Origin of the sequence: Mycolicibacterium iranicum (assembly GCF_002101705.1) — a bacterium.
Taxonomy (GTDB): Bacteria; Actinomycetota; Actinomycetes; order Mycobacteriales; family Mycobacteriaceae; genus Mycobacterium; species Mycobacterium iranicum.
The window spans coordinates 169,133-279,933 of record NZ_LQPC01000047.1; the positions used below are offsets into that span (position 1 = coordinate 169,133).

Genomic DNA, 110,801 nt, shown 5'->3' on the forward strand with positions numbered 1-110,801 from the left:
GCCCACCACAGGGCGGGCGTGCTGCACGAACGGTCCAGGTTCGCCGTGCGTGGCGGACGCTGGTTTTACGTCGACGGCGACCTGCTCGACTGAGTCCTCATCGCCCGGTCGGCGTCGTCGACACCGACCGGGCGAAAGAGGAAGGTTGTCAGGCCAGAAGGTCGGCCGGGTCCGTGTAGGGCAAGCCCAGATCGGTGGCCACCTGCTCGGACAGCAGTGCGCCTTCGTGTGTCGAAAGCCCCTTCGACAGTGCGGCATCGGCGCGGCAGGCGTCCTGCCAGCCCTTGCCCGCCAGCTTCAGCACGTAGGGCAGCGTGGCGTTGGTCAGCGCGTAGGTCGAGGTGCGGGGCACCGCGCCCGGCATGTTCGCGACGCAGTAGAACACGGTGTCGTGCACCGCGAACGTCGGGTCGTCGTGCGTAGTCGGGCGGGAATCTTCGAAGCAACCGCCCTGGTCGATCGCGATGTCGACGAGCACGGCTCCCGACTTCATGGCTGCCACAGTCGAATTGGTGACCAGCTTGGGCGCCTTCGCGCCCGGCACCAGTACCGCACCGATGACGAGGTCGGCGCCCTTGACGGCATCCTCGAGGTCGAGCATCGACGAGTAGCGCGTCTCGATGCTTCCGTTGAACTCGTTGTCGATCTTGCGCAGCGTGTTGATGTTGACGTCGAAGACGTTGACGTGTGCGCCCATGCCCTTGGCGATGCGCGCGGCGTTGTAGCCGGCGACGCCGCCGCCGATGACGACGACCTCGGCGGGGGCGACTCCGGGGACACCTCCCATGAGGACGCCGCGGCCACCGTGGCTACGCATCAGGTGATATGCGCCGACCTGAGCGGAGAGCCTGCCGGCCACCTCGCTCATCGGGGCCAGCAGCGGGAGGGCGCCGTCGGCGGTCTGCACCGTCTCGTAGGCGATCGACGTGGTGCCCGACGCCATGAGAGCGTCGGTGCACGGCTTGGACGCGGCCAGGTGAAGGTAGGTGAAGAGCGTCTGGCCTTTGCGCATCTTCGTGTACTCGGGCTCGATCGGCTCCTTGACCTTGAGCAGCAGCTCGGCCTCGGCCCACACTTCGTCGGCCCCGTTGACCATCTGGGCGCCGGCACGCTTGAAGTCGGCGTCCGAGATGGCGGAGCCGTCGCCCGCGCCGGCCTGGATGAGCACTTCGTGCCCTCGCTGCACCAGCTCGGCGACACCGGATGGGGTGATCGCGACTCGGAATTCGTTGTTCTTGATCTCGGTCGGGATACCGACGCGCATGATCACTCCTCGTTAGGCATTTGGTTCTCACAATTGTGAAGAAACATCGAAATGAAGGCAATAACCATGAGGATAATTCCGTAGAGTGCACATATGAAAGAAGAATCATCGGAATATGGCGAGGCTCGGACGGCTCGTCCGAAGGATGTTCGGAGCGTCGCGATCGATGACGTCGACCGGCGCATTCTCACTGCCCTGCATGCTGATGCGCGTATGTCGAACAGTGCGCTCGCCGATCTGATCGGGATCGCACCCTCGACGTGTCACGGCCGCGTGCGGCGCCTGCAGGAGGTCGGTGTGATCCGGGGCTTTTACGCCGACATCGATCCGGCGGCGATCGGGCTGACACTGCAGGCGATGATCTCGGTCAGCCTGCAGGCCAACTCGCGCGGCAAAATTCGGAGCTTCATCCAGACGATCCGGCGCAAGCCCCAGGTGATGGATGTCTATTTTCTGGCCGGCGCCGACGACTTCATCCTGCATGTCGCGGCTCGCGACACCGACGATCTGCGCGCGTTCGTCGTCGACAACCTCAACGCCGATGCCGACGTGGCGGGGACGCAGACGTCACTGATCTTCGAGCACCTGCGCGGTGCCTCGCCGCTGTGATCAGGCCGGCGTCAACGTGACGTTGTGGAGAGCGACGGCTACGTCGCTCGGCAGGATGTCCACGAAGGTGGGAGCGTTGCGCTGCGCGGGTCCCGTCGCGATGATGTTGGCAGGGAACGTGGGAGCGCAGGGAAAATTGTTGCAGCGGAACCAGATTCCCGGTGGGCTCTGGTAGGGCTGCATGCTGGGGGACTGGTCGACGCGGTAGCGGCCGGGAGGGATGTAGGTGGTCGCCCACCCGTCCCGAGGCTGGGTCGTCACCCCGAAAACGCCGTTGCTGCCATACGGCACAGCCTGTGCGGTCGGCGCGGTGAGTGCTACGCCCACAAGTGCGGACGCGGCCGTAGCGGCGAGCGTCAACGTTCGCCGATTCATGCAGCCCATCCCTTGAGGCTAGACGGCGCTACGGCTCGTCGTCCTGGTCTTCGGGGAGTAGGTAGCGTTCGGGGTGGTGGTAGCCGTTGGTGCGGTGTTGGCCGGTGTCGAGGTCGGGTGGGGGCAGCCATTCGGTCTGGCCTTTGGTGTTCTTGCGGGTGCGCCAGTCGGTGTTGTCGAGCATGCGGTGGTCGGCTCCGCAGGCCAGGGTGAAGTCATCGACATTGGACTGGCCGCCGTTCTTCCAGTCTGTGACGGCGTGGTGCAGCTGACACCAGTAGCCCGGCGCCGCGCAGCCCGGCCGGGTACAGCCGCGGTCGCGGGCGTGGGCCACGATCCGCTGCGCTGGGTTGGCCAGTCGTTTGGTGCGACCCAGATACAGACTCTCGCTGGTGTGCTTGTCATACACGTACAGGTAGTGAAAAGCGTTGGTGGCCAGCCGGATCAGATCCCGCATCGGCAACAAGGTGCCGCCGCCGGTGACCGCGACGCCGGCACCTTTCTCGAGGTCTTGCAGTGTCGTGGAGACGATGACGGTGACTGGCAGGCCGTTGTGGGTGCCCAGCTGACCGGATTCCAGCGCTCGGAAGGTCATCGCTTCGAGGGCGTCGTGGTTGCGCTGCGCCTGGGTGCGCGGATCCGAGCTGCGCGCCTCGGGGCGCGGATCGTGATCAGCGACCGCCGCGTCGGCATCGACGGTCTCATTGTCAGACGACACGGCCTCGACCGGCTCGTCAGCGACCGCGGGCCCGCCTGCGGCTGCCTCAGCGGTCGACACGGCTTCGGCGGGCTCGTTGAGTTCGTAGTCGGGGATGTTGTGTCCGGGGGCGGCGTCTTTGGCCCACACCGCCTCCACAGCGGCACGGAACGTCGCCGTCACCCAGCCGCTGAGAAAGCTGGAACCATCGGCTTGTTGACGCCCGAACCTGAGCCCGCGTGTGCGTTTACGGTCCTTCTCGGAGGGCTGCGGCCCATCCTGGTCGATCTTGATCAGCAGATACCGCGCCGCGGCCGCCAGATTCTCTGGATCCAGCCCCCCACCCTGACGCGCCAACTCCGCATCGGCCTGGGCCCGCGTGCCGGCGTCCACCCAGGTGGGCAGCGCCTTGTGAAACTTCGCGATCACGCTCACGTGCTCTTCGTCGAGGAGCCCGTCGGCTTGGGCGGTGGCGGTCGCCTCCCACAGCGGCGCCAACGGCTCACCACTGAGCGAGCGGCGCGGCCCCAGCGTTTTGGCCCGCACCAATCGCCGCGCCGCCTCACGACCCGAGACCCGCAGCGCCGTGGTGAGCACCTTCTTCCACGTCGCTTCGCCCAGCCGGTGCGGCTCAGTCTCTGCCAGCAGCCGCGCCAGCACTTTGTGTTCAAGAGTCGGAACCGACCGCGTCACTGTCGCCAATTCGGCGAGCAGCCCGATCAGCTCCCGGTGCGACAACTCGTCACACGCCTTCGAGAGAACGGCGATCTGCTCACTCATCACCGCCACCGCGTCCGACACCACCTCCATACATCGAACACTAGTTCGATGATCCGACAAGAATGCGCCCGAATGTGACGAGAGAAACTCAAGTGACAGAAGAAAATTCAGAGGTCGGCGCGTCGGCGGTTGCAGGAGGCCCGATAAAGTGAGCCCATGCGAGTCGGAGTGCTGGGCGCCAAGGGCAAAGTGGGGGCGACGATGGTTGCCGGCGTCGAGAATGCCGATGACCTGACCTTCACCGCGGGAGTCGACGCCGGCGATTCACTGTCCGCTCTCGTGGACAGTGACACCGAGGCCGTCATCGACTTCACCCACCCCAGCGTCGTCATGGACAATCTGAAGTTCTTGATCGACAACGGAATTCATGCTGTTGTCGGGACCACGGGCTTCACCGACGAGCGGCTCGATCAGGTCAGGGAATGGCTTTCGGCCAAGCCGGATGTCTCGGTGCTCATCGCCCCGAACTTCGCGATCGGCGCCGTGCTGTCGATGCACTTCGCGCAGCAGGCCGCCAAGTACTTCGAGTCCGTCGAGGTGATCGAGCTGCATCACCCGCAAAAGGCCGATGCTCCGTCGGGTACTGCGGCACGCACCGCGCGGCTCATTGCGGAGGCGCGAAAAGGCATGCCGCCCAACCCCGATGCGACCACTACCGGACTCGACGGAGCCAGGGGGGCGAACGTCGACGGCATCCCGGTGCATTCGGTGCGCCTCGCCGGCCTCGTCGCACATCAGGAGGTTCTTTTCGGCACGCTCGGCGAGACGCTGACGATCCGTCACGACAGCATTGATCGCACCTCCTTCGTCCCCGGCGTCCTGCTCGCTGTGCGCAAGATCCGCGAAGTCCCCGGCCTCACGGTCGGTCTCGAGCCCCTTCTCGATCTGACATGAGCGACGGAGCGCGCGCACTTCGCATCCAGCTGCTCATCGGCTTCATGTGTGTCGCGCTCATCGTCTATTTCGTGTTGCTGGGACGCGCGGCCTTTGTCCTCATCGGTTCCGGCGAGGTCGCCCCGATCGGTCTCGGCTTGGCGATTCTCATCCTGCCCGGCATCGGCGTCTGGGTCCTTGTCGCGACGCTGCGCGCGGGTCTGGCGCACCAACGCCTGGCCCTCAAGGCCCGGGAGCGTGGCATGGAGCTCGACGTCAGCGACCTTCCGCGACGGGCATCCGGGCGCATCGAACGCGATGCCGCCGACGCGCTGTTCCACACGGTGCGCGACGAACTCGAGGCCGATCCCGACAACTGGCTGCGCTGGTATCGACTGGCCCGCGCCTACGACTATGCCGGCGACCGTTCGCGCGCCCGAGAGACGATGAAAAAGGCTGTACAGATGGAGGAATCGGCGCGATGAGCAAGACGCTGCTGATCGTCCACCACACCCCGTCCCCGCACTGTCACGAGATGTTCGAGGCGGTCGTCTCCGGTGCGACCGATCCCGACATCGACGGCGTCGACGTTCTCCGGCGACCGGCGCTGACCGTTTCACCGGCGGAGCTGCTGGCGGCCGACGGTTACGTTCTTGGCACACCGGCCAATCTCGGATACATCAGCGGCGCAATGAAACACGCGTTCGACTGCGCGTACTACCAGCTGCTCGACGCCACTCGGGGTAGGCCTTTCGGCGTCTACGTCCATGGCAACGAAGGAACCGAAGGCGCTGAGCGAGCCCTCGCCGGAATCACGGGCGGCCTGGGCTGGGAGCAGGCCGCCGAGACGGTGACGGTGTCGGGAAAGCCCACGAAAGACGACCTCGAGGCCTGCTGGAATCTCGGGGCGACGGTCGCGGCTGGGCTGATGACCTGACCGGGTAGGCGGTTTCCGCGGTTCCCTGCGTGTCTGTAGGGAACTATTGGAGCTCGCAATTGCGGGTGCCGAGGTCGAGATGGTCGTCGGCGACGTCTCGCTGGAGCAGGACGCCCGCCGCATGACCGCGGCCGTCTCCGAACATTTCGACGGGCGCGGAATGTTTCTGACGTGCAAGTTCGCCGTCGAAGCGATGGTGGCCCGCGCCTCAGCTCGTGGAACGATGACGACGGGCACGCATCGCCGCCCGCAGGCCCGTCACCGGATGACTGAGAAGGGTCACCATCTTTCCGGGAACGGAATTGGGTTCGCGACCGACGCCGAGTTGGACGAACAGTGTCAACCGGTCGAAGTACACGCGCTCGCAGATCAGATCAGCACCGTCGAACTCGAATACGGTGACGATCGGCAGGTTCAGGCGCCGACCGGTGGGCGGCAGTCCGCGAAACGGCCCCCGGTGCGTCCCGCGCACCACCGTCTCGAAAATCACCCGGTTTCCTTGGTGGCCGAAAGAGTCGGGTGCGATGTCGAAATGCATGTCCGGAAACGCGGTGAACAGCTCACGATATGAATCGGCGACTGCGGCCCGCCCGTCCGCCACGTCGTCGCCGGGCATCTCGGTGCGCTCGAAACCCGGTCTGAAAGTGGCAAGAGTCGCGGCGATGTCGTGCCGATTCTCCGCGTTGAGGTGCGCAAGTACCGTCACTCCGCGCAGCTCGCGCAGAGGTATGTCCATTCTTGATGATCTGGTCACGAATAATCCCCCCGCGATGCCAAGCCAACTTTGAGAGGCTGACGTCGTTGACCAAAGCGTAGATTACGAGCGCCGAAAACGGAGCCGACTGCGTACTTTCGGGGGAAAAGATGGGCACCACATTGCCGAGGGGATGCCTTTTTCGCTTTCACGGAAATCTGTATCGGCGATGAGATCGCGCATGGCGCTGACGTTTTCACCATCCATGGTGGTAATACGGTGTGGGTGCGTACCCATCCCGACGCCTGCTTGATCGAGCAAATATTCGGGACGAAGTAGCTGACGAAGGAGTCGTGATGCCCGGTATCGCCGAACTCGCCCTTGCCGGTGCGCCGATCGCGGGAGGCGCACTGCTCGGCATCGCGGCGGGAAACCTCAGGCCTCCCGATGTGCGCGGCATGTTCGCCAAAGACATGGATCTGCTGGATCGACTCCCCGAGGATCAGGTCGAGCGCCGCGCCGAGCTGCAGCGGGTGATCGATCTGCGCATCGATTCATTGATTGCCGCTGTCGACAAGAACCGGGAGATGCGCGAACTCGCGGCGTCATATCAGGGAAACTGGCGCGACATCGTGGTCTTCATCTGCGCGATCCTGTTCACCATCATCTGGTGGAACGTAGAACACAGTCGGGCCAACTGGCTGCTGATGTTCATCGTGCTCATCGTGCTCAGCATCCTCGCCGGTGTCTACGCTGCGCGGGGAATCCTGCGAGGCGTAGCCGCCGTCTTGCATGCGCGTCGCCGCACCACACCCTGAAGCGTTGCGGCGTAAAGACTTTCAGCGAAGGTGTGCGCCGAAGAACGACTCCGTGGCCTCCCAGTGCCGTGCCGCTGCTGCTTCGTCGTACGGCCCGTTGTCGGGCACGGCGAAACCGTGTTCTGCCGGGTACCACTCGATGGTGTGCTCGACGCCGGCCGCGGTGAGCGCCTTCTCGAGGGTCTCGCCGTTCTCGGTGGTGAACGACCGGTCGTTGCGGGCAGCGCCGACATAGACGGCCGCCCGGATCTTGTCGGCCAGCAGGTGGGGGCTCCCCGGGTCGTCGGAGGCCAGTCCGCCGCCGTGGAACGACATCGCCGCCGCGACACGCTCCGGGACCCGACCCGCCACCACCAGCGAGGTGCGCCCGCCCATGCAGTATCCCGTCGTTCCGAACGTCTCTCCGGTGACCTCGGTCCGGCTGGACAGGTAGTCGAAGAACGCCGTCGCATCCGAGGCCATGCGTTCAGGGGTGACGTCGGACATCATCCGGAACAGGCGCTTGCGTTCGGCGTCGTCGGAGAACACGGTCGCCATCGTGAACGGCTCCCAGTCGCCCTCGCGGTAGTACACGTCGGGTACCAGCACCGCATAGCCATAGGCGGCGAGTTGGTCGGCCATCGCGCGCACGGTGGTCCGCGCACCGCCGGCGTCGGGGTACATGACGATGCCCGGCCAGGGGCCCTCGCCATCGGGGGTGTGCAGGCTGACGGGGCAGGAACCGTCGGGGGTCGTCACGGTGTCGGTGATCCTCGGCATGGGATCCGTTCTACTCCGCATCGCTGGACGTAAGCTAAGCGCGTGCCGATCGCCACCCCGTACGAGGATCTGCTCCGTCTCGTGCTCGACACCGGGGTCCCCAAATCGGATCGCACCGGCACGGGCACCCGGAGTGTGTTCGGCCATCAGCTGCGGTACGACCTGAACGCCGGTTTCCCGCTCATCACCACCAAGAAGGTGCACACTAAGTCCATCATCTACGAGCTGCTGTGGTTCCTGCGCGGCGACTCCAATGTGCGGTGGCTGCAGGAGCACGGTGTCACGATCTGGGATGAATGGGCCTCTCCGACAGGCGATCTCGGACCCGTCTACGGCGTGCAGTGGCGGTCGTGGCCGACGCCGTCCGGTGAGCACATCGACCAGATCAGCGCGGCGCTGGAGTTGCTGCGCACCGATCCAGACAGCCGGCGCAACATCGTCTCGGCATGGAACGTCGGCGAGATCCCGCAGATGGCGCTGCCGCCGTGCCATGCGTTTTTCCAGTTCTACGTCGCGGGGGGTCGCCTCAGCTGCCAGCTGTACCAGCGCAGCGCCGACCTCTTTCTCGGTGTTCCGTTCAACATCGCGAGCTACGCGCTGCTCACCCACATGATGGCCGCCCAGGCGGGTCTCGGCGTGGGGGAGTTCATCTGGACCGGCGGCGACTGCCACATCTACGACAACCATGTCGAGCAGGTCACCGAACAACTGTCCCGCGAACCGCGGCCCTATCCGGAACTTGTTCTGGGTCAACGTGATTCGATCTTCGACTACACCTATGAGGACATCGTCATCAAGAACTACGAACCGTACCCGGCCATCAAGGCCCCGGTGGCAGTGTGACGGAACTTTCCCTGATCTGGGCGCAGTCCAGCTCCGGCGTGATCGGGCGCGACAACGGCATCCCGTGGCACGTGCCCGAGGACATGGCCCGCTTCAAGGAACTCACGATGGGCCACACCGTGATCATGGGCAGGCAGACGTGGGAATCTTTGCCCGCGAAATTCCGCCCGCTGCCGGGACGCAGAAATGTCGTACTCACCCGGCAGGCTGATTACATGGCAGACGGAGCGGAGGTGGTCACGTCCCTTGAGGACGCGCCACTGGACGACGCGTGGGTGATCGGCGGCTCGCAGGTCTACGGGCTGGCCCTACCGCTGGCGACACGGTGTGAGGTCACCGAGATCGACCTCGACCTGCACAGGCAGGACGAGGACGCACTGGCACCGCTTCTCGACGAGGCGTGGGTGGGCACCGAGGGGGACTGGCACGACAGCTCCTCGGGGCTGCGGTACAAGTTCTACAGCTACCTGAGGAAATGAGGCTCACCGCTGCGCAGGCGCGGCGGGTCGCGGTCTCGGCGCAGGGCTTCCACGAAGCGAAATCGGCGGGCGTCGTCACGCGTGCGCATCTGAAACGGCTGATCGCCCGCCTGCAGGTGCTGCAGCTCGACTCGGTGTCGGTGTCGGTCCGCGCCCATTACGCACCCGTCTTCAGCCGGCTCGGCGCCTACGACCGAGACCTCGTCGACCGCGCCGCGTGGAGCCACTCGAAGAAGTCACCGCGGCTGCTCGTCGAATATTGGGCCCACGAGGCGGCGCTGATGGCCGTGGACGACTGGCCACTGCTGCGATGGCGGATGCGGGAGTACCAGCATGGCCGGTGGGGCGTCGAGATCGTCAAGAAGAACGCCAAGCTCGCCGAAGACATCGTCGCCGCGATCGGCCACCTCGGTCCGTCCACGGCGGGCCAGATCGAGGCCTATCTGGAGTCGGAGCCGCGGGGACGCAAGGGTCCCTGGTGGGATCGCAGCGACACCAAGTGGGTCGCCGAGGCGCTGTGGTCGGCGGGCGTGCTCACCACGGCCACGCGGGTCGGGTTCGCCCGGCACTACGACCTGACCGAACGGGTGCTGCCCGCCGAGGTGATCGAGCGCCAGGTCGACGAGGCCGATGCCGTCCGCGAGCTCACGCTTCGCGCCGCGACGGCACTCGGCGTCGCCACCGAGGCTGATCTGCGCGACTACTTCCGGCTGAGCGCGCGGCAGGTCAAACCGGCCATCGCCGACCTGATCGCCGAAGGGGAGATCGAACAGGTCGACGTCGACGGCTGGTCGGCGCCCGCATACCTGCGCGCGGGCCAGATCGTGCCGCGCCGAGACCGCGGCACCGCGCTGCTGTGCCCGTTCGACCCGCTGATCTTCTTCAGGCCGCGCGTCGAGCGGCTGTTCGGCGGCTTCCATTACCGCATCGAGATCTACACACCGCAGCCCAAGCGCCAGTTCGGCTATTACGTCTGGCCATTTCTGCTCGACGGCGACCTGGTCGGCCGAGTTGACCTCAAAGCCGACCGGGCCGCCGGGGCGCTCAACGTCGTGGGTGCTTTCACCGAGAAGGGACGGGACCGCAAGCACATCGCCGGCGAACTCGCCGTCCAGCTGCAGGCAATGGCGCAATGGCTCGGGCTGTCGGATGTCGTGGTGGGCGAGCGAGGCGATTTGGTCACCCAGCTGCGCTCCGCCTTGGTTAGGTGAGCGCATGGACGTACTGCGCACCCCCGACGAGTGCTTCGCCGACCTCCCGGATTTCCCGTTCACACCCCACTACGTCGAGGTCGACGGCCTCCGCATGCACTACCTCGACGAAGGGCCCGCCGACGCGCCGGTCGTGCTGCTGCTGCACGGCGAGCCGTCCTGGAGCTACCTGTACCGCTGGATGATCCCGGTGCTGGTCGACGCCGGTCTGCGTGCCGTCGCGATCGACCTCGTCGGGTTCGGCCGCAGCGACAAGCCGACCCACCGCGAGGACTACACGTATCAGGCCCACGTCGACTGGACGTGGGCGGCGATCGAGGCGATCGGGCTGACCGGCATCACGCTGGTGTGCCAGGACTGGGGCGGCCTCATCGGCCTGCGGCTCGTCGGCGAACATCCCGACCGTTTCGCACGCGTGGTCGCCGCCAACACCACCCTCCCGACCGGGGATCAGCATCCCGGTGAGGCCTTCCTGGCGTGGCAGCGATTCAGCCAGGAGACCCCCGACTTCGCCGTCGGCAACATCGTCAACGGCGGGTGCGTCTCCACGCTGCCCGCCGACGTGATCGCCGCCTACGACGCGCCGTTTCCCGACGACTCCTACAAGGCAGGCGCACGGCAGTTCCCGACGCTGGTGCCGACCAGCCCCGACGATCCCGCGGCACCGGCGAACAGGGCGGCCTGGGAAGGGCTGCGGCGGTTCGACAAGCCGTTCCTGTGCGCCTTCTCCGATTCCGACCCGATCACCCGAGGTGCGGATGCGGCCCTGCGCAAGTTCATTCCCGGCGCGCAGGGGCAACCCGAGGTGACCATCGCCGGCGGTGGGCACTTTCTCCAGGAGGACAAGGGCCGTGAACTCGCGGCCGTCGTCGTCGACTTCATCAACGCCAACCCGGCGTGACGTTCCTGCCATCTGGGTGCAGACTGCAATCTTGACGCGGTGACATATCGCGTCACCGGATTGCGAGAATGTGGCGTGCTTGGTTGGTGGTGGCAGCAGACGGACCAGTTCGACTGGTTCAGCTCCTATCTGCGTGACCGTGACCTGCAGAAGTTGTGGCGCGTGGCCACCGGGGTCTTCACGCTGCTTCTCGGCGCCGTTCCCGTCATGATGGTTGCCAGCCCTGCGGGGCCTCGCGGGCCGGAGGCAATCGGTGCCGCGATCGCTGCCTCGCTGTTGGCGTTCGCCGCCGCGATGCTGTGGCTCCTTCGCTGGCCGACCCGCCGTCAGTCCTTGACATATATCGCCGTCTGCGGAGCGTGCATCGCGACGGGCTGCCTTGTCGTCCCCGACCCGTACGGCGGACTGATGGGCGCCACGATGTTCGCGGCGATCGGCGGGTTCATCGCGTACTTCCACGCCATCGCGCACGTGATGGCCAACTTTCTGCTGGCAGTTGTCATCGCGGGGATCACCGCCACGAGGTGGTTTGTCCAGACCGGCGACGGTTGGATGGTGGTCGCTTCGCTTCTGTTGGTGCTCGGTTTGAACATCGGTGTGCCGTTCGGAATCCACACGCTCGTGCACTCTTTGCACACGGATCTGCGCAATTCTGATCGGGACCCGCTCACCGGTCTTCTCAACCGACGGTCGTTCTACAACACCGTGCACGAACACGTAGTGGCCAAGCAGGAAGTGAACGTCGCCGTCAACGTGACGATGGTGGATCTGGACAAGTTCAAGCGTCTCAACGACAGCCAGGGCCACGCGGTGGGTGACGCGGCACTCGCCGGTGTCGCGACGGTGCTTGCAGAGTGCAGTGGGCCGGGCGCGGTGCTCGGCCGGCTCGGCGGCGAAGAGTTCGTCGTCGCCGACCTTGGCGCCGCGTCCCGGCACGTGTTCATTGCCGAACGCATCCGCGCGGGTATCGCGTCACTGCCCTTCGGGATCACCGGCAGCGTGGGAGTGTGCAGTGCGACCATCCCGGCCGGCATCGAGGTCGAGCACCCCGAATTCCTCGAGCGGCTGATCCACGTCGCCGACGCCGCAATGTATCTGGCGAAGCGTTCCGGCGGCGACCGCGTCGAGCACCGCTACCTTGACGGCGATCCGCGGTGAGTTCTGCAGCCGAACCGCCGGGCAGGTACACGTTAGGCTCGGCCGGTGGCCGAGATTGCGCCGCTGCGCGTGCAGCTGATCGCCAAGACGGAGTTCTCGGCGCCCCCGGACGTGCCGTGGAGCACTGACGCAGACGGTGGCGCCGCGCTGGTCGAGTTCGCTGGACGCGCCTGTTACCAGAGCTGGTCGAAACCCAATCCGCGCACCGCGACCAATGCCACATACCTGCGGCACATCATCGACGTGGGTCACTTTTCCGTGCTGGAGCACGCCTCGGTGTCCTTCTACATCAGCGGTGTGTCCAGGTCCTGCACTCACGAAGTGATCCGGCATCGGCACTTCTCGTACTCGCAGCTGTCCCAGCGCTACGTTCCGGAAGACGATTCGCAGGTCGTCGTGCCTCCGGGCATCGAGGACGACCCCGAACTGTTGAACGATTTCCTCGACGCCGCCGACGCCAGCCGCGCCGCGTACATCGAACTGCTTACCCGGCTGGAAGCGAAGCTGGCCGACTCGGCCAATGCGACGCTGCGGCGTAAGCAGGCCCGCCAGGCCGCGCGCGCCGTCTTGCCCAACGCCACCGAGACGCGGATCGTGGTCACCGGCAACTACCGGGCCTGGCGGCACTTCATCGCGATGCGAGCCAGCGAACACGCCGACGTCGAGATCCGGCGCCTGGCAATCGAATGCCTACGCCAACTGATCGATGTCGCGCCCCAGGTGTTCTCCGACTTCGAGATTATCGCGCTGGCCGACGGGACCGAGGTCGCGACCAGCCCGCTGGCAACCGAGGTCTGAGCCGGAAAGGCATTCGTGGCTCGCAAAGGCGACCAGGTAATCTTGGTGCCCGTGAGTACCGGCGGATTCGACGCGCAGGCCCGGTTGGGCACCCTGTTGACCGCAATGGCGACTCCGTTCAAGCGCGACGGCTCGCTCGATACCGAGACCGCGGCCCGGCTGGCCGTCCGCCTGGTCGACTCCGGATGCGACGGCCTGGTGGTTTCCGGCACCACCGGCGAATCACCGACCACCACCGATGACGAGAAGATCCGGCTGCTGCGGGTCGTCCTGGAAGCGGTCGGGGACCGGGCGAGGATCATCGCCGGGGCGGGCACCTACGACACCGCCCACAGTGCCCACCTGGCAAAGGCCTGTGCCGCCGAAGGCGCGCACGGCCTGCTGGTCGTCACCCCGTATTACTCACGGCCGCCGCAGGCTGGGCTTGTCGCGCATTTCACCACCGTGGCCGACGCGACCGACCTCCCCGTCGTCCTCTACGACATCCCGCCGCGCTCGGTGGTGCCGATCGAATGGGACACGATCCGCACCCTCGCCGAACACCCCAACATCGTCGCGATCAAAGACGCCAAGGGTGACCTGCACGGCGGGGGACAGATCATCGCCGAGACCGGCCTGGCGTACTACTCGGGTGACGACGCACTCAACCTTCCGTGGCTGGCGATGGGCGCTGTCGGGTTCATCAGCGTGTGGGGACATCTCGCGGCCGGTGCGCTGCGAGACATGTTGACGGCGTTTGCTTCTGGTGACGTCGCTACTGCACGCAAGATCAATGTGACGCTGGGACCCTTGAGCGCCGCCCAGTCCCGGTTGGGCGGCGTCACGCTCTCCAAGGAGGGCCTGCGGCTGCAGGGATTCGAGGCGGGCAACCCTCGTCTGCCGCAGATCCCCGCCACCGACGAGCAGATCGAGGCGCTGGCCGCCGACATGCGCGCCGCCGCGGTGCTGAGGTAGTGGTCCGCCAGTGGATTTGACGCACACTCCACCGGGACCGCTGGCCCCGGGCGGCCTGCGGATCACCGCACTGGGCGGCATCGGCGAAATCGGCCGCAACATGACGGTTTTCGAGCATCTGGGCCGGCTGCTCATCGTGGACTGCGGGGTGCTGTTCCCGACCCACGACGAGCCAGGCGTCGACCTCATCCTGCCGGACCTGCGCCACGTCCAGGGCCGTCTCGACGACGTCGAGGCGCTCGTCGTCACCCACGCGCACGAAGACCACATCGGTGCGATCCCGTTCCTGCTCAAGCAGCGTGCGGATCTTCCGATCGTCGGTTCGAAGTTCACGCTCGCCCTGGTCGCCGAGAAGTGCCGCGAACATCGGCTCAGCCCGAAGTTCGTCGAGGTGGCCGAGGGACAAAAGACCACCCACGGCGTCTTCGAATGCCAGTACTTCGCGGTCAACCACTCCATCCCCGGCTGCCTCGCGATCGGCATCCACACCGGCGCGGGCACGGTGCTGCACACCGGCGACATCAAGCTCGACCAGCTGCCTCCCGACGGCAGGCCCACCGATCTGCCCGGAATGTCACGCCTCGGAGATGCCGGTGTCGACCTGTTCCTCTGCGATTCGACGAACTCCGAGATCCCGGGCGTCGGACCGTCGGAGAGCGAGGTGGGCCCGGCGCTGCACCGGTTGATGCGCGGTGCCGACGGCCGGGTCATCGTGGCCTGCTTCGCATCGAATGTCGATCGCGTGCAGTCGATCATCGACGCCGCGGTCGCGCTCGGCCGGCGGGTTTCGTTCGTCGGGCGATCGATGGTGCGCAACATGGGCATCGCCCGTGAATTGGGCTATCTGAACGTCGCTGACGAGGATGTGCTCGACATCGCGGCCGCGGAGATGATGCCTGCCGATCAGGTCGTGCTCATCACCACGGGTACGCAGGGCGAGCCGATGGCAGCGCTGTCCCGGATGTCGCGGGGCGAGCATCGCAGCATCACGCTGACAGCAGGCGATCTGATCATCCTGTCGTCCTCGCTGATCCCGGGCAACGAAGAGGCGGTGTACGGGGTCATCGACTCGCTGGCCAAGATCGGTGCCCGGGTGGTCACCAATCAACAAGCGCGAGTACATGTCTCGGGACACGCGTACGCCGGCGAGCTGCTGTTCCTCTACAACGGGGTGCGGCCACGCAACGTGATGCCCGTGCACGGGACGTGGCGCATGCTGCGGGCCAACGCCGCGCTGGCCGCCAGGACCGGTGTGCCGGAAGACAACATCGTCCTCGCCGAGAACGGGGTCAGCGTCGACCTGGTGGCTGGACGTGTCGGCATCGCCGGTGCGGTTCCGGTCGGCAAGATGTTCGTCGATGGGCTGATCACCGGCGACGTCGGGGACGCGACGTTGGGGGAGCGGTTGATCCTGTCCTCGGGTTTCGTCGCTGTCACCGTGGTCGTCCGGCGTGGCACGGGAAAACCCGCCGGGCCTGCGCACCTGCATTCGCGTGGCTTCTCCGAAGACCCCAAGGCGCTTGAGCCTGTCGCCCGCAAGGTGGAGCAGGAACTGGAACACCTCGCATCGCAGAACGTCACCGATCCGACTCGTATCGCGCAGGGCGTGCGGCGCACCGTCGGCAAATGGGTGGGAGAGACCTACCGCCGGCAGCCGATGATCGTTCCGACGGTCATCGAGATCTGAACGACTGCCGTCTGCGGAAGCAATCGGCGCGCCGCGCTATCACGGTTACCCCTCGTGAACCATGGCGCGGCGGCCGCGGAGCACAAATTTAATCTCGTTGCTCCTCAATTATTATGCACAGCGTAAAGGCTTTGGCAATACGCGCGTACCAGAGAACTTCACGATCAAATATCGCTCTGCGTAAATTTGCCTCAGGTTGTTTCAGTGAAACCAAGAATTCGGTCAAGATCGGACATTCGCGCAGGTAGTTGATCTTCAAAAGAAAACCAGAGCATAGAAGAAAGGGATTGCTATTGAGTTACGCTACGACTCGTTTCATTTGATCGTTCGCACTGGCCAAAGCGCGTAGATCAATCAATATTTACATTGATGGTCAATTTGCTGACTGCTAGATGGCTTCCAGTCGATAGCCCACGCCGCGCAGGGTGACGAAGCGGTGGGTGCCCAGCTTGCGCCGCAGATAACGGACGTAGACGTCGACCACGTTGGACCCCGGTTCGTAGTCGTAGCCCCAGACCTGGGTCAACAACTGTTCGCGCGACAACACCAGGCCGGGATGGCGCAGGAAGGTTTCGGCCAACGCGAACTCTCGTGCGGACAAATCGACCCAGTAGTCGCCGACGTGAGCCCTGCGGCTGCGTAGATCCAGCCGTAGTCCGCCGTAGGACAGCGAGGCCGTCTCCGCGACCCGTTCCGGAGCGAGCCGCAGCCGTACCCGCGCGAGCAGTTCCTCGAAGCGGAATGGCTTGGGGAGGTAGTCATCCGCGCCTGCCTCGAGCGTGGCCACCGTGTCCGTCACGCTGGTGCGGGCGGTCAGGACCACGACGGGAAGTGTGCTGCCCTCGGCGCGGAGACGCCGAAGGACGGTGAACCCGTCCATCCCGGGAAGTCCGGTGTCGAGAACCATCAGATCGAAGTCGCCACTGCGTGCATAGGCGTAGGTAGACCGCCCGTCCGAGACGATGGTGACCGCGAACCCATTGGCGGACAGTCCTTTTCGTACGAACGACGAGATCCGCGACTCGTCCTCGGCGATCAGGATGGCTGCCATGGCGTCACTTCTGGCATTGGCGGGACGGCCGTGATGGACACCGTGGACGTCGAACCGCATTCCAGCGCCGGAACGAGCATCGCGTAACCCCCCGTGTGCGACGGCGGGGCCCGCACGATCGGCATGCCCGGACCCGCGCCGTCGAATTGCGCCCCTATTTGCTCGCCGCGGACGGACCAGCCAGAGATCCTGGCCCGGTTCTCGGGGCTCACGCCCCAACCGGAATTGACGCCCGGACCCTCAGCGAGCCGCCCGACAACTCTAATCCTACGCCCGTTCACCTGTGTGGCCTGGTAGAACGGCGTGCGCAGTCGAAGGGCCCAGCTATCGCCCTGGTGAGGGGTTGCGGATGCGGCACTGCTATTCCGATGGCGGAGGACTGCACCGCGAGATCACGCTCAGCGAGTTTGCGGGCGTTCCGGCGACATCTGTCAGCGGGCGGCCATGACCGTCCATTCGAGTGCCGACGCGGTGAGATCGCGTCCGGTGGGGCGGATGTAGGTGTCGCGGAAGTAGCTCGGCCCGGCCTGCTCGACCTCCCGCCAGCCGTACTCCGCGAGAAGTTCGCCGACGTGTTCGGGAACCAACCCGGATTTCCACACCTCGCGCCGCTTGCGGAACTTCCGGTACACCGACTCGGAGCCGTACAGGTTGGTGCCGTCGATGAAGTCCTGGCGGATATAGGTGAACACCAGCCTGCTGCCAGGGGCGGCGTCGCCGAGCTGTGTGAGGGTGGACCGCACCGCCTCAGGTGTCAGGTACTGCGTGACACCCTCCCAGATGAAAAACGTCCGCGCTTGCCGGTGATAGCCGCGCGCCTCCAGCGTCGGGATGAGCGCGTCGCGCTCGAAGTCGACGGGGACGAGATGCACCGACGGCGGAACCGAACCCAGCGCCCGTTGCAGCACAGCCGCTTTCAGTGTCGAATTGACCTGCTGGTCGACCTCGAAGACCGGCATGTCGCTGTGGCGGGCGATCCGGCAGGCGCGCGTGTCCAAGCCCGCGCCGAGCACGACAACGGTCTCGGTGTCGTTCAGCGGATCCGAGAGGCGTTCGTCGATGAAGCGTTTGCGGCAGGCGATGCTGGCCCACAGGCCGGGCCCCGACCGGTTGATGGCAGACACGGTTGCCCGCCGAAGCGTGTCCGAGCGTGTCGCGCGCACCAGGAAGCGAAATCTGCTGGGCAGGAATGACTCCGCGAGATCATCATCGACCAGGCGACGCGCGGCGGGCTCGTTGTGCTCGATGGCCGCCAGCACCATGGGCCCGAAGGCGGTCTGGGCGGCGGCGTTTCGAGAGGTCATCGTTTATTGATATACCCCGCGTCGACCGGGAGCGTGATCCCGGTGACGTAACGAGCGGCATCGGACACCAGCCAGAACACTGCGTTGGCGATGTCCTCGGGCTCCAGCGTCTGCACGGGCAGCGCGTTGCCCATGTCGGGGCCGCCCTCGCTCTGCTGCGCCATGCCATCCAGCCACGACCGGGTGAACTCGTTGTCGATCATGGGCGTGTTCACGCCGGCCGGGTGCACCGAGTTGACTCGAATGCTGTACTGGGCAAGGAAGTTGGCGTACACCCGCATGATTCCGACAATGCCGTGCTTGGCGGCGGCGTACCCCACGGAGCCTCCCACGGGGGCGCCGAGGCCGACCAGACCCGCGACCGAGCTGATGAGCACGATGGCTCCGCCGTTGCCGAACTTCACCATCGGCTTCATGGCGACGTCGATCGTGTTGTAGACGCCGGTGAGGTTCACGTCGATGACGTCCTGCCATGCGCTGTCGGCGGCCATGGGTGCGATGCCCGCGTTGGCGACCACGATGTCGAGACGGTTGCCGAGCTTCTCGGTCCCGTCCCTGACGGCGGCCTTGACGGCGTCGCGGTCGCGGACGTCGGCCTCATACGTGGCGATGCGCGCGCCCGTGTCCTCGACGAGCTTGACCGTCGCGGCCATGTCCTCGGCGGTGGCCAGCGGGTAGGGGACCGACTCGATCTGGGCGCAGAGATCCAGCGCGATGATGTCGGCGCCCTCCGCGGCGAGTTTGACGGCGTGCGCGCGACCTTGGCCGCGCGCGGCGCCGGTAATCAAAGCGACCTTGCCGGTGAGCTCACCCATGGTCAGCGAACCCCTAAGGACGCAGCTGGCCCTTGGCCGGGTCGCCGGCGACGACCGGCTGCATCACCTTGATGTCGGGAGCGCCGTCGAGGTGATCGCCGACGGTGCCGAAGAGCGTGGCGACCGCGGGCGCGGCGCTGTGCGCCTGCAGTGCGTCGGCGTCGGCCCACTGCTCGACGAACACGAAGGTGCCGTCGGACTCGTGCAGCGAGTAGAGCTGGCAGCCGGGCTCGTCGTGGACCGCTTCGATGGCCTGTGTGCAGGCATTGCGCACCGTGTCGACGGACTCGGGCTTGGCGGTCATGGTGGCGATGACGACGATCGGCATGCGGAACTCCTCGTTGAGCGGTACTGAACAGATGTCACCGTACTGTCTCCTGCCGCGTGTGTCGTCGGTGGGCGAATTGCGGGCCGTAGAGCCGCTACCGGTCCGATGCCCGGCTGACACCAAGCTGTGACCAGTGTGGCGCATGGTGCATCTGAGGTCACAGCGACTAGGCTGGACCCTATGGCGAGTAAGACCGCGGCCCGATCTTCTGCACGTCAGAGCAGGTCAAAGGCCCCAACGCGCGGCGGGAAACGGCCGGCGCGCGCCTCTGCGCCGGGCCGCAAGCCCGCCCGCCGAGGTCCGTCACCTGTCGCGTCGGCGGGCACAGCTGTCGGACGCGGGGTGCGGGCAGGCTGGCTCATGGTGGCCAAGGGCGCCGGAAGCACCGCCCGCTCGGTGGGTCGTGCACGCGAACTGGAGCCCGGACACCGTCGCGACGGCCTTGCCCTGGCCCTGCTCGGTCTGGCCGTCGTCGTGGCCGCGAGTTCCTGGTTCGACGCGGCGCGGCCGGTCGGCGCGTGGATCGACACGGTCGTGCGGGTCGTCATCGGCGCTGCCGTCGTGCTGGTGCCCCTCGTGCTGGCCGCAATCGGCGTCACCCTGATGCGTTCCGAGCCGGATCCCGAAGCCAGGCCCCGACTGATCCTCGGGTTCGCGATGATCGCGCTGCCGGCCCTCGGTCTCTGGCACCTGTGGTCGGGGTCGCCGGCGGACCCGATCGGTCGCCAGCACGCAGGCGGATTCGTCGGGTTCGTCATCGGTGGCCCGCTGTCGGACGGGCTGACCACGTGGATCGCGGCGCCGCTGCTGTTCATCGGTGTCCTCTTCGGTGTGTTGCTGGTGACGGGGACGACGATCCGCGAGGTGCCCGCGACCGTCCGTGACATGTTCACGACGCGCTGGAACCGCGAATACGACGACGAGTACGACGAATACGACGACGAGTACGACGAGAACGAGACATCCGAGGACTTCTCCGACGGGTACTACGACGGTGCACCTCTCGACGAAGCGGAGGCGTGGCCATCACCCACCCAGCCCACCGTGCCGCTGACGCGTCCCGACGGCCCTGTGGGCACGCCGATGGACAACTACCCGCTTGCCGAAGAAGACATCGCTCCCAAGGCCATCGAGTCGGCGGCCAAGTCGCGTAAGAAGACGCGCAAGGAGCCCAAGCTCGTCCTCGACCGTGTCGTGGACGGCCCCTACACGCTGCCGCCGCTCGACCTGCTCATCGCCGGCGATCCGCCGAAACGGCTGACATCGGCCAACCAGGCCATGACCGACGCGATCACGTCGGTGCTCGACCAGTTCAAGGTCGACGCCGCGGTCACCGGCTGCACGCGCGGACCGACCGTCACCCGTTACGAGGTCGAACTCGGCCCCGGCGTCAAGGTCGAGAAGATCACGGCGCTGCACCGCAACATTGCTTACGCGGTCGCGACCGAGAGCGTCCGCATGCTCGCCCCCATCCCCGGCAAGTCCGCCGTCGGCATCGAGGTGCCCAACACCGACCGTGAAATGGTGCGCCTGGCCGACGTGCTGACCGACCCTGTGGTGCGTTCCGATCACCATCCGCTGGTCATCGGCCTCGGCAAGGACATCGAGGGCGAGATGATCTCGGCGAATCTGGCGAAGATGCCGCACCTTCTGGTGGCCGGATCCACGGGCTCCGGCAAGTCCAGCTTCGTCAACTCGATGCTTGTCTCGCTGCTGGCCCGCGCCACCCCCGAAGAGGTCAGGATGATCCTGATCGATCCGAAGATGGTGGAACTGACGCCGTACGAAGGCATTCCGCACCTGATCACGCCGATCATCACCGAGCCGAAGAAGGCTGCCGCCGCGCTGGCGTGGCTGGTCGAGGAGATGGAGCAGCGCTACCAGGACATGCAGGCCTCGCGGGTGCGCCACATCGACGTGTTCAACGACAAGGTGCGCTCCGGTGAGATCACCGCACCGTTGGGCAGCAACCGCGAATACAAGCCGTACCCGTACATCCTGGCGATCGTCGACGAGCTCGCCGACCTGATGATGACCGCGCCCCGTGACGTCGAAGAGGCCATCGTGCGGATCACCCAAAAGGCCCGTGCCGCAGGCATTCACCTCGTTCTGGCGACCCAGCGGCCATCTGTTGACGTCGTCACCGGTCTGATCAAGACGAACGTGCCGTCGCGGCTGGCATTCGCCACGTCGTCGCTGACCGACAGCCGCGTCATCCTGGACCAGCCGGGCGCAGAGAAGCTGATCGGCATGGGCGACGGCCTGTTCCTGCCGATGGGCGCCAACAAGCCCATGCGCCTGCAGGGTGCGTTCATCACCGACGAGGAGATCCACGCGGTCGTCTCGGCGACCAAGGATCAGGCCGAGCCCGAGTTCGTCGAGGGCGTCACCGCCGTCAAGGCCGGCGAACGCAAGGATGTCGACCCCGATATCGGCGACGACATGGACGTGTTCCTGCAGGCCGTCGAACTGGTGGTGTCCAGCCAGTTCGGGTCGACGTCGATGCTGCAGCGCAAGTTGCGCGTCGGCTTCGCCAAGGCCGGCAGGTTGATGGACCTCATGGAGAACCGCGGCATCGTCGGCCCGTCGGAGGGCTCGAAGGCGCGCGAGGTGCTCGTCAAACCCGACGAGCTGGCCGGCACGCTGATGCTGATCCGCGGCGGAAGCGACGCGTCAGGCGACGACGTGGATGACGAACCGGACTTCTAGCTAGCTCTTCGTCGCGACATACATCGCCTGGCCGGGGATCCGGAGAATCCTGATCCGCCGGGGCGGTGCGCGGAATCCGGCATCGCGGAGCCAGCGGTACAACGTCTCGGGTGGGTGAATCTGCGCGCCGGAGCTGAGGTAGACGAACAGGCCGAGGACATTGGCCTGGGCCGAGGAGCGGTGACCGGGTTCGGCGAAAGCGTCCATCACGGCGAGCGTGCCGCCGGGCGCCAGGGCGTCGTGGACCTTGGCGAACAGATCGACGCTCTGCTCGGCGGTCAGGTGGTGCAACAGGTTGAAGCACAGCACCGTGTCGTACCCGTTGCCGTCGGGAGTAGGGGGTAGGTCGTCGGTCGTCGCGTCGCCGTCGCGGTGCTCGACACGGCCGGACATCCCTGCCGCCGCAATGATCTCGCGACCGATCGCCGCGCTGCCCGGCAGATCGAGCACCGTCGCGTGCAGGCCCGGGTGGCGACGGCACAGCTGCGCTGAATACCAGCCGTGCCCGCCTCCGATGTCCAGCAGTGATCGTGAGTCACGCGGCAGTGCAAGCTTTTTCGCCACCTCGCCGGCGGACAGGCGCGCCAGTTCCAGCTGCCCGTGGAGGTAGCGCCGCCAATACGGATCGCCGGGCGGGGCGTCGTGATGTCCGGCGGGCCGCCCTATGCGAGTCACCTGATCCAGGGTCGACCACCATGCCCAGTAATCCGCGGTGCCCGCCACGTAGCCCGCGACCGACAGCGCAGACCGTGGGTCCAACCAGCGGCGCGCCGAGCGGGTGAGCCGGTAGCGCCCGGCCCTGACGGTGACGTGTCGACCCGACCGCAAGCAGTCGAGGAGCAGCCGGGTCGGCACCGGATCGAGGTTCAGATCGGCGGCGAGTTCTTCGGCCGTCGAGGGCCGCTCAGCGAGCCGGGCGGTCATGCCCGTCTGCACGGCGGTGATGACCACCGCCGACAAAGCCATCCCACCCCAGGCTTCGGCGGCGGCGGTGGGGACCACGCCGGCTCGCAGCGCCAACCACTCAAGGGGATTGGCCCCGCGCAGAGCGAGCCTCACTTATCGGGCACTTCCGTCACCAAAATTTACTACCATGTCAACGCTGGCTCGCGCGCTGACTCGGTCGCGTGTATGCACGACGGGAGGCCGACGATGACGGTCCCGACGCAGACCCCAGCTCACGTCCTGACGCGCGCCCGCGCACTGCTCGCTGCCGGGCACCCCGGGCCGTCGCAGGCCATCTCGGTGCTGGCCACCGTGCTGGCGGCGCAAGCGGCGCCCGACGGTATCGGGCCGGCCCTCACCGGGCCCGCGATGCTGGCAGGCCAGCTGTCGATCGGCTGGTCGAACGATGCCGTGGACGCCGCCCGCGACGCGGCGGCCGGCCGGACCGACAAACCCGTCGCCGCGGGCGTCATCGGCGTGCGGCCGGTCTGGATCGCGGCGTACGCGGCGCTGCTGGCCGCGCTGGCGATGGCGCTGGCCATCAGCCCGCTGACCGCCCTCATCCTGACTGTCATCGTCGGCGCGGCCTGGGCGTACAACCTCGGCCTGAAGTCGACACCTGCCTCGGGACTGATGTACATCCTCGGGTTCGGCCCCATTCCCGCCTACGCGGCGAGCACGCTGCCGGGGCAGCCGCTGCCGACCTGGTATGCCACCGCCGCCGCGGCACTGCTCGGGCTGGGCGGCCACTTCGCCAATGTGCTGCCGGATCTGACGGCCGACCGCGCGACCGGGGTGGCCGGCCTGCCGCAACGCCTCGGCGCGCGGTGGGGCGCGGGCGCCGTTCGGGGCGCAGCCCTTGTCCTGCTGCTCTCGGCGTCCGTACTGCTGCTCGTGGCTTCCCGGTTCCACTGGATCGCGGTGGCGGGGATGGCCGTCGCCTGCGTGTTCGCGGTGATGGGCGCAGTGGGCACCGGCAAGGTCCCGTTCGCGGCGGCATTCGGCATCGCTGCCGTCGACGTCGTTCTGCTGGTGGTCCTCGGGTATGTGGGCGGAGGCGGTTATGCGCAGATCTGAGAGCCGCATTCTGGCCGTGCGGTCGGCATTCCCGGCCCACCGCTACTCGCAGGCTGCGCTCACGGCGAAGGTAGCCGAGCTCTGCGGTCTCGGCCCGCAGGAGCGCGTGTTGCTCGAGCAGTTGCACGCCAAGGCCGGGGTCGATCACCGCCACACCGTGCTGCTGTTAAGCGAGTACGAGGGGCTGCGCTCGATCGAGCTGGCCAACGACCGCTATGTCGAGAAGGCGACCGATCTCGCAGAGAGCGCACTGCGCGGCGCCCTCGACGCCGCGGGCCTGGTCGGACGGGATCTGGATCTGCTCATCGTCACCTCGGTCACCGGGGTCGCGGTGCCGTCGCTGGATGCGCGGCTGATACCCCGGCTCGGGCTGCGGCCCGACATCAAGCGGCTCCCGATCTTCGGGCTGGGCTGCGTGGCTGGTGCCGCCGGCCTGGCCAGGTTGCACGATTACCTGCTGGCGTGGCCGGATCACCGCGCCGCTCTGCTGGCGGTCGAGCTCTGCTCGCTGAGCTGGCCGATGGCCGATGTCACGACGGCCGATCTCGTCGTCACGGGTCTGTTCGGTGACGGTGGCGCGGCCCTGGTGGCCGCCGGTGAGCGGGTCGGCGATGGCATCCGGGTGATCGCCACGCGCAGCGAGGTGTATCCCGACAGCGGCGATACCCTGGGGTGGCGGCTGGGCGCGGAAGGTTTCCGCATCGTGCTGACCGCCGAACTGGCCGACGTGGTCGAGCGGCGGCTCGCCGGCAGCGTCACCTCGTTTCTGGCCGAACACCAGCTGACCGTCGACGAGATCGACCTCTGGGTGTGCCACCCGGGCGGCCCGAAGGTCGTCGACGCCGTCCAGAACAGCCTCAAGCTTCCCGACACCGCCGTGGAGCGGAGTCGACGTTCGCTCGCCGAGGTCGGCAACCTGTCCTCGGCCTCGGTGCTGCACATCCTGGAAAAGACGATCGACGGCGCGCCACCGCCGGGGTCGACGGGTCTGATGATCGGCCTGGGGCCCGGCGTCAGCGTCGAGCTGGTGTTGCTGCGGTGGTGATCACCGCTCAGATGCTTTGAGAGTCAACAACATCCGAGTGTTACCGAGGATGTTCGGCTTGACGTAGGACAGGTCGAGGAACTCGGCCACACCCGTGTCGTAGGAGCGGCACATCTCCTCGTAGACCTCGGAGGTCACCGGGGTGCCCTCGATTTCCTGGAAGCCGTGTCGCCCGAAGAACTCCGTCTCGAAGGTGAGCACGAAGATCCGGCGCAGATGCAGTTCGGCCGCCACTTTTAGCAGCTGTTCGACGATGGCGTGGCCCACCCCCTGACCGCGGACCTTGGGATGCACCGCCACTGTGCGCACCTCGCCGAGGTCGGACCACAGCACATGCAGGGCGCCGCAGCCGATCAGCTCGCCGTCCATGTCGGCCACCCAGAACTCCTGCACGGACTCATACAGCGTCACCAGGTTCTTCTCCAGCAGGATCTTGCCCGCATAGATGTCGACGAGCTCCTTGATGGCCGCCACGTCGGAAGTCGTTGCCCGGCGCACCACGAGCTCGCTGGTAGGCGTGTCCGGATCTGCGCTCATGCTCCGAAGGGTATCCACATCGGCAACCAGTATTCTGTGGCGGTGCCGGGCCAACCACATGTAGACCCAGTGGTTCCACGCGCCCGCGTGGCCAACCTCGCAAATGTGCTCACCGGCATACGTTTCGTGTTGGTCCCAGTGTTCCTGGTGTTCTTGTTCGTCGGTGATGGGCACGAAACATATTGGCGGGTAGCTGCATTCGCTGTATTCGCAGTCGCCGTCATCACCGACCATCTCGACGGTGCCCTGGCCCGCAGTTACGGCATGGTGACCGAGTTCGGCACTCTCGCCGATCCGATCGCCGACAAGGCTCTGATCGGCGCGGCGCTCATCGGACTCTCGATGCTGGGCGACCTGCCGTGGTGGGTGACCGTCGTCATCCTCGTCCGCGAACTCGGAGTGACCGTGCTGCGTCTGGCGGTGTTGCGCCACGGCGTCATCCCCGCCAGCCGGGGCGGCAAGCTCAAGACACTTGTGCAGGCCGTCGCCATCGGGCTGTTCGTCCTCCCGCTGTCGGGCGCGTGGTTGACCGGAGCCTGGGTGATCATGCTCGCCGCGGTCGTGCTGACGGTGATCACCGGAATCGACTACTTCGTCTCTGCGTTCAGGGATTCACGTGGACGACCCGCTGATCGATGACGAGGCCCGCTCGCTCGTCGCGGATCTGACCGTCCGCAACCAGACCGTCGCGACCGCGGAATCGCTGACCGCGGGGCTGCTCGCAGCGACGCTGGCCGGCGTACCGGGAGCCAGCGCGGTGCTGCAAGGGGGATTGATCACCTACACCGTCGAGACCAAAGCCGAACTGGCGGGCGTGGCACCCGAACTTCTCGCGGAGTTCGGCCCCGTCGCCGAGCCCACTGCTCGGGCGCTGGCCGTGGGTGCGATGCACCGATGCGGCGCCAGCTGGGGTGTCGGCCTCACCGGTGTGGCGGGCCCGGAACCCCACGGCGGTCACGCGGTGGGCACGGTGTTCCTGGGCCTGGCCGGTCCCGGCGGCGCAGAGGTCGTCGAGCTGGCTCTGCCGGGCAGTCGCTGGGATATCCGGCTCGGTGCCGTCCATGCCGCGGTGCACCGGCTGCGCCGGCTCGTCGAGCAGCAATGAGGACTCCTCGGAATTTCGGCGCACGGTCGGGAACCATCTCGGCGACATCGAGCGTTGGTCTGATTAGTCGAGACAAGGAGGACGTGCGATGACGGCATTGCTGCGCGAGGTGATCGGCGACGTGCTGCGTCGCGCCCGAGTCGAGCAGGGACGCACACTGCGGGAGGTGTCCGATTCGGCAAGGGTGAGCCTGGGCTACCTGTCGGAGGTCGAGCGCGGCCGCAAAGAGGCCTCCAGCGAGCTGCTCAGCGCGATCTGCTCCGCGCTGGACGTCCCGTTGTCGCGGGTGCTGTCCGCGGCCGGGGACGACCTCGCCCGCGAGGAATCCCGCGCAGCTGCCCGGACCGCGAACATCGACGTCACGACCAAGGTCGTCATCCCGCAGGTCGTGTCCATGGCGGTGGCCTGACAGGTTCGCCGTGCAGGGGTGTGGTGATCTGCGCGGAACCGATAAGTTGGGTCCAAGCACGTGCCGGTAAGCCACCGGGCTCGATCAGGACATGGTTCGACAGACACGAAGGCGGAATGAAGTCATGGCCAATCCGTTCACCAAGGCGTGGAAGTACCTCATGGCGCTGTTCAGCTCCAAGGTCGACGAGTACGCCGACCCGAAGGTGCAGATCCAGCAGGCGATCGAGGAGGCCCAGCGTCAGCATCAAGCGCTGACCCAGCAGGCCGCACAGGTGATCGGCAACCAGCGTCAGCTGGAGATGCGGCTCAACCGCCAGCTCGCCGACATCGAGAAGCTGCAGGTCAACGTCCGTCAAGCTCTCACCCTGGCTGACCAGGCCGTGGCCGCCGGTGACACCGCCAAGGCCACCGAGTACAACAATGCCGCCGAGGCGTTCGCCGCGCAGCTCGTCACCGCCGAGCAGAGCGTCGAAGACCTCAAGGGTCTGCACGATCAGGCGCTGCAGGCCGCCGGTCAGGCCAAGAAGGCCGTCGAGCAGAACGCGATGATGCTGCAGCAGAAGATCGCCGAGCGCACCAAGCTGCTCTCGCAGCTGGAGCAGGCGAAGATGCAGGAGCAGGTCAGCGCCTCTCTGCGGTCGATGAGCGAGCTGGCAGCGCCGGGCAATACGCCCAGCCTCGACGAGGTGCGCGACAAGATCGAGCGCCGCTACGCCAATGCGATCGGTTCCGCGGAGCTGGCGCAGAACTCGGTTCAGGGCCGGATGCTCGAAGTTCAGCAGGCCAGCGTGCAAATGGCGGGACATTCCCGTCTCGAACAGATCCGGGCCTCGATGCGCGGCGAGCAGCTGCCCGCCGGCGGACCCGCTGCCGCCACACCCAACCAGGCCCCGGCCACTCCGGCCGCAAATACCAACCCGACACCGGAAAACCCGCTGTCGCAATAACTTACGGGAGTTGATCGTGAGTTCTCGGACCGGACGACCCGAAGCCTGGCGTTCGATGGCCCAGCGCGGCATCGACACCGCAGCGGAATGGTCGGACATGGTGGCCGAGAAACTCAACGCCGCGGCCGACCCGCGCGCCAAGCTGTTGCGCAAACGGCGCTGGGCGCTGCGGCTCGGCTGGTTCTTCACCGTGTCCGCGGTCTTCTGGGTGGGTGTGACAGCACTGCTGGCGTCGTGGAGCACTCCGGTGTGGGCGCTGTTCATCCCGTCGCCGATCGCCGTCGGCGCCGCCTTCCTGGCCACGCTGGCATTCCTGCGGTACCGCTGGCTGCGCGGAGAACCGTTGCCGCCGCAGCGGACTCACGGATTGCGCCGGCTCCCACCCTGGGGATCGGCGGCGCGCCGGCCAATGGCCGCGCTGGCGGCGTCCGAGCGCGGGTTCATCTCACTGCTGGGCATTCTCGAGCGCGGCCAGATGCTGCCCCCCGGCGAGCTCCTCGAACTGCGCGTCGCCGCCGAGCAGACCGTGGCGACCATGGCTGCCACCGCCTCGGAGGTCGTGTCGATGGAGAAGGCGGTCAAATCCTCGCCGCAGTCGCGGGCCTACCTGACGCCGACGATCGCCGCGTTCACCACGCAACTCGACCGCGGTGCCCACCAGTACAACGAGATGGTCTCCGCTGCAGCGCAACTGGTGTCCGCTGCGAATTCCGGATCGCTGTCGAGTTCGCCGATGTCACAGCGGCGCTACCGTGACCAACTCGGCATGGCCACCGACCGGCTGACGGGGTGGGCCCAGGCATTCGACGAGCTGGGTCGCCTGCGCGGCGCCTGAGACCGCCGCCGAAATTCCATCACAAAGCGCGCATTCGGTGCGTGGGCAGGTCGTTCGGCAGTCAGAACTTCGGGCGGAGCGCCGGCACCAGAATGCCGGGCAGGGCGCGCAACGGGGCCTTGACCATGAAGTCGAAGAGGTCGAAGTAGTCCCGCCACAGCGTGATCTGGCCGGCCTCGTTGAAATCGAATCGCCCGCACACCCAGAACTGCAGGCGCAGCGGCCCCAGGATGATCGCGTCGGTGCGCTCAGTGAGCACCGTGTCGCCCTGGGCGGCGACGCGGTGGAACTTCACCGCAAAACCGCCTTTGCCCTCGGCGCGGCGCAGCATGGTCAGGATTCTGGCGCGCCCGCGGATGGAGGGCAGTCCGACGTTCTGCCAGACCAGATCCGGGGCGGCGAGTTCTTCGAACGTGTCGAAGTCGTTGTCCTCGAGGGCGTAGAGGAACCTCTGGACGACGTCGGCCTTGTCGGCGATTGCTGTGGTGGCGGTGGGGAGTGCCTCGTCGGTCATATCGCCCGAGCCTAGCCACCGGCGCTGTGGCAGGGTAGCCCGCATGCGCGTTGCCGTGGTCGCCGGACCCGACCCGGGACACTCCTTTCCGGCGATCGCGCTCTGCAAGAGATTCGTGGCTGCGGGGGACGCGCCGACACTGCTCACGGGCACCAAATGGCTCGACGCCGCTCACGCGGAGGGCATCGAGGCCATCGAACTCGACGGCCTGGATCCGACCGCGTTCGACGACGACACGGACGCCGGGGCGAAGATCCATCAGCGGGCCGCGCGGATGGCCGTGCTCAATCGATCCCGGATCGGCGACCTTCGGCCCGATCTGGTGGTGTCCGATTCGATTACCGCGTGCGGCGGACTGGCAGCCGATCTGCTCGGCATCCCGTGGGTGGAGCTGAACACCCATCCTCTGTACCGGCCGTCGAAGGGCCTCCCGCCGGTGGGCAGCGGACTGGCACCCGGTCTGGGCGTCCGCGGCCGGCTGCGCGATGCGGTGCTGCGGACCTTGAGCGCGCGATCGTGGCGTGCCGGGCTGCGCCAGCGCGCCGAGGCCCGGGCCGCGATCGGGTTGCCCGCCGAGGACCCGGGGCCGGTGCGCCGGCTCATCGCCACGCTGCCCGCCCTCGAGGTGCCGCGCCCGGACTGGCCGGAGGAAGCCGTCGTGGTGGGACCGCTGCACTTCGAACCGACCACCGAGGTGCTGACGCTGCCCGACGGCGACGGTCCCGTCGTGGTGGTGGCCCCGTCCACCGCAATGACCGGTGCGGGCGGGCTCGTCGAGCTGGCGCTGAGCACGTTGGTGCCCGGCGAGGTGCTGCCCGAGGGTGCCCGCGTGGTGGTGTCGCAGCTGGACGACGCTTACGGCGATACCCCGCCGTGGGCGGTGATCGGGCTGGGGCGCCAGGACGAACTGTTGTCACGAGCTGATCTGCTCATCTGCGGCGGCGGCCACGGCACCGTCGCCAAATCGTTGCTCGCCGGCGTCCCGATGGTCGTCGTCCCCGGCGGCGGCGATCAGTGGGAGATCGCCAATCGGGTTGTGCGACAAGGCAGTGCGCAGCTGGTCAGGCCGTTGACCGCCGATGCGTTGGCCGCGTCGGTGCGAGACGTGCTCGGTTCGGCCCGCTATCGGGAGGCCGCTGTGCGGGCCGGTGCCAGCGCGGCTGGTGTGGCAGATCCGGTACGGGTGTGCCATGACGCGCTGGGCCCCTCGGCGTAGGTTGGTTTCGTGCGGCTCACGGAATTCCAGGAACTGGTCGAGGGGCAGTTCGGCGCGGTGCGCGCGTCCTCGATGCTGATGGACCATGTGCTGACCAGCATCGGCGGTCGTACCGCCGCCCAGGCCATCGAGGACGGGGTCGAGCCGCGCGACGTATGGCGGGCCCTGTGCGCGGACTTCGACGTGCCGCGCGATCAGTGGTGAGGCGTCGATGACCCGGCACACCTACGAGGTCGTCCTCACCTGGACGGGCAACCAGGGAGCCGGCACGCAGAACGCGCGATCGTATTCCCGAGATCACGTGGTCAGCGCCGACGGACATCACCCGATCGACGGTTCGTCGGATCCGGCGTTCCGCGGAGATCCAACTCGTTGGAACCCCGAGCAGCTCTACATCGCGTCGATCGCCCAATGCCACATGCTGTGGTATCTGGCCCTGGCGGCGGGCGCGGGCATCACGGTGACCGACTATCGCGACAGGCCCACCGCCGTCATGGTCGAAGAGCGTGGCGGCGCAGGGCAATTCGAAAGCGTCACCTTGAATCCCGTGGTGACCGTCGCCCCCGGATCCGACGAGGAACTCGCGGAGCGCCTGCACCATCGGGTCGGCGACTACTGCTTCATCGCGCGGTCGGTGAAGACGCCCATCCACCACCACGTCACGATCAGGACCGCACCCGCCGCTCCGTGACCCGCTGGAGGAACTCCAACTGGTCGGCCTTGGCCTGCGGGTCGTGGTAGATGTCGAAATGGCCGCACGGATAGTGGCGGATCTCGCCGCGCGGGGCGCGCCGCGCCGCGGCGACGGTGGGACCGGGCGGGGTGACGGTGTCGTGGTCGCAGACGCAGAACAGCACCGGCATCTGCAGGCGGGCGGCCTTGCGACCCTGCCGGTTGAACGGAAACGTCAACATCAGTCGGGCTGCGAACTCGTTGCGCCACAAAGACTCCGGGCTGATAACCGCCCGGAGTCCGGCCTCGGCGTCCGGTGAGGTCATTGCGGCGACGGTGCCGGGAGCCCCGACAGCGGGCAGGGTCAGCGGTGGACGTCCACGCCAGGCGCCGATCTGGTCGCGGATTGCGGCCAGGATGATCCGCCGGACCGTCGTCGGCGGCACCTGGAGTACCGAGGCGAGGGCATCGGTCATCGGCGCCTGGGCGATCACCGCCGCGAGCCGGGGATCTTCGGCGGCGACGGCGAGGACAGTGCCGCCACTGAACGACGTTCCCCACGCGACGATCCGGTCGGCGTCGACGCCCTCAAGGCGGCGAGCCCAGGCGATGACCGTCCGATAGTCCTGGCGCTGCCTGCCGATGTGCAGCAGCTGGCGGGGTGTGCCGGTCGAGGCGCCGAAATGACGGTAGTCGAACACGACCACGGCGAAACCGGCGTCTCGGAAGACCTCGGCGTAACCGGGAAGCGCGTCGTCACGTGTGCCACTGAAGCCGTGCGCCATCACCACGCAGGGAACCGCACCGTCGGTGACCGCAGGTCGGTAGAGATAGGCTGCGATCTGCTCATCCTGCGCGGAAATCCGGATGTCGTCTCGCATCGTCATGGTCGAAACACTAGTCGTCGGCGTGTCCGCTTGAATCGAACACCTGTTCGTCTACTGTGGGTGAAGTTCGACCGAGTCATCGGAAACAGGACTTGTCGGTGGCCTCGCCTAGCGTCACGGCTAACCGACCGAGAACCGGTCAACAACGACTACCGGAGAGGTATCACCATGGCACCGCAAGCCCCCGATCGCGAGAAGGCCCTGGAGCTCGCGCTCGCACAGATCGACAAGAACTTCGGCAAGGGCTCGGTCATGAGGCTGGGCGAGGATGTGCGCCCACCGATCTCGGTCATCCCGACCGGTTCGATCGCGCTCGATGTCGCACTCGGCATCGGCGGGCTGCCCCGTGGCCGCGTCATCGAGATCTACGGTCCGGAATCCTCCGGTAAGACCACCGTTGCGCTGCACGCCGTCGCCAATGCCCAGGCCGCGGGCGGTATCGCCGCCTTCATCGACGCCGAGCACGCGCTGGACCCCGACTACGCCAAGAAGCTCGGCGTGGACACCGATGCACTGCTGGTCTCCCAGCCCGACACCGGCGAGCAGGCGCTTGAGATCGCCGACATGCTGATCCGGTCCGGCGCACTGGACATCCTGGTCATCGACTCGGTCGCGGCTCTGGTGCCGCGCGCCGAAATCGAGGGCGAGATGGGGGACAGTCACGTCGGCCTGCAGGCTCGCCTGATGAGCCAGGCGCTGCGGAAGATGACCGGCGCGCTGAACAACTCGGGTACCACCGCCATCTTCATCAACCAGCTCCGCGAGAAGATCGGTGTGATGTTCGGGTCGCCCGAGACCACCACGGGCGGTAAGGCGCTGAAGTTCTATGCGTCGGTCCGCATGGATGTCCGCCGTATCGAGACCCTCAAGGACGGCACCGACGCGGTCGGCAACCGCACCAGGGTCAAGGTCGTCAAGAACAAGGTGTCGCCGCCGTTCAAGCAGGCCGAATTCGACATCCTCTACGGCAAGGGCATCAGCAGGGAGGGCTCGCTCATCGACATGGGTGTCGAGCACGGCTTCATCCGCAAGTCCGGATCCTGGTTCACCTACGACGGTGAGCAGCTGGGTCAGGGCAAGGAGAACGCGCGAAACTTCCTGCTGGAGAACGTCGATGTGGCCAACGAGATCGAGAAGAAGATCAAAGAGAAGCTCGGTATCGGGGCCCAGTTGACCGATGACGCAGCCGATGGCGCTCTTCCCGCTCCCGTCGACTTCTGATCCCGGCGGAGCCCCGGGTCACACCGAGGACTCCGGCAAGCGCGCCGAGCAGGCGCGGGCCCTGTGCCTGCGCCTGCTCACCGCGCGGGCCCGGACGAGGGCCGAGCTCGAGGCGCAGTTGGCCAAGCGGGGATATCCCGACGAGGTCAGTGTGGCTGTCCTCGACCGGCTGGCTCAGGTCGGTCTCGTCGACGACGAGGACTTCGCCGAACAGTGGGTTCGTTCCAGGCGTCAGAATGCCGGAAAAGGCAAGCGCGCGTTGGCTGCCGAGCTGCGCAACAAGGGCGTGGACAACGAGGTCATCGACTCAGCGCTGGCCGGCATCGACGCCGGTGCCGAACGCACCCGCGCCGAGCAGTTGGTCCGCGACAAACTACGCCGCGAGAAGCTCGGAGATCCCGGCGACCGGGATGCGGAGAACAAGGTGGTGCGCAGGCTGGTCGGCATGCTGGCCCGCCGCGGCTATCACCAGACCATGGCATTGGATGTCGTCACCGCGGAACTGGCCAACGAGCGGGAACGACGCCGGGTTTAGGCACTTCGCCATGGCGGCGCGCTGAGGTCGGCCATCAAGCTGCGGGTGATGGTGCGGCGTATCACGATCAGCACCGCCGTCACCGCGATCGCCGCCCACGACGAATCGACGCTCAACCGCAACAGCCCGGCCGCCGTGAGCAACTCGAGCGTCACCCGCAGCGCGAGCAGCGGCTGACGGAACACGACCAGCGCCGCGATCCCCAGCAGGATCCCGGAGGCCGCGAAACACCATGCCGCGCCGAGGACGACGTTCACGGAGCCGGTGGGGGATCGGCAGGCCTCTGCGGACCGGATGCATTCTTCAGCATCTCGATTTCCGCCTGCTCCTGCGCGATCTCGCGATTGAGGAAGTAGTTCAAGATGGTGCGGATCGCCGCGATGGCCGCCAGCTTGCCGATCTCCTCAAAGGATGGCGAGATGGCCGTGCGTAACACGTCGGCGGCGAGCTGGAACTCCAGCCCCAGCACGAGAAAACGGGCCAACGTCAGCCGCACGGACGAGAACTGATTGATGTTGCGCCGCCCCAGCGCGACGACAAACTTCGCGATGGCCACAACCGCCCCGATCATGATGACCACGGCGCCGCACGCTTCGATGAGGCGGACCATCAGGTCGACCGCCTCGCGCAGCGTCGACTCGGGCAGGACCTCGAAAGCGTTCAGGCTGGCGGTCATCGCAAGACGTCAGACGCCGCGGCTGCGTTCACCCTGCAGGTCGAGCGGCTCGGCCTCCATGGGCGCCGGCCCCCTGCTCGAACGTCGCAGCCGTTTCTCCAGTCGGGTGGCAAACCACGACAGTGTGAAGTTCAGCGCGATCATCAGCGCCGCGATGACGATCAGGGCCGGAATGTAGTTGCCGTACGCCGAACCGATCACCGTGCCCTGGCGCACCATCTCCACGAACGTGATCTGGTACCCGAGCGCGGTGTCCTTCAAGACGACGACGAGCTGAGAGATGAGCACCGGCAGCATCGACGTGATGGCTTGCGGCAGCAGGATCGACCGCATCGTCTGGCCCCAGGTCAGCCCGAGTGCAGACGAGGCCTCCGCCTGGCCGCGCGGCAGCGCGTGCACGCCCGCGCGCACGATCTCGGCGATGACGGCGCCGTTGTACAGCGTGAGGCCGGTGATCACGCCGGCGAGGGCGAGGTATTGCGACGGGAACACCTCGTAGAAGGCGTACAAGAAGTAGGCGAAGATCATCATGATCAGCACGGGTACCGCGCGGAAGAATTCGACGAACACCGAAGACACCCAACGGATTCCGGTGTGAGTCGACAACCGGCCCACGCCCATCACGAATCCCAGCGCCAGTGCGAGAACGATGGAGACCGCAGCGGCCGTCAGTGTGCCCTCGATACCGGGCCACACGTAGGTGCGCCACAGGTCGCCGGTGAGGAACGGTCGCCACTTCTCAGCGGTGAGCTGATCCCGCTCGACCAGGCGGGCGAGCACCACGGCGATGACGACCATGAAACCGAGGATCGCGATGCCGGTGATGATCCGGTTACGAACCCGGGCCCGCGGACCCGGGGCGTCGAACAGGACGGAAGAGCCGGTCACCTGGCGACCGCCATCCGCTTGCCCAGCCACCCGAACAGCAGTCCCAGCGGCAGGGTGAGGACCACGAATCCGAGGGCGAAGATGCCGCCGACCACGAGCACCGCCGCGGTGTTCTCGATCATCTCCTTCATCAGCAGCGCCGCCTCGGCGACGCCGATCGCCGACGCGATGGTCGTGTTTTTGGTCAGCGCGATCAGCACAGAGCCCAGCGGAATGATCACTGCGCGAAACGCCTGCGGCAACAACACGATCCGCAGGTTCTGGCCGAACGTGAGCCCCAGTGAACGAGCTGCTTCAGCCTGGCCCAGCGGGATGGTGTTCACCCCGGATCGCACCGTCTCGCACACGAACGAGGCGGTGTAGACCGTCAGGCCGAGGACCGCGAGCCGGAAACCGCTATCGGCGATGAACGTCGGCGACTGCCGGTTGGCGAGCGTGAGTCCCAGCGTCTGCGCCAACCCGAACGAACAGAACAGAATGATCAACGTCAGCGGGGTGTTGCGCACGATGTTGACGTACGCAGCACCCAGCCAGTTGAGCACCGGCACCGGTGCCAGCCGCATCGCGGCCAGCACCGTGCCGAGGACGAGAGCGCCGACCGCGGAGAGCACCGTCAGCTGGATCGTCGTCCAGAACGCGGCGAAGATCTCCGCGCGATACTCGGTGAAAACCTCCACGTGCGGCTCCGGTCAGTACCGCGCGCTCAGTTGGCGATCGGCGGCGGTGCCGGCGCGGTGATGCCTGCAGGGCCGAGGTTCTTGTCGAACGCTTCCTTCCAGGCGCCGCTTTCTTCCATCTTCTTCAGTGCGTCGTTGATCTTGGTGCGCAGTTCGGCGTCGTCCTTCTTCAGGCCGATTCCGTAGTTCTCCTCGGAGAAGGTGTCCCCGACGATCTTGAACGTGCCGGGGGTCTGTGCCGCATACCCAGCGAGGATGACCTCGTCGGTGGTCACGGCGTCGACGGCGCCGTTCTTGAGCGCGTCGATGCAGGCCGAATAGGTGTCGTACTGCTGAAGCTGAACGCTCGGAAACTCATCCTTGATCTTCTGCGCCGGCGTCGAACCCGACACCGAGCACAGGATCTTGTTGTTCGCGAGCGAGTCCTTGCCCGTGATGTCGGTGTTGTCTTCGCGGACGAGCAGACTCTGGCCGGTGATCAGGTACGGACCGGCGAAGGACACCTTCTCCTTGCGGGCATCGGTGATCGAGTACGTCGCCGCGATGAATTCGACCTGGCCGTTCTGGATCAGGTTCTCGCGCTGCGCCGACGGCGCTTCCTTCCATTCGATCTTGTCGGGCGCATACCCGAGTTCGCCCGCGACATAGGTCGCGACGTCGACGTCGAAGCCGCTCATCGTGCCATCGGGGTTCTTCATCCCCAGACCGGGCTGGTCGAACTTGGTGCCGATGACGATGGTGTCGCCGCCGCCACCACCACCTCCGCTGTCGCCGCCACCGCATGCGGTCGCGGCGAGCGGCAGGGCCGCTGCCAGAGCGAGCGCACCGAGGACGCGCTTGGAGAGGAACTTCGGGGACATGACGGGGTTTCCTTTCGCCGGGGCTCCGGTGGGATTCAGTGATGGAGGATCTTGCCCAGAAAATCCTTGGCACGGTCGGTCTGGGGGTTTTCGAAGAACTGAAGGGGTTCGGCGTCCTCGACGATCGCACCGTCCGACATGAACACCACGCGGTTTGCTGCGCGCCGCGCGAACCCCATTTCGTGGGTGACCACAAGCATCGTCATACCATCGGTGGCCAATCCCGACATGACCGCGAGGACCTCGTTGATCATCTCGGGATCCAGCGCGCTGGTCGGCTCATCGAACAACATGACCTTGGGGTCCATCGCCAGCGATCGCGCGATGGCGACACGTTGTTGCTGACCGCCCGAGAGTTGGGCGGGGTATTTCTCGGCCTGGTTGGCCACTCCGACGCGCTCAAGCAAACGCATTGCCTTCTCGCGCGCTTTTTCCTTGGAGGCCTTGCGCACCTTCATCGGCGCCAGCGTGACATTTTCCAGAATTGTCTTGTGCGCGAACAGGTTGAACGACTGGAATACCATGCCGACGTCCGAACGGAGCTGGGCCAGCTTGCGGCCCTCCTCCGGCAGAACCTCGCCGTCGATCGCGATGGTGCCCGAGTCGATGGTCTCCAGTCGGTTGATCGTGCGGCACAGCGTCGACTTGCCGGAGCCTGACGGTCCCAGCACGACGACCACCTGCCCCTTGCCGACGTCGAGATTGATGTCCTTGAGGACGTGGAGGGCGCCGAAGTGCTTGTTGACCCCCTTGACCGAGATCATCGGCACATCAGGGGACTCCCTGGGGCTCTCCATGCGTGATGACCTTACCCAGGGAAGGCCCAGCGTGCCTGGAACTCCGCGATCCCTGCGTTTTCCCCCGTCGCTTCGCTCGCCCTGGGGTCGTCTTCCCCGTCGCTTCGCTCGCCCTGGTCGTTTTCCCCCGTCGCTTCGCTCGCCCTGGCCCACGATTTCGGGGCGGCACCGCCTGCTCCGTAGGATGGGGCAGTGACTTCCACGGTGACGCCGCAGACGCTCGGGCTCGCGCCCGAACGCACCGTGCGCACCTTCGAGGTCCGCACCTACGGATGCCAGATGAACGTGCACGACTCCGAGCGTCTGTCCGGGCTACTCGAAGAGGCCGGCTATCAGCGCGCGCCCGCGGGCGCCGACGCCGACATCGTGGTGTTCAACACCTGCGCGGTGCGCGAGAACGCCGATAACAAGCTCTACGGCAACCTCAGTCATCTCGCGCCGCGCAAGCAAGCCGACCCGCACATGCAGATCGCCGTCGGCGGCTGCCTGGCCCAGAAGGACCGTGACTCGGTGCTGCGCAAGGCGCCGTGGGTCGACGTGGTCTTCGGCACCCACAACATCGGGTCGCTGCCGGCTCTTCTGGACCGCGCCCGCCACAACCGCGTCGCGCAGGTCGAAATCGCCGAGGCGTTGCAGGAGTTCCCGTCGGCGCTGCCTGCCAGCCGCGAATCGTCCTACGCCGCTTGGGTTTCGATCTCCGTCGGCTGCAACAACACCTGTACGTTCTGCATCGTCCCGTCGTTGCGCGGCAAAGAGGTGGACCGGCGGCCGGCAGACGTCCTCGCCGAAGTGCAGTCGCTGGTCGACCAGGGTGTGCTGGAGATCACGCTGCTCGGCCAGAACGTGAACGCCTACGGTGTGTCCTTTGCCACGGACGAGCGGTTACGCGAGGACCCGACGGCCTGGGCCGCCGAGCCGCGTGACCGCGGCGCATTCGCCAAGTTGCTGCGCGCCTGCGGCCGCATCGACGGGCTGGAACGCGTGCGATTCACCTCGCCGCACCCCGCCGAGTTCACCGACGACGTGATCGAGGCGATGGCCGATACGCCCAACGTGTGCCCGACCCTGCACATGCCGCTGCAATCCGGTTCTGACCGCATCCTGCGCGCGATGCGGCGCTCCTACCGGGCCGACCGCTATCTGGGCATCATCGACCGCGTCCGCGCGGCCATCCCGCACGCGGCGATCACCACAGACCTGATCGTCGGCTTCCCGGGTGAGACCGAAGAGGACTTCCAGGCCACGCTCGATGTCGTCGAGGCGTCGCGCTTCGCCAGCGCGTTCACATTCCAGTACTCGAAGCGGCCGGGCACCCCGGCCGCCGATCTGGCCGATCAGATTCCCAAAGCTGTTGTATCCGAACGTTATCAGCGGTTGATCGAGCTGCAGGAACGAATCTCGCTGGAAGAGAACGCGGCTCAGGTCGGTCGCAGCGTCGAGTTGCTCGTCGCCACGGGTGAGGGACGCAAGGACGTGACCACCGCCAGGATGTCGGGCCGCGCCCGCGACGGCAGGCTGGTGCACTTCGCGCCCGGCGCGCTGCGCGACGACATCAGGCCTGGCGACGTCGTCGTCACCACCGTCACCGGCGCCGCGCCCCATCATCTGATCGCCGACGCGATCCTGACCGAGCATCGCCGCACCCGTGCCGGCGATGCGCACGCGGCAGGGCGGACACCGCGCACGGGCGTCGGGCTCGGCATGCCCGGCATCGGTGTTCCGGTGTCGGCGCCCGTGACGGCGGGGTGTTCCCGGTGAGCGCGCAGCCCGGAAACGGCTTCGAAGATTTCAAGGGCGACATCGAGGCCGCCGAACGCCGGGTGGCACGTGAGATCGATCCGGGCCCAAGGGCTTTGGTGATCGCCATCCTGGTCTTCATTCTGCTGGCAACGCTGTTCCTGCCTCACACCGGCGGTGCGCGGGGCCTCGACGTCGTGACCGGCACCGCGGCCGCAGCCGACAACGGCGTCATCCTGCCGCACCGCGTGTTCGCGATTTTCGCCGTCGTCTTCGGGGTGGGCTTCTCGATGCTGGCGCTGCTGACCCGCCGGTGGGCTGTGGCATGGGTCGCGCTTGCCGGGTCGACGGTGGCGTCATTCCTCGGGGTGCTCGCCCTATGGACCCGCCAGACCGCGCCTGATCCGTACCCAGGCCCCGGAATCGGCCTCGTCGTGGCGTGGTTCGCGGTCATCCTGCTCACCTACAACTGGGCAAGAGTGGTCGCCGCACGTACCGCTTTGCACCTTGCCGCCGAGCAGTATCGGCGCGACCAGAGCGCGGCAGGTCAGAACAAGGGCCTGCTGGAAACCTTCACCGACGACGACCCCGACAAGCCGACGTCGTAACGGCTCAGCGCTTCCGGGTGAGCGAGTCCGCCGCCGCGTCGGCCCACTGCCGCCACTGCTCGGCGCTGGCCCGCGCCTTCTCGGCGTCCTTGGTCTTGCCCGCGGCGGCCGCCTTCTCCGCCTGCCGCTCGAATTGCTCGGCGCGCTCCCGGAACTGGTCCGCACGGGCCTGGGCCTCGGGGTCGACGCCGCCGGTCGGGGCATCGCGGATCTTCTTCTCGATGGCGCGCATCCGGCGCTCCAGTTCGGCAGACCGTTCGCGGGGCACCTTTCCGATGGCGTCCCACTTGTCGCCGATGACCCGCAGTGCCGCCCTCGCGGCGTCGAGGTCGGAGGCGTCGATCCGTTCTGCCTCGGCGAGCAGGGCCTCTTTGGCGTCGAGGTTGCTCCGGAACTCGGCGTCACGTTCGGCGGTGGCCGCATTACGGGCCGAGAAGAACTTGTCCTGCGCTGCCTTGAATCGCTGCCACAAGGCGTCGTCGACGTCCTTGGACGCGCGGCCCGCGGCCTTCCACTCGGCCAGCAGTTCCCTGAACGTGCCCGAGGTGGGACCCCAATCGGTGGAGTCGCACAACGACTCGGCCCGTTGGCACAGCGCTTCCTTGGCCTGCTTGGCTCCTGCGCGCTCGCGGTCCAGTTCGGCGAAGTGCGAACCGCGGCGGCGGTTGAACGTCTCGCGGGCCGCTGAGTAGCGCTTCCACAACGCGTCGTCAACCTTGCGGTCGAGTCCGGTGATCGTCTTCCACTCGTCGAGGATCGCCCGCATCCGGTCGCCCGCCGCTTTCCACTGCGTCGCGTTGGCCGCCAGATCTTCCGCCTCCGCGGCCAGCGCTTCCTTGCGGGCGGTCTGCGCGGCGCGCAGCTCTTCGCGCTTGGCCTTCTCTTCCTGCGTGGCGGCGTCGGCGTGCTCGACGATCGCGGCGAGCCGGGCGGCCAGCGAGTCGACGTCGCCCAGGACATGGGCCTCGGGCAACGTTTCGGCCAGCGTGGACGCCGCCGACTTTATCTTGCGGGCATCGCCGGTGCCGGCGGCCAGCCTGGTCTCGAGGAGGACTACCTCGGTCTGCAGATCGTCGAAGCGGCGGCCGAAGTGGGCATAGGCGGCCTCGGCGTCGCCGGCCTGCCACGAACCGATGTTGCGCTCGCCGGACGCGGTGACCAGCCACACCGTGCCGTCGGGGTCGACTCGTCCGAACCTGTGTGGGTCGCTGACGGGCACGGTGCTGACCACAGGGGCCGCGGGCGGCGCCGACGGCCGCGGCCCCGGGCGGGGCACGGGACCGGGTTTGGGTTTGGCGGCAGCGGCAGACGGCGTCGGGCTGGGCGTGGCCGCGGCCTCGGAGCTCTGCTGCCCGGCTTCCTGGGATCCGCCCGAATCGGTGATCGTCATGTCCGTTACCTCGTGTCCTCAGCGTGGGTGTCCCCACGCACGTGCCGCGCAGCGCGGCGCCTGTAGCTATTCACGTCGTCGTAGAAGGCTATTCAAACAGGTCGACCGGCGCTGCGCCCATGCCTTGGGCACGGCGGATGCCTAGGCTCGGTCCGAAAGTGCGCGAGGAACACGTCGGAGGTGGTGATGGCCAAAGCGGATCTCGCCGCGCTGCTCGCTTTGGCCGCCGCCTTTTTCATCGCCGTCGGCGACGTCATCCACCAGCGTTCAGCCCACGACGTGACCGACGAATCGGTCGGTCACCTGGAGCTGTTTGTTCGACTCCTCAAAGACGGCAGGTGGTGGCTGGGTAGCGGGGTCGCCGCTGCCGGGTTCGTGTGCCAGGCCGCAGCGCTGGGGCTGGGGTCGGTGCTTCTGGTGCAGGCGCTACTGGTGACCTCGTTGCTGTTCGCCCTGCCGATCAACGCGAGTCTGTCGCACCGACGGGTGACCCGCTGGGAATGGATGTGGGCGGCACTGCTGGCCGGCGCGGTCGCTGTGATCGTGACGATCGGCAACCCCACAGAGGGTCACTCGCGCGCGTCGCTGGAAACGTGGATCTGGGTGGCCGTCGTCCTGGGACCTGTCCTGGCGTTGTGCCTGGTGGGTGCGAGGATCCGGTCCGGGCCCACGAGCGCGGTGCTCATGGCGGTGGTCTCCGGCGCGCTGTGGGGGTTGTTCGCTGTGCTCACCAAAGCTGTCGTGCACCGGCTCGACGTGACCAGCCTGGCCGGCGTCGTCGAGTTGGTGCGCACTCCCGAGCTGTATGCGTGGGCGGTGGTCGGGATCCTCGGCACGTCGACGCAGCAGGCCTCGTTCCGGGCAGGTGCGCTGACGGCGTCGCTGCCGACGATGACGGTCACCGAGCCGATGGTGGCCTGCGCACTCGGCGTCGTGGTCCTCGGCGAGACACTGCGACCGGGAGAGGCAGGGTGGATCACGCTGATCGCCGCGGTCGCGGTGATGGTGGTGGCGACGGCGGCACTCGCGCGCGGGGAAGCGGCCGGCAGGGATCCGGCAATCGTGTGATTAGTTGGTTGTCGTGCTGAGCGCCATAGCGATCGTCCCTTCGGCACCGGTGATGGTTCCGGAACTGGCCTCGTCGGCTGCTGCCGAAACCGAGGATCTGCGACGCTCCGCCCTAGCTGCGGCCAAGGACCTACCGGGGCGCTGGATCGCGGTCGGCGTGGGGCCGGCCGATGGCGTCTACGGGCCCGAATCGGTCGGCACGTTCGCCGGCTACGGCGTGGACGTGCGCGTGAGCCTGTCCGCGGGCGGCGCTGCGGCGCCGAGGGCTTTGCCGCTGTGCGCGCTGGTGGCCGGCTGGCTGCGCGGCCTCGCCAGGCCGCAAGCTCACGTCGAAGTGCACAGCTTTAGTGCCGACCACGACGCCGATACGGCGGTCGGGCTGGGTAGGCAACTGCGCGCACAGATCGACGCGGTGAGCGAGGACGTCGGAGTGCTGGTGGTCGCCGACGGCGCCAACACGCTGACCGCTGCGGCTCCCGGCGGCTACGACCCGGAATCGGAGCCCGCACAGGCGGCGCTCGACGACGCACTGTCGGCGGGCGACACCGCGGCGCTGGCCGCGCTGTCCGACGCTGCCGTCGGCCGCGTCGCCTATCAGGTGCTCGCTGGGCTGGTCGGGACAGGACCCCGGTCGGCGACGGAGCTCTACCGAGGCGCCCCGTACGGCGTCGGCTACTTCGTTGGCGTCTGGACGCCGTGACGGCTGTGCGCCCACTGGCCATCATCGGACCGACCGGGACCGGTAAGTCCGATCTCGCGTTGGAGGTGGCCGCCGCTCTCAGGGACGAGATCGCCGTCGAGGTCGTCAATGCCGACGCCATGCAGCTCTATCGCGGCATGGACATCGGCACCGCCAAACTCTCGGTCGCGCAGCGGCGGGAGGTGCCCCACCATCAACTCGACGTCCTCGACGTGACCGAAACCGCGACGGTCGCCCGCTACCAGGAGGCCGCGGGACGTGACGTCGAGGCCATTGCGGAGCGGGGCGCCCTGCCCGTCATCGTCGGGGGATCGATGCTCTACATCCAGTCACTGCTCGACCAGTGGTCGTTTCCGGCCACCGATCCTCGGGTGCGGGCCAAATGGGAGGAGCGCCTCGCCGAGGTGGGCGTCGCCGCGCTGCACCTTCAACTCGCCCGTGTCGACTCGGCGGCGGCCGCGTCGATCCTGCCCACCGACGGCAGGCGCATCGTGCGGGCCTTGGAGGTGGTCGAGCTCACCGGCAAACCGTTCGCGGCGTCGGCGCCGCGTATCGGTGCGCCCAGATGGAACGCAGCGATCATCGGATTGGATTGGGACACAGCAATTCTCGATGAACGCCTGCAGCGGCGCACCGACACGATGTTCGAACGCGGCTTGGTCGACGAGGTGCAAGCGCTGTTGGGCCGCGGTCTGCGCGACGGCGTCACCGCGGCCAGGGCGCTGGGCTACGCCCAGGTCCTCGCCGACCTCGATGCGGGAGGCGACGGCTCCGCGGCGCGCGAACCGACGTTCGTCGGCACCCGGCGGTACGTGCGCAGGCAGCGGTCGTGGTTCCGCCGGGATCACCGCATCACCTGGCTCGATGGCGCCGCACCGGGCAACGTCGACGAAGTCCTGCGCATCTGGCGCGACGTATCCTGACCAGGTGAAGTTCGCCAAAGGCCACGGCACGCAGAACGACTTCGTGCTGCTGCCCGACCTGGATGCCGATGTGGTGCTGACACCCGCCGCGGTCGCGGCGCTGTGCGACCGCAGGCAGGGGCTGGGCGCCGACGGCGTGCTGCGCGTGACGAAAGCCGGCGCCGCCCGCTCCGTCGGGGTGTTCGACCGGCTCCCCGAAGGCGTCGCCGAGGACGACTGGTACATGGACTACCGCAACGCTGACGGCTCGATCGCTCAGATGTGCGGCAACGGGGTGCGGGTCTTCGCCCACTACCTGCGCGCCAGCGGCCTCGAGCCGCGCGCGGAGTTCGTCGTGGGTTCTCTGGCGGGACCGCGGCCGGTGGTCCTGCACACCGTGGACGCGACCACCGCCGACGTCACCGTCGAGATGGGCAAGGCCAACCGGCTCGGAGGCGGGACCGCCATCGTGTCCGGGCGCGAATTCTCCGGGCTCGCCGTCGACGTCGGCAACCCGCACCTGGCCTGCGTCGACGCGACGCTGACCGCGGCCGACCTGGCCGCCCTTGACGTTGCGGCGCCCGTCCGTTTCGACGAGGCGCAGTTCCCCGAGGGCGTCAACGTCGAGGTGCTGACCGCTCCCGCGGACGGCGCCGTGTCGATGCGGGTGCACGAGCGTGGGGTGGGGGAGACCCGCTCGTGCGGTACCGGGACGGTCGCGGCGGCCGTGGCGGCCCTGGCACACGAGGGTGCGCAGACCGGCGCGCTGACCGTGCGAATCCCGGGCGGCGAGGTCGTCGTGAGGATCACCGATGCCAACAGCTATCTGCGTGGGCCCTCGGTACTGCTCGCGCACGGTGAACTCGCCGAGCAGTGGTGGGCGGCCCAACGGTAAAGGAACGGCCGGCTCGGCCGGTGCGAGGGAACACCCGGCGCCGCCTGCTCGTTAAACGAGGTGCATGAGAAGTGACATTCGTGCGAATCTTGATTCGCCTATGACGTACCCCGAATATCCCCAAGAGACGCCCAGCGTCGGTGAGCTCGCGCTCCAGGACCGCAGCGCGCTCCGCCGCGTGGCCGGGCTGTCGACCGAACTCACCGACATTTCCGAGGTCGAATACCGTCAGCTGCGCCTCGAACGCGTCGTGCTCGTCGGTGTGTGGACCGAAGGTTCGGCGGCCGACGCCGACGCCAGCCTGGCAGAGCTGGCCGCGCTGGCCGAAACGGCGGGCTCCGAAGTGCTGGAGGGGCTCATCCAGCGCCGTGACAAGCCGGATCCCTCCACCTACATCGGCTCCGGAAAAGCCATCGAGCTGCGCGAGATCGTCGTGGCCACCGGTGCAGACACCGTCATCTGTGACGGTGAGCTCAGCCCCGCCCAGCTCAATGCGCTGGAGAAGGTGGTGAAGGTCAAGGTCATCGATCGCACCGCGCTGATCCTCGACATCTTCGCCCAGCACGCGACCAGCCGAGAAGGCAAGGCGCAGGTGTCGCTGGCGCAAATGGAATACATGTTGCCGCGACTGCGCGGCTGGGGTGAATCGATGTCTCGGCAGGCCGGCGGCCGGGCCGGCGGTGCCGGTGGTGGCGTGGGCACCCGAGGGCCCGGCGAGACGAAGATCGAGACCGACCGCCGGCGCATTCGCGAGCGGATGTCGAAGCTGCGCCGCGAAATTCGTGACATGAAGCAGGTTCGCGACACGCAGCGCAGCCGGCGCCTTGCCAACGACGTACCGTCCGTGGCGATCGTCGGGTACACCAACGCTGGAAAGTCCAGCCTGCTGAACGCGCTGACCGGTGCGGGCGTGCTCGTTGAGAACGCTCTGTTCGCGACGTTGGAGCCGACCACGCGACGCGGCCAGCTCAGCGACGGCCGCGAGTTCGTCTTGACCGACACAGTCGGTTTCGTCAGGCACCTGCCCACTCAGCTCGTCGAGGCGTTCCGGTCGACTCTCGAAGAGGTGGTCGACGCCGAGCTGCTGTTGCACGTCGTCGACGGCTCGGATGTCAATCCGCTCGCCCAGATCAACGCGGTGCGCGCTGTCGTCAACGACGTCGTGGCCGAGACCGACGCACAGGCACCGCCGGAACTGTTGGTGGTCAACAAGATTGACGCAGCCGACGGTCTGGTGTTGGCGCAGCTGCGGCGCGCGCTGCCAGGCGCGGTGTTCGTCTCCGCGCGCACCGGCGAGGGGTTGGACCGACTGCAGGCGCGGCTCGCCGAGATGATCACACCGCGTGACACTGTGGTTGACGTCACAATTCCTTACAGCAGAGGTGATCTCGTCAATCGAGTGCACGCCGAAGGTCGTGTCGACGCGATCGAGCACATGGAGTCCGGGACCCGTGTCAAGGCGCGGGTACCCCTGGCGCTGGCGGGCAGCCTCGCCGAGTTTGCGACGTACTGAACTGCGCGAATGCGGGATCGGACCTCTTGTCCGGTACGATCGTCTCGAACCACCGGCTGTCGGTGACCAATGCAGGTCTCCGCAATCTCAACGCCGAAACCACTGACTATTGCGTGGCGACCCCGCCACAGTGTGCACACTCCGCTCAACGGTCTCCGTCGCGGCTGCCGGGCACACGTTGCCCGACAAGGCCTAAACGACAGGATGATTAATGACTGCACCAACTTTTGCCGACCTCGGCGTGCCCGCACCTCTGGTGAAGGCGCTCGCCGATCGCGGCATCGCTGATCCGTTCCCGATCCAGGCGGCGACCCTGCCCGACTCGCTGGCCGGGCGCGACGTCCTGGGCCGCGGAAAGACCGGTAGCGGAAAGACTCTCGCGTTCTCGCTGCCTCTGGTAGCGGCACTGACGGGCGGACGCAGGCAGGCATCCAGGCCGACCGGTCTGGTCCTGGCACCCACCCGCGAGCTCGCCACCCAGATCACCGCGACGCTGGAACCCCTCGCGGCAGCGTCAGGTCTGCGCGTCACCACCATCTACGGCGGCGTATCGCAGAGCCGTCAGGTCAACGCGCTGCGCGGTGGTGTCGACATCGTCGTCGCCTGCCCGGGCCGTCTCGAAGACCTGATGCGCCAGAAGTTGGTCAGCCTCGACAGCGTCACGGTGACGGTGCTGGACGAAGCCGACCACATGGCCGATCTCGGTTTCCTGCCCGGCGTAACCCGAATCCTGGCGGCCACCCCCGCCGGAGGGCAACGCCTGCTCTTCTCGGCGACGCTGGACAACGGCGTCGACAAGTTGGTGCAGCGTTTCCTGCGCAATCCCGTTCTGCATTCGGTCGACGAAGCCGCGGAGGCGCCTGCGCAGATGACCCACCATGTGTTCCATGTCGGCGGTGTCCAGGAGAAGAAGGATCTGGTGCATCGCCTGGCCTCGGGGACCGGCCGGCGCATCTTGTTCATGCGCACCAAGCATCAGGCCCGCAAGCTGGCCAAGCAGCTCACCGATTCCGGTGTGCCGTCAGTCGACCTGCACGGCAACCTTTCTCAGCCCGCACGCGAACGCAACCTTGCCGCCTTCGCCAGTGGTGAGGCACGCGTGCTCGTCGCGACCGACATCGCGGCGCGCGGAGTGCACGTGGACAACGTCGAACTGGTGGTACACGTCGACCCTCCGATGGAGCACAAGGCCTACCTGCACCGCTCTGGCCGCACCGCGCGCGCGGGCAGCGACGGTGACGTCGTCACTGTGGTCCTGCCCGAACAGCGCAGGGATACCCAGCAGCTGTTGCGTAAGGCCGGAATCAGCGTGCGGCCCAGCGCTGTTCATGCCGATTCTGCCGAAGTGCACGCCCTCGTCGGCGAGCTCGCACCGCTGCGCGCTGCCGCGCCCAAGGCTCCTGCTCCGACGCCTGCCGCCAAGAAGCCCGATCATCACCGCGGGGGCGGAAACGAACAGCGTCGTGGCGGTCCGTCACGTAACTCGCGCGGCCCGCGTCGCCGCAGGCCCCGCCAGGGCGCTCAACGCGGCGCGAACACCGGAGGCTGATGCGCCCGCACCGGAGGCGCTGCGTCCGAGTACTTCTCGACCTGAACCAGGACGTGCGCGCCGGTGCAGCCATGCGCCAGCGATGACGTGCCGACGTCGTCGGTCAGCACATTTGGGTTTCCGTGCACGCACATCGAATCCAGATCACCCGGATCCGCTGGATCGAACCACGCGCCGGTCGAGAGCTGCACCACCTGAGGGCGCACGCCGTTGTCGAGGACGACACCGGCCAGGCAGGAACCCCGGTCGTTGAACACCTTCACCACGTCACCGGCGGCCAGGCCGCGCTCGCGAGCGTCGAATGGATTCATCCGGATCGGCTCCCGGCCAGCCACTTTCGAGGCCTGGCTGGCTGCGCCGCCGTCGAGCTGGCTATGCAACCTACTGGCCGGCTGATTGGCCAGCAAGTGCAAGGGAAACTCCGACGCCCGCGGCCCGCCGAGCCACTCGCTGGGTTCGAACCACGTCGGATGCCCCGCGCAGTCGTCGTATCCGAAGCTGTCGATGTCGGCCGAGAAGATCTCGATCCGACCACTCGGTGTGGCAAGACGATGTGCCGACGGGTCGGCGCGGAAATCGACGAGCAGCGTCAGACCGTCATCGGTCGGAAGCCTCAGGGCGCCGGCCTCCCAGAATGCATCGAAGGACGGCACCTCGAAATCGAGTGTGGCCGACCAGGTGTCGTAGAGATGCTGCAGCCACTCCCGCGACGAGCGGCCTTCGGTGAACGAGTCCCCGCAACCGAGTCGGGCGGCCAGAGCGGAAAAAGTGTCGTAGTCGTCGCGCGACTGACCGTGTGGTTCGGTCAGCCGTGGCATGGCCATCAGCACGGGGTCGTTCCGGGAACCCGAGTAGTCGTCGCGTTCGGCGAACGTCGTCGACGGGACAACGATGTCGGCGTGTTTGGCCATCGGCGTCCAGTACGGGTCGTGGACGACCACGGTGTCGGGCCTGCCCAGGGCGCGCCGCAAGCGGGGAAGGTTCTGGTGATGGTGGAAGGGATTGCCGCCCGCCCAGTAGACCAGCCGGATGTCGGGGTAGGTGAGCCGACGTCCGTTGTAGTCGAACGGTTCTCCGGGCTGAAGCAGCATGTCGCTGACCGCGGCGACCGGTATGAACGTCGACACCGGGTTGATCCCCTGTGGCAATCTGGGCAGGCCGCAGCGCAGCGGCGCCAGACCCGGTTCGTTCATCGAACCGTAGCCGTGCCCGAAACCCCCACCGGGCAAACCGATCTGGCCCAGCATCGCAGCCAGTGTCAGGCCCATCCAGGGCGCCTGCTCTCCGTGTCGAGTGCGCTGCAGCGACCAGCTGACGGTGACCATCGTGCGCCCCGACGCCATCCGCCGCGCCAGTGCGGTCAGATCCGCGGCGTCCAGCCCGCTGATCGCCGCCGCCCACTGGGGCGATTTGGGCGTCCCGTCGTCGATGCCGAGCAGATATCGCTCGAATCGCTCGTATCCGGTGCAATAGGTGCCCAGGAAATCACGATCGGCCAGGGATTCGGTGGCCAGCACGAAGGCCAGCGCCAGCATGATCGCGACATCGGTGCCCGGCACGGGGGCGAACCAGTCGCAGGGGCCGTCGACATCGTCACGCAGCGGCGAAAACGACACGATGCGACCGCCCTTGGCGCGGAAGCGGTTCAGTGCGTCGCGGGCCGGATGTGCCGTGGTGCCGCCGTGATTGACGCCGGTGTTCTTCAGCGCGAGGCCACCGAAACACACCATCAGATCGGTATTTTCGACGATGACGTCCCACTGCGTCGACCGCTTGAACAGGTCGTCGTGGGTGCCCACCACGCGCGGCATGATGACCCCGGTCGCGCCGAGGCTGTACGAGTGCCGCGAGAAGGTGAAACCACCAAGGCAGTTGAGGAACCGGTGCACCTGGCTCTGGGCATGGTGAAAGCGCCCGGCGCTCGACCAGCCGTAGGAGCCGCCATAGATCGCCTCATTGCCGTGGGCGTCGACCACCCGGCGTAGTTCGCCGGCGAGCAACTTGACCAGCTCGTCCCAGGAGATGGCGACGAACTCCTCGGCACCGCGGCGGATGGTAGGCCCGGGCCCGTCGACCAGCCAGCCGCGGCGCACCGCCGGCGTCGTGACTCGCGAGATGTGCCGGACCGAGCCGGGCAGATTCCCCAAAGCCGGGGACGGGTCGGCGTCACCGCCCCACGGAGCGACGGAGGCGATGTCACCGGCGTCCACGACGGCGGAGAAGGCCCCCCAGTGCGTCAGGCTGGTCCGAACTGGCGGCACCGGCTCAGTCTAAAGCGCTCTCAGCTCTGCCCAACCATCCGGTTGGATGGGGTACGTTGGCGGTAACTGTCCGTACCACACCGACGAGGACGCTCCCCATGGCCGAAGCCAAGTCAGTCATCGCCTACCAGCGCACGCTGTTCGAACCCGAACACGAGATGTTCCGGGAGTCGTTCCGCACCTTCCTCGAACGGCACGTCGCGCCGCACCACGACCAGTGGGAAAAGGACAAGCTCGTCGACCGCGGCGTGTGGCAGGAGGCAGGCAAACAGGGCTTCCTCGGCATGGCCGTGCCCGAAGAGTTCGGTGGCGGCGGGGTGGACGACTTCCGCTACAACACGATCATCACCGAGGAGATCATCGCCAAGCGCTACAGCGGCCTCGGGTTCAGCCTGCACAACGACGTTGTCGCCCCGTATCTGCTCAGACTCACGACCGAGGAGCAGAAGCAGCGCTGGCTGCCGAAGTTCTGCAGTGGCGAACTCATCTCGGCGATCGCGATGACCGAGCCCGGCACGGGTAGCGACCTGCAGGGCATCAAGACGCGCGCGGTCAATGAGGGCGATCACTACATCCTCAACGGCGCCAAGACCTTCATCACCAATGGAATTCACGCCGACCTCGTCATCGTCGTCGCGCAGACCGATCCCGAGAAGGGCGCACTGGGCTTCTCGCTGCTGGTCGTCGAACGCGGGATGGAGGGCTTCGAGCGCGGCCGCAAGCTCGACAAGATCGGTCTCGACGCGCAGGACACCGCCGAGCTGTCCTTCACGGACGTGAAGGTGCCCGCGGAGAACCTGCTCGGAGAAGAAGGGCAGGGCTTCATCTACCTGATGCAGAACCTGCCGCAGGAACGCATCAGCATCGCGATCATGGCCGCCGCCGCGATGGAGGCGGTGCTCGACGTGACGTTGCAGTACACCAAGGAGCGCAAGGCTTTCGGCAAGCCGATCGGCAGTCAGCAGAACAGCCGATTCCTGCTGGCCGAGCTGTCCACCGAGGCCACCGTGGTCCGGATGATGGTCGACGAGTTCATCCGGCTGCACCTCGACGAGAAGCTGACCGTCGAGCAGGCCGCGATGGCCAAGTGGTACTCCACCGAGAAGCAGGTCCACCTCATCGACCGGTGCCTGCAGCTGCACGGTGGATATGGCTACATGAGGGAGTACGACGTCGCGCGGGCCTATCTCGATGCGCGAGTGCAGACCATCTACGGCGGCACCACCGAGATCATGAAGGAGATCATCGGGCGCAGTATGGGGGTCTGATCAGGCCCGTCGGGCCTCTGAATAGGGCCGCGGCGTGCATATTCGTTGCGTGGAATTCGGCGAGGTGACTTGGTTATCGACGTCCACTGAAGCAAAGTGAACGGACGCGGTAACTTTCTCAGGCTTCTGCAAGCCCCTTGCGACGGCCATGAGGACCCTGTCACCGACCGCGGGGAGGATGAATGAGCCGGCAGCCGATGCTGCGCCTACGTGTGGTCGGTCGTGTCACGATCGGGCTGTTGGGAGTCGCCTCTGCTCTCCTGATGGCCCCGCACGCCACGGCGCAGCCCGAGGTCGACGCCAACAACGCCATTACCGCTGCCTTCGACGCCAGCGGCGGGGACGCGGGCCCGCTCGGCCCTCGCACAGGCGACGTGTATCCGGTCGGAGCGGGGTTCGCGCAGAACTTCGCCGCGGGGAAGATGTTCTTCACGCCGCAGACCGGGGCACATTTCATGCAGGGCGCGATCCTGGAGAAATACGAGTCAGTCGGCGGTCCCGCCGAAGGGGATATGGGTTTCCCCACCATCGACGAGGGCCCCGGTCGCGCACCGGAGAGCCGCAACGTCACGTTCAGCGCACCGGATAATCCGGTGATCTTCTGGACCCCGCCAACAGGAGCGCACATCGTCCGCGGTCCCATCAACGCGGCATGGGACAGGCTGGGCGGTTCCGCGGGCCGCCTCGGAGTTCCGTCGGAGGACGAGACCTACAGCGGGTCGGTCGTGACTCAGAAGTTCACCGGCGGTGAGCTGTCCTATGACTCGCGCGCCAAGACGTTCACCACGGTGCCGCCCGAACTCGCCGGCGAACTGGGCGACCTGACGATCCCCGACGATCCGATTGCGGCGATCAACGCCGCCCGGCGGGCCGCCGGAGGAGCACTCGGACCGTTGGGCGCCCCCGAGGGCGAGCCGTACAAGATCGGCGATGCCGGGATGGCCCAGGATTTCGTCAACGGAACCATCTTCTACAGTCCCGATACCGGCGCCAACGTGGTGACGGGACAGGTGCTGGCCAAGTACCAGAGCGTCGGCGGGCCCGAAGGCGATCTCGGATTCCCGATCTCCGGCGAACAGGACGGGGGCTTGGCCCCTTCGAGCCGCATGAGCGCGTTCGCCGCCGAGGACAAGCCGGTCATCTTCTGGACGCCCGATCACGGTGCATTCATCGTCCGCGGCGCGATGAACGCCGCATGGGAGAAGCTGGGCGGCGCGACCGGAGATCTCGGCGCGCCGGTGGCCGATCAGACCCAGGACGGCAATGTCATCACTCAGCGTTTCAGCGGTGGGTCGCTGTCGTGGGATTCGGCGACGCAGAAGTTCACCACGGAGCCGGCCGGTCTGGCGCCGCGGCTGGTCGGGCTCGAGGTCCCTGGCGCCGGTGCGCCGCAGGCACCGCCGACGTCGACACAGGCGTCGGAGAACGCTGAGGACTCCGGGCTCAAGTGGAACTGGTGGTGGTTGCTGGCCCTGGTGCCGATCTTGCTCGTTCTCGGTCTCGTGGCGTTCGCCGTGATGCGCAGCCGTGGGCGGGACCATGACGATGATCCGTTCGGGCTGCAGGGCCCCGGAGGTCAGGGTTACGAACCCGCGATGGTGGGCGGGGGAGACGGCGGCGACGAGGACCGGGAGGACGCCCTGTTCGGCGACCGCTACGCGCGGGAGGGACTCGGGTCGTTGGCTTCTGCCACGCCGACATCGCCCCCCGCACCGGAAGACTTCCGGCCGGAGCCTCTCAGCTTTTGGGGCGCACCGGTGCAGCCGAGCACAGGCGAGGCCGGCGACGCCGACGCGCCGATCGAGGCGGAGCAGGAGGATCCTGACGCCGTCGATACCGCGCCGACACGACTCCCCACGATCGCCGAGGCGTCGGACGCCGAGGAAACCGCGGACGAATCCGACGACTTCGCTGATGAATCCGACGGTCTCGCCGCCGGCGACTTCGGTGACGAATCCGACGAGTTCGCCGCCGATGACTTCGGTGACGAACCAGAGCTGATCGTCGTCCCAGGGGCTGCGCCCGTCCGGGATGCTGTGACAGACACCGGGCGTCACGCACGCATCGATATCGATGAGCCGATGCCTCTGGGGACTGCCCTGCACATGCCGTTCGACGATCCTCACGAGATCCCCCCGGGTTACCCCATCAAGGCCGACACCAAGTCTGGTCTGTACTGGGCGCCCGACAGCGCCGACTATCACGAGGCGCCGGTCGAGATCTGGTTCGCCAGTGAAGAGATCGCGCGAACGAACGGCTTCGTTCGCGGGGAGTGACGCCGCGAGAGGCTGTGTCGCTCAGATCTTGCGGATGACGGTGACGACCTTGCCGAGGACGGCGGCGTCGTTACCCGGGATCGGATCGAACGCCGGGTTGTGTGGCATCAGCCAGACCTGACCCTTCGTGCGCTTGAAGGTCTTGACGGTGGCCTCACCGTCGATCATGGCCGCGACGATGTCCCCGTTGTCCGCCACGCTCTGCTGTCTCACCACCACCCAGTCGCCGTCGCAGATCGCCGCGTCGACCATGGACTCGCCGACCACCTTGAGAAGGAACAGCGAGCCTTCGCCGACGAGTTCACGGGGCAGCGGGAACACGTCCTCCACAGCTTCCTCGGCGAGGATCGGCCCGCCTGCTGCGATGCGGCCCAGAACGGGCACGAAAGTGGGCTCGGGCAGTGAATCCGACCCCGCGACATCGGTGGTCACGATCGGCGTGACGTTGTCGTCGGCGCCGCGAACGTCCACTGCACGCGGACGGTTGGGATCGCGTCGTAGATAGCCCTTGCGCTCCAGGGTCCGAAGCTGGTGGGCGACCGACGACGTGGACGTCAGGCCGACCGCGTCACCTATTTCCCTGATGCTCGGGGGGTATCCGCGCGTGGTCACCGACGCGCGGATGACCTCCAGGATGGTGCGCTGACGCTCGGTCAGGCCAGAATCCCGGCCGCGGGCTGCGCCGGCGCTGCTGTCACTGCTGTCGTCGCTCATGCGTCCGAATGTAACCGTGTGCGCGCCGATAATCAAACATGTGTTCGACGTGTCGCGTCAGACAAGTTCGGACCGGTTTGGGCCGCGAGTGTGGATTTCATCAGTGGCCGGACTTGTCGGTGGGCTGCGATACCTTTCGCAACAGTTCGATCACGTGTTCTATAAATCGAACATGTGATCGAGTAAGGTTCGAACGTAAGAGCGAATGCAGACCCTGACGGAAGGCAGACAGATGACCCTCATCGATGATCGTGAGACCTGGAACGAGTTCGAGCGCGCGCCTCGCCTCGAGGTGGGTGGCGGCCGCGTCAGGGCGGTGTCTCCGACGCGCAGGCCGCGGTCACGTCGCCCTGGAGGTGCGCCGATGAGTCATCGCGGAACCGGGGTGCTGGTTTCCCGCGCCTCGCATCGGCGCCGCCGCCCCATCACGCCCGTGACGACAGTGGCGCTTGCGCTGGTGGCCGCGGCGATCACGTTGTGGCTCGGTTTGGTGGCCCAATCAGGGGGCGTCTCCGGCGTCGAAGCCGAGATCCCGAGCCGCCTTGCGGTCGTGCAGGTGCACAGTGGCGAGTCGCTGCAGCACGTCGCCCGGCGGGTGGCCCCGGACGCCCCGGTGTCCGAGGTGGTCGAGCGCATCCGGCAGTTGAACAAGCTCGAGTCGGTGTCCCTCGACGCGGGGCAGACGCTGATCGCACCGGTCGCCTGAGCTGACCGCAGGCCACACCAAACATTGTGTTGTTCAAGCACTCTCGGGAATCCTGTAATGAGGTACGCGCCTTTGAGTCCGGCATTGGGCCGTCCGTGGGTGGCGCAGGTACGCTCAAAGGCGTTCGAAGCGGTTGTCTGTCGGTGCGGCGAAGGAGCAGTGATGCACTGTCCGTTCTGCCGTCATCCGGATTCCCGGGTCGTCGATTCTCGCGAAACCGACGAGGGGCAGGCAATCCGGCGGCGCAGGTCGTGTCCCGAGTGCGGGCGGCGGTTCACCACGGTCGAGACCGCGGTGCTGGCGGTCGTCAAGCGCAGTGGGGTCACCGAGCCGTTCAGCCGGGAGAAGGTCATCCGCGGTGTGCGGCGCGCCTGCCAAGGCCGCCAAGTCGATGACGACGCGCTGAACCTTCTCGCTCAGCAGGTCGAAGACGCGGTGCGCGCCACCGGATCTCCCGAAGTGCCCAGCAATGAGGTGGGGTTGGCCATCCTTGGGCCGCTGCGTGACCTCGACGAAGTTGCTTACCTGAGATTCGCCTCGGTGTACCGCTCGTTTTCTTCCGCAGAGGATTTCGAGCGCGAGATACAGGCGTTGCGCGCGCATCGCGAGGTGCCCGCGAAGGGGTAGACCGCCCTAGTCCAGCTGGCGTTGCCCGTCGTCGACCACGCGGCCGGCGACCTGCACCCACCCTTCGGCGCTCCACGTGGTTTCGATGATCGAGCCCTGTCCCTGAACAATGGTCAGGTCTCGGCTGAGGTACTCGGTGATCCGCACTGCGGCGGCGCCGGTGGCCTCGTCCTCGCGGATGCCGAGGTGCGGGGCGAACATCCGGGACCTGATGGTGCTCGCCTCTTTGTCGAGCCATGTCCACAGATAATGCTCGGTCTCGTCGGCGTAATCGTCGGGGTCGGCGGCGGCGAGATCGTCGAGCGAGGTGAGGTCGTAGATGGAGAACGCCGGCGCCCACTCAGCTCGGGCGCTGACGGAGGTCCGGTCGTCGTTGTAGGCCACCTGCACGATGCCTGCGGGCACCTGAAGCGTCTTGATCGGCGTTCCGCGGGCCTTGAGCCACCACGCCGCACCCACGGTCGGGTGTCCGGCGAACGGTAACTGGGTGGTGGGGGTGTAGATATGGGCGTGCGCGGTGTGCACGCCCTCCGCCGGCAGGGTGACGAAAACCGTTTCGCTGTAGCCCAACTCGGCGGCTATTCGTTGACGATCGCCGGGGTCCACTGTGGCGGCGTCCACCACGCCGAGCGGGTTACCGAAGCGGCCGTCCTCGTCAGTGAACACACGCAGGACTGTCACGTCGATGGCCATGGCCCGATGCTACGTCGTGAATGCAGGTGGGTCAGGTGGCGCTGCGCTCGTCGGCGCCCATGGCGTCGAGAACAGCGACGCGGGTGTCGACGTCGCCCGCGATGGCTCGTTCGCTGATACCCGCGCGCAGCAGGCCACGCAGGTATTCCTGGTCGTAGACTGCCGGATCGGTCGTATCGATGAACTTCTCGACGAGTTCGACGAATCTCTCAGGGTCGTCGTGGAAGGGGAAGTGACCCGATCCTTCGAAGATCTCCAGTCGCGAACCAGGCATCGCGGCGTGCGCCATCTCGGCGTGACTGACCGGGATCACCGAATCGCGGCTGCCCCAGATGAGTTGCACCGGAACCGATTGCGTCAGATAACAGCGGTCGAGCATGGTCACGACCTGCCCTCGCCAATCGACCACCGCTCGCAACGTCCGCGCAAAAGCCGACGATGCGGTGGGTTCGGGCAAGTCGGCCAGGATACGCACCATGTTCGGGATGTCGCGGCCGAGCCCGCTCGACCGCAGCAGCGGCCCGCCCATACTGCTCATCAGCCGCAGAGTGGGCAACACCATAGGCAGGCGCAGCAGCGCCAGGGCCTCACTGCCCATCGGTAACGACGCCACCCGCAACGCGATGTTGACATCCTTGGTGACACCCCCGGCTCCTACCAGGATCAACCGGTCGACCAATTGAGGAAACTGGTAGGCGAACTGCATCGCGACGCCGCCGCCCAGGGAATGGCCGATGACCGTGACGCTGTCGATCCCGAGCACGCTGAGCAGATCGCGCATGCCATTGGCGTACGCGGCCACCGAATAGTCGGCGCGAGGTTTGTCGGACTTGCCGTGCCCGAGCAAGTCCGGCGCGATGACGGTGAACCGCTGAGCGAGCTGCGTCTGCACGCTGCTCCACGTTGTCGAGTTGTCGCCGATACCGTGGATCATAAGTATCGCCGGCCCGGACCCGGCGACCCGGAACGCCCGCCGATAGCCGTGGATCGTGCAGTACTGCAGCGTCGGTGTCAGTTCACGCACGGGACGCAAGTTCGGCTTGCGTTCGGTCATGTCGCTCACTCCGTCGTCAGGCCGGCTGGTAGCCGGCGGAAGTCAGAGACCTTCCCGTGGGTGGTCGTCCCCGTCCTTCCGCTTCTTCTCACCGGCTTGCTGAGCGAGGAAACGTTCGAATTCCGCGCCCAACTCTTCACCACTCGGCAAATCCTCGTCGCGCGCGAGCAGGGACCGGTTCTCCTGGGCGGCAACGAACGCATCGTACTGGCGCTCCAGCGCCTCCACCACCTGAGCAACCTCCGGGCTGGCGGCGACCTGCTCGTTGATCTTGTCCAAGACCTCCGCGGCAGCCTTGGTCAGGTCGGCAGTCGGCAACTCCAGCGAACCATTTCTGGCAACTTCGGACAGCAGCGTCTCCGCCGCGGACGGGTAATCGGTCTGCGCCAAGTAGTGGGGCACGTGGACTGTGAAGCCTACGACCTCGTAACCGTGCTGCGCCATCCGGAACTCCAACAGGTTGGACGCGCTGCCAGGTACCTGCACCTCGCCGACCCACGGCGCATGCTCGGCGATGAGCTCCTTGTCGTTGGAATGTGCCGTCAGGGTCATCGGGCGGGTGTGCGGAACGGCCATCGGGATGGAGCCCAGTCCGATCACACGCCTGACCCCGAGCCGCTCGGCCAGCAGCCGCACGGCTGTGATGAAGCGCTCCCAGCGCAGATCTGGTTCCAGCCCGGCGAGGAGCAGGAACGGCGTGCCGACGCTGTCGTGCAGCGCGTAGAGATTGAGTTCGGGTTCCTCATACGACGTGAAGTGATCGGTCTTGAAGGTCATCAACGGCCGTCGAGAGCGGTAGTCGAGCAGTTCGTCGATCGCAAACGATGCGACCAGTTCGGTGTCCAGCGTGTTCTTGAGGTGCTGTGCGGCCAGCTTGATGGCGTGCCCGGCGTCGGAGAAACCCTGGAGGGCATGCACGAGGACCGGGCCGCGACCGTCGGGAGAGGTCAGCTGCGGGCCGGGAAACTCCAGTTCGTACATCCCGGTCTGTTCGGGCTGATACCGCTGACCGGGATCCTGTGTCTCGTCAGTCACTTGTCTCGCCTCCTCGCCTCGGTGCGACCACCACGTGACGGTGATCGGGACCGTGAGCAACCAGTGTCTCGCACGATGTGATGTCGCCGCACCCGGCTCGGGTGGCGTCACCCGTTTGTTCGAACGCGAACACGCCGATGTGACATTCCTGGATGGTGACTCGTCTTCTACCCGGCGGCAGCGGTGGGGAAACGCGCGGCAGAGGCACGACGACGCCGGAAGGGGGAAGATGGGCGGGTATGCGAACGTCTGCCGCCCTCCCCGCGCGGTCGGCATGGGTCTGGCTGCTGATCGCGCTGGCCCTCCTGGTGGGCTGCGGAAGCGAGCCGGCCCTGGATCGACTGCCGCCCGTCGACGGGGTGCCCGCCGCGCGCCCGGTAACCCCTGACTCGCGGGTGGGCGCCGTCTTCCCCGGCGCGGGTGGGCTGCACCTGTGTACCGCTGCGGTACTGGCGTCTTCGTCGGCGAACCTCATCCTGACCGCGGCGCACTGCCTGGCCGCCGACGTCGACACCCGATTCGTTCCCGGTTTCGGTGACGACGCCGATGATCCGGGGGAGGACGACAGCTGGCATGTCGTCGCGGTCTACCTGGATCCGCGATGGGTCGCCGACCAGGATCCGATGGCCGACTTCGCGGTGGCGCGGGTGCAGCGCGCCGACGGGGCCAGGTTGGAGTCGGTCACGGGGGAGGGGCTGCGGATCGGCAACGCGCCAAAGCCGGGCGAGGACGTCACCGTCATCGGTTATCCGGCGGGGGTTGGCGGCGGACCTTTGGCGTGCCGCGCAGCTGTGGCGGCCGCGCACCACGGCTTCCCCGCGCTGCACTGCGACGGCGTGGTCGGCGGCTTTTCGGGCGCGCCGTGGATATCCGGGTCGACGGTGTCGGGGTTGATCGGTGGGCTCGACGGTGGCGGCTGCCTCGACGAGATTTCGTACTCTCCGCCGTTCGGCACCGCCCTGACCGAATTGATGACGCGCGCGCAGACGGGAGCGCCGGCCGACAGGCCGCCGGAGGACTTCACCGACGGATGCGAATGACGGCGCTCATGCCCGGAACTGGTTGAGCGCCCGCAATTTGTTCATGACGTCGAGGGCGGCGACCTTGTAGGCCTCCGAGAACGTCGGGTAGTTGAAGACCGCGTCGACGAGGTATTCGACGGTGCCGCCGCAGCCCATGACGGCCTGGCCGATATGCACCATCTCGGTGGCACTGGTGCCGAAGATGTGCACGCCGAGCAGGCGTAGATCCTCGGTCGACACCAGCAGCTTGAGCATGCCGTAGGAGTCACCGGCGATCTGTCCGCGCGCGAGCTCCCGGTAGCGGGATACGCCGACCTCGTAGGGGATGGCATCCTTGGTCAGCTCGACCTCTGTGGCCCCGACGTAAGAGACCTCGGGGATGGAGTAGATACCGATCGGCTGCAATTCCGTCATCTCGTGGCGGGGTTCGTCGAAGGCGTGGTACGCGGCCAGCCTGCCCTGATCCATCGACGTCGCCGCCAGCGCGGGGAACCCGATGACGTCGCCAACGGCGTAGATGTGGTCGACCTTGGTCTGGAAGTTGTCGTCGACGAAGATGCGACCGCGGTTGTCGGCCTCCAGGCCCGCGTTCTCCAGGTTCAGATGGTCTGTCTGCCCCTGTCGGCCGGCCGAATACATCACCGTCTCCGCCGGGATCTGCTTGCCGCTGGCCAGCGTCGTCACGGTGCCCGCGGCGCCGACATCCACGGCGGTGACCTCCTCGCCGAAGCGGAACGTCACCGCCAGGTCGCGCAGGTGGAACTTGAGGGACTCGATGATTTCCGAGTCGCAGAAATCGAGCATGGTGTCGCGTTTCTCGACGACGGTCACCTTGGTGCCCAGCGCGGCGAACATCGATGCGTACTCGATACCGATGACGCCGGCGCCGACCACCACCATCGAGGTAGGCAGCGATTTGAGGTCGAGGATGCCGTCGGAGTCCAGCACACGGTTCTCGTCGAACTCCACGCCCGCCGGCCGCGCCGGCTTGGTGCCGGTGGCGACGACGATGTATTCGCTTGTGAGAGTGGTACGTTCGCCGCGGCGTGACTCCTCCACGAGGACGGTGTGCGGATCCAGGAAGCGGCCGTGCCCTTCGATCAGATCGATGCGGTTGCGCATGAGTTGGGACCGCACGACGTCTTGTTCCCTGGTGATGACGTGAGTGGTGCGGGCCAGCAGGTCGGCTGGGGTGATCTTCTCTTTCACGCGGTAGCTGGCGCCGTAGAGCTCGCGCTGGCTCATGCCTGTCAGGTAGACGACGGCTTCGCGCAGCGTCTTCGACGGGATCGTTCCGGTGTTGACGCAGACACCGCCGAGCATGCGTCCACGCTCGACGACAGCCACTGACTTCCCGAGCTTTGCGGCCGCGATGGCAGCCTTTTGTCCGCCCGGTCCGGAACCGATGACGACAAGGTCGTACTCGAACATCGAAGCCATGGGTCAGGTCTACGCCGGTTGTCCGGATCGCGCATGCCGAGCCGCGTCAACAACTGGTGAACAGCTGCTCGCGCAATTCTTCATCCCCAAACCCAATTTCATCCCCAGTTGCGCTGCCGCCGAGCGACGACGGCGCTGCGACGTCGGTGGCGGTTGCCAAGTTTGCGGTATGGCCTCACTACATCAGTTCGGAAACAACGCCGGAAACCATCCCGAATCCTCGGTCGACTGCCCGGGCGCCCTGATCGCGGCATTGCCCGCCGTCCTGGGTTTCGTGCCCGAACAATCTGTGGTCCTCGTGACCGCCGCTCACGGCGAGATGGGTGCCGTGCTGCGCGGGAATCTGTCCGACGCCACGGCAGAGCGGCTGCGTGAGTTGGCACAGCTGGCGTCCGCCTCGGGGGCCGAGATCGTCATCGCCGTCCTCGTCGACGACGAGGGGGCGGATTGTCCGGCGTGCTTCGACGAGCACCGCTGGCTGGTGCGCACACTCGGCCGCGAACTCGCCGACCATGGTGTGGAATTGGTTGCTGCGCACGTTGTTGCCGAGGTGGCCGCCGGTGCCCGGTGGTTCTGCGCGGACGGCTGCGGCCGCTCCGGAGTGGTCGACGATCCGATGGCATCGCCCACCGCGATGGCCGCCGTGCTGGACGGCCGGCGGCTCTACACCACGCGTGAGGAACTCCTGGCAGTCGTCGCCACCGCTGATCCCGCACGCACCGGGGCACTTGCTGAGGTCATCGAACGTGACAGCGGCGGTGGGCGCGAACGGCCGGATTCGCAGGCCCGCGGCGATATCGAGCATGTCCTGGAATGCGTTGAACGAAATGACCAAGGCGCGGTGTTGGGAGACGGGGAGCTGGCGCGGTTGGCGTGGGCGCTGACAGATACGCGGGTGCGCGACACGCTTTATGCGCTGGCGGTCGGCGACAAGGCCGGGTCGGCGGAATCGCTGTGGGTGCAGCTGTCACAGACCCTGCCTGAGCCATGGCGGGTCGAAGCGCTTGTGCTGCTGGCCTTCTCGGCCTATGCGCGCGGGGACGGCCCCTTGGCGGGGATCTCGTTGGACGCGGCGCTTCGATGCGGCCCCCACAGGATGGCCGGCATGCTCGACCAGGCGCTACAGGCCGGGATGCGGCCAGACCAGATTCGAGAGCTTGCTGATACGGGCTATCGGCTGGCCACCCAGCTGGGCGTGCGCCTGCCGCCGAAGCGATGGCTCCGCAGGCGGGCCAGTTAGGTCAGACCTTCTCGACCTTGACGGCGTGCGCCATCTCGTGGGGCAGCTCAACCTGCTCGTGCCCGGGGATGACGATCATGACTCCGCCGTGGTCGTTGACCTCGACGGTGACGCGCGCATTCGGCACGACGCCGGCGTCTTTGAGGCGGGCGATCAGTTCGACGTCACCCTGGACGTGCTCGGTCAGCTGACGCACGACGACGGCGACCGGCATACCCGCCGGCAGTTCGGTCAGACGGACGAGGCTGTATGCCTCGTCGGCGAACTCGTCGCCGACACCGAGCTCGGAAAGGCCGGGAATCGGGTTCCCGAACGGCGAGGTCGTCGGGTTGTTGAGCACCTGCACCAGGCGGCGCTCAACGTCGACGCTCATCACGTGTTCCCAGCGGCACGCCTCGGCATGCACCTCTTCCCAGGGCAGGCCGATCACGTCGACGAGGAGACGCTCGGCGAGACGGTGCTTACGCATCACGGCGACGGCGAGCGCACGGCCCTTATCGGTGAGCTCAAGGTGCCGGTCGCCCGCGACGTGGAGCAGGCCATCCCGCTCCATCCGGGACACAGTCTGGCTCACGGTGGGTCCACTCTGGTCGAGACGCTCCGCGATGCGCGCACGCAGCGGGATCACGCCCTCTTCCTCGAGGTCGTAGATCGTTCGCAGATACATCTCGGTGGTATCGACTAGATCGTTCATGGCACACCCTCCGTCTGAGGCGAGTCTACCGGCCGATGCGGCACGGCAGCGGTCCTTCCCGACGCGACACGGTCACACCGCACCCGACGGCGTCCTCGCAGCAGAAGGCCCGTCCGGGACTCCCGGCGGGCCTTCTGAGGAATCGGCTTAGCTGGCGTACGAACGCAGGCGGTCGGCACGCTCCCCGTTGCGAAGCTTCGCCATCACCTCGCGCTCGATCTGGCGGACACGCTCGCGGGACAGGCCGAAGAGCTTGCCGATCTGGTCGAGGGTGCGTGGCTGGCCGTCGTCGAGGCCGAACCGCAACCGGATGACCTGCTGCTCACGTTCGTCGAGCGTGGCGAGCACGTAGCGGATGTCGGTGTGCAGCAGTTCGGAGATGACCGCGTTCTCTGCAGACATCGCCTCGGCGTCCTCGATGAAGTCACCGAGCGGCGCCTCTTCGTCACTTCCGACAGGCATGTCCAGGCTCACCGGGTCCCGGCTGTGCTCCAGGAGGTCGTTGATCTTCTCGACCGGGATGCCCGACTCCTCTGCGAGCTCCTCGTCGGTGGCCTCACGGCCGAGGTTCTGGTGCATCTCGCGCTTAATGCGGGCCAGCTTGTTGACCTGCTCGACCAGATGCACAGGGAGCCGGATGGTACGGCTCTGGTCGGCCATGCCGCGCGTGATCGCCTGGCGAATCCACCAGGTGGCGTAGGTGGAGAACTTGAAACCCTTGCTGTAGTCGAACTTCTCCATCGCGCGGATGAGGCCGAGGTTGCCCTCCTGGATGAGATCGAGCAGCGGCATCCCGCGGCCGGTGTAGCGCTTGGCCAACGACACCACCAGTCGCAGGTTTGCTTCCAGCAGATGCCGACGCGCCGCCTCGCCGTCGCGCACCACTGCCGCGAGATCACGCTTGCGGTTGTCGCCCAAGCGCTTCCGCGTGGCGAGCAAATGCTGCGCGTAGAGACCGGCCTCGATCCGCTTGGCCAGCTCGACCTCGTCCGCGGCATTGAGCAGCGCGGTCTTTCCGATGCCGTTCAGGTACACGCGGACCAGGTCGGCGGCGGGGCTCTGAGCGTCCAGATCTTGGTCGATGCGGCTGGTGGTGGCATTTGCCATGGCGGCCTCCTGATCGGGTGGAACTTTCAAGGACTACAACGCCCCAGGCGCGCAGAGAGTTCCCACGTTCCCGGAGGTTCACACCTTCTGATCAGCGGTTATTGGACGACGACCTGAGAATCGTCTGAGAATGCCCGAAGAAGGCACTCAGCCAGGAACGTCGCCGGGCTGATCGCCGCCGCCATGTTGCGGCGCGCTGCGTACCGGGCGTTCGATAGCCGGTCGTTCGGCGGTCGGGAACAGTGGGATGCGGCGCGGGGTGTCATAGCGGCGGGGCTCGTCGGCGCTACGCGGCGGACGGTCGTTGGCGATCAGAACCGCCATCCACGGCAGGGGGATCGAGACCACGATGATCGCCAGGGAGATCAGCCCGTTCTCCCATATCGAGTAGGCCACCGCGGCAAGAATGAGCGCGGGGATGCGAAAGGCCATCAGTGACAGGTACTTCTTGACGCGGCGGCGGTGCTGCTCTTCGTACGCGGGAGCGGCCCGGGTGATCAGGACCGGACGGCCTTCGTCGTCGAAACTCAGCTCTGGGCCTTGTTTCATATCTCCACTGTTCCACATCTGGGGACCGGTGTGCCCGTTGCGTTCCTTACCAAACTCTTGCCAGGCAGAATGGGCGCATGGACACCCAGACGATCGAGCGCACCGAGACCGACGAACGCGTCGATGACGGGACCGATGACGACCGGCCCAAGTTCTTCCACTACGTCAAGAAGGACAAGATCGCTGAGAGTGCCGTCATGGGAACGCACGTCGTGGCGCTGTGCGGCGAGGTGTTCCCGGTGACGCGTTCGGCGAAGCCCGGCTCGCCGGTGTGCCCCGACTGCAAGCGGATCTACGAACAGCTCAAGAAGTAGCGGACCCGCCGCCCGGCGGTCCTTCGACGGCGGACGGCTGCGGCGTGATGACCCCGGGCTGCGGTGTCGGTGCCACGGACGGCGCGGAACCGTTTCCGCCGTTGCGCGCTTCGGCTTTGGCCTCCAGCCACCACCGGAAGCGTTTGGCGTGTGTTTCGGGAGCCGGCCACTCCTCTTCGATGGCAGCGTTCAGTTCGGCGCCGATCATGATGGCGAACCCGAGGAAGAACGCGAAGAGCAGGAAAGCGATCGGCGTGGCCAGCGCGCCGTAGGTGTAACCGGTACTCGTGATCCACGTCAGGTAGAGGCGCAACCCCCACGTCGCGATCAGGAACACCACGGCGGCCAGCACCGAGCCGAGTAGCAGCCGATGTGTGGGCAGCGGTTTGGGCAGCGAAACGCGATAGAGCACGTTGACTGCCACGGCCAGAGCAACGAATAGCACGGGGTAGTAGCCAAATTGGAGTATGTGGTCCCAGCTGTCGGGGATGTACTCGGCGACTTTGCGCGGCCCCAGCGCCAGGAACGGGGCCGTGACGATCGCGCCGACAAGCATCACCACATACAGACCCAGTGCATAGAAGCGTTGTCGCACCGGATGGCGCAGCGCTGTCTGGCCGTGTGCCTCGGTGATCGAGTCGACGAACGCCGAGATGGCCGATGAGCCCGCCCACAGCGAGATGATGAAGCCGACGGAAACGACCTCGCCGCGAGCGCCCCGGACGATGTCCCGCACTGTCGGCTCGATGATCTCGTTGACGACGTTCGAGGAGAAGAACCTCTCGGCCGTGTTGACGATCTGGTCCTGAATCGTTGGGAGGGTGTCCGGGCCGAACAGCGGAGCGACATAAGCCAGACTGCCGAGCATGCCGAGCAGCAGAGGGGGCAGAGACAGCGCGCACCAAAAGGCAGCCTGAGCCGATTCGGAAAATATCGAGTCGTCCCAACTCTTGCCCAGTGTCCGCAGGGCGATATGCCGAATGTGGTGCCGTGTCGGCTTGGATCTCAACGAAGGCCGCGCGGGTGGCCGCTCTAACTGGTCACTCATGACCAGTCCAGCATGGCCGATTTGCCGCCCTAAGGCTCCAGCGGGCTCACTTGCAGCACCGCCGCGAGTTCGACGAGCTTTGCTTCATGCTCGTTGGCGTGATGTTGGCAGAACAGCAGCTCGGCTCCGGAGGGAAGTGTCGCCCGCACGCGAGCTGCAGCCCCACAACGGTCGCAGCGGTCAGCCTTGGTGAATTCAGGACTGGTGAGCGTTGCGGTCATGGCACCTCCATAGGGTGGTAGCGACGTACATCTACTGTGTCAGACGCTTGGGGTTCCGGCCTTGTTCCCCGGGGGTTTACGGGTGTGTCGTGTCTCACGGGCCCGCGGTTTGCGACCAGGAAAGAGTGACGGTATGCCCGACGCAGTTCGCAGTGACGTGCTTGTGCATCTGTGTACGGCCCGCGAGTGGGAGCAGGCGCAGCGGACGGGCCGACACTCGCCGCCGTCTCTGACTGCCGTCGGCTTCGTCCACCTGTCGACCCCGGAACAGGTTCACCTGCCGGCCAACCGGCTGTATGCCGGCAGGTCCGACCTGGTGTTGCTCCATATCGACGTAGCACGCCTCGCATCTCCTGTTCGCTGGGAACCGGGCGTCCCGTCCGATCCCGGTGGCATGGTGTTCCCACATTTGTATGGACCTTTGCCTGCTGAAGCTGTGATATGCGTCACTGCCTACCTGCCGACGCCTGACGGAACTTTCGCCCCGCTCGCCCAGTAGCCCACAAGAGCGTCATTCTCACAATCGACATAGGACGTTGTCGCGGCGATTCGCGACTCAATACACTGACCTGCCGTGGGCATCATCTTTGGCTTCGCACCGTGGATCGTCTATTGGGTTCTGGTCGGAAACGTCCCCTTTCACACGGCGGTGTTGATCGCCCTCGCCGTGTCCGTCGCGGCGTTCGTCGTGGCGCGGGTGGCCGGATTTCCGGGTCGCACGCTGGAAACGGGCGCTGTGGCAACGTTTTTCATCTTGACGGTGCTCACTTTCACAGGCAGCGAGTCGTTCTTGGAGCAGTGGATGCAGCCGTTGAGCAACGCCGGCATCTTTCTGGTGGCCTTGGCGAGCGCTGTGATCGGCCGGCCGTTCGTCCGGGAGTTCGCCGTGGTGGGTCAGCCCAAGGAGGTGATCGAAAGCGAACCGTTCGCCAGGATCACCTCGGTCCTGACATGGATCTGGATCGCCGCGTTCTGCGGCATGACGGTGTCGTCGGCGATCCCGCCGCTGGTGCAAGGCGATGCCACCATCCTCGACACCAGAACGCCACTCTCCGTCATCTGCTACTGGGCGGTGCCCTTCTCGCTCCTGGCCGTCGCGGCCCTGCTGACGCGCGTCCTTCCCGACCGTATGGTGCCGCCTGCCGAGGAGATCGTCCGCAAAACGACGTTCGTGGCTTTCGCCGAGGCCGAGATCGATCAGCTGATCTATCTGGCCACCGAGCACGCCAACCGCGAGGTCGGAGCGGGCAAAGAGGCCTATGACATCAGGATCGGCTCGAAGGGCGTCCCCCTCGTCGGCGATGACACCAGGGAGTCGTGGCCGTCGACGTACAAGGTGCGTGAACGCAAGCGCTGACCCTCGCGTCGAAGAAGTCACGGACCGGACAGCGTCCTTGATGTGCCGTTTGTTTGCCGTGTTACATTTCAGCTAATTCAACAGCAAGCAGACGAGGGGACGTCTCTGTGGCACAGCGCGGTGGCAAACATCGGAAATCGACCGGTTCGACCATCGCGCCTTGTGGTGCCGCGCCGGCGCGGCAACTGCTCACCGCCGGTACCGGCGGTGCGGCGATGATCGGCGTAGGGGTTCTATTCGGTCTGCACTCCGATCAGTCCGCAACCGACAACATGGAGATCCGACTCGTTTCTTTCGACTCCGTTTCGGTTCCCAATGCGCCTGTGTCAGAAGAACTTCTATGGTTCGGCTACGCCGGTTCGCGCGACCACGACAGGGCGTCGTCGGCAACCAGCGCCGCACCGAACGCCGTGACGCCTCGGCCGATGATCGGTCCGGGCGGCTGGCTAATCGGTGACGGCTTGGACGCCGCCGAGGACTGCGCAGGTTCGGCGTGCAACGGCGCAAACGGTGGCCTGCTGTGGGGGAATGGCGGCGACGGTGCGCGAGGCGGCAATGGTGGCAACGCCGGACTGTTTGGCGGTAACGGCGGCCGCGGGGGTGACGGCTACTTTCCGGGACAGGACGGTGGCGACGGCGGGGACGCCGGACGCTTCGCCTCGATCGGTGACGGGGGCGACGGCGGAAACGGCGCGGACGGTGCCGTCGGTGTCGCTGGAGGCAACGGCGGCGCGGGCGGCAACGCGGGCCGCACCCACGGCAACGGTGGCGCCGGTGGCAACGGCGGCGCGGGCGGCAAAGGGCAGGACGGAGACAATCCGGCAGCCTCGGGAAAGGCCGCGACCGGCACGCCGAACTACCTCGGATCCAGCGGCCTACCGCCATCGACCAACGTCGTCGACGGCGCGCTGATCGGGACCATCGGCGGTCGCGGCGTCGACGGCGCTGCAGGGACCAATCAATCCGGCGGCAACGGCGGCCACGGCCAGGGCGTCACGCCGCTGTTCGCCCCGTCTCACAATTTCGCCATCGGCGGGGCGGGCGGCAACGGCGGTGACGGCGCGGGCGGCGGTGCGGGCGGCAATGGCGGTGATGGCGGTCTGGGCCAGGGCATATCTCCGACGGTCGCCGTCTTCGGCAACAACGGGGGCAACGGTGGTAAAGGCGGTGCTGCAGGCGGCAGGGGCGGCGACGGCGGCGCCGGCGGCAACGTCAAGATGGGCATCGGCGTCGGGTTCGCCGGACCCGGCGGAGCGGGCGGAAACGGCGGGACCGGCGCGGCCGGTGCGACAGGGACCAGTGGCGGAGCAGGCGGAGCAGGCGGCCGCAGCGGCTCGCAGACCGGTGATGGCGGCGCCGGCGGCGCAGGCGGTGCCGGCGGAGACGGTGGAAACGGCGCGGTCGGCGGGGACGGCGGTAACGGCGGCGCCGGCGGCACGGACGTCTCCGACTCCGGCCGCGGCGATGTGAAAGACGGCCAAGGCGGTTTCGGAGGCTTCGGCGGGACAGGTGGCGCCGGCGGCGACGGGGGTGCCGGCGGGGCTGCCGGCAAGGGCGGCGCGGGCAGCGTCGAAGGGTCCGCGGGCGCCGATGGCACGCAGGGCAGGACCGGCGCGGGCGGCATCGGAGGTGCCGGAGGCAAAGGCGGAAACGGTGGATCCGCCGGGGACGGGACCGCAGGCCAGTCGGGCGGTTCGGGTTCGGCCGGTAGCGGACCCGACGGCAGCCGTGGCGGTGCAGGCGGTCGCGGCGGCGACGCCGGCAACGGCAGCCGCCCCGCCGACGACTGAGGAGGCCAGCAGCGCTAGACGGCCCGCGCCTCGATGACCGATAGCGGGCTCACTGTCGGGACGACCCGCGTCAACTCGAAGCCGGCCGCGGCGAGCAATTTCGCGTACTGCGCCCGAGTGCGCTCCTTGCCGTGCAGCGTGATCAACATTTCCAGATCCAGCATGTGCCCGATGAACGACGAAGCCCGTTCCGGCAGAACCATTTCCAGCAAGATGAGCTTGCCTTCGCCGGCGATCGCGGTGCGGATGTTACGAAGGATCGTGGTCGAGTCGGCATCGCTCCAGTCGTGGATGATGTTCTTCATCACGTACACATCACCACCTGCAGGCACCGAGTTCAGGAAAGAGCCACCGGTGACGGTGCAGCGGTCGGCGACTCCGGCCTCTGCAAGAAGCGGCCCCGCGCCCGCGACGACTGCCGGCAGGTCGTAGAGGATGCCCTTGGCAGCGGGCGCGCTCCGCAGGATCGTGCTCAGCACCGCGCCGTGGCCGCCGCCCACATCGACGACCAGCCGGGCGTCGGTGAAGTCGTATGCTTGCAGCGCAACATCATTCGAGAGTCCGCTGGCCGCAGTCATCGCATTGTTGAACACCGCGGCGAACTCGGCGTCGGTGTCGAGGTAATCCCAGAATGGCATCCCACGCAGCTTCTCCGAGGCGGGCTCACCCGTCTGCACCGAATACAAAAGACTGCCCCAGTCGGCCCAACGCGACGGGTGACCGATGAACAGCACCATGTCGCGCAGCGACCCTTCCGAATCCGACCGCAGTGCCTGCCCGACTGGGGTGAGAGCGAACCGCCCGTCGCGGCCTTCGCGCAGCACCCCTCGGCTCGTCATGGCCCGCATCAGCCGGTGGAGCGCGTCTGGATCGGCGCCGACCTGGGCGGCGATGTTCTCGGCGTCCGAAGGGCCTCCCGCCAACCGATCGGCGATCCCCAGCTTGGCTGCGACGTAGAGCACCTGGGTGGTCCACGCCCCGGTCGCGAGCTCGAGCAGAGCGATGTTGCCCGGTGCTGAGGACCGGTGTAGCCGCTGCAGTCCGGCGCGCAGCCGATCGACGGCTTTGATCAACCGGACCGGCGGGACCCTGTTCTGGGTGGAGGGCATCGAAGGTCTACTTTCGTCGGTGTTGACGTGGTCGCCGACGAATGTAGTTGGGGCACCTTAAATTTTTCTTGCGCGGACCTAGTCCAGGTAGTCGCGTAGCACCTGAGAGCGGCTGGGGTGGCGCAGCTTGCTCATCGTCTTCGACTCGATCTGGCGAATGCGCTCACGGGTTACTCCGTAGACCTGCCCGATCTCGTCGAGGGTGCGCGGCTGGCCGTCGGTCAGGCCGAAACGCAGCCGCACGACACCGGCCTCACGCTCCGACAGCGTCTCGAGCACTGACTGCAGCTGGTCCTGCAACAAAGTGAACGACACGGCGTCGACGGCCACGACAGCCTCGGAGTCTTCGATGAAATCGCCGAGTTGACTGTCGCCCTCGTCGCCGATCGTCTGGTCCAGCGAGATCGGTTCACGCGCGTACTGCTGGATCTCCAGCACCTTCTCCGGCGTGATATCCATCTCCTTGGCCAGCTCTTCGGGCGTGGGCTCGCGGCCCAGATCCTGCAGCAGCTCGCGTTGGATTCGGCCCAACTTGTTGATGACCTCGACCATGTGCACCGGAATACGGATGGTGCGGGCCTGATCGGCCATGGCGCGGGTGATGGCCTGCCGAATCCACCAGGTGGCGTAGGTCGAGAACTTGTAGCCCTTGGTGTAGTCGAACTTTTCGACCGCGCGGATCAGACCGAGGTTGCCTTCCTGGATGAGGTCCAGGAACGCCATGCCGCGGCCGGTGTAGCGCTTGGCCAGCGACACCACCAGGCGCAAGTTCGCTTCCAGCAGATGGTTTTTCGCGCGGTCGCCGTCACGGCAGATCCACATGTAGTCGCGGCGCTGTGCGGTCGTCAGCTTCTCGCCCTTCTCGGCGAGCTCGGCCATCAACTGCGTGCAGTACAGGCCGGCTTCGATGCGCTTGGCGAGCTCGACCTCTTCCTCGGCGTTGAGCAGCGCGACCTTGCCGATCTGCTTGAGGTATGCGCGCACCGAATCCGCAGAGGCGGTGAGTTCGGCGTCCTTGCGGGCCTGCCGCAGTGCCTCTGATTCCTCTTCGTCCCAGACGAAGTCGCCGGATGCCTTGTCCTTCTCTGAAGGCTCGGGAAGCGAGTCGTCCTCGGCCTCCTTGGCGGGCTTGGCGGCGGCCTTGGGCGTCGCGTCGGCGTCGGCCGTCTCGTCGTCGGCCTCGTCGTCGGAGTCGTCGTCACCGTCGGCGGACGTGTCGTCATCGACCTCGATGTCATCGAGCTCGAGGTCGGCGTCCTCCTCGAGGTCTTCGCCGGGTTCGCCCTCGATGTCGGTGTCGGTCTCGGCGTCTTCGCCCGCGAGATCGTCGTCGACGCCGCCGGGCTCGGGTGAGGTCGCCTTCTTGGCGCGGCTGCGGCCGGCGGGTGCGTCAGCGGATTTCGCGGCGCGCGGCTTGGCGGCGGTCTTGGTCGCCGCTTTTTTCGCGGGCGCCTTCTTGGCGGGGGCTTTGGCGGCGGTGCGCTTCACCGGCTCGTCGGTTGCCGGGCTTGCCTTGGTCGCTGCCACGTACACCCTTTCGGTCGTGCGGTAATTCGGCACGCACACGTGCGCCACCGAAAGTGTCGGCTATGTCGATTGTCGGCGTCGATCTCGAAGCGTCATCTCCGGGTGGGTTGCTCCCCGTCGCTGTCTGGTCGGTGGCCGCCGTCGACCATTGTAACGACAGTGTGGGTCGGTGCCGTCCTCAGCGGCAAATTTGACGCTCCTGCGCGCCGCCCCCGGCCGGTTACTTGCCGGTAGCCGTGACGTTGAACTCGGCGGCCATCGCCGCGCCGACGATGCCTGCAGTGTTCTGCAACTCCGCCGCGACGACGGGGACGCGGTTGGTGAGCAGCGGGATCCACTTGTCGGCCTTGCGGCTGATCCCGCCACCGGCGATGAAAAGGTCGGGCCAGATCGCGTTTTCGATTGCTACCAGCACTTTCGTGACCTCTTGGGTCCAGCGCTCGTAGCTCCATTCCTTGCGTTCCTTGACCGAGCTCGCGGCGCGGTGTTCGGCTTCCTTACCGCCCACTTCGAGGTGTCCGAACTCCGTGTTGGGCAGCAGCACGCCGTTGTGGATCACCGCCGAGCCGATTCCCGTGCCGAATGTCAGCAACACGATGACACCGGTGTTGTCGCGGCCGGCCCCGAACTTTTCTTCGGCGAGTCCGGCGGCGTCGGCGTCGTTGAGTACCGTCACCGGCTGCCCGTCGAGAGCTGCGCCGATGACGTCTTTGGCGTTGAGCCCGATCCAGGCTTTGTCGACGTTGGCGGCTGTGCAGACAATGCCGTCGGCCACGACACCCGGATAGGTCACGCCGAGCGGTCCGTCCCAGCCGAAGTGCGCCACCACGTCGGCGATGGTCTTGGCGACGGCCTCCGGGGTGGCCGGCTGTGGAGTGAGCAGCTTGAAGCGGTCTCCGATGAGTTGGCCGGTGTCGAGGTCGACGATGCCGCCCTTGACACCGCTCCCGCCGACGTCGATGCCGAATCCGCGGCGTGGTCGGCCTGAGCCCGATGCGGGCGTGGCGGCGGCGGTCATGCAGGCTCCTCTGCGGAGGTGGGCGGGACGCGATGACACCCTATCGGCTCGCCAATTGCGATGCGTGACAGTCCCGCATCCCGCTCGGCCGGAAGGCGGTCGGTGTGCTGCGATAGGGGTGTGAGCGACGCGATCCCGGCCCCCGACCCTGTCCTGCTACGTAAGGTGGCCGAGCAGCTGGCCGCCGAGGCCGCGGCGTTCGTCCGCAGTCGCCGCCTCGAGGTGTTCGGCCACAGTGCGGCCGGAACCGTGTCCGCCGGCGGGGATCCCGCCGTGCGGGTGAAGAGCACCCCGACGGACCCCGTCACCGTCGTCGACACCGAGACCGAGCGGCTGCTGAGGGAGCGGCTCGCCGTTCTGCGACCCGCCGACGCGATCCTCGGGGAGGAGGAGGGTGGTCCGGTCGGGGTCGAGCCGGGCCGGCTGACCTGGGTGCTGGACCCGATCGACGGCACGGTCAACTTTCTGTACGGCATCCCCGCCTATGCGGTGTCGGTCGGGGTGCTCTGCGATGGTGTCCCCATCGCCGGGGCGGTCGCCGACGTCGCGGCAGTGGCGCTCTACTCCGCCGCGCTGGGCCACGGAGCGCATGTCCGGCACGGGGATGCCACGACGGAATTGCGGTGCAGCCAGGCCGCCGAGTTGTCGATGGCCCTCGTCGGCACCGGGTTCGCCTACGAGCGTGACCGCAGGCGGCGCCAGGGCGAGAGCCTCGCAAAGCTCATTCACGACGTGCGCGACCTGCGCCGGATCGGATCGTGTGCACTCGATCTGTGCATGGTCGCCGCTGGCAGGCTCGACGCCTATTACGAGGACGGGGTGCACCTGTGGGACTGGGCGGCGGGTGCGTTGATCGCGACCGAAGCCGGGGCCAGGGTGCGTCCTCCCGCGACCGCCGACGGCGCGGGCCTGATGGTGGCAGCGGCACCGGGCATCAGCGCCGCGCTCGACGACGCGCTGGTGCGCTGCGGGGTGTCCGGCGAGTCGCAGGCCGGGACGTCGGTAGATCCGCGCTGAGCTCAGCAGGTCCCGGTGTGCGCCTGTGTCAGAAGGTCGGGGTCGGCCGGCGCGGTGGCGTCGGGCAGCAGGCTGGCGAGCACCGCATCGATGTCGTCGCTGTGGGTCAATTCGGTGAAGTCGGTACCTATGGCGAGGTCGACAGTGTCGTCCGCGCGGCCGTCCTGGAACAGCTCCATGCACGGCGCGACGAGCCAGACCGACGCCGCCGCGGCGCGGCCCGACGGCCCGAACCTGATCTGGCCCACGCACTGCAGGCGCGCGGTCTCATAGATCGGGTCGTTGGCAGCCTCGGGTTCGGTGAAACCGATGTCGCGCAGCGCGCCGGCGACTTCGGCCGCCTGCCCGCCTTGGCCGCTGGCGTTGAGGACCCGGATCTTGGCGTCGGCGAGCTTGGCTGGCGTGACGTCGATCATCGTCGACCTGGACACCTGCTCGCCGAGGTCGGGTACGGGAGCGCCGGGTTGGGCGGGCGGGGGAGGCCGGTTGCAGATCGCGGCCTGGGGGACCTCGGGCGGGCGTGACAGCGCGATCACCCACACCAGCAGCGCCGCGACCGCCAGGCAGGCGATCATCGCGGCGCCGGGTACGTAGTTGCGGCGGCGGAACGGCCGGCCGTGTTTGTCGAATGCCGTCCCCTCGGTGATTTGCGCGACCACGTCCAGCACTCTAGAGGCCGCCCTGCGGACCCACCGCCCGGCTCGTCAAGCAGGGGTTTCTCTGATGTGACACAAATCACAATAGAACCGGTGTCAATCCGGGCACGAATCGTTTGGTGGATGCGTTCGACGCTGGTACAAAGCACTGCTGCGAAAAGCTTCATGGAGGGGACAGGCATGGCCACTGATTACGACGCCCCAAGGCGCACTGAAACCGATGACGTTTCCGAGGATTCCCTCGAGGAGCTGAAGGCACGGCGCAATGAAGCCCAGTCGGCTGTCGTCGACGTCGACGAATCCGAATCTGCCGAGTCGTTCGAACTCCCGGGCGCCGATCTGTCCGGCGAAGAGCTGTCCGTGCGGGTGATCCCGAAGCAGGCCGACGAGTTCACCTGCTCGAGTTGCTTCCTGGTGCACCACCGCAGCCGTCTCGCCAGCGAGAAGAACGGCGTGATGATCTGCACCGATTGCGCAGCCTGACGCTCAGCCGAGGGCGGCGAGGACCTTATCCGGGTGCTTGGTGCTGATCAGCCAGTACGGGGTGGGATCATCCGGATCGTCGAGGACCAGCAGCACCATCGGGCCGACCCACGCCTTGTGGACGACGTAGGCCGCCGGGTCGAGTTGGCGGCCCAGCGCCGCCGACTTCGCCGAGCGCGGCACCTCCGCGGACCGGGCTATCACGGATGCGGGCAGATGGGCCCCCCGTCCGGGACTTCCGACCCACAGTTCAGGCGGGCCACCGTTGTCGACCACCACGCGCAGTTCGGTCCTGCCAAGCCCGAGCAGCACCACCGCGGCGACGGGCAGCAGTACCGCGTACGGCAGCCAGTCCGGCAGCGCCTGCACGCCTTGGGTGACCTCGAGTGCGATCAGGGCGGCCACGCCCAAACCGGGCAGCCACCACCACAACGGAACCCACAGCCGCTCGCGGTAGCGAACCGTTTGAGCGGTGGCGCGCGTCTCTGACACGCGGCCCAGAGTAATCTCTGACGTCGTGTCCACCTCTCTGGCGGTTGTGCGTCTCGACCGCGACCTTCCGTTGCCCAGCAGGGCGCACGACGGTGATGCGGGCGTCGATCTGTTCAGCGCGCAGGACGTCGAGCTGGCGCCGGGTGCGCGGGCGCTCGTGCCGACGGGGGTGGCGGTCGCCATCCCGCACGGGATGGTTGGCCTGATTCATCCGCGCTCGGGACTTGCTGCGCGCGTAGGACTTTCGATTGTCAACAGTCCTGGCACCATCGACGCGGGCTACCGCGGCGAGATCAAGGTGTCGTTGATCAACCTCGATCCGGCCGTCCCGATCACGATCGCGCGAGGAGACCGGATCGCCCAGCTGGTGGTGCAGCGCGTCGAACTGCCCGAGCTGGTCGAGGTGACATCATTCGACGAGGCCGGGCTCACCGACACGACCCGGGGTGACGGGGGCCACGGATCCTCCGGCGGGCATGCCAGTCTGTAGGTGGAGGTACGCGTGGCGCCGGGTAGAGCATGAGTAGACACCGCAACGACAGGGCCGCAGGGCCCGAGGAGGTGACGTCGGTGGATGCCGAGGACGATGAGCTGGAAGGCCCATTCGACATCGACGATTTCGATGATCCGTCGGTGGCGACGCTGGCGCGGCTCGACCTGGGCTCGGTCTTGATCCCGATACCGGAGGCCGGGCAGGTGCAGGTCGAGCTCAACGAGGCGGGCACCCCGAGCGCTGTCTGGGTGGTGACAACCAGCGGCCGATTCACCATCGCCGCGTATGCGGCGCCGAAGTCTGCAGGCCTGTGGCGCGAGGTTGCTTCCGAGCTTGCCGACTCACTGCGCAAGGACGCCCCCAAGGTCAGCATCGAAGACGGGCCGTGGGGCCGCGAGGTGGTCGGCTCCGCGGGCGAGGGCGCCGCCGTCGTGCGCTTCATCGGCGTGGACGGCTACCGCTGGATGGTCCGCTGCGTGGTCAACGGACCCTTCGAGCGCATGGCGGAATTGGCCGAGCTGGCGCGAAATGCATTGGCCGACACCGTCGTTCGCCGTGGCGACACTCCGCTTCCGGTGCGCACGCCACTGCCGATCCAGCTGCCGGAGCCGATGGCAGCCCAACTTGCCGCCGCACAGCAGCAAGCCGCCCAGCAGCAAGCCGCTCAGCAGGCCGGGGGGCAGCCGCAGGCGCCTGCCCATACGCAGCCGGTACCTCCGCAGCCCGCACCGCCCCAGCAGCAGGACGAACCCCCGGCGCCCAACGCGCGTCGCAGTTCGCTCGGCTCGGCGATGCAGCAACTGCGCACCATCACCGGCGGCTAACAGTCACGCGCGATCCTCGGCGTCCTGCAGGGCCGCCAGGCACTGCAGACCCAGAATCCCGGGGTTCGCGCCGACCTCGTCGAGGGTGACGGTCCGCAGCGCCGCGCGAGGGGCCGCCGACACCCACTCCAGGCCGACCTCCAACGGGTGCACCGCGTCGTCGGTGGCCGATACCACGCCCATCGGCGAGGTGAGACCTTCGAGCTGGCCGCTCGTCGGCGCGACGAATCGCGCCGCCTCGTCCATTGCGTCCGGCAGGGTGGGCCACTGGTCCAGCCATGAGCGGGTCAGTTCGTCGGCCAGCCATTTGGGGCTGGACGCCTGCATCTGCGCGGTCGTGGACACCAGGCCCTCGCGGCGGAGGAGGTCGGCCGAATGTCGTGCGGCCAATGCCGCGGGCGCCGCCTCGGGGTCACCTGTCCAGGCAGGCAGCGCCGCCAGTACAGCCGCGGCGCCGCCCGGATGGGCCAGCGCCCACTCGAGTGCCACGGCGGCGCCGATCGAGACGCCGCCCACCGCGATCGCCAACGGTGCGGCCGCGCGCGCCGCGCTGTCGAGATCCTCGCGGTAGCCGGCCACCAACCGGTGTGGCTGTGGCGGCGGTGTCACGACTACGGCGCCGACTGCGTGGAGTGCTGCGGAAAAGGCGCGGTAGACGAAGTCGTCGTCGGACCCAGTGCCGGGCAGCAGGACGGTGGTGATCCCTCGAAGATTGACCGCCATGTTTCGATCGTGCCTGCTGAGGGAAGCCAGCGCCCTGCGACTCGCGAAACGCCCGCTCTGCGGTTAGCACTTCGGAACCAACAGGTCTACCGTGGCGTTGGTCTACACGAGTACACAGACGATTGGCAGAAGGTCAGGAGAGGCCATGGCCACGGCCGAGGGATATCTTCGCCGGCTCACCCGCCGGTTGACCGAAGATCCGGAACAGCTCGACGTCGAAGAGCTCAGCGATGAGGCTGCGAGTACAGGTGCGCAGCGGGCCATCGACTGTCAGCGCGGGCAGGAAGTGACCATGATCGGCACCCTGCGCAGCGTCGAGTGCAACGGCAAGAGCTGCGCGGGCGGCGTCAAAGCCGAGTTGTTTGACGGCACCGACACCGTGATGCTCGTCTGGCTCGGCCAGCGGCGCATCCCCGGCATCGAGTCCGGCCGCACGCTCAAGGTGCACGGTCGCGTCGGAAAGCTCGACAACGGCACCAAGGCGATCTACAACCCCCACTACGAGATTCAGAAGTGAGCGACCCCGGAACCGATCCGGGCACACAGAGCTCACCGGCGCGTGGCGCAGCCGTCCTGGAGCAGATGGGCGGCATCAGTGGCCTGATCTACTCGTCGCTGCCGGTGCTCGTGTTCGTCCCCGTCTCATCGGCCTTCGGCCTCATGCCCGCCATCGGTGCCGCGCTCGGTGTCGCAACGCTGATCCTGGTGTGGCGCCTGGTCCGCAAGGAAACGGTCCAGCCCGCGATCTCGGGGTTCATGGGCGTCGGCATCAGCGCACTGATCGCCTATCTGGTGGGCGCCTCCAAAGGCTATTTCCTGCTGGGAATCTGGACGTCGCTGCTGTGGGCGGTGGTGTTCACGCTGTCGGTCGTGATCCGACGCCCCGTCGTCGGCTACATCTGGGGCTGGGTGAACGCTCACGACAGGCGCTGGCGCGAAGCCCGCGGTGCTGTGCTGGCGTTCGACGCGGCGACGATGGTGTGGGTCGCGGTGTTCGCGTCCCGCTTTGTGGTTCAGCACCACCTGTATGACGCCGATCAGACCGGTTGGCTCGGTGTCGCCCGGATCGCGATGGGATGGCCGCTCACCGCGGTGGCCGCGCTGGTGACCTATCTCGCGATCAGGAAGGCGCAGCGCGCCCTCCGTGAGGCTGGCCTGAGCGAGCAGACAGTGACAGACGAGCGCGACGTCGACGACGCCAACGACCCGGTGCACAAACCGAATTGACGAGCGCTCAGCGCAGCTGAGGGTTCAGCAGAAGCTCGCGCAACTCATCCTCGGCCGAAGCCACCGCGACGAACAGCAATTCGTCGCCGCCTTCCAACGGTTCGTCGCGTTCGGGCACGATGACCCGCGGACCCCGCAGAATCGTCACCAGGGTCGCATCCCGGGGCAGCTCCAGGCGCTTGACGGGCTTGCCGCCCCACGGGGTGTCGTCGGGCAGCGTGATCTCCACGAGGTTGGCCTGGCCCTTGCGGAATTCCATCAGCCGCACCAGATCACCTACCGACACCGCCTCTTCCACGAGCGAGGCCAGCATCCGCGGCGTGGACACTGCGACGTCGACGCCCCAGGACTCGTCGAAAAGCCACTCGTTGCGTGGATCGTTGACGCGGGCCACCACGCGGGGCACAGCGAACTCTGTCTTCGACAGCAGGCTGACGACGACGTTGGCCTTGTCGTCGCCGGTGGCCGCGATCACGACGTCGAACTCCTCGAGATTGACCGATTCCAGGAGGCTGAGCTCGCAGGCATCGCCAAGCCGCCAGTGCGCAGCCGGGATCGCGTCGACGTCGATGTGGTCGGGGTTGCGCTCCAGCAGCGTCACCTCGTGTAGGTCGACGAGCTCGCGGGCGATGGATCGGCCGACGGCACCGGCGCCGGCGATGGCGACTTTCATTGATCTGCTCCTCGCGTGCGCACCATCGAATTGCGCCTTCGCGTCCGCACCATCCTCAGCCCTCCGCGTCTTCGTTCGGCGGCAGCGCGGCGATCGCGAGCGCTTCGGCGATGTGGCCGGAAATGGCGGCGAGGTACACCTGGTCGCCGGCCTGGATGACGGTCTTGGCGTCGGGCAGAACTCCGGCGCCGAAGCGGATCAGGAACGACACCCGTCCCGACGTCGCCGCTTCCAGATCCGAGAGTCGGCGGCCCACCCAATCCTCGTGCAGCGCCAGCTCGGTCACCCCGACGTTGCCGGTGGGGTCGCGCCATTTGGTGGTCTCGGTTTCGCGGGTCAGCACATTGAGCAGCCGGTCGGTCGTCCAGGGCACCGTCGCAACGGTGGGGATGCCGAGCCGCTCGTAGACCGCGGCGCGTTTGGCGTCGTAGATGCGTGCGACAACGCGCTGCACACCGAAGGTCTCGCGGGCGACACGCGCGGAGATGATGTTCGAGTTGTCACCGGAGGAGACCGCCGCGAACGCGGACGCGTCTTCGATGCCGGCGCGAATCAGCACGTCGCGGTCGAAGCCCATTCCGAGGACCCGCTCGCCGGGAAAGTCGGGGGAGAGCCGGTGAAACGCGGTGCCGTCGCGGTCGATCACGGCGACCTCGTGGCCGATTCTGGCCAGGCTGTCCGACAATGATGCGCCGACGCGGCCGCACCCCATCACCACTACACGCACCTGAGGGTCCTTTCCCGGCCGAGGCTGTTGCAAAACCCGCGCCACCGGAACGCTACCGCTTTCCGACGGGTTGTGGCCTTCGGGCTTACTCTTGGCAGTCGTGTCCAAGCTTTCGACCGTCGCGCGGCGGTTGGTGCTGGGCCGGCCGTTCCGTAGCGACAAGCTGTCGCACACGCTGCTGCCCAAGCGGATAGCACTGCCGGTCTTCGCCTCCGATGCCCTGTCCTCGGTGGCCTACGCACCCGAAGAGATCTTCCTGGTGCTCTCGGTGGCGGGCCTGGCGGCCTACTCGATGGCGCCGTGGATCGGCCTGGTGGTGGCCGGGGTCATGATCATCGTGATCACGAGCTATCGGCAGAACGTGCACGCGTATCCGTCGGGCGGCGGCGACTACGAAGTGGTCACGACGAACCTCGGTCCCACCGCGGGGTTGACGGTCGCCAGCGCGCTGCTCGTCGACTACGTGCTCACCGTCGCGGTGTCGATGTCCTCGGCGATGTCGAACATCGGGTCGGCGATTCCGTTCGTCAACGACCACAAGGTCTTGTTCGCCGTCACCGCCATCCTGCTTCTGGCGTCGATCAACATGCGCGGCATTCGCGAATCGGGCACGGCGTTCGCGATCCCGACCTACGCGTTCATGATCGGCATGTACATCATGCTCGCCTGGGGTTTCTTCCAGATCTACGTGCTGGGGACACCGCTGCGCGCCGAATCTGCCGACTTCGAGATGCATTCCGAACACGGAGATGTGCTCGGCTTCGCGTTGGTGTTCCTGATCGCCCGAGCGTTCTCGTCGGGCAGCGCGGCGCTGACCGGCGTCGAAGCGATCAGCAATGGCGTACCTGCATTCCGGAAACCAAAGTCCCGCAACGCGGCCACCACGCTGGCGCTGCTCGGGCTGATCGCCATCACGCTGTTCATGGGGATCATCATGCTGGCCAAAGCAACCGGTGTGCAGATCGCGGAACGCCCCGCAGAACAGCTCGTGGGTGCTCCGGAGAACTATCAGCAACGCACCCTGGTGGCCCAGCTCGCCGATGCGGTCTTCCACAACTTCCCGATCGGGCTCTATCTGATCGCAGGCGTGACGGCGCTCATCCTGGTGCTGGCGGCCAATACCGCGTTCAACGGCTTCCCGGTGCTCGGTTCGATTCTGGCGCAAGACCGTTTCCTGCCTCGCCAGCTGCACACCCGAGGGGACCGGCTGGCGTTCTCCAACGGCATCCTGTTCCTGGCATTCGGCGCCGTCGCCTTCGTGGTGGCGTTCCAGGCCGAGGTCACCGCGCTGATCCAGCTCTACATTGTCGGCGTGTTCGTGTCGTTCACGCTCAGCCAGATCGGCATGGTGCGGCACTGGACCCGACTGTTACGCACAGAGACTGACGCGGCCGCCAGAGCGCGGATGCTGCGGGCCCGGGTCATCAACACCATCGGGTTCCTGTGCACCGGCACAGTGCTGATCATCGTCGTCGTCACGAAGTTCCTTGTCGGGGCGTGGATCGCGATCCTGGCGATGGGCGGGTTGTTCGTGATCATGAAGATGATCCACCGGCATTACGCATCGGTGAGCCGCGAACTCGAGGCGCGTGCCGCCGAGACCGAGGACATCGTGCTGCCCAGCCGGAACCACGCGATCGTGTTGGTGTCCAACGTGCACATGCCGACGCTGCGCGCGCTGGCCTACGCGCGGGCCACCCGCCCCGACCTGCTGGAGGCGGTCACGGTCAGCGTCGACGACGCCGAAACCCGGCAGCTGGTGCACAAGTGGGAGCACAGTGACATCAGCGTGCCGTTGAAGGTGATCGCGTCGCCGTACCGCGAGATCACCCGGCCGGTGCTCGACTATGTCAAGAGAGTGAGCAAGGAGTCGCCGCGCACCGTGGTCACGGTGTTCATTCCCGAATACGTCGTAGGTCACTGGTGGGAACAGTTGCTGCACAACCAGAGTGCGCTTCGGCTCAAGGGGCGGCTGCTGTTCGAACCCAACGTGATGGTGACGTCGGTGCCCTGGCAGCTGTCCTCATCGGAACGGCTCAGGAAACTCGCACCGGAGTCGGCGCCCGGCGATGCGCGTAAGGGCTTCCTCGATTGAGCGACGAGGTACTGACCCTCACCACGACAGCGGCAGCCAACGGCGGCAGCTGCGTGGCGCGCCACGAGGGCCGGGTGGTGTTCGTGCGCTACGCGTTGCCTGGCGAGACGGTGCGGGCCCGGCTGGTGAGCGCGAAGGGTTCCTATTGGAACGCCGAGGTCATCGAGGTGCTCGAACCGTCGCCCGACCGCATCGGATCGATGTGCCCGATCGCCGGGGCCGACGGGGCAGGGTGCTGCGATCTGGCCTTCGTCGAGCCGTCGGCGGTCCGCCGGATCAAGGGTGCCGTGGTCGCCAATCAGCTGGCCCGCCTTGGCGATTACCACTGGGTCGAAGAATCCGAGGCTACTGCGGAGCCGGTCGGCGACGGTGGCGCCACCGGCTGGCGGACCAGGGTTCGGCTGGACACGGCCGCCGACGGCCGCGCGGGCTTCCACCGCTACCACAGCGCTGAACTGGTGCACCGGCTCGACTGCGCGCAGTTGCCCACCGGCATGCTCGACGGCGTCGCCGAGGTGCAGTGGCCCGCCGACGCGCAGCTACACGTCGTGCTCGACGACGACGGGAAGCGGCACACGGTGGTGGCCGGGCGAGGCCGGAAAACGATCGTGACCGAAGGCGATTACGAGACCGTCCAGCGGGTGGCGGGACGCACCTGGCGGGTGCCTGCGACAGCGTTCTGGCAGGCGCACCGAGACGCCCCCGCTCTCTACAGCGAGCTCGTCACGCGGTGCGCTCAGTTGCAGCCGGGGATGTCGGCGTGGGATTTGTACGGCGGCGCAGGGGTTTTCGCCGCAGCGCTCGCCGAGGCTGTCGGCTCGGGCGGCAGCGTGCTCACCGTGGACACGTCGCGAGGCGCGTCCCGCTCTGCCCGCGGGGCGCTCGCCGACCTGGACAACGTCACCGTCGTGACCGACTCGGTGCGTCGTGCCCTGGCCAGACAGCGCACGCGCGCCGACGTCGCCGTCCTCGATCCGCCGCGCACCGGTGCGGGCCGCGACGTGATCGACCTGCTGGCCGCGGCCGAGGTGCCCAGGATAATCCATATCGGTTGTGAGGCAGCATCTTTCGCTCGCGACGTCGGACTGTACCGCGGGTGCGGCTACGAGGTGGAGCAGCTGACGGTCTACGACTCGTTCCCGCTCACCCACCACGTCGAGTGTGTGGCCGTGCTGCAGAGGCGGCCGGGCGGCGGATAGGATGCTCGGCAGGTGTGCCGGGAAGTCTGGTCGGCGATACTTGACGACGTCGACCCGAGGCAGGCCGTGACCCCGAATCCACCGACCGGACGTATCCGGCGCGCACTGTTCTCGCGAGGCTCATGGTCTGAGGCGAGCAGGGTCAACGACATCCTCCGCAAGGAAACCGTCGGCGGCGTCATCTTGCTCGTCGCAGCGGCCACGGCGTTGATCTGGGCGAACTCGCCCTGGTCGGACAGTTACTTCGGGCTGCGCGACTCCGTCGTGGGCGGCCAGTGGCTGGGCCTGCACCTGGACCTCACCGTCGGGGCGTGGGCGGCAGACGGTCTGCTGGCCGTCTTCTTCCTCGTTGTCGGGTTGGAACTCAAACGTGAATTCGTCGCCGGCGATCTGAGGGATCCGGCCCGCGCCGCCCTGCCGATCGCCGCGGCGGTGGGCGGCATGGTCGTGCCCGCGCTGATCTTCGTCCTGGTCAATCTCAACACCGGCGACGGGGCGTTGCGCGGCTGGGCCATCCCCACCGCGACCGATATCGCGTTCGCCGTGGCCGTCCTCGCGGTGATCTCCACCCATCTGCCGTCAGCCCTGCGCACCTTCCTGCTGACGCTGGCCGTGGTCGACGACCTGCTGGCCATCACGGTTATCGCGGTGTTCTACACCGAGGACATCAAGGTCGTGGCGCTGGCCCTGACGCTGGTGCCTCTCGCGTTGTTCGCGGTGTGCGTCCAGCGCGGCGTCACGGCCTGGTGGGTTCTGGCGCCGCTGGGATTGGCGACGTGGGTGCTCATGCACGAGTCCGGGGTGCACGCCACGGTGGCGGGCGTGCTGCTCGGATTCATGGTCCCGGTGCGGCGTTCGGAGGCGCGCGACGGGCGGGTGCTCAAGGGGGGAATGGCCGAACATTTCGAGCACCGTCTGCGGCCGATCTCCGCGGGCATCGCGATCCCGGTGTTCGCGTTCTTTGCCGCTGGCGTGAGCATCGGTGGGGCCGATGGCCTGGGCAGAGCCCTGACCGATCCGATCACGCTGGGCATCGTGCTCGGACTGGTTGCGGGCAAGCCGATCGGCATCTTCCTGACGACCAGGTTCCTTTCCGCGGTGACGCGCGCCGACCTGGATTCGTCGCTGCGCTGGGTCGACGTCATCGGAGTGTCCATGCTCGCGGGGATCGGCTTCACGGTCTCCCTGCTGATCGGCGACCTCGCCTACGGGCTCGGCTCAGAACGTGACGAATTCGTAAAGATCGGCGTGTTGACCGGATCGCTCCTGTCGGCGGTGTTGGCGGCTGTCGTCCTGCTCACCAGAAATGCCGCCTACCGGCGGATATACCGTGAAGAGACCAGTGATGAGGACCGCGACGGAGTGCCTGACGTGTATCAGACTCGACAGGACTGACGGTCACAGCCGTGCGTAGACTGAGCTGATGCTTGAACAGATCCGCGGTCCCGCTGATCTGCAGCACCTGTCCCGGGCGCAGCTCGACGAGCTCGCTCGCGAGATCCGCGATTTCCTGATCCACAAGGTCGCGGCGACAGGCGGACATCTGGGACCAAACCTCGGTGTCGTCGAGTTGACGCTGGCGCTGCATCGCGTCTTCGACTCGCCGCATGATCCGATCTTGTTCGACACGGGCCATCAGGCTTACGTGCACAAAATGCTCACTGGCCGTTGCCAGGACTTCGACTCGCTGCGTAAGAAAGACGGCCTGTCCGGCTATCCGTCGCGGTCGGAGAGCGAGCACGACTGGGTCGAGTCAAGTCACGCCAGTTCGGCGCTGTCCTACGCCGACGGTCTGGCAAAGGCCTTCGAGCTGAGCGGGCACCGCAACCGCCACGTCGTCGCGGTCGTCGGTGACGGCGCCCTGACCGGCGGCATGTGCTGGGAGGCGCTTAACAACATCGCCGCGTCGAAGCGTCCGGTGGTGATCGTCGTCAACGACAACGGCCGCAGCTATGCCCCGACCATCGGCGGTTTCGCCGAGCATCTCGCCGGTCTGCGCCTGCAGCCCGGGTACGAACGGGTGCTCGAAGAGGGGCGCAAGGCTGTCCGCGGGGTCCCCCTCGTCGGGGAGTTCTGCTATCAGTGCATGCACAGCATCAAGGCAGGCATCAAGGACGCGCTGTCGCCGCAGGTGATGTTCACCGATTTGGGGCTGAAGTACGTCGGACCGATCGACGGCCACGACGAAGCCGCGGTGGAGGGTGCGCTGCGACACGCCCGCGCGTTCAACGCACCGGTCGTCGTCCACGTCGTCACCCGCAAGGGCATGGGGTATGCGCCTGCCGAGAACGACGTCGACGATCAAATGCACGCCTGTGGCGTGATCGATCCCGAAACCGGGCTCGCGACGTCGGTTCCCGGACCGGGGTGGACGTCGGCGTTCTCCGAGACGCTCATCCAGCTGGCCGCCAAGCGCCGTGACATCGTCGCGATCACCGCGGCGATGCCGGGTCCCACGGGTTTGAGCGCGTTCCGGAAGCGCTTCCCCGATCGCTTCTTCGACGTCGGAATCGCCGAGCAACACGCGATGACGTCGGCCGCCGGGCTGGCGATGGGCGGTATGCATCCGGTCGTCGCGATCTACTCCACGTTCCTCAACCGCGCCTTCGACCAGATGCTGATGGACGTTGCGCTGCACAACCTTCCGGTGACCCTGGTGCTCGACCGCTCGGGCATCACCGGTCCCGACGGAGCGAGCCACAACGGAATGTGGGACCTGTCGATTCTCGGCATCGTGCCCGGCATGCGGGTGGCCGCGCCGCGGGATGGTGCCCGCCTGCGCGAGGAACTCGCCGAGGCTGTCGACGTCAAGGACGGTCCCACCGCCCTGCGTTTCCCCAAGGGTGATGTCGGAGATGACATTCCGGCCGTCGAACGGCGAGACGGAGTTGACGTGCTCGCGGTTCCTGCCGACGGGATGTCCGACGACGTGTTGATCGTCGCTGTCGGCGCATTCGCCGCGATGGCGATCGCGGTCGCCGAAAGGCTGCGCAACCAGGGCATCGGCGTCACCGTCGTCGATCCGCGATGGGTGCTGCCCGTTCCCGCGCCCATCAGCACGCTGGCCGCGGCGCACAAGCTGGTCGTGACCCTGGAGGACAACGGCGAGCACGGCGGCATCGGCTCCGCGGTCTCGGCGGCGCTGAGGCGTCAGGAGATCGACGTGCCCTGCCGGGACGCGGCGCTGCCACAGGAATTCTTCGCACACGCCTCGCGTGGCGAGGTGCTCAACGCCGTGGGACTGACCGAACGCAACATTGCCCGCCAGATCACCGGCTGGGTTGCCGCTCTGGGTGCTTCGGTCGGCGAACGCGAAGTCAGCCAGCACGTCGACTGACACGTGAGAACCGCTGGCGCCGTGCGCCTTTTGGTGGCTTTGCTAGTGACGGCTGCCGCGTCGGTGAGTTGTGCTCCGACCGTGCCCGAGTCAGGGCCGGCCTGGTCGGGAATGGACGCCCGCGACTATGACGGCCCCATCCCGCCGCCGGGACAGCTTCTCGGGACCGTCCCCCTCGATGAGGAGCTCTCGGTCGCCGGCGCTGGAGAGGCCTTCCGCATCCTGTACTCGACGATCGATCAGCATGGCCGCCCCGCGGTCAGCACCGCGGCGGTGTTCACCCCGAAAACTTCGCCGCCGCAAGGGGGTTGGCCTGTCATCGCCTGGGCCCACGGGACCGTAGGCCTCGGCGACGACTGCGCACCCTCAACCCAGTCGCGCAGCGGACGCGACGGCGAGTACCTGTCGCACTGGCTCGGCGAAGGATACGCGGTCGTCGGCACGGACTACGCGGGGCTGGGCACACCCGGCTTGATGAGCTACCTCAACAGCGCGACCACTGCGCGTGGTGTGGTCGACTCGGTGGCGGCCGCGCAGCACATGAACCTCGACCTGTCGCCGAGGTGGGCGGTGGTCGGACAGTCCCAGGGCGGTGGAGCCGCCGTCGCGACCGCGCGATGGGCGACCGAGTTCAGCGCAGGCACGGATCTGGACTATCGCGGCGTCGTCGCGACGGGCACCCCGGCCGGTGTGGAGTCCATCGTGAGGCAGGCAGGACCCGACATGGTGGTGCCGAGCGGCCCGATGGCCAGTGTGTACACCGCCTATATCGTTGCGGCTCTTCGTGATGCGCGACCCGACCTGAATCTCGACCAGGTCCTGACGCCGGACGGACGCGCGGCGGCCGACGAAGCCGAGACGGTGTGCGCGGCCGAGCTGGCAGGTGCGCTGCCCGATGCCACCCCTGCGGAGTTCTTCACGGCGCCGGTCGTGTCGATCCCCGGCGCCGCCGAAGCCATCGACCGCTTCATGGGCATTCCTGTGTCGGGCTACGACCGTCCTGTTTTCCTGGGCGTCGGGATGCGCGACCGCGATGTGCCTCCGAGTTTGACGCTGCGGTTCGCCGACGAGCTGTCTGGCAACGGTCACGACGTGACACTCAAGGTCTATCCCGATGCCGACCACAGCGGCACCGTACTCGATTCGATACCGGACTCGACAGCCTTCCTCGCGCGCGTCTTCAGCTGACGGCGAGGCCCGTATCCAGAATTATCGCGCAGGCGTAGCGAGCGCTCTAGCCAGCACAGGCACGGCCAGCTCACGCTGCCACTGCCGTGCGGTCGAGCTGGCCAAGAACGCCTCGACGGCGACCGCAGGTTCGTCGGTGTCCTGCCAATCCCAGCACAGCCTGCGCACCAGCTCGGGGGAAAGCAGATTCTCAACAGGCACCGAAACCTGTTGTGCGAGTTCGGTTAATTCGGCCCGCGCCGCCTCAAGTCGGACAGCGGCCTCGGGTTTGCGGCGGGCCCATCGGGACGCCGGGGGCGGTCCGTTGGATGGCTCCTGCACGTCAGGGGGCTCGCTGGTGCGGGCTCGGTTGAGGGCGTCCAGCCACACCTGCGCATTGCGCCGCTGCTTGGTGCCGCCGAAAATCGGTAGCTCGGTGAGCTTTTCGATGGTGTCGGGATTGGTGGTCGCGGCGTTGATGATCGCGCTGTCTGGCAGTATCCGTCCCGGCGCGATATCGCGCCGGCGCGCGATCTGGTCACGCGTCATCCACAACTCCCTTACGGCCGCCAGTGCTTTCGGGTCGCGCACCTTGTGGATACCCGAGGTCCGACGCCATCGATCGCGCCTCGTGGGGGTCGCCTCGACAGTGCGCAGATATTCGAATTCCTGCCTGGCCCATTCGCTTTTGCCCTGCTCGTCCAGGACCGCGGCGATGGCTTCGCGAAGGTCCACCAGCACCTCGACGTCGAGTGCGGCGTAGTTCAGCCATTCCTCGGGCAGCGGCCGTTTCGACCAGTCCGCGGCGCCATGGCCTTTGGTCAGTTGCAGACCGAGCAGACGTTGCACCATGGCCGCGAGGTTGACCCGATCATAGTTGGCGAGCCGGCCCGCCAATTCTGTGTCATACAGCGCGGACGGGCGGATACCGATCTCGGCCAGGCAGGGGAGGTCCTGGTCGGCGGCGTGGAGTACCCACTCGTCGTCGGCGAGCACTTCGGCGACGGGAGCCAGCACCTCGACGGAATCGCCGCCGTGGCTCACCGGATCTATCAAGACCGTGCCTGCGCCCGCACGCCTGATCTGGACGAGGTATGCCCGGTTGGAGTAGCGGAATCCCGACGCACGCTCCGCGTCCACGGCGAAGGGGCCGGTTCCTGATGCGAGAAGATCTGCCGCGCGGGCGATTTCGTGTCTACTCGACGACACACCTGGAACGCCGTCGCGCGGGGCGAGAAGCGGCTCGGCCTCCGGCTCGGGGGTGCCGGGATCGTCGGATTCCAGCGACGAGCCAGCTAGTTCGGATTCGGACATCGGGATCAGGCGCGGGTACGTGAGCCCAGGTCGGTGACCCCGGCGGGCGGCAACCCGGCGGCATGCTCGAGGACTTCGCAGAACGCCTCGACGTGCGGGCCGAGTTCGATGTCGGTCGCCGTCCAGGAGGCGCGCAGCTCAAGCTGGTGTGCGCGCGGCGGGCCCGAGATATCGCCGTAGCGCACCGAGGTAGTGGCCGTGACGGTGCCGCCGAGGGCGGTGACGTGTTCGGCGCGCTGCCCGAGCGCGTCGACGAGCCAGCTCCAGGCCACTTCGGGCAGCAGTGGGTCGACGGCCTCGGTGGAGTCGAGGTCGGCCTGGATGTAGGCGACCAGTCGCATCGTGCCGTCCCAGGCCTCGGCGCCTTCGGGATCGTGAAGAAGGATCAGCCTGCCGAAGGCATCGCCCTCGGAGCGCTCCGGGATGACCGGGGTCTCGGCATGCTTGACCTCGGCGCCTAGCGCGTAGCTGTAGGGCGCCAGGCGTTGCGGGGGCCGGATCGGGCCCAGCTCGATCTCCGGTCGAACGGTGGTGGCATTCATCGCCGCCACCGCTTCGCGGAACTGAGCCGGTTCAGCGGTGGTCACGGCGTTTGACGCTAGCCCATTTCGGCAGGTCTGTGCTCATGGCGCGCCGATTCGGCGGGAACGGGGCATGGCAGCATGGTGGGCGATGAACACGCGCCGCGAGCTGCCCGAATCCCCCTACCTGGCCGCCGTCGCCGGTCACAAGCCGGCGCGGATCCCGGTCTGGATGATGCGCCAGGCCGGCCGGTCGCTGCCCGAGTATCGGGAGCTGCGGGCCAAGAACACCATGATGCAGGCCTGCTTCGATGCCGATCTGATCACCGAGATCACGCTGCAGCCGGTGCGTAGGCACGGCGTCGATGCGGCGATCTTGTTTTCCGACATCGTGGTGCCGCTGCGTGCGGCGGGCATCGATCTCGACATCGTTCCCGATGTGGGCCCGGTGATCGCACACCCGATCCGCACGGCGGGGGACGTCGCCGCTGTCCGGCCGCTGGAGTCCGAGCAGGTCGCCCCGGTGGCCACCGCGATCGGGCAGCTGACGTCCGCCCTGGGTGACGTGCCGCTGATCGGCTTCGCCGGCGCGCCGTTCACCCTGGCGTCCTATCTCGTCGAGGGCGGTCCCAGCCGTAACCACGAGCGCACCAAGGCGATGATGCTGGGGGAGACCGACACCTGGCACGCGCTGATGGCGGCGCTGAGCGACGTGACGATCGCGTTCCTGCGGATGCAGCTGGAGGCCGGGGTCGACGCGATCCAGGTGTTCGACTCGTGGGCGGGCACGTTGTCGCTGGTCGACTACCGCACCTACGTGCTGCCGCACAGTGCCCGGGTGTTCGCGTCGCTGGCGAGCTTCGGTGTGCCGATGACCCACTTCGGTGTCGGCACCGCAGAGTTGCTCGGCGCGATGTCGGAAGCCGTGGTGGGGCACGGCGTGCCCGCTGTGGTCGGTGTGGACTGGCGCACGTCGCTGACCGATGCCGCAGCGCGTGTCCAGCGGGGCAGCGCTCTGCAGGGCAACCTCGATCCTGTGGTGCTGCTGGCCGGTTGGCCGGTGGTGGAGCGGGGCGTGCGTGCCGTCGTCGAGGACGGCAGGCGCGCCGTCGACGCCGGTGCGAGGGGGCATGTGTTCAACCTCGGCCACGGCGTGCTTCCCGCCACCGATCCCGGGATCATCACCGACGCCGTCGCGTTGGTGCACGACCTGTGAGCGCGCCCGGCCGCCAGCGGTATTGCATTGTCGGCGGCGGTATTTCGGGTCTCGCGGCTGCGTACCGGTTGCGGGTGGCCGCCGGCCCGGATGTGTCGATCACGCTGCTGGACCCGGCGGACCGGCTGGGCGGCGTTCTTCGCACGGAGCGGCTCGGTGGCCAGCCGCTCGACGTGGGGGCGGAGGCGTTCGTCGCGCGCCGGCCGGAGGTGCCTGCTCTGCTCAATGAGCTCGGCCTGGCCGGGAAGCAGATCGCGACGACGGGTGCACGGCCGCTGATCTACAGCGAGGGCCGCCTGCATCAGCTACCGAAGGACACTGTCAACGGCATTCCCTCGCGCCCGTCGGCGCTGACGGGGCTGGTCGACGACGCGACGGTCCGGTGGATGCTGGAGGAGCCCCGCCGTCCCTTTTCCTGGCGCCCCGGCGCGGACCCCTCGGTCGCCGACCTGGTCGGCGACCGGTTCGGTGAGCAGGTCGTGGTGCGCTCGGTCAACCCGCTGCTGGCAGGCGTTTACTCGGGGTCGGCCGCGACGATCGGTATCCGCGCGGCAGCGCCGACCGTGGCCGCCGCCCTCGACGGTGGAGCGCAGTGTCTGACGCAGGCTGTCGTCGCCGCCCTGCCGCCGCCGCAGCCGGGTTCGGTGTTCGGGGCGATCGACGGTGGCTATCAGGTGCTGATCGACGAGCTGGTGCGCCGATCGGGGCTGGAGTGGGCGCAGGTCGCGGTTCGTGGACTACGACGGGCGGCACGAGGATGGGAACTCCTCGACGACGAGGGCGGTCGGTGGGGGGCCGACGCGGTGGTGCTCGCTGTGCCCGCGCCGCGTCTGCCCGCAGTGATCGCCGATCTGGCGCCCCGCAGCGCCGCAGCGGCGCGCAGAATCCCGGTCGCCTCGGCGGCGGTGGTTGCGCTTGCGCTTCCGGGTGGCACGCCGCTACCTGAGCAGTCCGGGGTGCTGGTGGCAGGGCGGGGGAAGCTGCATACGAAGGCGGTGACGTTGTCCTCGCGCAAGTGGGGCCGTCGGGGCAGTAGCGAGCTGGTGCGGCTGTCCTATGGCAGGTTCGGTGACGATCTCGCCCGCAGCACCGGCGACGACGAGCTGCTGATGTGGGCGGGCCAGGATCTCGAGACGCTGTTCGGGATCTCGGTGGAGCCGGTCGACGCCCGGGTGGCCCGCTGGATCGACGCGATGCCGCAGTACGGCCCCGGCCACGCAGAACTGGTGTCCGAGGTGCGCGCCGGCCTGCCGGAAGGGGTCGTGGTGGCCGGTGCCTATCTGGACGGTATCGGTGTGCCTGCGTGTCTGGCGTCGGCGGCCAGGGCGGTGGCGGCACTGGTCGTCGCCTGAGCGCTCAGCGGTGGCACGATGGTCGCATGGCCAAGCTCGATTACGACGAACTGAACTCCACGATCCGCTACCTGATGTTCTCAGTGTTCGCTGTGAAGCCGGGTGTTCTGGGCATCGAGGAGGACGCTCGGGCGACCGTCGTCGACGAGACGGCGACCTTCCTCAAGCGCCAGGAGGACAAGGGTGTCGTCGTCCGCGGGCTCTACGACGTCGCCGGCATGCGCGCCGACGCCGATTTCATGATCTGGACGCACGCCGAGAACGTCGAGGCGTTGCAGGCCACCTACTCGGACTTCCGTCGCGCCACCGCGCTCGGTCGCGCATCCACCCCCGTGTGGAGCAATGTGGCGTTGCATCGTCCTGCCGAATTCAACAAAAGCCATATCCCGGCCTTCCTGGCGGGCGAAGAACCGGGCGCTTACATCTGCGTGTATCCGTTCGTGCGATCGCTGGACTGGTATCTGCTGCCTGACGAGGAACGTCGCCGCATGCTCGCCGAACACGGGATGGCCGCCCGGGGGTACAAAGATGTTCGCGCCAACACGGTGCCGGCGTTCGCGTTGGGGGACTACGAATGGCTGCTGGCCTTCGAAGCGCCCGAATTGCACCGCATCGTGGATCTGATGCGTGACCTGCGGGCCACCGATGCGCGGCGCCATGTCCGGGAGGAGACGCCGTTTTTCACCGGGCCGCGCGTCTCGGTCGAACAACTCGTCGCTGCGCTGCCGTAGCTGTTTGCCCGCAGCGCACTGACGCTCCCGCGTCTGCCACTCTCGCAAATCACGGTAATTGTTACCAACGAAAATTATGCGGAATGAACAGCAATTAGTACGTTTTGCGAACTGTTTGGCAAACATCGACGAATGGATGCGCCGCGGTTCCGCCGACAGATTTCGATTGCTAGACTCGCCGCGTGCCGAACCTACGGGGGGTGACGGCGGGTGCAGCAATCGTTGGCGTCGGGTATGCGGCTTGGCTACTGAGCGATTGGGGCGGAACTCCCGTCATCCGGATCGTCGATGACGCGGGCCTGATCTTCTTCGCGGCCTTCGCGGCGGTGTGTGCTGCCATCGCGTCGATCAGGGCGCGCGGCAAGGCACGCGCGGGTTGGGCAAGCCTGGCTGTCGGCGCGGCCGGTTGGGCCGCCGGCGAGGCGGCATGGTGTTACTACGATCTCGTCCTGGGCGAGCAGCCGTTCCCATCATGGGCAGACGCCGGGTACGCCCTGTTCCTGGCAGGCGCCGCGCTGTGCCTCTGGCTGATGCTGTCTGCCCATCCGCTGGGCATTCAGCTGCGGATAGTGCTCGACGGGATCATCGTCGGCGCCGCGATCTTCTGCGCGGTGTGGGCGACGCTCCTCGCCCCGGCCTACACGGCACAGTCGGCGTGGGTGTCTGCTGACGTGCTGGCGCTGTCCTACCCGTTGGTCGACATCGGACTCGTCACCATGGCGACGCTCCTGCTCTCCCGGGCGCCCGCGTCCAAGCGCCCGATGCTGGTCGCGCTGGCCGTGGGCCTGATGCTGATCACGCTGTCGGACACCGCTTTTGCCTATCTCATATCGGTCGGCGGCTACGACGACCACCACGCGATCGCTATCGGTTGGGCGTGGGGCTTCCTTTGTCTGGGTGTCGCAGCCCTGGTCGCCCCGCGCAACGCCTTTGAGGCCAGTCGCGGGGTGGCGCCGACCGTGTCGCGTGCCGCGGTGTGGCTGCCGTACGTGCCGGTAGTGGTGTCGGCGGCGATCTGCACACCGGTGTTGATCGTGGGCCTCGGACCGGTCTTCATCGCAGCTGCCGTGACGGTATTCGCCGTGATGGTCCGTCAGTTCCTCGTTCTCGCCGACAACGGCCGCCTCCTTGGGAAGGTCGCCGATCAGGCGTCACGCGATCCGCTGACCGGCCTTGCCAACCGGACGATGTTCCAGGAGCGCCTCTCCTATGCGATGCGCCTGCATCAGCGCCATTCGATGGCGGTGGGTGTGCTGGTGATGGATCTCGATCGCTTCAAGACCGTCAATGAGAACTTCGGCCATCCGACCGGGGATGCAGTGCTGATCCGCGTCGCCGAGCGTCTGGCCGGCACGGTCCGCAGCACCGATACGGTGGCGCGGTTCGGTGGCGACGAGTTTGCGGTGCTGCTGGAGGGCGACGCCGATACGGCCCGCACCCTCGCCCACCGCGTGATGCGGGCTTTCGAGCGACCTTTCCACATTGCCGGCGAGGACCTCGTCGTGCGGCCCAGCGTCGGTCTCGCCGTCGCCCCTGCCGGGGATTCCGACATCACCGCAGATGAACTGCTCGGCCAGGCCGACATCGCCATGAACACCGCCAAGAGGGCGCTGTCGCATGAGTTGGTGGTCTTCGAACCTCACCTCGACGCGGACGGGAAGGTGACCGCACAGCGTCGCGATCCTGCCGGTTTCGACGGCGAGTGGCACGACGAGGGGTCCCAGCGGCTATTGGACGAACTTCGTTACGCCATCGAGCATTTCGAGCTCAGCGTGGTCTATCAGCCGAAGTTCGACCTGCGTACCTACGAGGTGCGCGGACTGGAGGCCCTCGTACGGTGGCCGCATCCGCGGCGAGGCTTGCTGACACCGAACCAGTTCCTCCCACTGGTTCGTCAGCACGGTCTGATGCGGTCGGTGACATCACTGGTGCTGGAGCGTGCGCTCGACGATGCGGCGCAGTGGTATCGCAAAGGTCTGGGTGTGCCGGTGGCCGTCAACGTCTTTGCGCCCTCTATCAGCGACCCCGAGCTACCCGGACAGATCATCGACGCGCTGGACCGGCGAGATCTGCCCGCGGGAGCACTGATCGTGGAGATCACCGAGGATCTGCTGCTCGACAACCTGGCCAAGACGCGCATGGTCGTCAACAAGCTGCGCGACAAGGGGATTCGGGTCGCCATCGATGACTTCGGCAGCGGTTACTCGGCGCTGTGGTACCTGCGGGAGTTCCCCGTCGACGAGGTCAAGCTGGACCGCGAATTCATCGCCCCCATCCTGACCCACCCGGCGTCGGCGGCCATCGTGCGCGCCGTTGTCGACCTTGCTCACGCGCTGGGGGTCACACCCGTCGCCGAAGGGGTCGAGAACGCTGAGACGGCAAATCAGTTGCTGGAGTACGGGTGTGAGGTCGCCCAGGGTTTCCTCTACAGTCCACCGCTGCCGGCGTCGGCGATCGAGAAGCTACTGGAATCACACAAGCGTGCTCTGGGCGCGGACTACGAGTCTGCAGGCACCAGTCGCAGCGAGATCGAGTTGATGCAGTAGCGCTGGTCGGTCGGCGTCGGGTAGCCCTCGCCCTCAAACACATGCCCGAGATGGCTGTGGCAGTTTGCGCACAGCACCTCGACGCGCCGCATGCCCAGCGAGTCGTCGGGCCGCAAGATGACGGCCTCGGAATCGGCAGGGTCGAAGAATGACGGCCAGCCGCAGTGGGATTCGAATTTTTCTGTGCTGCGGAACAATTCGGCCCCGCATGCCCGACACTGGTAGACACCCTCGGTCTTGGTGTCGGTGTACTCGCCGGTGAAGGGACGTTCGGTGCCCGCCTGCCGCAGTACCGCGAACTCCTCGGGAGTGAGCCGTTCACGCCACTGGTCGTCGCTGAGCACCAGCTTGGGAGCTGTCATGGTGCCAGGCTACTCGGCCTGCCGGCCGGCGGGCGCGAGCTGGTTCATCCACGGCGGATCGATGCCCTCGTCGAGACGGCCGTCGTTCTTGGCGTCGAGGTACCGGAAGACCAGCACGGAGGCGACCACGATGACCATCAGGGACCAGCCATAGGTGATCTTGAGGTATTCCAGCGCGCGTCCGGTGGACGGCAGCTGCCACAGCAGCCACTTATCCATGGTCAGGAACCCGTATGCGGCCAGCCAGGCAACCCAGTTGCGGATCACCGAGTTCGGCAGCACCACCGTCATCAGGAATGGGAACAACACGATGGAGTAGTAGCCCTGTCCGAGCGACAATGCGAGCCACGACGTGGTCAGCACCACCCCGGAGGATGTCAGCATCCAGAAGAAGGGGTCGCGGCTTCGGTAATAGCGGTACAGCAGCCAGAGCGCGACCGCGCCGATCACGACGAACAGGATGCGCAGCGTCATGATCAGCCACATCGGCAGGCCGTAGTAGAGACCGTTGCCGAGGATGGAGCTGTTGAAGTAGTCGCGGGTGGAGAAGATGTAGGGCACCGTGCGGGTCACGAAGTTCATCGGGTCGCTGATGAGTGGCCACGCTGCTGCGTTGAAAACCACCGGTACCGCGAATGCCGTCACCAGCGACCGCCACTGGCGGTTCAGCAGCGGTAACAACAGCAGCGGCGCGATCAGAGGTTTGACGACCAGCGTCAGCCCGATGGCGACACCAGCCCACCACTCGTGGCTGCGGTTCCCGTCGAGCAACCACCGGAAGAACAGCACCTCGAGCAGCAGGATGACACCGTTGATGTTGCCGAACACCAGTGTGTTGGTGACGCTTTCGGTACAGAACATCGCCAGCAGCAGCGCGGGTGCGGCCACCGAGGACAGCGTGAAGTTGAACAGTCGCAGCAAGAAGTAGCCGGCCAGGATGATCGCGACGGTATTGAAGAAGATGAACCAGTTCCGCGACGCGACCTCGGGCAGATAACCGAACGGCGCGATGATCAGTGTGCCGCCCGGCGGGTAGAGGTAGTGCGGGTCGACGTGGTCGAAGTGCTCGTTGTAGATGTCCCAGCCGAACTTGAAGTTGATGACGGCGCGGTAGACGGGAGCGAAGTCGTCGGTGATGTAGCGGTTGAAGACCAGCACATAGCTGCGATGGATGACCGCCATGATGGCCAGCGGCCACAGGATCGACCGCAGGACTGACGCGGTGGTCGGCGGGGCCGTGCGGGGCCGAAACGCGGTCAGTACAAGATCACGCACGCCCCGCACCGTACCTCAGCGTTCCGTGAATACTGTCAGGCCGGGCAGTACGTGTCGGTCGGCGGCAGCTCACCGGTCTTGACGTACTCGATGACCGGGGGAAGCGCGCAGGGCGAGTAGATGCTGGCCCCGTGCCCGATGCCCTGCCACATCACTCGCCGATTCGACGAGCCTGCGTTGATGGCGGTGGCGGCGACGGCGGCGACCCCTTCATTGCCGACGATTGGGTTGTTGGCGACTCCGAGCAGCAGTGTCGGGATGGTGAGCCCGCTGGGCTCCTTCGGGACGCTGCCGCTGGGCCAGTTGAGGCACTTGACCATGTCGAGGGCACCGACAGTGCCGAATTGCGGGTACATCTTGCCCCAGGCGACCACGAGCTCCCTGACCCTGTCCGGGGTGGGCCGGTTGAGCGCGTCGCTGCAGGTGTTGACGAACTGCCCGTCGGTCTGACGCAGCGTCTCCGCCTGGTTGATCAGGTTGTTCAGCCGGTTGGTGTTGCCGGAGCGGGCGTCGGCGATGGCCAGCGCGAGCTCGTTGCTCGCGTCGACGCGGCCGCCCCGCGGATATCCCAGCGCGGTCGAGATGGCATCGGCCACGGCGGCCACCGACGCGCCACCGGGTCCGCGGCCGGCGCGGGCGTCGGCGAGCATCGAGTCGACGGCGGCCTTGGGGTCGGAGCCGAGTGGACAGTTGGTGGCCAGGCACTGGGTGGCCCATGCATCGAGTGCGGCCTGCTCGCCTTTGACGCGTTGTTCGGTGGCGGCTTCGGCGGAGATGCCGAGCGGCAGCGGCGAGTCGAGGACCAGGCGGGCCACCTTGTTCGGGTGCGATCCCGCGTAGGCCAGCGCCACCTGCGCGCCATTGCCGATGCCGAGCAGGGCGAGCGCGGGCACGTCCCAGGTGGTGCGGAGCCGTTCGATGTCCTCGGCGGCATGGGCGTTGTCGTAGGCAGAGTCGCCGGGGGCGATGGTGTCGGTGCAGCTTGTCGTCGCCGTCATCGTGACCGCACCGAGGTTGGCGACGGGATCGTCGCCGGACTGGAACTGCGCCTGCTCGAACATTTCCTGGCGGTCGAACAGGTCGCGGCAGTCCAGCTCGCCGGACATGCCGATGCCGCGACGGTCGACCGAGACGATCGGGTGAGTCTTGAGCACGTCGGCTCCGGCGCGCGACAGCCATACCGGAAGCTGTAGGGAGGAGGGCAGGTCCGATCCGGTGGTCATCACCAGAGGCCCGGCGTCGGCGGGCGTCTGGACCGAGGTCGCGCGGACCACGCCGATGCTGACGGTGCCGGAGGCGCCGTTGATCGGATCCAGGTCGGCGTCGTAGCTGGCGCAGTCGAGCTTCACGCCCGGAAGGGGTTGAACCGAGGCTGACGCGAACATCCGACCCGTGCAGTCACGCCAGGACAGGTCGTTCTTGGGTGCCTCGATGGCGGGCGGACCGGCGGGCTGGTCGCTGGTCTGGGGGGCTCCCTGGGGGCCGGCCCCTGAGTCGGTGGCGTACCGCGGGTTGGCGGCCAGCCCCGGTGAGCAGGCCGCCAAAACCAGCGACACCACGACAGCCAGGACCACTCGATGCATGGGCACCACAGTACTGACTGGCGACTAGGGAGCTTCGTCCCCGCGCGGCGTGCGCTCTCGGACGTAGCGCAGGTACAGATAGCCCTTCTCGTCGGTGAGCGCGTGCCGCAGTTGCAGGCCGCTGCGCACCTCGCCGGGGCCGGTGACGATGCGGCCGGGCTTGCCTCCGAGCACCAGGGGAGCGACGGTCACGCAGAGCTCGTCGAGCAGATCGGCTTCGGTGAACAGCCCAAGGATCCCGGGGCCACCCTCGTTGAGCACCCGCACAAGTCCGCGTTCGGCCAGGAGGTCGAGCGCGGTGCGCAGGTCGACCGAGTCCGGCTGTTCGCCCGAGGCGTCGAGCACCTCGGCAAGCGCGCCCAGGCGCTGCCGGGTGTCGTCGGCGGCGGCCGAGGACGTCAGGATCAGCGGCGTCACCTCGGTGCGGTGAAACAGTTTCGCGTCCCGGTCGATCTGGCCGGACCGGGTGAGCACGGCGATCGGCGGAACCTCGGCCTGGCCGCGGCGCTGTCGGGCGAGCCGTTCGGCGGCGCCGAATTGGACGCCGGAGTAGTTCTCCACCTGTGCCGTGGATGCGCCGACGACAACCACGTCGGCGAGTTCGCGAAGAGCGGCGAAGACGGCACGATCGCCGTCGCTGCCCAGATCCCCGGACTTCCCGTCGCTGGTCGCGCCACCGTCGACCGAGGCGATCATGTTGGCGCGCACCCAGCACGACTGCAGCCCATCGGGATAGCCGTAACGCTGGGCAAGGTCGGTCGCCGCGAGATCGCCGTCTCGGCCCAAGAGTGTGAAGTGCATCCCGTCAGCGTCGCCGGACATACGTCAAATCACAGCACGCCGCTATGGTGCCTGCATGCACGGGTCCAGCGATGTCGATCATCTGGTCGATCGACATCCCAGCGTCACACCGGAACGACTCATCGCACAGCTGATCCCACCGCCTACGTTTGCCGACGTCAGCTTCGATTCTTATCGGCCGGACCCCTCGGAGCCTTCGCAGTCGGCAGCGGTGGAGACGTGCCGCACGTTCTGCGAGCAGGCGGTGGCGCGCCGGGCGGGCAAGAAGAAGTTGTTCGGCAAGCGTGAGGTGTTGCCCGGTGTCGGGGTGTACCTCGACGGCGGCTTCGGTGTCGGCAAGACGCACCTGCTGGCCTCGTCCTACTACGCCGTCGGCGGGGCGACCGAATACAAGCGTGCGTTCGCGACGTTCGGTGAACTGACCCAGTTGGCCGGGGTATTCGGTTTCGTCGAGTGCATCGAGCTGTTGTCGGACTATGTGCTGCTGTGCATTGACGAGTTCGAGCTCGACGACCCCGGCAACACCACGCTGATCTCGCGGCTGCTGTCGGCACTCGTCGAACGGGGGGTGTCGGTGGCGGCGACGTCGAACACGCTTCCCGAGCAGCTAGGGGAGGGCCGTTTTGCGGCGCAGGATTTCCTGCGCGAAATCAACACGCTTGCTTCGATGTTCACCACGGTGCGCATCGAAGGGCCGGATTACCGGCACCGTGATCTGCCGCCTGCGCCGATGCCGCCGACCGACGACGAGGTCGTCGCGCGGGCCGCCGAGGCCAGTGGTGCGACGCTCGACGACTTCGATGCGCTGTGCGCGCATCTGGCGACGATGCATCCGTCGCGGTATCTGACGTTGATCGAGGGGGTGACGCATGTGTTCATCACCGGCGTGCATCCGCTCGACGATCAGAATGTGGCGCTGCGACTGGTCTCGCTGACCGACAGGCTCTACGACGCGGGCATTCCGGTGGTGGCTTCCGGTGCGAAGCTCGACACCGTGTTCAGCGAGGAGATGCTCGCGGGCGGCTTCCGCAAGAAGTACCTGCGCGCGACGTCGCGTCTGCTGGCGTTGACGGCGGCCGGTCAGACCGGGCGGACCATCACGTAGTCGGCCTCGACGTGCTCGCCGAGGCGGAAGGTCTTGGTGCCGGTGATGGCGAAGCCGTACTTGGCGTAGAAGCGCTGGGCGCGCGCGTTGCGTTGGTTCACGCCGAGCCATACCGACGCCGCTGCCAGCGTGCCCGCGTGGTCGAGCGCCGTGTTCATGAGCGCGGCGGCGACGCCGCCGCCGTGTGACTCGGGTACGACGTACATCTTCGACAGCTCGACCGACGGTCGCGCGACGACGGCCTTCGATACCTCAGGGTCGTCTGGAACCCCGTGAATCATCATGGTGTAGCCCAGGATTCGAGTGTCGGCGACTGCGATGAGAACTGCACGGTCGGGGTCGGCGAGGTAGCTGTCGAATCGTGCCGGCGACAGGTTTTCGGCGACGAAGGCTGCGACGTCCTGCGGTCTGACCGATGGCGGGCACGCCAGCGGAAAGGTGCGCGCAGCGACGTCGGCGAGCTCGGATACCTGGGACGGTTCGGCCCGGACGACTCTCAGGCCACGTTCCACTGCGCGAGGCGTAATCCGGTGATCTTGTCGAGCAGGACGACGTTGGAGACGAGGTCGCGGTAGCAGTCCCACCAGACGCCGCCGGTGAACGTCTGCCCGGGGACGGCGGTCTGCATCATGCGCTGCAACGCGTCGGGGGCGTCGCTGTTGCGTGGTTCGTAGGCGTCGGCCGTCGGTGTCACGCCGCGGAACTGGAACGTGATCGCCATGGCGTAGGGCGTCGGCACCTTGATCGGGGTGATCGTCACGTCGGCGCGGAATACCTGGTAGCGCGGCGCGCGTGGGGGATACCCGAATCCCGGTGGTGGGGCCGTGGGCACGATGTTGTTAACCGACACGTCGGCGATCAGACCTTCGAACTCCACTCGCAATGTCTCGCCGAGACGCCCGATGGGAATTTCGGCAGCCAAGGCCGGAGCCGCGGCGACCCCGGCCAGGGTTGCCAGGGTTGCGGTCAGAATTGCCAGCCAGCGACGCATGCTTGGCATGATCGCACACCGCGGACTGTCACTGGATGGTCTTGGGTGTCAGGGGCTCCAAGGCCCGACGCCGCCGACCTTGTCGATGCGGATTCGCGTGACGTATCCGTCGGGAGCACCTTCGGGTGGGAATCCGATACCGGGGGCGGCCAGCGTTTGAGCTAGCTGGGCGAGTACCTCAGGGGCGCCACCTTCGACGATCCGCGCAGTGCCGTTGATTGCCAGATAGGGCCGCATCACTTCACCGGGACCTTCGGGGGAGATGATTGTGACCGCGACGCGCCCATCGCGGCGGACGTTGCGCACCTTCTTGTGCTCGGAGAGGTGCGCGGTCACCAGCTCATCACCTTCAGGGGTGGATTGCAGCGCCACCCACACGAGCGTGACGTGCGGGCTGCCGTCGGGATTGAGCGTGACGAGGGTGGCATCGGCGCCGTCGCCGATGAGTTCGCGGGCGGCATCGTTGAGTCTCATGGCAGCTTCTACCGTTCACCGTGCCGATTCATTCCCTCATGCGGTCTCCAATTCCAGCAGAGCGGTCTTGGCGAGCGGACCGCCGATGTATTGGCCCGCCGTCCCATCGGATCGAACGACGCGGTGGCACGGGATCACCACGGGCAGCGGATTGTGCGCGCACGCGGTCCCGACGGCACGCACCGCGCGGGGACTTCCGACTGCGGCGGCGACCTGGGCGTAGCTTTCGCGCTGGCCGTACCCGATGTCGCGCAAGTGCTCGACGACGCTGCGGCGGAACCCCGCTGCGAGGCTGAGGTCGACGGCGATGTCAAAAGTCTTGCGGCGCTTGGCGAAATAGTCGTCGAGCTGATGGGCCACGGCGTCGAGCTTTGCCGGTGCGTGCAGGATGCGTGGGCTCAGCGCCTTCGCGAGTCGGTTGAGCACGGTGTCGTGGTCCTCGACGTCGAAGGCAACCCGGACGAGGCCGGCAGGGGTTGCTGCGAGCAGCAGCGTTCCGACGGGGCTGTCGATCGTGCGGTAGGCGACGTCGAGCAGTCCGGACGGTTCGGCGGATGCCACCAGCTGGTCGTGTAGACGCCGCAGGGTGTCGCTCTCGTCGGGAACTGGCGCGTGAAAAGCGATGTCGATCGTCATGTTTCGTCCTTGCGGTAGTTCTTGCGGAGGGTCTTGATGCCGTCGGCGGCGGCCCGACGAGCGGCGTCTGGGGAGTTGCCGAGGATGACGGCGATCTCGGCGAAGGGCAGCCCGGCGATGTGGTGGTAGGCCACCGCATGGCGCTGCTTGTCGGGTAGTCGTTGCAGGGCTGCCCACAAGTCGGGATCGCGTGCCTGCGGGTCGGCGCGGGCGTCGGCGTGCTCGGGTACGGACTCCGTCGGGACCGCTCGCCGTGATCGGGCGCGTCCGACGTCGAGTGCCCTCCGGTGGGCGATGGTCACGAGCCATGCTTCGACGTTGGCGTCCTCGGGAAGCTCCGGGTAGGCCTTGAGCGCCGACAGGAAGGTGTCCGACCACGCGTCCTCGGCGTCGACAGGGCCGACGACGGCGTGGCAGACCCGCAGCACCGTGGCGCCGTGGCGGGCGACTACCTCTTCGAACGGGGGCACCTTCACATCATGTAGACGCTCGGTCGGGCCCGGACGTGAGACGTCACTTCTGGGTCAAGGCCTCCAGTGCCGCCACCAGATCCCGTTCGAAACGCTCCCAGTCGATGTCGAGGCCGTGCAGCACCCCGTCGTCGTCTTCTTCCTCGTAGAGCGCGAGCAGGAGGTGTTCAGTGCCAACGTAGTTGTGCCCCAGGCGAAGCGCTTGCCGGAATGTCAGCTCCAGCGCCTTCTTGGCCCGGCTGTCGAAGGGGATCAGCGCAGGTACACCGTCGACGCGGGGCGGCAGCGTGATGCGGTCCCCGACAGCGGTGACATCGATGCCCTGGTCGGCCACCAGCACTGCCGCCAGCCCGGTCGGGTCGTGGAACAGGCCAAGGATCAGGTGCGCGGGCATGATCTCGGCGTTCCCGGCCTCGTGAGCCTTGTTCTGTGCTTGGACGACGACGTTGCGGGCACGCTCGGTGAATCGGCTGAACCCGGCACTGGGGTCCAGTGCGGCGGCATCGGTGGGTGTCTTCGGGACGAAGCGCTTTTGTGCGGCCTGCTTCGTGACACCCATGCACCTGCCGATTTCGGTCCAGGACGCCCCGGAGCGGCGCGCCTGGTCGACGAAGTGGCCGATGAGGTGATCGGCGACATCGCCGAGGGCTTCGGCGGCCAGCACGGCGTCGGTCAGCTGGTCGAGGGGTTCGTCATGAACGCCTTTGATGACCTCGATCAGGTCGTCGAGGCGGACGGGGTGGCTGATCTTCGAGGCATCGCTCATGCGTCAACCGTAAGTTGACGACCTAGTCTGGTCAACCCCGGGTTGACGATCAGCCGCGCGGATAGCCGCGCCGAACCGTGCGGTCGAGGATGCCCAGCGTCCCGCGCAGCGCGAGTTCGGAGACCACTGGAAAGATGCCGGCATCGCGCCAGTGCTGGTCGATGCCGGACCAGTCATAGAACGAGGTGACCAGAGTGCCGGTCTCGGCGGGATCGAGTCGGTAGCCGTACACGTGCCCGATCTGAGGCCGGATCTGGCCCAGGATCGTCCAGGCGATCAGCTTGTCCCGCTCGAACTCGGTGATCTGGACGGTCACGTCGTACCGCCCGAGTTCCGGATAGTCATTGAGCGCCTCGCGGTCCATGTGGACGACGAACGAATCGCCGACCGCGGCCGCGGGTTCACCGTCGGCATCCTGCAGCATTCCCGTGGCGTCGATGGCTACGTGGCCGTGCGGGTCGCATAGCACAGCAAAGATCTCTTCAGCCGGAGCGGAGATCGTGCGGGATACCTCGATGCGTTCTGTCATGCGTCGATGGTGCCATGCAGTGGTATGGATCACTGAGTGGTTTCGTTTTGCGGCAGTTCTGGGAAACCAGCGGTCGATGCGGGCTAACGAGAAAACCACGATGCAGCCACGGATGCTGCGGCGGGCGTTGGACTTCATTCACGAGAACGCCCAGTACGACATCAGCATTCGTGACATTGCGGCGGCAGCTGACGTGACGCCGCGGGCGATTCAATATTCGTTCCGCGAGCACCTCGACACGACGCCGCTGGAGTATCTGCGCAGGATCCGCTTGGAGCGTGCACACCGCGAACTGTTATCGGCCGATCCGGCCTTCGACACCGTGACGTCGATCGCGGGACGGTGTGGCTTCAGCCATCCCGGTCGGTTCAGCAGCGCCTACAAAGAGGTGTTCGGAACGGAACCGAGCCGCACACTTCGCAGCTCGTAACGCCGTCACATCGGTGTGAAGCCCACTCCATTGAACTTGCCGGCCTGCCAGCCCTGTTCGCCCATGCAGACGAGGGGCCGACCGTCGGGAGCTTGAGCCGCCGACTGCGGCTTGGGGCAGCGGCTACCGATGTCGCGGACGCCGAACAGCTCATAGCTGGTCTGCCAAAAGCCGGTGTAGACGGGTGGCCACTGGTTGGGGATCCAGCGGCACTGCAGTGCCTCGCCGCCGGGCCCGCGACCGAAGGTGAAACGGTCCATGTTGGTGCACGGGCCGGTCAGGTGGGCGTCGTAGTTCATCCCCGGTACATCGGTGTCGTAGCGGCCCGGGTCGTCCCAGTAGATGGGTCCGGGGTCGGCGGAGGCGAGGGGGGCTGAACACAGAGCGGCGGCGCCAACTGCGGCCGCGGCGAGCATCGTGCGAATCATGGTCCACCCCTGGGTCGTCGAAACCGTACCGGCGTCTTGCGACATTAGCTGGTGCGACGGTGATGTCGGAAGCTTTCACGCCGGAGAACGATCTCGGCCCGCCACCCGGGGGGATTGGTGGCGGGCCGAGCGTATCGGGTTCGTCTTGCGTTGGTCTTTCAACCGAACAACACCGAAGTTAGGAGTCCAACCTGAGAGGGACCTAATAGCGACTTAGGTCTGTGCTGCGAAACGGGCAACGATTCGGAATAGGAGTCAGTCAGATCGTGAGCCTGCCGAGTTCGGCGGTGGCTCGGCGTTCAACGAACAGCGGAACGAAGTCCCGGATGGGGCGGCCATCGAATTGGGCGTACTGCTCATGGACGACGCGCGCCACTTGAGACGGCTCGATGTTTACGTGCGCATCGGCCAATCGCTCCGCGAGCTGGTCGATGATCTGCTGTTCACTCAACGCGATCATGCTGCTCAGCGTGCGGCAATCAACTGCGCTCGTCAATGCCGAACGAACGGGGCGGTCCCGCGATCCAGCAACAACCTCGTAAACGTGTGACAAACGTCAAATGACCATTGTGTACGCGTCTGACGTCGTTACTTCAGCTTCAAGACGGATGCTGGGACCCAGTGCGTCACGGGGTCCCGCTCGACTCCGTGCTTCACCCGGTATGTCACCAGTCCCCACCACCGGCCCTGTTCGCTGAGGCCCCAGCAGGTGAGCTGGCCCTCGACGATGGAGTCCATCTGCAAACCTTTCGGGTGGTATCTGCCTTCGCAATGGGGTTCGCGCGGAAACAGGGCGACGAGGTCGACGAGGACGGCGCGAGGCGGATGGACCCGGCGGAAGACGGAGCGAAGCGGCTGGCCGCCGTGCCCGATCTTCTGCATCGCCATTTATCGATCATATGTTCGAATCCGCGCGAGCTCTAGCGCCGGCGGCGCAGTCCCTTGCGTCGCTGCAGGGTCCAGGCCGGCCGGCTCGGGTCCTCTCGTCGCACGCGCCGTTGAGTCGTTTGAAGGTGGTCCGAGAGTCCCTGCGGCTCAGCGTGATTCACTAGGTGAGTTCTCGACGCACGCGGTGGGCGGCGGCGTGGGCCCGCGACACGCCTTGTTGCAGAAAAATAGCCCCTGAACAGGGGCTATGTGGTGCGCGATACTGGGATTGAACCAGTGACCTCTTCCGTGTCAGGGAAGCGCTCTCCCGCTGAGCTAATCGCGCGGGTACATCCTTGGAGGTGGAGACGGGAATCGAACCCGTGTGCACGGCTTTGCAGGCCGTTGCCTCACCACTCGGCCACTCCACCGCTGGGGTTGATGCCACTGCATCCTCGAGCGGATGACGGGATTCGAACCCGCGACCCTCACCTTGGCAAGGTGATGCGCTACCAACTGCGCTACATCCGCGCGCCACGGGCGAGGTCGTCGCCCGTCGCGAAGCACGACGATAGTCCACGCAGTTAGGCATACACAAATCCCTTGCTCGTGTGGCGCGCCGCCGGTCAAAAGAGCCGGTAAGCCTCCCTGGCGATCACGAAGCCGTGCCCGTCGGAATTCGAGCACCGAATGCCCGATGGCTCGCTGCCGCAACTGATGCCGCCGCGTGCAAGGGTCTGCCCGAACTCGAGCGCGGGACCCATGCCCAAGGTGGTGTCGCCCGCGCAGACGAACCTTGCGGGTCCCTCGGCGCCGAGGGTGATGCCTTGTCCGTAGTCGGTGAAGTCAGGACAGTCCGCGGTTCGTGGCGGAGGCGACCAGTCGCGGGATGCGATGTCGCACCGGACCATGTCGTCGGCGAGCATGCATCCGATGTTTCCGCTCGGGGAGGCGAATGGGGTCAGATCGGCGGCGGCCGCCGGCGCGAAAAAGATCACCGCTGTGGCCGCGATCAAAGCTCCGCCGACCGGCCCACGCATCATGGCCGGACACTATGTGAGGTTTGCGCGTCGTGAGCGGTGATACAGGGAATTGCTGCGCAGTGATTCTCGGGCTGGAGTCGCTGCGTGTTAGTCTTCTGCCTCGTTCGATTCGTCGGAGTCCGGTCTCGTAGCTCAGTGGGAGAGCGTCCGCCTCACACGCGGAAGGTCGCTGGTTCGAAACCAGCCGGGACCACCAGGTCAGCGCAAGCTATCTGTCAGTTGTCTGGCATCGTGGCCCCTCTTTTTCGCATACGAAGCGCGGCGAGCGCGCGGGGTGATCAATCGGACTCGTCATCGCTTGCTTGCGGACCGCCTCATTCAGTTGGGGAGATTCCGACGCCCAGCCCTCGCCGCGAATGATTCGAGCGCACTGAGCACTTCAGGCGCACGCCAAGCCCTATTGCGTGCGCGGTCGGTGAACTCGACGATTATCCCTGCCTCTGCTAGCGGGTTGATGTATCGGCGCGCGTTGCCAGTCCTGATGTCCAGCTCGCGTTGGAGGAACCGCGCGTTCAAGACCGGGTGCTTGATGAGCAAGTCTGCGACGCGATGCACCGCTGAGTCGCGGCGGGCAGCGATTCTTGAGTTCCACTCCACGCGAATGGATCTGAGTTCCGCGACGAGCTGACGGCCGTTAGCGACCGCTAGCAGCGATGCTTCCGATAGGCGCGCGACGATCGGAGCGATGTCGCCCTGGCGGTAAGCGCCCAGAGCGTCGAAGTACCCATCGGTGTCGGTGAGCAGGCCTGCGGAGACGGGGACGGTGATCTGACGCGTGAGGCGCTTCTGGCGCAGCATCGCTTGGATGAGTGCGCGTCCTGTGCGGCCGTTGCCGTCGGTGAAGGGGTGGATGGTTTCGAATTGGGCGTGTGAAACCGCGATCTGGGGGAGTGCGGGCACATCGGTCCGGCGGGTGAAGTCGATTAGGTCCGCGATCGTGTCGGGGACGCGCGAGTGGTGGGGAGCGATGTACTCGGCGCCGCGAGGTCCGAAATTTCCGCCACCGATCCAGACCTGTTCAGTGCGCCATCTTCCCGCGGAGGCTGGGTCGTTGTCACGCATCAGGGCGGCGTGCATGGCAAGGATCGCGTGCTCGTCGAGGTGGTCGGCCAGGGCAACGGCCGCTTTCATCGCCTCGGTGTTGGACACGATCAGCGTGGCGTTGCGCCGGCTGGTGTCGCCGAGAGCTTCGGCTTCGGCGATGGCTCGTGCCGAAGCGGTCAGGTTTTCGATGTTGGAGCTTGCTGCGGACTCGGATCGCAGCAGGACCGATGAGAACGGTGCGATCTCGTCGCCAAGCTCGGCGTCGAAACGAGTGATCTCGTTGCTCGCCTCCTCAGCGTCTGCGAGCACTGCAGCTGGCAGTGTGACGGCTAGCTCGGCAATGGATGCGGGGATCGCTGCGTCGTACTTCCCGGCCTGGCGCTGTGCCGCGCGCAGGTCCGCGAGTCCGTAACCTGCTTCAACGGGTGCTTCCCAGTTCAGCGTCTCGTACGTCAGCGCGGTGCTGCCAGTTACTGATGCCACCCGTTCAGGATAGCATCACTTATATAGTTAAGTGATGCTAAATCAGCTTCTGGCCATCACCTATGGACGCATGCTTAGGCGTGGCCCCATCTGGCCCCACGGGGTGGTGGGAACACCGCTTGACCCCTCCCTGAGGGGAGTATTAGAGGAATCTCCCTGATTGTCTCCCAGCGGGGCGGAACGGCACCCCAAATTTGCACTCCTCTAGGTGGGGCCAAAATGGGGCCAAGTTTTCAGAACAGGTGCTTAAACGGGTCCAATTCGATCATTCTGCACCGCTCTGATCAGCAAGGACAGAAATCCGTTGTGCCCCAACCCATCTCACACGCGGAAGGTCGCTGGTTCGAAACCAGCCGGGACCACCAGAAGTCTCTTGCGCGCGCGGCAGCAATTGCGAGGTGTTGACATCGCGGTGGTGTTTCGTCACAGACAGCGTCACATGGGTCTGATGCGCGAATGGGCAACATCACAACCTGCACTATGTTGGCTAGCCGACGGCGGTTCGTGTTGGGGCGGGGCGCAGTAGTTCGCCGTCGAGTCGGCTCGCGGTTTTGGGAGGTCTGTGCTTCCGGGGCCGGATCGCCAGCGAGGGCGCCGCAATTCTGACCCGCGACCGCCAGGTCCGAGTAGGGCGCGATTTCGCACTGGCGCAGCCGGATTGGCGACTGACCCTGGCTTCGCAGTTGGAGGCCGCCACTACAAGCATGGAGAAATTGCCGCCCGAGCCCTGGATCTGCCAAGCCCACCCGCCGTGATGGGTGCCGCGCCGACGTGCGAGACGACGCGGCCGTGAACCGCTCTGGAAACGAAGGATGATCTACGGTCCTTCGGGTTCACGCTCTCCCTGACAACAGTCCAAAGCATCTTGATCAAATCTTCATGGGACCACGAGCGAACGCATACTCGGGGTCCCGAGGCTGGAACTGAAGCGGCAGACCACTGCCGCATGGACGCATGACGTCCTGGAGTTGCGTGAGGAAGGATGTGCGATGCAGCACAAACGACATGTTTACGGGCTCGCTGCGGTGGCAGTGTCTGCCCTGGTTGTCAGCGCGTGTTCGAGTTCGACGAGCGGTTCTGAGGAGACGTCGACCTCGGCATCGACCTCGGCCGCGGCATCAGGTGCGCCCGGTCCCACGAACAGCGACGGAGCGCACAACGACGCTGATGTGTCATTTGCACAGATGATGATTCCGCATCATCAGCAGGCGATCGAGATGAGTGACATGCTTCTCGGAAAGCAGGACATCGACCCTGAGGTCACGACTTTGGCGAACGAGATCAAGAACGCTCAGGGTCCGGAGATCGAACAGATGCAGGCTTGGCTGCAGGAGTGGGGCGTGTCTTCTGCGCCGGCACCTAGTGCCGGGGACATGCCTGGGCACAATATGCCCGGTCAT

General features: G+C 66.8%; 120 protein-coding genes and 4 tRNA genes (2 of these 124 running past the window's edge). 64 read left to right on the top strand and 60 right to left on the bottom strand.

Annotated elements, in window-relative coordinates; all coding sequences use genetic code 11:
- Window positions 1-93 carry the end of a YchJ family protein gene (locus AWC12_RS21985; protein ID WP_085176942.1) on the top strand. It extends 282 nt beyond the left edge of the window, so only the last 93 of its 375 coding nucleotides appear in the window; the start codon falls outside the window, past its left edge; its stop codon occupies window positions 91-93.
- A 55-nt stretch (window positions 94-148) separates the two neighbouring features.
- On the opposite strand, the gene ald is transcribed toward AWC12_RS21985, so the two are convergent.
- On the bottom strand, window positions 149-1,264 hold the full coding sequence (gene ald / locus AWC12_RS21990; protein ID WP_085177381.1) for an alanine dehydrogenase: 1,116 nt from the start codon (window positions 1,262-1,264) through the stop codon (window positions 149-151).
- Window positions 1,265-1,357: 93 nt separating this feature from the next.
- Between ald and aldR the strand changes: the two genes are divergently transcribed.
- Window positions 1,358-1,873 (top strand): HTH-type transcriptional regulator AldR, encoded by a 516-nt coding sequence (gene aldR / locus AWC12_RS21995; protein ID WP_085176944.1) that lies wholly within the window; start codon window positions 1,358-1,360, stop codon window positions 1,871-1,873.
- Here aldR and AWC12_RS22000 read toward each other — a convergent pair whose 3' ends face one another.
- Together AWC12_RS22000 and AWC12_RS22005 are read right to left on the bottom strand one after the other, a co-directional pair.
- Window positions 1,874-2,248, bottom strand: a complete 375-nt coding sequence (locus AWC12_RS22000; protein ID WP_420087731.1) for a hypothetical protein — start codon at window positions 2,246-2,248, stop codon at window positions 1,874-1,876.
- Window positions 2,249-2,276: 28 nt separating this feature from the next.
- Complete coding sequence (locus AWC12_RS22005; RefSeq protein WP_085176948.1) at window positions 2,277-3,755, bottom strand: HNH endonuclease signature motif containing protein; 1,479 nt, start codon at window positions 3,753-3,755, stop codon at window positions 2,277-2,279.
- Window positions 3,756-3,881: 126 nt separating this feature from the next.
- Between AWC12_RS22005 and dapB the strand changes: the two genes are divergently transcribed.
- The 3 genes from dapB to AWC12_RS22020 are packed head-to-tail and all read left to right on the top strand — an operon-like array spanning window position 3,882 to window position 5,535.
- Window positions 3,882-4,619: a 4-hydroxy-tetrahydrodipicolinate reductase gene (dapB, locus tag AWC12_RS22010; protein ID WP_085176950.1), complete on the top strand. Its 738-nt coding sequence runs from the start codon at window positions 3,882-3,884 to the stop codon at window positions 4,617-4,619.
- Window positions 4,616-5,083, top strand: a complete 468-nt coding sequence (locus tag AWC12_RS22015) for a hypothetical protein (protein WP_085176952.1) — start codon at window positions 4,616-4,618, stop codon at window positions 5,081-5,083. The genes dapB and AWC12_RS22015 overlap by 4 nt, the downstream gene beginning before the upstream one ends.
- Window positions 5,080-5,535, top strand: a complete 456-nt coding sequence (locus tag AWC12_RS22020; RefSeq protein WP_085176954.1) for a flavodoxin family protein — start codon at window positions 5,080-5,082, stop codon at window positions 5,533-5,535. The genes AWC12_RS22015 and AWC12_RS22020 overlap by 4 nt, the downstream gene beginning before the upstream one ends.
- Before the next feature lie 208 nt (window positions 5,536-5,743).
- Here AWC12_RS22020 and AWC12_RS22025 read toward each other — a convergent pair whose 3' ends face one another.
- Window positions 5,744-6,271, bottom strand: coding sequence for an ester cyclase (locus AWC12_RS22025; protein ID WP_085176956.1), 528 nt, complete (start codon window positions 6,269-6,271; stop codon window positions 5,744-5,746).
- 314 nt (window positions 6,272-6,585) lie between these two features.
- Between AWC12_RS22025 and AWC12_RS22030 the strand changes: the two genes are divergently transcribed.
- Complete coding sequence (locus tag AWC12_RS22030; RefSeq protein ID WP_085176958.1) at window positions 6,586-7,047, top strand: hypothetical protein; 462 nt, start codon at window positions 6,586-6,588, stop codon at window positions 7,045-7,047.
- Between the two features lie 21 nt (window positions 7,048-7,068).
- Here the strand turns inward: AWC12_RS22030 and AWC12_RS22035 are convergent, their stop codons facing one another.
- Window positions 7,069-7,806, bottom strand: coding sequence for a dienelactone hydrolase family protein (locus tag AWC12_RS22035; protein WP_085176960.1), 738 nt, complete (start codon window positions 7,804-7,806; stop codon window positions 7,069-7,071).
- 42 nt (window positions 7,807-7,848) lie between these two features.
- Here AWC12_RS22035 and AWC12_RS22040 point away from each other — a divergent pair, with 42 nt between their 5' ends.
- The 8 genes from AWC12_RS22040 to AWC12_RS22075 are packed head-to-tail and all read left to right on the top strand — an operon-like array spanning window position 7,849 to window position 15,837.
- Window positions 7,849-8,649: a thymidylate synthase gene (locus tag AWC12_RS22040; RefSeq protein ID WP_085176962.1), complete on the top strand. Its 801-nt coding sequence runs from the start codon at window positions 7,849-7,851 to the stop codon at window positions 8,647-8,649.
- Window positions 8,646-9,128, top strand: coding sequence for a dihydrofolate reductase (locus AWC12_RS22045; RefSeq protein WP_085176964.1), 483 nt, complete (start codon window positions 8,646-8,648; stop codon window positions 9,126-9,128). Before AWC12_RS22040 ends, AWC12_RS22045 begins: the two co-directional genes overlap by 4 nt.
- On the top strand, window positions 9,125-10,339 hold the full coding sequence (locus AWC12_RS22050; RefSeq protein ID WP_085176966.1) for a winged helix-turn-helix domain-containing protein: 1,215 nt from the start codon (window positions 9,125-9,127) through the stop codon (window positions 10,337-10,339). The genes AWC12_RS22045 and AWC12_RS22050 overlap by 4 nt, the downstream gene beginning before the upstream one ends.
- Before the next feature lie 4 nt (window positions 10,340-10,343).
- Window positions 10,344-11,240, top strand: coding sequence for a haloalkane dehalogenase (locus tag AWC12_RS22055; protein ID WP_085176968.1), 897 nt, complete (start codon window positions 10,344-10,346; stop codon window positions 11,238-11,240).
- Window positions 11,241-11,279: 39 nt separating this feature from the next.
- A complete protein-coding gene (locus AWC12_RS22060; RefSeq protein ID WP_234814114.1) occupies window positions 11,280-12,398 on the top strand; it encodes a GGDEF domain-containing protein in 1,119 nt (372 codons plus the stop codon).
- A 45-nt stretch (window positions 12,399-12,443) separates the two neighbouring features.
- The gene (thyX, locus tag AWC12_RS22065; RefSeq protein WP_085176972.1) at window positions 12,444-13,196 is read left to right on the top strand and encodes an FAD-dependent thymidylate synthase; all 753 of its coding nucleotides are present in this window, start codon (window positions 12,444-12,446) and stop codon (window positions 13,194-13,196) included.
- Between the two features lie 45 nt (window positions 13,197-13,241).
- On the top strand, window positions 13,242-14,150 hold the full coding sequence (gene dapA / locus AWC12_RS22070; RefSeq protein WP_207576465.1) for a 4-hydroxy-tetrahydrodipicolinate synthase: 909 nt from the start codon (window positions 13,242-13,244) through the stop codon (window positions 14,148-14,150).
- A 10-nt stretch (window positions 14,151-14,160) separates the two neighbouring features.
- The gene (locus AWC12_RS22075; protein WP_085176974.1) at window positions 14,161-15,837 is read left to right on the top strand and encodes a ribonuclease J; all 1,677 of its coding nucleotides are present in this window, start codon (window positions 14,161-14,163) and stop codon (window positions 15,835-15,837) included.
- A gap of 388 nt (window positions 15,838-16,225) precedes the next feature.
- Here AWC12_RS22075 and AWC12_RS22080 read toward each other — a convergent pair whose 3' ends face one another.
- The 4 genes from AWC12_RS22080 to AWC12_RS22095 form a co-directional block, all read right to left on the bottom strand.
- Window positions 16,226-16,888 (bottom strand): response regulator transcription factor, encoded by a 663-nt coding sequence (locus AWC12_RS22080; protein WP_085177385.1) that lies wholly within the window; start codon window positions 16,886-16,888, stop codon window positions 16,226-16,228.
- Between the two features lie 431 nt (window positions 16,889-17,319).
- Window positions 17,320-18,192 carry an SAM-dependent methyltransferase gene (locus AWC12_RS22085; protein WP_085176976.1) on the bottom strand — a complete coding sequence of 291 codons (873 nt, stop codon included), beginning with the start codon at window positions 18,190-18,192 and terminating at the stop codon, window positions 17,320-17,322.
- Complete coding sequence (locus tag AWC12_RS22090; protein WP_085176978.1) at window positions 18,189-19,007, bottom strand: mycofactocin-coupled SDR family oxidoreductase; 819 nt, start codon at window positions 19,005-19,007, stop codon at window positions 18,189-18,191. Before AWC12_RS22090 ends, AWC12_RS22085 begins: the two co-directional genes overlap by 4 nt.
- A 13-nt stretch (window positions 19,008-19,020) precedes the next feature.
- Window positions 19,021-19,335, bottom strand: a complete 315-nt coding sequence (locus AWC12_RS22095; protein WP_064282545.1) for a putative quinol monooxygenase — start codon at window positions 19,333-19,335, stop codon at window positions 19,021-19,023.
- Window positions 19,336-19,515: 180 nt separating this feature from the next.
- On the opposite strand from AWC12_RS22095, the gene AWC12_RS22100 reads away from it, so the two are divergent.
- Window positions 19,516-22,044, top strand: coding sequence for an FtsK/SpoIIIE family DNA translocase (locus AWC12_RS22100; RefSeq protein ID WP_085176980.1), 2,529 nt, complete (start codon window positions 19,516-19,518; stop codon window positions 22,042-22,044).
- Here the strand turns inward: AWC12_RS22100 and AWC12_RS22105 are convergent, their stop codons facing one another.
- Window positions 22,045-23,103, bottom strand: a complete 1,059-nt coding sequence (locus AWC12_RS22105; protein ID WP_085176982.1) for a class I SAM-dependent methyltransferase — start codon at window positions 23,101-23,103, stop codon at window positions 22,045-22,047. It abuts the gene before it with no gap.
- Window positions 23,104-23,196: 93 nt separating this feature from the next.
- Here AWC12_RS22105 and AWC12_RS22110 point away from each other — a divergent pair, with 93 nt between their 5' ends.
- Window positions 23,197-24,066, top strand: coding sequence for a UbiA family prenyltransferase (locus AWC12_RS22110; RefSeq protein WP_085176984.1), 870 nt, complete (start codon window positions 23,197-23,199; stop codon window positions 24,064-24,066).
- The gene (locus AWC12_RS22115) at window positions 24,053-25,111 is read left to right on the top strand and encodes a type III polyketide synthase (protein WP_085177387.1); all 1,059 of its coding nucleotides are present in this window, start codon (window positions 24,053-24,055) and stop codon (window positions 25,109-25,111) included. The genes AWC12_RS22110 and AWC12_RS22115 overlap by 14 nt, the downstream gene beginning before the upstream one ends.
- Here AWC12_RS22115 and AWC12_RS22120 read toward each other — a convergent pair whose 3' ends face one another.
- Window positions 25,112-25,648 (bottom strand): amino-acid N-acetyltransferase, encoded by a 537-nt coding sequence (locus AWC12_RS22120; protein WP_085176986.1) that lies wholly within the window; start codon window positions 25,646-25,648, stop codon window positions 25,112-25,114.
- 42 nt (window positions 25,649-25,690) lie between these two features.
- Here AWC12_RS22120 and pgsA point away from each other — a divergent pair, with 42 nt between their 5' ends.
- The 5 genes from pgsA (at window position 25,691) to pspM (ending at window position 28,946) form a co-directional block, all read left to right on the top strand.
- The gene (gene pgsA / locus AWC12_RS22125; protein WP_024445956.1) at window positions 25,691-26,287 is read left to right on the top strand and encodes a CDP-diacylglycerol--glycerol-3-phosphate 3-phosphatidyltransferase; all 597 of its coding nucleotides are present in this window, start codon (window positions 25,691-25,693) and stop codon (window positions 26,285-26,287) included.
- Window positions 26,265-26,753: a CinA family protein gene (locus tag AWC12_RS22130; RefSeq protein ID WP_085177389.1), complete on the top strand. Its 489-nt coding sequence runs from the start codon at window positions 26,265-26,267 to the stop codon at window positions 26,751-26,753. Before pgsA ends, AWC12_RS22130 begins: the two co-directional genes overlap by 23 nt.
- Before the next feature lie 88 nt (window positions 26,754-26,841).
- Window positions 26,842-27,162 (top strand): transcriptional regulator ClgR, encoded by a 321-nt coding sequence (gene clgR / locus AWC12_RS22135; RefSeq protein ID WP_085176988.1) that lies wholly within the window; start codon window positions 26,842-26,844, stop codon window positions 27,160-27,162.
- 124 nt (window positions 27,163-27,286) lie between these two features.
- Window positions 27,287-28,111 carry a phage shock protein PspA gene (pspA, locus tag AWC12_RS22140; RefSeq protein WP_024445953.1) on the top strand — a complete coding sequence of 275 codons (825 nt, stop codon included), beginning with the start codon at window positions 27,287-27,289 and terminating at the stop codon, window positions 28,109-28,111.
- A 16-nt stretch (window positions 28,112-28,127) separates the two neighbouring features.
- Window positions 28,128-28,946, top strand: a complete 819-nt coding sequence (pspM, locus tag AWC12_RS22145) for a phage shock envelope stress response protein PspM (RefSeq protein ID WP_207576466.1) — start codon at window positions 28,128-28,130, stop codon at window positions 28,944-28,946.
- Between the two features lie 61 nt (window positions 28,947-29,007).
- Here the strand turns inward: pspM and AWC12_RS22150 are convergent, their stop codons facing one another.
- Window positions 29,008-29,460: a limonene-1,2-epoxide hydrolase family protein gene (locus AWC12_RS22150; RefSeq protein ID WP_024445951.1), complete on the bottom strand. Its 453-nt coding sequence runs from the start codon at window positions 29,458-29,460 to the stop codon at window positions 29,008-29,010.
- A gap of 43 nt (window positions 29,461-29,503) precedes the next feature.
- Here AWC12_RS22150 and AWC12_RS22155 point away from each other — a divergent pair, with 43 nt between their 5' ends.
- From AWC12_RS22155 to AWC12_RS22165, 3 genes are read left to right on the top strand one after another with little or no spacing between them, the layout of a single operon-like run.
- Window positions 29,504-30,676, top strand: a complete 1,173-nt coding sequence (locus tag AWC12_RS22155; protein WP_085176990.1) for a glycosyltransferase — start codon at window positions 29,504-29,506, stop codon at window positions 30,674-30,676.
- 9 nt (window positions 30,677-30,685) lie between these two features.
- Window positions 30,686-30,880 carry a DUF3046 domain-containing protein gene (locus AWC12_RS22160; RefSeq protein ID WP_085176992.1) on the top strand — a complete coding sequence of 65 codons (195 nt, stop codon included), beginning with the start codon at window positions 30,686-30,688 and terminating at the stop codon, window positions 30,878-30,880.
- Window positions 30,881-30,887: 7 nt separating this feature from the next.
- A complete protein-coding gene (locus AWC12_RS22165; protein WP_085176994.1) occupies window positions 30,888-31,367 on the top strand; it encodes an OsmC family protein in 480 nt (159 codons plus the stop codon).
- Here AWC12_RS22165 and AWC12_RS22170 read toward each other — a convergent pair.
- The gene (locus AWC12_RS22170; protein ID WP_085176996.1) at window positions 31,342-32,235 is read right to left on the bottom strand and encodes an alpha/beta hydrolase; all 894 of its coding nucleotides are present in this window, start codon (window positions 32,233-32,235) and stop codon (window positions 31,342-31,344) included. The genes AWC12_RS22165 and AWC12_RS22170 overlap by 26 nt on opposite strands.
- Before the next feature lie 168 nt (window positions 32,236-32,403).
- Here AWC12_RS22170 and recA point away from each other — a divergent pair, with 168 nt between their 5' ends.
- On the top strand, window positions 32,404-33,456 hold the full coding sequence (recA, locus tag AWC12_RS22175) for a recombinase RecA (RefSeq protein WP_024445946.1): 1,053 nt from the start codon (window positions 32,404-32,406) through the stop codon (window positions 33,454-33,456).
- Window positions 33,425-33,991, top strand: coding sequence for a recombination regulator RecX (recX, locus tag AWC12_RS22180; RefSeq protein WP_085176998.1), 567 nt, complete (start codon window positions 33,425-33,427; stop codon window positions 33,989-33,991). Before recA ends, recX begins: the two co-directional genes overlap by 32 nt.
- Here recX and AWC12_RS22185 read toward each other — a convergent pair.
- Genes AWC12_RS22185 through AWC12_RS22210 form a run of 6 tightly spaced genes read right to left on the bottom strand, consistent with a single transcriptional unit; the run spans window position 33,988 to window position 37,856 of the window.
- Entirely contained in the window at window positions 33,988-34,248 is a 261-nt protein-coding gene (locus tag AWC12_RS22185; protein WP_024445944.1) for a hypothetical protein, read from the bottom strand. The genes recX and AWC12_RS22185 overlap by 4 nt on opposite strands.
- Window positions 34,245-34,667: a DUF1622 domain-containing protein gene (locus tag AWC12_RS22190; protein WP_024445943.1), complete on the bottom strand. Its 423-nt coding sequence runs from the start codon at window positions 34,665-34,667 to the stop codon at window positions 34,245-34,247. The genes AWC12_RS22185 and AWC12_RS22190 overlap by 4 nt, the downstream gene beginning before the upstream one ends.
- 9 nt (window positions 34,668-34,676) lie before the next feature.
- Complete coding sequence (locus AWC12_RS22195) at window positions 34,677-35,555, bottom strand: amino acid ABC transporter permease (protein ID WP_024445942.1); 879 nt, start codon at window positions 35,553-35,555, stop codon at window positions 34,677-34,679.
- The gene (locus AWC12_RS22200; protein WP_085176999.1) at window positions 35,552-36,232 is read right to left on the bottom strand and encodes an amino acid ABC transporter permease; all 681 of its coding nucleotides are present in this window, start codon (window positions 36,230-36,232) and stop codon (window positions 35,552-35,554) included. Before AWC12_RS22200 ends, AWC12_RS22195 begins: the two co-directional genes overlap by 4 nt.
- 26 nt (window positions 36,233-36,258) lie before the next feature.
- Entirely contained in the window at window positions 36,259-37,092 is an 834-nt protein-coding gene (locus AWC12_RS22205; protein ID WP_024445940.1) for a glutamate ABC transporter substrate-binding protein, read from the bottom strand.
- Window positions 37,093-37,127: 35 nt separating this feature from the next.
- A complete protein-coding gene (locus AWC12_RS22210) occupies window positions 37,128-37,856 on the bottom strand; it encodes an amino acid ABC transporter ATP-binding protein (protein ID WP_110808728.1) in 729 nt (242 codons plus the stop codon).
- Between the two features lie 225 nt (window positions 37,857-38,081).
- Between AWC12_RS22210 and miaB the strand changes: the two genes are divergently transcribed.
- Together miaB and AWC12_RS22220 are read left to right on the top strand one after the other, a co-directional pair.
- The gene (gene miaB / locus AWC12_RS22215) at window positions 38,082-39,647 is read left to right on the top strand and encodes a tRNA (N6-isopentenyl adenosine(37)-C2)-methylthiotransferase MiaB (protein ID WP_085177000.1); all 1,566 of its coding nucleotides are present in this window, start codon (window positions 38,082-38,084) and stop codon (window positions 39,645-39,647) included.
- The gene (locus tag AWC12_RS22220) at window positions 39,644-40,234 is read left to right on the top strand and encodes an Rv2732c family membrane protein (RefSeq protein ID WP_036464838.1); all 591 of its coding nucleotides are present in this window, start codon (window positions 39,644-39,646) and stop codon (window positions 40,232-40,234) included. Before miaB ends, AWC12_RS22220 begins: the two co-directional genes overlap by 4 nt.
- Window positions 40,235-40,238: 4 nt before the next feature.
- On the opposite strand, the gene AWC12_RS22225 is transcribed toward AWC12_RS22220, so the two are convergent.
- Window positions 40,239-41,624 (bottom strand): DUF349 domain-containing protein, encoded by a 1,386-nt coding sequence (locus AWC12_RS22225; protein WP_085177002.1) that lies wholly within the window; start codon window positions 41,622-41,624, stop codon window positions 40,239-40,241.
- 186 nt (window positions 41,625-41,810) lie between these two features.
- On the opposite strand from AWC12_RS22225, the gene AWC12_RS22230 reads away from it, so the two are divergent.
- From AWC12_RS22230 to AWC12_RS22255, 6 genes are all read left to right on the top strand, one after another.
- Window positions 41,811-42,692, top strand: coding sequence for a DMT family transporter (locus AWC12_RS22230; protein WP_024445935.1), 882 nt, complete (start codon window positions 41,811-41,813; stop codon window positions 42,690-42,692).
- Window positions 42,693-42,705: 13 nt separating this feature from the next.
- Window positions 42,706-43,392, top strand: a complete 687-nt coding sequence (locus tag AWC12_RS22235; RefSeq protein ID WP_085177004.1) for a class III extradiol ring-cleavage dioxygenase family protein — start codon at window positions 42,706-42,708, stop codon at window positions 43,390-43,392.
- Between the two features lie 5 nt (window positions 43,393-43,397).
- Window positions 43,398-44,315: a tRNA (adenosine(37)-N6)-dimethylallyltransferase MiaA gene (gene miaA, locus AWC12_RS22240; protein ID WP_024445933.1), complete on the top strand. Its 918-nt coding sequence runs from the start codon at window positions 43,398-43,400 to the stop codon at window positions 44,313-44,315.
- A gap of 4 nt (window positions 44,316-44,319) precedes the next feature.
- Window positions 44,320-45,189, top strand: a complete 870-nt coding sequence (gene dapF / locus AWC12_RS22245; RefSeq protein WP_085177006.1) for a diaminopimelate epimerase — start codon at window positions 44,320-44,322, stop codon at window positions 45,187-45,189.
- A gap of 100 nt (window positions 45,190-45,289) precedes the next feature.
- Entirely contained in the window at window positions 45,290-46,702 is a 1,413-nt protein-coding gene (gene hflX, locus AWC12_RS22250; protein ID WP_024445931.1) for a GTPase HflX, read from the top strand.
- A 211-nt stretch (window positions 46,703-46,913) separates the two neighbouring features.
- The gene (locus AWC12_RS22255; protein ID WP_024445930.1) at window positions 46,914-48,251 is read left to right on the top strand and encodes a DEAD/DEAH box helicase; all 1,338 of its coding nucleotides are present in this window, start codon (window positions 46,914-46,916) and stop codon (window positions 48,249-48,251) included.
- Here AWC12_RS22255 and AWC12_RS22260 read toward each other — a convergent pair.
- A complete protein-coding gene (locus AWC12_RS22260; RefSeq protein WP_085177008.1) occupies window positions 48,224-50,512 on the bottom strand; it encodes a molybdopterin-dependent oxidoreductase in 2,289 nt (762 codons plus the stop codon). The genes AWC12_RS22255 and AWC12_RS22260 overlap by 28 nt on opposite strands.
- Before the next feature lie 98 nt (window positions 50,513-50,610).
- On the opposite strand from AWC12_RS22260, the gene AWC12_RS22265 reads away from it, so the two are divergent.
- Window positions 50,611-51,780 (top strand): acyl-CoA dehydrogenase family protein, encoded by a 1,170-nt coding sequence (locus AWC12_RS22265; RefSeq protein ID WP_085177010.1) that lies wholly within the window; start codon window positions 50,611-50,613, stop codon window positions 51,778-51,780.
- A gap of 182 nt (window positions 51,781-51,962) precedes the next feature.
- Window positions 51,963-54,056 carry an LGFP repeat-containing protein gene (locus AWC12_RS22270; RefSeq protein WP_085177012.1) on the top strand — a complete coding sequence of 698 codons (2,094 nt, stop codon included), beginning with the start codon at window positions 51,963-51,965 and terminating at the stop codon, window positions 54,054-54,056.
- A 21-nt stretch (window positions 54,057-54,077) separates the two neighbouring features.
- On the opposite strand, the gene lexA is transcribed toward AWC12_RS22270, so the two are convergent.
- A complete protein-coding gene (gene lexA / locus AWC12_RS22275; protein WP_024445926.1) occupies window positions 54,078-54,770 on the bottom strand; it encodes a transcriptional repressor LexA in 693 nt (230 codons plus the stop codon).
- 232 nt (window positions 54,771-55,002) lie between these two features.
- Between lexA and AWC12_RS22280 the strand changes: the two genes are divergently transcribed.
- Both AWC12_RS22280 and nrdR read left to right on the top strand, forming a co-directional pair.
- The gene (locus AWC12_RS22280; protein WP_085177392.1) at window positions 55,003-55,476 is read left to right on the top strand and encodes a LysM peptidoglycan-binding domain-containing protein; all 474 of its coding nucleotides are present in this window, start codon (window positions 55,003-55,005) and stop codon (window positions 55,474-55,476) included.
- A 162-nt stretch (window positions 55,477-55,638) separates the two neighbouring features.
- Window positions 55,639-56,103, top strand: coding sequence for a transcriptional regulator NrdR (gene nrdR / locus AWC12_RS22285; RefSeq protein ID WP_024445924.1), 465 nt, complete (start codon window positions 55,639-55,641; stop codon window positions 56,101-56,103).
- 6 nt (window positions 56,104-56,109) lie between these two features.
- Here the strand turns inward: nrdR and AWC12_RS22290 are convergent, their stop codons facing one another.
- From AWC12_RS22290 to AWC12_RS22300, 3 genes are read right to left on the bottom strand one after another with little or no spacing between them, the layout of a single operon-like run.
- Complete coding sequence (locus AWC12_RS22290) at window positions 56,110-56,796, bottom strand: PhzF family protein (protein ID WP_024445923.1); 687 nt, start codon at window positions 56,794-56,796, stop codon at window positions 56,110-56,112.
- 31 nt (window positions 56,797-56,827) lie between these two features.
- Window positions 56,828-57,850 carry an alpha/beta fold hydrolase gene (locus tag AWC12_RS22295; protein ID WP_085177394.1) on the bottom strand — a complete coding sequence of 341 codons (1,023 nt, stop codon included), beginning with the start codon at window positions 57,848-57,850 and terminating at the stop codon, window positions 56,828-56,830.
- Window positions 57,851-57,892: 42 nt separating this feature from the next.
- Window positions 57,893-58,831, bottom strand: a complete 939-nt coding sequence (locus tag AWC12_RS22300) for a proteasome assembly chaperone family protein (RefSeq protein ID WP_051226617.1) — start codon at window positions 58,829-58,831, stop codon at window positions 57,893-57,895.
- Between the two features lie 293 nt (window positions 58,832-59,124).
- Between AWC12_RS22300 and AWC12_RS22305 the strand changes: the two genes are divergently transcribed.
- Window positions 59,125-59,925: a trypsin-like serine peptidase gene (locus AWC12_RS22305; protein WP_085177014.1), complete on the top strand. Its 801-nt coding sequence runs from the start codon at window positions 59,125-59,127 to the stop codon at window positions 59,923-59,925.
- Between the two features lie 6 nt (window positions 59,926-59,931).
- On the opposite strand, the gene sthA is transcribed toward AWC12_RS22305, so the two are convergent.
- Window positions 59,932-61,338 carry a Si-specific NAD(P)(+) transhydrogenase gene (gene sthA / locus AWC12_RS22310; RefSeq protein ID WP_162562221.1) on the bottom strand — a complete coding sequence of 469 codons (1,407 nt, stop codon included), beginning with the start codon at window positions 61,336-61,338 and terminating at the stop codon, window positions 59,932-59,934.
- A 178-nt stretch (window positions 61,339-61,516) separates the two neighbouring features.
- Between sthA and AWC12_RS22315 the strand changes: the two genes are divergently transcribed.
- On the top strand, window positions 61,517-62,587 hold the full coding sequence (locus tag AWC12_RS22315) for a DUF4192 domain-containing protein (protein WP_085177016.1): 1,071 nt from the start codon (window positions 61,517-61,519) through the stop codon (window positions 62,585-62,587).
- Window position 62,588: 1 nt separating this feature from the next.
- On the opposite strand, the gene AWC12_RS22320 is transcribed toward AWC12_RS22315, so the two are convergent.
- From AWC12_RS22320 to AWC12_RS22330, 3 genes are all read right to left on the bottom strand, one after another.
- Window positions 62,589-63,281, bottom strand: a complete 693-nt coding sequence (locus AWC12_RS22320) for an iron-dependent transcriptional repressor DtxR (protein WP_024445917.1) — start codon at window positions 63,279-63,281, stop codon at window positions 62,589-62,591.
- A gap of 147 nt (window positions 63,282-63,428) precedes the next feature.
- A complete protein-coding gene (sigB, locus tag AWC12_RS22325) occupies window positions 63,429-64,388 on the bottom strand; it encodes a sigma-70 family RNA polymerase sigma factor SigB (protein WP_024445916.1) in 960 nt (319 codons plus the stop codon).
- Between the two features lie 147 nt (window positions 64,389-64,535).
- Window positions 64,536-64,955: a DUF3099 domain-containing protein gene (locus AWC12_RS22330; RefSeq protein ID WP_036464818.1), complete on the bottom strand. Its 420-nt coding sequence runs from the start codon at window positions 64,953-64,955 to the stop codon at window positions 64,536-64,538.
- A 59-nt stretch (window positions 64,956-65,014) separates the two neighbouring features.
- Here AWC12_RS22330 and AWC12_RS22335 point away from each other — a divergent pair, with 59 nt between their 5' ends.
- Complete coding sequence (locus tag AWC12_RS22335; protein ID WP_024445914.1) at window positions 65,015-65,251, top strand: DUF3039 domain-containing protein; 237 nt, start codon at window positions 65,015-65,017, stop codon at window positions 65,249-65,251.
- Here AWC12_RS22335 and AWC12_RS22340 read toward each other — a convergent pair.
- Window positions 65,241-66,299 carry a YihY/virulence factor BrkB family protein gene (locus AWC12_RS22340; protein ID WP_085177019.1) on the bottom strand — a complete coding sequence of 353 codons (1,059 nt, stop codon included), beginning with the start codon at window positions 66,297-66,299 and terminating at the stop codon, window positions 65,241-65,243. The two genes, AWC12_RS22335 and AWC12_RS22340, sit on opposite strands and share 11 nt — an antisense overlap.
- Window positions 66,300-66,328: 29 nt before the next feature.
- Window positions 66,329-66,520, bottom strand: a complete 192-nt coding sequence (locus tag AWC12_RS22345) for a DUF7455 domain-containing protein (RefSeq protein ID WP_024445912.1) — start codon at window positions 66,518-66,520, stop codon at window positions 66,329-66,331.
- Window positions 66,521-66,653: 133 nt separating this feature from the next.
- Between AWC12_RS22345 and AWC12_RS22350 the strand changes: the two genes are divergently transcribed.
- The 3 genes from AWC12_RS22350 (at window position 66,654) to AWC12_RS31205 (ending at window position 69,667) form a co-directional block, all read left to right on the top strand.
- Window positions 66,654-67,019, top strand: a complete 366-nt coding sequence (locus AWC12_RS22350) for a DUF952 domain-containing protein (protein WP_085177021.1) — start codon at window positions 66,654-66,656, stop codon at window positions 67,017-67,019.
- A gap of 75 nt (window positions 67,020-67,094) precedes the next feature.
- On the top strand, window positions 67,095-67,877 hold the full coding sequence (locus AWC12_RS22355) for a hypothetical protein (RefSeq protein ID WP_085177023.1): 783 nt from the start codon (window positions 67,095-67,097) through the stop codon (window positions 67,875-67,877).
- Between the two features lie 107 nt (window positions 67,878-67,984).
- Window positions 67,985-69,667 carry a hypothetical protein gene (locus AWC12_RS31205; RefSeq protein WP_165762845.1) on the top strand — a complete coding sequence of 561 codons (1,683 nt, stop codon included), beginning with the start codon at window positions 67,985-67,987 and terminating at the stop codon, window positions 69,665-69,667.
- A gap of 14 nt (window positions 69,668-69,681) precedes the next feature.
- Here AWC12_RS31205 and AWC12_RS22365 read toward each other — a convergent pair whose 3' ends face one another.
- The 3 genes from AWC12_RS22365 to ppgK all read right to left on the bottom strand — a co-directional run bounded on the left by AWC12_RS22365 (window position 69,682) and on the right by ppgK (window position 73,321).
- On the bottom strand, window positions 69,682-70,776 hold the full coding sequence (locus AWC12_RS22365; protein WP_085177025.1) for a methyltransferase: 1,095 nt from the start codon (window positions 70,774-70,776) through the stop codon (window positions 69,682-69,684).
- Between the two features lie 78 nt (window positions 70,777-70,854).
- Window positions 70,855-72,303: an RNA polymerase sigma factor gene (locus AWC12_RS22370; RefSeq protein ID WP_207576467.1), complete on the bottom strand. Its 1,449-nt coding sequence runs from the start codon at window positions 72,301-72,303 to the stop codon at window positions 70,855-70,857.
- A 220-nt stretch (window positions 72,304-72,523) separates the two neighbouring features.
- Complete coding sequence (gene ppgK, locus AWC12_RS22375; protein ID WP_024445907.1) at window positions 72,524-73,321, bottom strand: polyphosphate--glucose phosphotransferase; 798 nt, start codon at window positions 73,319-73,321, stop codon at window positions 72,524-72,526.
- A gap of 60 nt (window positions 73,322-73,381) precedes the next feature.
- Between ppgK and AWC12_RS22380 the strand changes: the two genes are divergently transcribed.
- Window positions 73,382-74,338, top strand: a complete 957-nt coding sequence (locus AWC12_RS22380; RefSeq protein WP_085177027.1) for an inositol monophosphatase family protein — start codon at window positions 73,382-73,384, stop codon at window positions 74,336-74,338.
- 2 nt (window positions 74,339-74,340) lie between these two features.
- Here AWC12_RS22380 and cei read toward each other — a convergent pair whose 3' ends face one another.
- Window positions 74,341-74,997 carry an envelope integrity protein Cei gene (gene cei / locus AWC12_RS22385; RefSeq protein WP_085177398.1) on the bottom strand — a complete coding sequence of 219 codons (657 nt, stop codon included), beginning with the start codon at window positions 74,995-74,997 and terminating at the stop codon, window positions 74,341-74,343.
- A 177-nt stretch (window positions 74,998-75,174) separates the two neighbouring features.
- On the opposite strand from cei, the gene AWC12_RS22390 reads away from it, so the two are divergent.
- Window positions 75,175-75,477 carry a DUF4193 domain-containing protein gene (locus tag AWC12_RS22390; RefSeq protein ID WP_024445904.1) on the top strand — a complete coding sequence of 101 codons (303 nt, stop codon included), beginning with the start codon at window positions 75,175-75,177 and terminating at the stop codon, window positions 75,475-75,477.
- 3 nt (window positions 75,478-75,480) lie between these two features.
- Here AWC12_RS22390 and AWC12_RS22395 read toward each other — a convergent pair whose 3' ends face one another.
- The gene (locus tag AWC12_RS22395) at window positions 75,481-75,969 is read right to left on the bottom strand and encodes a DUF3093 domain-containing protein (RefSeq protein ID WP_024445903.1); all 489 of its coding nucleotides are present in this window, start codon (window positions 75,967-75,969) and stop codon (window positions 75,481-75,483) included.
- Window positions 75,970-75,994: 25 nt separating this feature from the next.
- On the opposite strand from AWC12_RS22395, the gene dut reads away from it, so the two are divergent.
- Together dut and AWC12_RS22405 are read left to right on the top strand one after the other, a co-directional pair.
- The gene (gene dut / locus AWC12_RS22400; protein ID WP_024445902.1) at window positions 75,995-76,459 is read left to right on the top strand and encodes a dUTP diphosphatase; all 465 of its coding nucleotides are present in this window, start codon (window positions 75,995-75,997) and stop codon (window positions 76,457-76,459) included.
- 29 nt (window positions 76,460-76,488) lie between these two features.
- Window positions 76,489-77,286 (top strand): DUF3710 domain-containing protein, encoded by a 798-nt coding sequence (locus AWC12_RS22405; protein WP_085177029.1) that lies wholly within the window; start codon window positions 76,489-76,491, stop codon window positions 77,284-77,286.
- A gap of 3 nt (window positions 77,287-77,289) precedes the next feature.
- Here the strand turns inward: AWC12_RS22405 and AWC12_RS22410 are convergent, their stop codons facing one another.
- The gene (locus AWC12_RS22410; protein ID WP_024449382.1) at window positions 77,290-78,009 is read right to left on the bottom strand and encodes a hypothetical protein; all 720 of its coding nucleotides are present in this window, start codon (window positions 78,007-78,009) and stop codon (window positions 77,290-77,292) included.
- Window positions 78,010-78,154: 145 nt separating this feature from the next.
- On the opposite strand from AWC12_RS22410, the gene AWC12_RS22415 reads away from it, so the two are divergent.
- Window positions 78,155-78,526 (top strand): OB-fold nucleic acid binding domain-containing protein, encoded by a 372-nt coding sequence (locus tag AWC12_RS22415; protein WP_024449383.1) that lies wholly within the window; start codon window positions 78,155-78,157, stop codon window positions 78,524-78,526.
- Window positions 78,523-79,236 (top strand): DUF3159 domain-containing protein, encoded by a 714-nt coding sequence (locus AWC12_RS22420; protein ID WP_024449384.1) that lies wholly within the window; start codon window positions 78,523-78,525, stop codon window positions 79,234-79,236. The genes AWC12_RS22415 and AWC12_RS22420 overlap by 4 nt, the downstream gene beginning before the upstream one ends.
- A gap of 7 nt (window positions 79,237-79,243) precedes the next feature.
- On the opposite strand, the gene AWC12_RS22425 is transcribed toward AWC12_RS22420, so the two are convergent.
- Entirely contained in the window at window positions 79,244-79,909 is a 666-nt protein-coding gene (locus AWC12_RS22425) for a potassium channel family protein (protein ID WP_024449385.1), read from the bottom strand.
- Between the two features lie 55 nt (window positions 79,910-79,964).
- The gene (locus tag AWC12_RS22430; RefSeq protein ID WP_024449386.1) at window positions 79,965-80,636 is read right to left on the bottom strand and encodes a potassium channel family protein; all 672 of its coding nucleotides are present in this window, start codon (window positions 80,634-80,636) and stop codon (window positions 79,965-79,967) included.
- Window positions 80,637-80,727: 91 nt separating this feature from the next.
- On the opposite strand from AWC12_RS22430, the gene AWC12_RS22435 reads away from it, so the two are divergent.
- The 5 genes from AWC12_RS22435 (at window position 80,728) to AWC12_RS22455 (ending at window position 88,455) form a co-directional block, all read left to right on the top strand.
- Window positions 80,728-82,731 carry an APC family permease gene (locus AWC12_RS22435; protein WP_200865046.1) on the top strand — a complete coding sequence of 668 codons (2,004 nt, stop codon included), beginning with the start codon at window positions 80,728-80,730 and terminating at the stop codon, window positions 82,729-82,731.
- A complete protein-coding gene (locus tag AWC12_RS22440) occupies window positions 82,728-83,930 on the top strand; it encodes a class I SAM-dependent RNA methyltransferase (RefSeq protein ID WP_085177031.1) in 1,203 nt (400 codons plus the stop codon). The genes AWC12_RS22435 and AWC12_RS22440 overlap by 4 nt, the downstream gene beginning before the upstream one ends.
- A gap of 66 nt (window positions 83,931-83,996) precedes the next feature.
- Window positions 83,997-85,325 (top strand): Na+/H+ antiporter NhaA, encoded by a 1,329-nt coding sequence (gene nhaA, locus AWC12_RS22445; RefSeq protein WP_024449389.1) that lies wholly within the window; start codon window positions 83,997-83,999, stop codon window positions 85,323-85,325.
- A 28-nt stretch (window positions 85,326-85,353) separates the two neighbouring features.
- Entirely contained in the window at window positions 85,354-87,267 is a 1,914-nt protein-coding gene (dxs, locus tag AWC12_RS22450) for a 1-deoxy-D-xylulose-5-phosphate synthase (protein ID WP_024449390.1), read from the top strand.
- Window positions 87,268-87,270: 3 nt separating this feature from the next.
- Complete coding sequence (locus AWC12_RS22455; protein ID WP_024449391.1) at window positions 87,271-88,455, top strand: alpha/beta hydrolase; 1,185 nt, start codon at window positions 87,271-87,273, stop codon at window positions 88,453-88,455.
- 21 nt (window positions 88,456-88,476) lie between these two features.
- Here the strand turns inward: AWC12_RS22455 and AWC12_RS22460 are convergent, their stop codons facing one another.
- Both AWC12_RS22460 and AWC12_RS22465 read right to left on the bottom strand, forming a co-directional pair.
- The gene (locus AWC12_RS22460) at window positions 88,477-89,748 is read right to left on the bottom strand and encodes an HRDC domain-containing protein (RefSeq protein ID WP_024449392.1); all 1,272 of its coding nucleotides are present in this window, start codon (window positions 89,746-89,748) and stop codon (window positions 88,477-88,479) included.
- Between the two features lie 5 nt (window positions 89,749-89,753).
- Window positions 89,754-90,290: a DUF3000 domain-containing protein gene (locus tag AWC12_RS22465; protein ID WP_234814135.1), complete on the bottom strand. Its 537-nt coding sequence runs from the start codon at window positions 90,288-90,290 to the stop codon at window positions 89,754-89,756.
- 130 nt (window positions 90,291-90,420) lie between these two features.
- Here AWC12_RS22465 and hemE point away from each other — a divergent pair, with 130 nt between their 5' ends.
- From hemE to AWC12_RS22485, 4 genes are all read left to right on the top strand, one after another.
- Entirely contained in the window at window positions 90,421-91,485 is a 1,065-nt protein-coding gene (hemE, locus tag AWC12_RS22470) for a uroporphyrinogen decarboxylase (RefSeq protein ID WP_024449394.1), read from the top strand.
- Window positions 91,482-92,837 (top strand): protoporphyrinogen oxidase, encoded by a 1,356-nt coding sequence (locus tag AWC12_RS22475; protein ID WP_024449395.1) that lies wholly within the window; start codon window positions 91,482-91,484, stop codon window positions 92,835-92,837. Before hemE ends, AWC12_RS22475 begins: the two co-directional genes overlap by 4 nt.
- Window positions 92,838-92,863: 26 nt before the next feature.
- Window positions 92,864-93,568, top strand: coding sequence for a hydrogen peroxide-dependent heme synthase (hemQ, locus tag AWC12_RS22480; protein WP_024449396.1), 705 nt, complete (start codon window positions 92,864-92,866; stop codon window positions 93,566-93,568).
- Window positions 93,569-93,750: 182 nt separating this feature from the next.
- Window positions 93,751-96,114, top strand: coding sequence for a putative bifunctional diguanylate cyclase/phosphodiesterase (locus AWC12_RS22485; RefSeq protein WP_133057375.1), 2,364 nt, complete (start codon window positions 93,751-93,753; stop codon window positions 96,112-96,114).
- Here AWC12_RS22485 and msrB read toward each other — a convergent pair.
- The 4 genes from msrB to AWC12_RS22505 are packed head-to-tail and all read right to left on the bottom strand — an operon-like array spanning window position 96,066 to window position 100,156.
- Window positions 96,066-96,476, bottom strand: a complete 411-nt coding sequence (gene msrB, locus AWC12_RS22490; protein WP_024449397.1) for a peptide-methionine (R)-S-oxide reductase MsrB — start codon at window positions 96,474-96,476, stop codon at window positions 96,066-96,068. The genes AWC12_RS22485 and msrB overlap by 49 nt on opposite strands.
- A gap of 9 nt (window positions 96,477-96,485) precedes the next feature.
- Window positions 96,486-97,751 carry an arabinofuranan 3-O-arabinosyltransferase gene (aftC, locus tag AWC12_RS22495; protein WP_024449398.1) on the bottom strand — a complete coding sequence of 422 codons (1,266 nt, stop codon included), beginning with the start codon at window positions 97,749-97,751 and terminating at the stop codon, window positions 96,486-96,488.
- 35 nt (window positions 97,752-97,786) lie between these two features.
- Window positions 97,787-99,334 carry an alpha/beta fold hydrolase gene (locus AWC12_RS22500; protein WP_085177035.1) on the bottom strand — a complete coding sequence of 516 codons (1,548 nt, stop codon included), beginning with the start codon at window positions 99,332-99,334 and terminating at the stop codon, window positions 97,787-97,789.
- A gap of 24 nt (window positions 99,335-99,358) precedes the next feature.
- Complete coding sequence (locus AWC12_RS22505; protein ID WP_085177037.1) at window positions 99,359-100,156, bottom strand: pyrimidine reductase family protein; 798 nt, start codon at window positions 100,154-100,156, stop codon at window positions 99,359-99,361.
- Between the two features lie 34 nt (window positions 100,157-100,190).
- On the opposite strand from AWC12_RS22505, the gene zapE reads away from it, so the two are divergent.
- Window positions 100,191-101,240 (top strand): cell division protein ZapE, encoded by a 1,050-nt coding sequence (zapE, locus tag AWC12_RS22510; RefSeq protein ID WP_085177039.1) that lies wholly within the window; start codon window positions 100,191-100,193, stop codon window positions 101,238-101,240.
- Here the strand turns inward: zapE and AWC12_RS22515 are convergent.
- From AWC12_RS22515 to AWC12_RS22545, 7 genes are read right to left on the bottom strand one after another with little or no spacing between them, the layout of a single operon-like run.
- Complete coding sequence (locus tag AWC12_RS22515; RefSeq protein WP_085177041.1) at window positions 101,216-101,752, bottom strand: GNAT family N-acetyltransferase; 537 nt, start codon at window positions 101,750-101,752, stop codon at window positions 101,216-101,218. The genes zapE and AWC12_RS22515 overlap by 25 nt on opposite strands.
- A complete protein-coding gene (locus AWC12_RS22520) occupies window positions 101,737-102,231 on the bottom strand; it encodes a hypothetical protein (RefSeq protein ID WP_207576468.1) in 495 nt (164 codons plus the stop codon). The genes AWC12_RS22515 and AWC12_RS22520 overlap by 16 nt, the downstream gene beginning before the upstream one ends.
- A 48-nt stretch (window positions 102,232-102,279) precedes the next feature.
- The gene (locus AWC12_RS22525) at window positions 102,280-102,705 is read right to left on the bottom strand and encodes a PPOX class F420-dependent oxidoreductase (RefSeq protein WP_024449404.1); all 426 of its coding nucleotides are present in this window, start codon (window positions 102,703-102,705) and stop codon (window positions 102,280-102,282) included.
- Window positions 102,706-102,741: 36 nt separating this feature from the next.
- Window positions 102,742-103,341 carry a methylated-DNA--[protein]-cysteine S-methyltransferase gene (locus tag AWC12_RS22530; RefSeq protein ID WP_085177045.1) on the bottom strand — a complete coding sequence of 200 codons (600 nt, stop codon included), beginning with the start codon at window positions 103,339-103,341 and terminating at the stop codon, window positions 102,742-102,744.
- On the bottom strand, window positions 103,338-103,817 hold the full coding sequence (locus tag AWC12_RS22535) for an RNA polymerase sigma factor (RefSeq protein ID WP_024449406.1): 480 nt from the start codon (window positions 103,815-103,817) through the stop codon (window positions 103,338-103,340). Before AWC12_RS22535 ends, AWC12_RS22530 begins: the two co-directional genes overlap by 4 nt.
- Before the next feature lie 37 nt (window positions 103,818-103,854).
- The gene (locus tag AWC12_RS22540) at window positions 103,855-104,577 is read right to left on the bottom strand and encodes a Clp protease N-terminal domain-containing protein (RefSeq protein WP_024449407.1); all 723 of its coding nucleotides are present in this window, start codon (window positions 104,575-104,577) and stop codon (window positions 103,855-103,857) included.
- 49 nt (window positions 104,578-104,626) lie between these two features.
- Complete coding sequence (locus AWC12_RS22545; RefSeq protein ID WP_085177047.1) at window positions 104,627-105,106, bottom strand: SRPBCC family protein; 480 nt, start codon at window positions 105,104-105,106, stop codon at window positions 104,627-104,629.
- Window positions 105,107-105,206: 100 nt separating this feature from the next.
- Between AWC12_RS22545 and AWC12_RS22550 the strand changes: the two genes are divergently transcribed.
- Window positions 105,207-105,536, top strand: a complete 330-nt coding sequence (locus AWC12_RS22550) for a helix-turn-helix domain-containing protein (RefSeq protein ID WP_234814116.1) — start codon at window positions 105,207-105,209, stop codon at window positions 105,534-105,536.
- A gap of 5 nt (window positions 105,537-105,541) precedes the next feature.
- Here the strand turns inward: AWC12_RS22550 and AWC12_RS22555 are convergent, their stop codons facing one another.
- The 7 genes from AWC12_RS22555 to AWC12_RS22585 form a co-directional block, all read right to left on the bottom strand.
- Window positions 105,542-105,964 (bottom strand): hypothetical protein, encoded by a 423-nt coding sequence (locus AWC12_RS22555; RefSeq protein ID WP_024449410.1) that lies wholly within the window; start codon window positions 105,962-105,964, stop codon window positions 105,542-105,544.
- 259 nt (window positions 105,965-106,223) lie between these two features.
- On the bottom strand, window positions 106,224-106,424 hold the full coding sequence (locus tag AWC12_RS22560) for a three-helix bundle dimerization domain-containing protein (protein ID WP_024449411.1): 201 nt from the start codon (window positions 106,422-106,424) through the stop codon (window positions 106,224-106,226).
- A 128-nt stretch (window positions 106,425-106,552) separates the two neighbouring features.
- Entirely contained in the window at window positions 106,553-106,846 is a 294-nt protein-coding gene (locus tag AWC12_RS22565) for a hypothetical protein (protein ID WP_085177400.1), read from the bottom strand.
- 256 nt (window positions 106,847-107,102) lie between these two features.
- A tRNA-Val gene (locus tag AWC12_RS22570) sits at window positions 107,103-107,177 on the bottom strand.
- Between the two features lie 11 nt (window positions 107,178-107,188).
- Window positions 107,189-107,262 (bottom strand) — tRNA-Cys (locus tag AWC12_RS22575).
- A gap of 27 nt (window positions 107,263-107,289) precedes the next feature.
- Window positions 107,290-107,362: transfer RNA gene (locus AWC12_RS22580), tRNA-Gly, on the bottom strand.
- A 95-nt stretch (window positions 107,363-107,457) separates the two neighbouring features.
- Window positions 107,458-107,871, bottom strand: a complete 414-nt coding sequence (locus AWC12_RS22585) for a DUF6636 domain-containing protein (RefSeq protein ID WP_085177402.1) — start codon at window positions 107,869-107,871, stop codon at window positions 107,458-107,460.
- Window positions 107,872-107,995: 124 nt separating this feature from the next.
- On the opposite strand from AWC12_RS22585, the gene AWC12_RS22590 reads away from it, so the two are divergent.
- Window positions 107,996-108,070: transfer RNA gene (locus tag AWC12_RS22590), tRNA-Val, on the top strand.
- A gap of 122 nt (window positions 108,071-108,192) precedes the next feature.
- On the opposite strand, the gene AWC12_RS22595 is transcribed toward AWC12_RS22590, so the two are convergent.
- The gene (locus tag AWC12_RS22595; RefSeq protein WP_085177049.1) at window positions 108,193-109,401 is read right to left on the bottom strand and encodes a Fic family protein; all 1,209 of its coding nucleotides are present in this window, start codon (window positions 109,399-109,401) and stop codon (window positions 108,193-108,195) included.
- 989 nt (window positions 109,402-110,390) lie between these two features.
- On the opposite strand from AWC12_RS22595, the gene AWC12_RS22600 reads away from it, so the two are divergent.
- Window positions 110,391-110,801 carry the 5' portion of a DUF305 domain-containing protein gene (locus AWC12_RS22600; protein ID WP_085177051.1) on the top strand. It continues 270 nt past the right edge of the window, so 411 of the gene's 681 nt are visible here — the first part of the coding sequence; it begins with the start codon at window positions 110,391-110,393; its stop codon lies beyond the right edge, outside the window.

Coding starts and splice junctions, on each gene's coding strand:
- ald (WP_085177381.1), bottom strand. CDS start 1,264: ATGCGCGTCGGTATCCCGACCGAGATCAAGAACAACGAATTCCGAGTC.
- aldR (WP_085176944.1), top strand. CDS start 1,358: ATGAAAGAAGAATCATCGGAATATGGCGAGGCTCGGACGGCTCGTCCG.
- AWC12_RS22000 (WP_420087731.1), bottom strand. CDS start 2,248: ATGAATCGGCGAACGTTGACGCTCGCCGCTACGGCCGCGTCCGCACTT.
- AWC12_RS22005 (WP_085176948.1), bottom strand. CDS start 3,755: ATGGAGGTGGTGTCGGACGCGGTGGCGGTGATGAGTGAGCAGATCGCC.
- dapB (WP_085176950.1), top strand. CDS start 3,882: ATGCGAGTCGGAGTGCTGGGCGCCAAGGGCAAAGTGGGGGCGACGATG.
- AWC12_RS22015 (WP_085176952.1), top strand. CDS start 4,616: ATGAGCGACGGAGCGCGCGCACTTCGCATCCAGCTGCTCATCGGCTTC.
- AWC12_RS22020 (WP_085176954.1), top strand. CDS start 5,080: ATGAGCAAGACGCTGCTGATCGTCCACCACACCCCGTCCCCGCACTGT.
- AWC12_RS22025 (WP_085176956.1), bottom strand. CDS start 6,271: ATGGACATACCTCTGCGCGAGCTGCGCGGAGTGACGGTACTTGCGCAC.
- AWC12_RS22030 (WP_085176958.1), top strand. CDS start 6,586: ATGCCCGGTATCGCCGAACTCGCCCTTGCCGGTGCGCCGATCGCGGGA.
- AWC12_RS22035 (WP_085176960.1), bottom strand. CDS start 7,806: ATGCCGAGGATCACCGACACCGTGACGACCCCCGACGGTTCCTGCCCC.
- AWC12_RS22050 (WP_085176966.1), top strand. CDS start 9,125: ATGAGGCTCACCGCTGCGCAGGCGCGGCGGGTCGCGGTCTCGGCGCAG.
- AWC12_RS22055 (WP_085176968.1), top strand. CDS start 10,344: ATGGACGTACTGCGCACCCCCGACGAGTGCTTCGCCGACCTCCCGGAT.
- AWC12_RS22080 (WP_085177385.1), bottom strand. CDS start 16,888: ATGGCAGCCATCCTGATCGCCGAGGACGAGTCGCGGATCTCGTCGTTC.
- AWC12_RS22085 (WP_085176976.1), bottom strand. CDS start 18,192: ATGACCTCTCGAAACGCCGCCGCCCAGACCGCCTTCGGGCCCATGGTG.
- AWC12_RS22090 (WP_085176978.1), bottom strand. CDS start 19,007: ATGGGTGAGCTCACCGGCAAGGTCGCTTTGATTACCGGCGCCGCGCGC.
- AWC12_RS22095 (WP_064282545.1), bottom strand. CDS start 19,335: ATGCCGATCGTCGTCATCGCCACCATGACCGCCAAGCCCGAGTCCGTC.
- AWC12_RS22100 (WP_085176980.1), top strand. CDS start 19,516: ATGGCGAGTAAGACCGCGGCCCGATCTTCTGCACGTCAGAGCAGGTCA.
- AWC12_RS22110 (WP_085176984.1), top strand. CDS start 23,197: ATGACGGTCCCGACGCAGACCCCAGCTCACGTCCTGACGCGCGCCCGC.
- AWC12_RS22115 (WP_085177387.1), top strand. CDS start 24,053: ATGCGCAGATCTGAGAGCCGCATTCTGGCCGTGCGGTCGGCATTCCCG.
- AWC12_RS22120 (WP_085176986.1), bottom strand. CDS start 25,648: ATGAGCGCAGATCCGGACACGCCTACCAGCGAGCTCGTGGTGCGCCGG.
- clgR (WP_085176988.1), top strand. CDS start 26,842: ATGACGGCATTGCTGCGCGAGGTGATCGGCGACGTGCTGCGTCGCGCC.
- pspA (WP_024445953.1), top strand. CDS start 27,287: ATGGCCAATCCGTTCACCAAGGCGTGGAAGTACCTCATGGCGCTGTTC.
- AWC12_RS22150 (WP_024445951.1), bottom strand. CDS start 29,460: ATGACCGACGAGGCACTCCCCACCGCCACCACAGCAATCGCCGACAAG.
- AWC12_RS22155 (WP_085176990.1), top strand. CDS start 29,504: ATGCGCGTTGCCGTGGTCGCCGGACCCGACCCGGGACACTCCTTTCCG.
- AWC12_RS22165 (WP_085176994.1), top strand. CDS start 30,888: ATGACCCGGCACACCTACGAGGTCGTCCTCACCTGGACGGGCAACCAG.
- AWC12_RS22170 (WP_085176996.1), bottom strand. CDS start 32,235: ATGACGATGCGAGACGACATCCGGATTTCCGCGCAGGATGAGCAGATC.
- recA (WP_024445946.1), top strand. CDS start 32,404: ATGGCACCGCAAGCCCCCGATCGCGAGAAGGCCCTGGAGCTCGCGCTC.
- recX (WP_085176998.1), top strand. CDS start 33,425: ATGGCGCTCTTCCCGCTCCCGTCGACTTCTGATCCCGGCGGAGCCCCG.
- AWC12_RS22190 (WP_024445943.1), bottom strand. CDS start 34,667: ATGACCGCCAGCCTGAACGCTTTCGAGGTCCTGCCCGAGTCGACGCTG.
- AWC12_RS22205 (WP_024445940.1), bottom strand. CDS start 37,092: ATGTCCCCGAAGTTCCTCTCCAAGCGCGTCCTCGGTGCGCTCGCTCTG.
- AWC12_RS22210 (WP_110808728.1), bottom strand. CDS start 37,856: ATGATCTCGGTCAAGGGGGTCAACAAGCACTTCGGCGCCCTCCACGTC.
- AWC12_RS22225 (WP_085177002.1), bottom strand. CDS start 41,624: ATGACGATCACCGATTCGGGCGGATCCCAGGAAGCCGGGCAGCAGAGC.
- AWC12_RS22230 (WP_024445935.1), top strand. CDS start 41,811: ATGGCCAAAGCGGATCTCGCCGCGCTGCTCGCTTTGGCCGCCGCCTTT.
- hflX (WP_024445931.1), top strand. CDS start 45,290: ATGACGTACCCCGAATATCCCCAAGAGACGCCCAGCGTCGGTGAGCTC.
- AWC12_RS22255 (WP_024445930.1), top strand. CDS start 46,914: ATGACTGCACCAACTTTTGCCGACCTCGGCGTGCCCGCACCTCTGGTG.
- AWC12_RS22265 (WP_085177010.1), top strand. CDS start 50,611: ATGGCCGAAGCCAAGTCAGTCATCGCCTACCAGCGCACGCTGTTCGAA.
- AWC12_RS22270 (WP_085177012.1), top strand. CDS start 51,963: ATGAGCCGGCAGCCGATGCTGCGCCTACGTGTGGTCGGTCGTGTCACG.
- lexA (WP_024445926.1), bottom strand. CDS start 54,770: ATGAGCGACGACAGCAGTGACAGCAGCGCCGGCGCAGCCCGCGGCCGG.
- AWC12_RS22280 (WP_085177392.1), top strand. CDS start 55,003: ATGACCCTCATCGATGATCGTGAGACCTGGAACGAGTTCGAGCGCGCG.
- nrdR (WP_024445924.1), top strand. CDS start 55,639: ATGCACTGTCCGTTCTGCCGTCATCCGGATTCCCGGGTCGTCGATTCT.
- AWC12_RS22290 (WP_024445923.1), bottom strand. CDS start 56,796: ATGGCCATCGACGTGACAGTCCTGCGTGTGTTCACTGACGAGGACGGC.
- AWC12_RS22295 (WP_085177394.1), bottom strand. CDS start 57,850: ATGACCGAACGCAAGCCGAACTTGCGTCCCGTGCGTGAACTGACACCG.
- AWC12_RS22300 (WP_051226617.1), bottom strand. CDS start 58,831: ATGTACGAACTGGAGTTTCCCGGCCCGCAGCTGACCTCTCCCGACGGT.
- AWC12_RS22305 (WP_085177014.1), top strand. CDS start 59,125: ATGCGAACGTCTGCCGCCCTCCCCGCGCGGTCGGCATGGGTCTGGCTG.
- sthA (WP_162562221.1), bottom strand. CDS start 61,338: ATGTTCGAGTACGACCTTGTCGTCATCGGTTCCGGACCGGGCGGACAA.
- AWC12_RS22315 (WP_085177016.1), top strand. CDS start 61,517: ATGGCCTCACTACATCAGTTCGGAAACAACGCCGGAAACCATCCCGAA.
- AWC12_RS22320 (WP_024445917.1), bottom strand. CDS start 63,281: ATGAACGATCTAGTCGATACCACCGAGATGTATCTGCGAACGATCTAC.
- sigB (WP_024445916.1), bottom strand. CDS start 64,388: ATGGCAAATGCCACCACCAGCCGCATCGACCAAGATCTGGACGCTCAG.
- AWC12_RS22330 (WP_036464818.1), bottom strand. CDS start 64,955: ATGTGGAACAGTGGAGATATGAAACAAGGCCCAGAGCTGAGTTTCGAC.
- AWC12_RS22335 (WP_024445914.1), top strand. CDS start 65,015: ATGGACACCCAGACGATCGAGCGCACCGAGACCGACGAACGCGTCGAT.
- AWC12_RS22340 (WP_085177019.1), bottom strand. CDS start 66,299: ATGAGTGACCAGTTAGAGCGGCCACCCGCGCGGCCTTCGTTGAGATCC.
- AWC12_RS22345 (WP_024445912.1), bottom strand. CDS start 66,520: ATGACCGCAACGCTCACCAGTCCTGAATTCACCAAGGCTGACCGCTGC.
- AWC12_RS22350 (WP_085177021.1), top strand. CDS start 66,654: ATGCCCGACGCAGTTCGCAGTGACGTGCTTGTGCATCTGTGTACGGCC.
- AWC12_RS22365 (WP_085177025.1), bottom strand. CDS start 70,776: ATGCCCTCCACCCAGAACAGGGTCCCGCCGGTCCGGTTGATCAAAGCC.
- ppgK (WP_024445907.1), bottom strand. CDS start 73,321: ATGACCGCCGCCGCCACGCCCGCATCGGGCTCAGGCCGACCACGCCGC.
- AWC12_RS22380 (WP_085177027.1), top strand. CDS start 73,382: ATGCGTGACAGTCCCGCATCCCGCTCGGCCGGAAGGCGGTCGGTGTGC.
- AWC12_RS22390 (WP_024445904.1), top strand. CDS start 75,175: ATGGCCACTGATTACGACGCCCCAAGGCGCACTGAAACCGATGACGTT.
- AWC12_RS22405 (WP_085177029.1), top strand. CDS start 76,489: ATGAGTAGACACCGCAACGACAGGGCCGCAGGGCCCGAGGAGGTGACG.
- AWC12_RS22410 (WP_024449382.1), bottom strand. CDS start 78,009: ATGGCGGTCAATCTTCGAGGGATCACCACCGTCCTGCTGCCCGGCACT.
- AWC12_RS22415 (WP_024449383.1), top strand. CDS start 78,155: ATGGCCACGGCCGAGGGATATCTTCGCCGGCTCACCCGCCGGTTGACC.
- AWC12_RS22425 (WP_024449385.1), bottom strand. CDS start 79,909: ATGAAAGTCGCCATCGCCGGCGCCGGTGCCGTCGGCCGATCCATCGCC.
- dxs (WP_024449390.1), top strand. CDS start 85,354: ATGCTTGAACAGATCCGCGGTCCCGCTGATCTGCAGCACCTGTCCCGG.
- AWC12_RS22460 (WP_024449392.1), bottom strand. CDS start 89,748: ATGTCCGAATCCGAACTAGCTGGCTCGTCGCTGGAATCCGACGATCCC.
- AWC12_RS22465 (WP_234814135.1), bottom strand. CDS start 90,290: ATGAATGCCACCACCGTTCGACCGGAGATCGAGCTGGGCCCGATCCGG.
- hemE (WP_024449394.1), top strand. CDS start 90,421: ATGAACACGCGCCGCGAGCTGCCCGAATCCCCCTACCTGGCCGCCGTC.
- hemQ (WP_024449396.1), top strand. CDS start 92,864: ATGGCCAAGCTCGATTACGACGAACTGAACTCCACGATCCGCTACCTG.
- msrB (WP_024449397.1), bottom strand. CDS start 96,476: ATGACAGCTCCCAAGCTGGTGCTCAGCGACGACCAGTGGCGTGAACGG.
- AWC12_RS22500 (WP_085177035.1), bottom strand. CDS start 99,334: ATGCATCGAGTGGTCCTGGCTGTCGTGGTGTCGCTGGTTTTGGCGGCC.
- AWC12_RS22505 (WP_085177037.1), bottom strand. CDS start 100,156: ATGTCCGGCGACGCTGACGGGATGCACTTCACACTCTTGGGCCGAGAC.
- zapE (WP_085177039.1), top strand. CDS start 100,191: ATGCACGGGTCCAGCGATGTCGATCATCTGGTCGATCGACATCCCAGC.
- AWC12_RS22520 (WP_207576468.1), bottom strand. CDS start 102,231: ATGCGTCGCTGGCTGGCAATTCTGACCGCAACCCTGGCAACCCTGGCC.
- AWC12_RS22525 (WP_024449404.1), bottom strand. CDS start 102,705: ATGAGACTCAACGATGCCGCCCGCGAACTCATCGGCGACGGCGCCGAT.
- AWC12_RS22530 (WP_085177045.1), bottom strand. CDS start 103,341: ATGACGATCGACATCGCTTTTCACGCGCCAGTTCCCGACGAGAGCGAC.
- AWC12_RS22540 (WP_024449407.1), bottom strand. CDS start 104,577: ATGAGCGATGCCTCGAAGATCAGCCACCCCGTCCGCCTCGACGACCTG.
- AWC12_RS22545 (WP_085177047.1), bottom strand. CDS start 105,106: ATGACAGAACGCATCGAGGTATCCCGCACGATCTCCGCTCCGGCTGAA.
- AWC12_RS22550 (WP_234814116.1), top strand. CDS start 105,207: ATGCAGCCACGGATGCTGCGGCGGGCGTTGGACTTCATTCACGAGAAC.
- AWC12_RS22555 (WP_024449410.1), bottom strand. CDS start 105,964: ATGATTCGCACGATGCTCGCCGCGGCCGCAGTTGGCGCCGCCGCTCTG.
- AWC12_RS22560 (WP_024449411.1), bottom strand. CDS start 106,424: ATGATCGCGTTGAGTGAACAGCAGATCATCGACCAGCTCGCGGAGCGA.
- AWC12_RS22565 (WP_085177400.1), bottom strand. CDS start 106,846: ATGCAGAAGATCGGGCACGGCGGCCAGCCGCTTCGCTCCGTCTTCCGC.
- AWC12_RS22585 (WP_085177402.1), bottom strand. CDS start 107,871: ATGCGTGGGCCGGTCGGCGGAGCTTTGATCGCGGCCACAGCGGTGATC.